The following is a 110,958-nucleotide window of genomic DNA, read 5'->3' as shown; positions in this document are numbered from 1 at the left end:
CGCGAGATAGCCCTCGCGGATAAGCGCATCGACAAACTCTTTTGGATAGGCCCGCCGCGCATCCAGATCGCGCCAATAGGCCCCGGGAAACCCCGCGCAGACCTGCGCCACGCCATCGCGAATGTCGGCATGTTCCGCCGTCGGATCAAAAGACGTCATTCGAGCCCCTTCCTTCTCTTGCCGCCCCTGATTGGCAGGTTTTGACGGGTAATGGAATATTCACAACGGGGTTTTCCATTCCGCCCGCCCTGGGGCATGGTGCGCGCGACCCGATCCATCAAGGAGGCCCCCATGCGCACCGACCTTTCCGGTCTTCTCGTCGTCTCGCTCGAACAGGCGGTCGCCGCCCCCTATGCGTCCTCCCGTCTCGCCGAGGCGGGAGCGCGGGTGATCAAGGTGGAGCGCCCCGAGGGCGATTTCGCACGCGGCTATGACAGCCTTGTGCATGGTGAGAGCGCCTATTTCGTCTGGCTCAACCGGGGCAAGGAATCAGTCTGTCTCGACCTGCGTGACGAAGAAGATCGCGCCCTGATGGAGCGGATGCTGGCCCACGCGGATATCTTCATCCAGAACCTCGCGCCGGGCGCCATCGACCGGCTGGGCTTTGCCCCCGACCGGCTGCGCGCCGAGTATCCGCGCCTCATTACCGTGTCGATCTCGGGCTACGGCGAAGAGGGGCCGCTTGCGGATCTCAAGGCCTATGATCTGCTGGTGCAGGCCGAAACCGGGCTGTCGTCGATCACCGGAAACGCGGCGGGCCCGGCGCGCACCGGCGTGTCGGTCTGCGATATCGCGGCGGGCATGACCGCCTATCAGGCGGTGCTGGAGGCGCTGATCGGGCGCGCCACCACCGGCGCGGGGCGGCATATCGCGGTATCGCTCTTTCATGCGCTCAGCGACTGGATGAACGTTCCTTTCCTGCAATACGCCTATGGCGGCAAGGTGCCGCCGCGTGCGGGGCTGAACCATCCCACCATCGCGCCCTATGGTGTCTACGAGGGCAGCGACGGCAAATCGGTGCTGATCTCGATCCAGAACGAGCGGGAATGGGCCATGTTCTGCGAGACGATCCTCGGGGATGCGGCACTTGCCCGCGATCCGCGCTTTGACAGCAATTCGAACCGTGTCGCCAATCGCGCCGCGCTCGACGCGGTGCTGCGTCCGGTCTTTGCCGGTGAGACCCGCGACGCGATGGCCGACCGGTTGCGCGCCGCGCGCATCGCCTATGGCCGGGTGAGCGAGATGGAGGACGTGGTGAACCACCCGCAGAACCGCTATGTCACCGTCGAGACGCCTAGCGGCCCGGTGCGGATGCTGGCCCCCGGCGCGCTGATCGACAACACCCCGGCCACGCCCGGCCCGGTGCCCGGTCTGGGGGCGCATACGGGCGCGCTGCGCGACGAATTCGGAGAGGCGTGAGGCGATGGACACAGGCGAGAGGATCACGGCGATCCTGAAGGACGCGGGCGCGCGCGACGTGCTCGATATCGGCTGTGGGCGAGGCGCGCTTGCCCGGCGTCTGATCGGCGAGGGCCTTGCCGTGACCGGCATCGACCCGGCACCCGACGCCATCGCGGCAGCGCAAGAGAGCGTGCCCGAGGCACAGTTCGCGGTTGCCGGGGCAGAGGACCTGCCGTTTGATCCGGGCCGTTTCGATGCCTGCGTGTTTCTCAATTCCCTGCATCACGTGCCGGTGCCGATGATGGGCCGCGCGCTGCACGAGGCGCTGCGGGTCTTGCGCCCCGCCGGTGAGGTGATCGTCGTGGAGCCGCTGGCCGAGGGGCCATTCTTCGAGGTGATGCGCCCGGTGGAGGACGAGACCGACATTCGCCGCGCCGCCATGGCCGCGATTGATGCGCTGTATGCCTCGAGCGCGGCCTCCGGACCGGCCCCGATTACATGGACCCGGCCCACGCCGGTCGCCGACACCGAAGCGTTCATCGACACCCTCGCGCGCGTCGACCCCGCCCGCCGCGCGGTGGCCGAGGCGCAGCGCGAGAGGCTTGCCGATCTCTTGGCACACCACGCGACGGACGGCCCCGAAGGCCCTGAACTGCACCAACCCCTGCGCCTCTGGAGATTGCGGCCCGCCTGACCACCTCGGCAAATTGGCTCTGGATTGATATGTCTTTTTGTGCTTTTTTTCCCGACGAGGGGAGAAAACGCACGTGTTCAGCTTTGGCGACATCATGGCAGAGGCGCTCGGCCTGATCCTGACATGGGATCGGGACCTGAGCGAGATCGTCGCGCTATCGTTGCGCGTGACGCTGACGGCGGTGGCGGTCGCCTGCCTGATCGGCCTGCCCTTGGGCGCAATCGTGGGCGCGTTCCGCTTTCCCGGGCGCGGCGTGGCGACGGTGCTGCTCAACGCGCTGATGGGGCTGCCGCCGGTGGTGGTGGGGCTTTTCGTCTACCTGATGCTGTCGAATGCCGGACCGCTGGGCGTGCTCGGTCTGCTCTACACCCCTACGGCGATGATCATCGCGCAGACCATTCTGGTGACCCCCATCGTGGCGGCGCTGACGAAACAGGTGGTCGAGGACCTGCACGGCGAATATGCCGAGCAATTCGCCTCGTTCGGCCTGACGGCGCGTGAACGCGTGTCTGCGCTGTTGTGGGATGCGCGCTACAGCCTGTTGACGGTGGCACTTGCCGGCTTTGGCCGCGCGGTGGCCGAGGTGGGTGCGGTGCTGATCGTTGGTGGCAATATCAACCACGTGACGCGGGTGATGACCACAACCATCGCGCTCGAGACCTCCAAGGGCAATCTCGAACTGGCACTGGCACTCGGTGTGCTGCTTCTGGCGTTGGCGGTGATCGTCAACGCGCTTGTCATGGCGCTCCGGGCCTCGGCGGTGCGGGCGGCCTATGCGTGACACGGTGATGGATATCCTTACCGAGCGCCCCGTGACGGCGAAACCGCTGCTGGAGGCGCGGGGCTTGCGCTTTGCGGCGGGCGGGCAGACCCTTATCCACGGCATTGACTTGGAGATTGAGCCGGGCAAGCGCACGCTTGTGATGGGCGCGAATGGCAGCGGCAAGAGCCTGCTATTGCGGCTGCTGCACGGGTTGCTGACGCCCTCTGCGGGTCAGGTTCTGTGGCGCGGCCATGCCCCCGACCGCGCCGCGCGCCGTGCGCAGGCGATGGTGTTTCAGCGCCCCGTCATGCTGCGCCGCTCGGTGCTGGCCAATCTGAATTTCGCGCTGAAGGTCCACGGGCTTGCAGGCCGCGCCCGCGCCGACCGGGCGAACGAGGCGCTCGAGATGGCGCGGCTGACCGATCTCGCGACGCATCCCGCGCGGGTGCTGTCGGGCGGCGAGCAGCAGCGCCTTGCAGTCGCGCGCGCGCTGGTGTGCGAGCCGGACTTGCTGTTCCTTGACGAGCCGACCAGCAGTCTCGATCCGGCCTCGACCCAGATGATCGAGGAACTGGTCAACGCCGCCCACAAACGCGGCGTGACCATCGTGATGGTCACCCATGACATGGGTCAGGCCCGGCGCATGGGCGACGAGGTGATCTTTCTCCATGCCGGGCGCGTCGCGGAACGCGGCTCGCTCGACCAGGTTCTGGGCGCACCGCGCTCGGAGGCCGCCCGCGCCTGGACGCAGGGGCGGCTCTACACTGCAACCGACCACTAACCCCAAACCAAAACGGAGCACGCAATGTTCAGACGTCACCTTCTTTCGCTTGCCCTCGGCGCGACACTGGCCCTCGGGACCGGTGCGGCACAGGCGCAGGACGAGTTCATCGTGGTGCAATCCACCACCTCGACGCAGAATTCGGGCCTGTTCGATCACATCCTGCCGATGTTTCAGGACGAGACCGGCATCGAGGTGCGGGTCGTGGCCGTGGGCACGGGCCAAGCGATCAAGAATGCCGCCAATGGCGATGGCGACGTGCTCTTTGTCCATGCCAAACCCGCCGAAGAGAAATTCGTGGCTGAGGGGCATGGCGTCAGCCGCGCGGATGTGATGTATAACGATTTCGTCATCGTCGGCCCGCCCGCCGACCCCGCAGGCGTTGCGGAGATGAGCGACGTGGTTGCGGCCCTGACCAAGATCTCAGATGCCGAAGCCCCCTTTGCCTCGCGCGGCGATGACAGCGGCACCAACAAGGCCGAGTTGCGCCTGTGGAAAGAGGCCGGGATCGACGCGCAGGCGGCCTCGGGCGGCTGGTATCGCGAGACGGGATCGGGCATGGGCGCGACGCTCAACACCGGGACGGCGATGGACGCCTATATCATGACCGACCGCGCCACCTGGATCGCCTATGGCAACAAGGGCGAGTACCAGATCGCGGTCGAGGGCGACCCCAAGATGTTCAACCAGTATGGCATCATCCTCGTGAACCCCGAGAAGCATGAAAGCGTCAAGGCCGAGGCCGGGCAGGCGTTTATCGACTGGGTGCTCTCGGATGAGGGGCAGGCCGCCATCGCGGGCTACAAGGTCGATGGCCAGCAGCTGTTCTTCCCCAACGCCGGGGGCTGATCCTGATCCATCGGGTTGCGCGCAAAAGCCGTTTGCAAACGGCTTACAAAGCGGCGTCCACGCCGCTTTCACGCGCTTTGCAAAGCGCGTGGGAAGGCCCTTGCAAGGGCCTTCTCCGACCTCAGGGCGACAGCCAGCGCACCTGCCCCATCGGGGTGAGATCATAACCGCCAAGCGCCGCAGCCTTGGCTACCATCGTGTCGGAGCGCATGAAGGCGACAAGGCGCTGCACGGGGTCGGTGAAATAGATCCGCCGGTCGATCAGAAAATCAAACCGTTCCTGCAACAGCGGGCGAAAGGTGAGGCGGAACTGACGCGCCATGGATTCGATGCCGAGCGTCGCCTCGGCCTCGCCCGCCGCCACCGCCGCCGCCGCGTCGCTTTCGGTATGGGCGGGGCTGGTGGGCGTGAGGATGTCACCGGGGGCCAGCCCGGCCTCGCGCATCAGGCGATCAAAGAGCGCCGTGGTGCCGGCCCCCTCCTGCCGCAGGATCACCCGCCGCCCGCGCAGATCGCCAAAATCACGCACCATGTCCGCCACCGAGGGCGTCAGGATCAGGCCGCGTTCCCGTGCCGCCCAGCCGATCAGCACCGCGTCGCGCAGCCCCGCCGCCTCAAGCGCGGCGATGTTCCAGCCGTCGGCATCGGGGATGTGCAGCCCGGCAAGGCCCGCGCGCCCCTCGGCGAAGCCTGCCAGACCGTCAAAGCTTCCATTCCAGAGGGTCGCCAGACCGGCCCCGCTTTCGCGCAGGGCCCAGTCGAGCAGCGGATCATGCGAGCCGGTCACCAGATCCGGGCGCATGGACGGGCGCAGCGCGCCCTCGCCCTCGATCCAGGCGGTGAGTTCGCCTTGCGGAAAGAGCAGCTTGCCGGTGATCTTGCGATGCGGAATTTCGCCTGTCGCCACCATGTCATAGACCTTGCGCTCGCGCACGCGGAGCAGGTCGGCGACTTCCTTGGTGGTCAGATAGGCGGGGTCCATCGGCTCTCCGGATCGCTGCGGCAGTGCCTTGTTCCTAGCCCATTCCAAGCCGGAAATCAGCAGGAAAGCGTACTCAGAGCCGGTTGACCGGCAGTTTCAGCATCGGGTTGCCGTCACGGTCGCGCGGCACTTCGCCTGCTCGCATGTTCACCTGCAAGGACGGCAGGATCAGCCGGGGCATGTTGAGCTGCGCGTCGCGTTCGGTGCGGAAGCGCACGAATTCCTCGCGGGTCTTGCCGTCGCCGACGTGTATGTTGTTGGCCTTCTCCTCGGCGACCGTCGTCTCCCACGCGATATCGCGGCCACCCGGTCCGTAGTCGTGGCACATGAAGAGACGCATGGCATCGGGCAGGCTCAGGACCCGTCGGATGCTGTCGTAAAGCTCACCCGCATCGCCGCCCGGGAAATCGGCGCGCGCCGAGCCGCCATCGGGCATGAAGAGCGTATCGCCGACAAACGCCGCATCGCCCATCACATGCACCATGCAGGCGGGGGTATGGCCCGGTGTGTGGATGGCAAAGCACTGCATGCTGCCCACGGTGTAGCTGTCGCCATCCTTGAAAAGCCGGTCGAATTGCGACCCGTCGCGCTGAAACTCGGTGCCCTCGTTGAAGATCTTGCCGAAGACATCCTGCACGATCATGATCTTTTCGCCGATCCCGATCTTGCCGCCAAGACGCTCCTGAATGTAGGGCGCGGCACTCAGGTGATCGGCATGCACATGGGTCTCGATGATCCATTCGAGGCTCAGCCCCTCGTGCTCGATATGGGCGATCATCGCGTCGGCATGATCGTAGGTGATGCGCCCGGCGGCCATGTCGATATCCATCACGCTATCGACCACCGCGCAGGCGTTGGAGCCCGGGTCCTTCACCACGTAGCTGATCGTGTTGGTGGCCGCGTCGAAGAACGCCTCGACCTGCGGATGCAACTCCATGTTCACCGGGTTGTCGCTCATGCCATGGCCTTCCGTCCTGCCTGTTTCGCCTGAACGAGGCGCGCCACCCACAGCCCGACGAGCAAGGCGGCGACAAAGCCCACGACCTCGACCTTGCCCGAGCCGAGCGCCGGCACGGCGGCACCGGGACAGAACCCGGCAATGCCCCAACCGATGCCGAAGACCGCAGAGCCGCCGACGAGGCGCGCGTCTATATCGCGGGCCGTGGGCAGTTGGAACCTCTCTTCGATGGCAGGTTTATCACGTCGCAGCACGACGCGATAGCCGATGAAGGTGGTCACCAGCGCGCCGCCCATCACGAAGATCAGGCTCGGGTCCCATGTTCCGGCGATGTCGAAGAAATTGAGCACCTTGGCCGGGTTGATCATGCCGGATATGGCGATCCCCACGCCAAAGATCAGGCCGACGACGAAAGCGGACAGCAAGCGCATCTCTCAGCCCCCCATCACGTGACGAATGACATAGACGATGATCCCGCAGGTGATCATGAAGGTCAGCGTGGCGACCATCGAGCGGGGCGAGAGCCGCGCGTTGCCGCAAACCCCGTGCCCCGAGGTGCAGCCCGAGCCATAGGTCACGCCGATGCCCACGATGAACCCGCCGACCGCAATCATCGGCCAGCTCACGGGCACATCGACGGCAGGCATCTGCCCGGTCACCGCCAGCACCAGCAAGGGCCCCGCGATCATCCCCGCGACCATCGCCGCGCGCCATCCCTTGTCGCCGGGCGCGGTGCCTGTCACGAGACCCGAGAGAATGCCCGTGGCCCCCATCACGCGGCCTTGCAGGAACATCAGCAAGACCGCCGATGCCCCGATCAACACGCCCCCCGCCAGTGACATGAGCGGGGTGAATTCCGTCTCGAACCCTGTCATTTGTCGTCTTCCTTCATCCGTCATGGGAGCGCCTGAGGGCGCGCCGATACATATTCATGACTGAATATATGAAAGAGCTGTCGTTTTTTACAGGGCTAATCCAGCGTCCACAGAAACGTGACCGCGCAGCGCCTAGCCTTCGGATTGTGCCGCGCGCATCGTGCCGCGCGTGATTGCCACGATGGCAATCACCGTCAGCGTCCAGAAGAACCACGTGATCGGCCCGCGCAGCAGGATCTCGGGGCTGCCGCCTGACATCAGCATGGATTGGCGGAAATTATCCTCGAGCAGCGGCCCGAGGATGAAGGCGATGAGGAAGGGCGCGGCGGGGATGTGATAGCGCGACATCACGAAGCCGACCCAGCCCATCACGAACATCACGCCGACGTCGAAGATGTTGTTGTTGACCGCAAACACCCCGTAGATGCACAGCACCAGCACCATCGGCATCAGGATGCGCTTGGGGATATCCGCCACGGGCCGGAAGCCGCGAATGGCCAGCCCGCCGACGACGAAGAGAATCCCCGACGACAGGATCAGGCCGATGAAGAGGCCGTAGATGATATCGACGTTGAGCACGAACATCATCGGCCCCGGTTGCAGCCCGTGCACCATGAACGCCCCGATGATGATCGCGGTGATCACGTCCCCCGGCACGCCCAGCGCCAGAAGCGGGATGAGCGTCGCCCCCGCCACGCCGTTGTTGCCCGCCTCAGAGGCCGCGACGCCCTCGATCTCGCCCTTGCCGAAATTGGCCTTGTTGGGCGATTTGCGCCGCGCCTCGGAATAGCTGAGGAACGCCGCAGGCGCCGCGCCGATACCGGGGATGGAGCCGAGGAACACGCCGATGAAACTGCCCCGGATGATCGAACGGAAACAGCGTTTGTATTCCGCGAAGGTGACCCATTTGCTGCCCAGCTTCTGCACCTTGCCCATGTGGCCGGTGGGGTGCCAGACCATGTTGATGACCTCGGGGATCGCGAAAAGGCCGATCAGCACGGCGATGAAATTCAGCCCGCCCATCAGGTTCGGATCGCCGAAGGTAAAGCGGTTGGTGCCATAGACCAGATCGAGGCCGATGGTGGCGAGCAAAAGCCCCAATAGCGCCGAGAGCGCGCCGCGCAGCAGGCTCTCGCCCGAGACACCGGCGATGATTGTCAATGAGAACAGGATCAGCGCGAAGAATTCCGGAGGGCCGAAACTGAGCGCGAAGGAGGCAAGGAACCCGGCAAAGAAGATCAGTGCCAGATTCGAGACGAAATCCGCCGTGCAGGACGCCCAGAGCGCCATGCCCAGCGCGCGCCCCGCCTCGCCCCGTTCGGCCATCGGGTGGCCGTCGAGGATCGTGGCAGATGAGGCGGGCGTGCCCGGCGTCTTGATCAGAATCGCCGGGATCGAGCCGCCGAAAATGCCGCCCTTGTAGACGCCCAGCAGCAGCAGGATGCCGTTGATCGGCTGCATCGGAAAGGTGAAGGGCAGCGCCAGCGCCACCGCCATGGTCGCCGAAATGCCGGGGATCGCGCCGCCCACCACGCCGATCACCACGCCGATGGCCAGTGACAGGAACGCCTCCCAGTTGCCGACAAGGGCCAGCCCCGCCATCACGCTGTCAATCAGACTCATGGCAGTCTCACCAGTTCACCCTGCGGGATGGCAACGCTCGCCACATGCGCGAAGAAGGCATAAAGCACCAGCGGCACCACGATTGCACAGATGAAGGCCGTCGCCGGGTGGCGCGTCTTGACCAGAAAGGCGAGCGCAACGAAGGCCAGCATCGAGGTCCAGACCATGCCGAGCCAGGGCATGACCCAGAAGGTCGCCATCATCAGCACCGCCATTGCAGCGAGGCGCATCATGCCTTGGCGGGGATCGTCAATCGGCTCGTTCACCGGATCGCCGCCGCCCAGTCGCTGCCGCCCCGTCAGCACAAGCGCCAGTCCGATCAGCCCCGTCAGCCCGCCGAGAATATAGGGCCAGAACAGCGGTGACAGCACGATATTGCGCACATTGCTGGGCGACGAAACCCAGTACGGAATGGCGTAGAGGATGAGAAAAAGGGCCGCGATGATGGCCCCGATGCCAAGCTGCACCTGCATTGCCCGATGGCTCACACCTGACCCTCCCCGATCAGATAACGGCTTTATTGCCCGGGCGCAGGACAGCCGCGCCCGGGAGTTTTGTCAATCGGGCCTCAGCCTTCGATCCGCATGCCAAGCTTGTCGACCAGCGTGCGGAAGGTCTCGTATTGGGTCTCGATGAAGTCGTTTGCCTCTTCCGGGCTCATCACCTCGATCACCGAGCCGCGTGCCGTCATCTGCTCGACGAATTTCTCGTTTCCGGCCGCCTCGGCCATCCACTCGCCCCATTTGGCGGCCACGTCATCGGGCAGGTCATCCGGCCCGGCAATCCCGGTCCAGCCGACCAGCTGGGTGAGATCGGATTTTCCAAGCGAACTCGCCGAGGGGGCGTCAAAGCCCGGCACCGGATCATCCGTGGTGACCATGAGCGGCTTCAACTGGCCATTGGCCACGAAACTCGCCAGCGCGGAGGTGTTGGTGCACAGGAACGTCGCCGTGCCGTTGAGCACCGCCGTCGCTGCGGCACCGCCGCCCTTTTGCGGGATATGCGTGGCCTTTTCCAGCGGGTCCTTGACGCCGAACTCGTCCAGCACGAAGACCGCCGCCAGATGCAGCATCGAGCCCACACCCGACGAGCTGTAGCTGGTGCCCTCGCTCTCGGTCAGGCTGACCAGATCCTCCATGCTCTCGATACCGGAGTCGGGCCGCACGGCACAGGCCACCGGGTTGATCTCGTAGACCGTGACAAAGCGGTAATCGTCGAGCGTATAGGGCAGTGTGGCCTTCATCGCCGGGTTCACCGAATGGGACCCCACCCGCGCGAACAGCATGGTGTAGCCGTCGGGCTTGGCATTCTGCACCGCGACCGAGCCGGTGGCCCCGCCTGCGCCGGTGATGTTCGACATGACCAGCGTGCCCCCCACTGCCGTGCCCAGCGGCTCGGCGATGGTGCGCGCGGAAATGTCGGTGGCGCCGCCCGCGCCATAGGGAATGATCATGTTGATCGGGCGTTCGGGATATTCGGCCAGCGCGGGTGCCGCCGCCAGCCCCAGACCCATGGCGCAAAACGCGCCCAGATGTCTCAGTTTCATTCTGTCCTCCTCCTCTGTCGGGGCGTTGCGGCGCGGGTCGTGATCGCGGATTGCAACGCCTGCCGGTTCAGGTGTAACTTTAAGCCAACCTTAATATAAGCAATATTCCGTTACAGCTTGGGTTAGTAAAGCTTACGGTAAAGGCAGGCCATGTCAATCCGACGCCTACGCACCCTGATCGCGGTGGACGAGCACAAGACCTTCAGCGCCGCCGCCGATGCGGTATTCGTGACCCATGCCGCCGTCAGCCAGCAAATGCGCAGCCTTGAGGAGGAATGGGGGCTGGCCCTCTTCGACCGCTCGCGGCGCACGCCGGAACTTACCCCGGCGGGGCGGGCTCTCGTGGCCCGGGCACGCGAGATCGTGCGCGCCTATGACGGCATTGTGCCGTCGGTTCTGGGCGATGAGGGGTTTCAGGGCGAAATCTCGCTCGGCGCGGTGCCGATAACGCTGACCGGCCTGACGCCCCTGTCGGTGCGCCTGTTGAAACAGAGCTTTCCCGACCTGCATGTGCGCATCGTGCCCGGCATGACGACCGGGCTGATCGCCGAGGTCGAGCGCGGCGCACTCGATTGTGCGGTGCTGTCGCGGCAAGGCCCGCTGCCGCCCGAGATCGACCATGCCGACATCGCCCGCGAACCGATGGAGCTTTTGGCCCCCGAGGACACCATAGGCGACGATGTGCGCACCCTTCTGACGCAACACCCTTTCATCCGCTTCAGCCGCGACGCGGTGGTGGGCGGGCTGATCGACGGCTGGCTGCGCGACAGCGGGATCGCGGTCAACGTGACGATGGAATTACAGGGGCTGGAGGCGATCTCCAGCATGGTTCTGGCGGGGCTCGGCGTCTCGATCGTGCCGTCGCGCTGCGTGCGCGGCGCAAACCCCCTGCCCCTGCGCCGCCTGCCCCTGCCCGAGGGCGCGCCCATCCGCCAACTGACCCTTGCGCATCGCCGCGACAATCCCCGCATCCGGGTCATTCAGGAGATCCACACCGCCCTGCTCGGCGCGGTCGGGATCGGAGCCTTCACACCGGCCCCGGCGGGCGCCCCCGCATGACGCCCGAGATCGCGCTGTATGTCGCTGCGGGGGCCCTTGCGGGCGGGCTGATCAACGGGCTGGCGGGCTTTGGCACCGCGCTTTTCGCGCTCGGGTTTTTCCTCAACGTGATGCCACCGGTGCAGGCGGTGGCGGTGGTCGTCGTGCTCTCGGCGCTCACCGGTCTGCAGGGGCTCTGGATCGTGCGCCATGCCATCGGGGCCAACACGCGCCGCCTGACACGGTTCCTGCTGCCCGGAATCATGGGGATACCCCTGGGCGTGCTGGCGCTATCGGTGCTGGACGCGCGCAGCCTGAAACTGGGGGTCGCCGGGTTTTTGATCCTCTATGGCGGCTATTTCAGCCTGCGCACGCATCTGCCCCGCTTTGAGCGCCCGACACCGGTCTGGGACATGATCGTGGGCTTCTCGGGCGGGGTGCTGGGCGGTGCCGCCTCGCTCTCGGGGGCGCTGCCGATGATGTGGTGCGCCCTGCGCCCCTGGCCCAAGGCCGAGACGCGCGCCGTGCTGCAACCCTTCAACGTGACCGTTCTGGCGCTCACGGCCGCCGCTCTCGCGGTGAAGGGCGCCTACACCCGCGAGACGCTGATCTACCTCGCGCTGGCCCTGCCGCTCTCGGTCATCGCCGCGCAACTCGGCATCGCGATCTTCAAGCGCCTGCCGGATGCAGCCTTCCGGCGGCTCCTGATTGCCATGACCTTCATTTCCGGCGCAGTGCTTCTGGCGCGCGAACTGGTTTGAGCGAGAACGCCCTTGCAAGGGCGTTCCACCGCGATTTCGAAATCGCGGGGAAAGCCGTTTGCAAACGGCTTTCTAGCCGATCACCTCGTCGGAGCGGTCATCGGTTTCGCCATAGCGTTTGAGCGTCGCCGGGCGGGTGCCTTCATAGACCCGGTCAAGGTTTTGCACGATCTTGGCATTCTCGCGCTCGAAGAGGCAATTGCCGTCCAGATCAGACGCCACGATGAACGGCCCCATCTTTTTGCAGCGGATGACCCACATCGCCTGCGCGAGGCCCAACTCGTCGCGCCAATGCACCGCCTCGACCGTCTCGATCCCGCGCCCGAGCAAAGCGCCGGTGCCATAGCCCACGGTCGACAGGTAAATCGCGCCGTTCGGCACGAAGTATTCCTTGTAGTCCTTCGAGGACATGCCCCCCTTGCCGATGATCAGCCGCGCGCCGGTCTTTTCCATCCATTCCGGCAGCCATTTGGCAAATCGGAACGACGCCGTCGCCGTCACCGCGCCCATGTCGAAACTGCCGTCAGAGCGGATTGCGGCGGCAGGTGAGCAATGGAAATTCGCCGCACTCTCGCCCGGCAATTCCATCGGGATATTCGCCTGCTCCTCCAGCGCCCGCTTATAAACGCCTTCGCGCGCGGTGTAGAGCAGACCATCGAGATAGACGATATCGCCGAGGCGTAGTTCGGCCAGCGCCTCGGGCGTCGGCGTGGTGCTGAGGCGGATTTCGCGGGGTTTGGTCATTCGGCAGCCTCCTGCGCGCTGCCCGGCCATTCGACCGTCTCGCGCCGCTGATAGGGGGTGAACCAGTCGGGATCAGTGCGATACTCCACCCGGCCGTCCGCGTAGACCCGCGCCACCGCGCGGCGCGACGAGAGGCAAAAGGCATGCACCGACATCTGCATGCCCCCGGTGTGGCAATAGCCGACCTCGATGTTGCAATCGACGACCATGTTCTTGCCGACAAACCCCATCGCGCCCATCCCGATGGAGTTGCCCAGATCCTTGAACTCGCGCTCCAGCGCCGCGATCTTTGGGTCCGGGTTTTCGCTGCCCACCACGCGCAGGCAGGCGGCGCGCTTGCCCAGAACCATGCAGGTGTCCTTGGAGCCGCCGAGGCCAATGCCGATGATCGCCGGCTGACAGGCCAGCCCGCGCTTGCCGAAGGCCACGAGGCTGTCGAGATAGAACCGCTTGATCCCCTCGATCCCGTCGGAGGGAAAGAGCATCCGGTAATCGGTGCCAAAAAGCCCGCCCTTGTGCACGGTGATGAGGTCGATCCACTCGCCCCCCGGCTCGTAGCCATATTCGATTTCGGGCGCGCCGATGCCGACGTTGTTGTTGTGATCGGTGCGCCAGAGCGGATGCACCCGGTTGGGCCGCAGCGGCACGCCGTCGGTCGCCTGCGCCGTGGCCCGGCGCAGCGCGGCTTCGAGCGCAACCGGCCCGCCCTCGATCTGCGTCTCGTTGCCCATCTTGACGTACCAGCGCGGACAGCCGGTATCGCCGCACATCGCGCGCCGATCCTCCTTGGCGGCCTTGTAATTCTCCAGCATCGCTTGCAGGACGAAAGACGACAGATCGCCATCCTCGGTCTCGGCCGCGTGTTGCAGCCCGGTCAGGTAATCGTCGGGGATCTCGATCGCCGCCTTGTCCATCAGCGTTCCGGCGGTTTTCTCGATCACATCAATCGGTATCATTGTGCTGCCACCAGTGTTTCGGGTGCGCCGTCGGGCATGATCGTCTCGCCCGGGCGCACAAGGGTGAATTGAACCGGGTCGCGGCGCACATCGAGCGTCTCGCCCATCTGCGTGACCACGGTGAAGTAGGACGCATCGAGATCGCCCGTCTCGGGGAAATCCTCGCGGTAATGCGCCCCGCGCGAGTTTTCGCGGGCCAATGCGGCCAGCGTGATCGCCTCAGATATATCACAAAGCGAGCGCAGATTCAGCCAGTCATGCCAGGTGAGGTTGAAGGCGAGGTCATCGCCCGCGACGCCCACCTCCATCAACTCGGTTGAGATCCCGGCGATACGGGTCAGCCCGCGCTCCATGCCGGGCGCGTTGCGCATCACGCCCACATCTTCCCACATCGCCTCTTGCAGGGCGTGGCGCATCGGCTGCACGAGGCCGGGGGTGCGGCTGAGCGGTTGCAAGGCGCGGGCCACTTCGGCCTGCAACGCCTCCGGGCAGGGGTCGCGCAGCGCGCCCATGGCGCGGATATCCGCGCCCATCACATCGCCCGCCACCCCGCCATAGACGGTGGAATTGGCCACACCATTGCCGCCCAACCGGTTGGAACCATGCGCGCCGCCCGCGTCCTCTCCGGCCACATACAGCCCCTCCATCGCCGTGCGCGTGTCGGCGTCCACCACCACCCCGCCCATGAAGTAATGCGCGGTCGGCACCACCTCGACGAGGCCGCCTGCGAGGTCGAACCCGCTATCGGCGCAGCGCTTGACCATGCCGGGGAACTTGGCGCGCACATGGTCGGGGCCGAGATGCGACATCGAAATGAACACGCCGCCATTATCCGTCGTGTTGTTCTTGCGCATCTCGGCATAGATCGCGCGGCTGACCACGTCACGGGTGGCACGTTCGCCCTTGGGGTCATAGTCAAACATGAAGCGGTTTTCGGCCCCGTTGAGCAGCTGCCCACCCGCGCCGCGCAAGCCCTCCTCCAGCACCGTGCCAGTCATTCTTGTATGGTCCCCGGCCAGCAGCCCGGTGGGATGAAACTGCACCATTTCCATGTCGCGGAGTTCCAGCCCCGCGCGCATCGCCATGGCAAGCCCGTCCATCGTCTTGTCGCCCGACGGTGTGTTGTACTTGTACATGGTCGGGCCGCCGCCGGTGGCCATCAGCACCGTCTTGGCCCTGACAAGACGAAAGCCCCCGCTGCGCATGTCGATAAATAGCACACCCGCCAGCGCGCTGCCGTCTGGCGTCGGAATGAGGCCGATGGCGCGGTGTTCCTGTAGCTTGTCCACTGGCCGCGCCAGAACCTGCTCCATCAAACGGCTGATGATCTCGATGCCGGTCAGGTCGCCCTTGTGCACGGTGCGGTCGGCGGTCTGCCCGGCAAAGGCCTTTTGATGCAGGGTGCCGTCGGGGTTGCGGTCGAAATAGCAGCCGATCTCGTTTTCCAGCTCGTGGATGCGCACCACCGCCTGTTCGCACAGCTTCCACGCCATGTCCTGATTGGGCAGCCATTTGCCGCCCTGAATCGTGTCCATGAAATGCCGTTCGACCGTGTCACCACCGCCAAGCGCGACGTTATAGCCGCCCTGCACCATCCGGGTGCAGCCGCTTTTGCCGATGAGGCCCTTGACGGCGATGGTGATCCGCGTGCCCTCAGGTGCGGATTGCTGCGCGTGGAGAGCGGCGAAGAGGCCCGCGCCCCCGGTGCCGATGATCAGGATATCGGTATCGTGCCGGTCGATATGCGCCATCAGATCGCCCTCAGGAAGAATGTGCCGGACAGGAACAGCGCCGCGCCGATGGCTGCGGCGGCGTAGGTCTTGTGCCGGTCGGACCACGGCAGGAATTCCAGCGCCAAGAGGCGCAGACCGCCGCCCATGTGAACCGCCAGCAGGAAGACGAGGCCGAACTCGGCAAGCTTCACCAGCGGGTGTTCGGCGAAGGCAAGGAAGCCGTTGAGGGTGGCGGGTGACGTGACCGCTTGGGACAGAAGCCACAGATGCACCGGCAGGAAAAGCGCCAGCGCCAGCCCCGAGAGGCGGTGCAGCAGGAAGGCGAGCCACAGGGGGTGAGAGCGGGGCGGTTGTTTCATGGCAGCGTCACCGCGAGAACCGCCCGCGCGCCCAAGGCCAGTAGCCCCGCGCCCACGGCCCACATCAGCCCGTCGAGCGTGCGCCCCTTTTGCCCGCCCCATTCATGCGCGATGACGCGCAGACCGATGGCGGCGTGGACAGAGACGGCGATCACAAAGCTGCCGTAGAACAGGAACCACAGCAGGCTGCCTTGCGTGCGGCCGAGGATTTCGGCGGTGGAGAGGCCCCCCTGAATGGCGTAGATCATCACCGCGATATGCCCCAGAACGAGCGGCACCATCACCAGCGCGCTCAGCCGTTGCGCCATGTAGAGCCGCAGATCAAGCATCGCGCTTGCGCCCCCACGCGGCGCGCACCGTCTCGCGCTTCAGCCCCGCAATCGCGCGCATCGGGTTGAGATCATTGGGACAATACTGCGCACAACTGCCCATGGAATGGCAGTTGTGACAGCCGCCCTTGCCCGACACCGCCGCGAGGATGCCGTCGCGATCCGCGTCGCGGCTGTCGTTGAGCAGGGTCCAGGCGCGTTGCAGCGCGGCAGGACCGAGATAGTCGGGATTGCCCGCCACCGTATCGCAGGCCGCATAGCAGATGCCGCAATTGATGCATTCGATCCCCAGATCGGCCTCGGCGCGGGCGGGCTCTTGCGAGGTGACAGGGTCGAACGCGTCGTCGCGCCCGGCGGAGGGATGCAGGCGCGCCTCGGCGGCCACCCATTTGTCGAAGAACGGGTCCATGTCGGCGGCGAGATCCTTGATCACCGGCAGGTTCCGCAGCGGCGCGATGTCGAGCTCGCCGTCGGCGGCGACCTTCTTTACATGCGTGCGGCAGGTCCAGCGCGGCACGCCGTTGACCATCATCGCACAAGAGCCGCACATGCCGACCCGACAGGCGAAGCGATAGCTGAGCGTTGGATCCGCCATCTGCTGAATCCATGTCACCACGTCCAGAACCGTCTGATTTTCATAGGCGGGCACGTCGAAGGTTTCGCGCCGAAGCGCCGCTGCCGTGCCGCGCTGCACTGTGACGCGCAAGGTGTCGGGCGTGGTGGTCACATGTCCCCCCGGACGGTTGGATTGGATGTGACCTTGGTTATAAATATCAGCGCAGCTAACAAAAAGGAATTAATTCTAATGTTTTTTGTTAGTTCGGCTTTCAATAAAAGGGGCCGATCACCGACCGGCCCCTCGTCTTTATTGCGCCGGATTCACCTCGAATCCGACCGAGGAATACCATTCGGCAACGGCGCGGATCTCGTCATTGGTCATCTCGGCGGCAATCCCGCTCATCACGTCATGCGTGCGCTTGCCGGTGCGGAACGCCTTGAGCTGCGTGTCGATATACATCACCGTCTCACCCGCCAGATTTGGCGCGTCCTCGATCTGTGCGATGCCATCCGCACCGTGGCAGGCGATGCAGGCCTCGGGCGCGTTGGCCGGGTCCTGTCCCGGGCCAAGCGTCGCCACCGGTTCCTGCGCGCTGTACCACGCCGCGAGATCGGCGATCGCCTGATCGCTGAGGCCGCGCGCCACCACACTCATCATCTCGTGCACGCGCTGGCCGTCGCGAAAGGCGGTCAGCTGATGCTCGATATAGGACGGGTTCTCACCGCCGATATGCGGCACGATGGGCATTTTCGCGTGCCCCTCGATGCCGTGACAGGTGCGGCATTGCATGGCCAGCTTGCGCCCGGCCTGAGCATCGCCCGTCACCTCCTGGGCATAGGACATCTGGGCGAGGAAAACCCCGCCCAGTGCCAGCAACATCATCTGTCGCATCAATTGCCCTCGTAGGAGATCCGGTAGAGCGCGCCGGCCAGATCATCGGACACGAGGATCGAGCCGTCGCGCAGCTGCGCCACATCGACCGGACGCCCGAGATATTCACCATCCTCGGTCAGCCAGCCTGTCGCAAAGGGCTCCATCGTGGCGTTGCCCTCATCGTCGATGAAGGTCACCATCACCCGCGCACCCACCGGCTCGGTGCGGTTCCACGATCCGTGCTGCGCCGAGAAGATCGCGTTCTTGTACTTGGCCGGGAACTGGCTGCCGGTATAGAAGGCCATGCCAAGATCGGCGGCATGGGCCACCGTTTCGACGGCGGGCATCACCACATCGACGGGCACCTCTTCGCCCTTGTATTCGTTGGTGCGCACATCACCGCCGCCAAACCAAGGGTGGCCGAAATGCTGACCCATCTCGGTCTGACGGTTCAATTCGCCGGGCGGAATGTCATCACCCATCCCGTCGACCTGATTGTCGGTCCACCACAACTCGCCGGTCTCGGGGTGGAAATCGTGGCCGACCGAGTTGCGCACGCCGTAGGTATAGACCTCGCGGCCCGTGCCGTCGGTATTCATTCGGATGATGCCGCCGATGCCCCATTTCGTGTTGATGTCGAGGTTTTCCTTGGGCGCCACGTTGAACGGCTGGCCGAGCGAGATGTAGATCTTGCCATCCGGCCCGATATCGCAGACCCGCGCGGTGTGGTTGAAGCTTTCCTGCTCTTCCGGAATCAAATCGCCCTTGGCCACCAGATTGAACGCCGCCACGTCGGGGCTTTCATAAAAGAACTCGGCGGCGGGGAAGAGCAGAACGCGATTCTGCTCGGCGATATAGAGAAACCCGTCGGGCGAGAAGCAGGGGCCGTTGGGGATCGAGAATTGCAGCGAAGGGGCGAAATCCTTGACCTCGTCGGCGACGCGATCCTTGTTGCGGTCGGTGACCGACCAGACCTTGTCCTTGCGGGTGCCGACGAAGGTCACGATGCCTTGCGGCCCCACGGCCATATGGCGCGCATCGGGCACCACGGCATAAAGCTCGATCTTGAAGCCGTCGGGCAGGGTGACCCTGTCGAGCGTGGCCTTGATCCCCTCGGCATAGTCGCCGCCCTGCTCGATGAAGGTGAAGTCGGTGACGCCGGTGGTCTGGAAATTCGACAGCTTGTCGAGATTGTCCGGTACGTTTGCCGCCTGACCCTGCGCCAGACCGGCGGTAAGGGCGAGCGTTGCGATGGATGACAGCAGATGTTTCATATGGTTCCTCCCAGATACGTCTGTATGTCCGGCCGCCGGATTACCGGCGGACCGATCTTCGGCATGTGACATCACGATGCCGAAGTGGCGCGCGCTCTCCCCTTCGCACACCGGTCGCGAATACCGCTTACGTTGCATTCACAAGGCGAGAGCCTACCCCAGATTCCCCAAAGCGCAAGATATTGCTGCGGCGATCCGACACAGACAAAAGGAGGGGGTCGGGCGTGGCGCGATCAGGGCCGTGAAAGTCGTTAGCCGCTGCCGATCAGAACGCCCGCCGCGAAGACCAGCGCGCCGCCCAGAACCACCTGAAACGCCGCCCGGAAGAACGGGGTTTCCATGTATTTGTTCTGAATCCATGCAATCGCCCAGAGTTCGATGAAGACGACCACGAAGGCGATGATCGTCGCGGTCCAGAAATCCGGGATGAGATAGGGGAGCGCATGGCCGAGGCCGCCCACGGTCGTCATCACGCCCGAGGCGAGGCCCCGCTTGAACGGGCTGCCGCGCCCGGACAATTCGCCGTCATCACTGGCGGCCTCGGTGAAGCCCATGGAGATGCCCGCGCCGACGCTGGCCGCCAGACCCACGAGGAAGGTGGTCCAGGTGTCCTGCGTGGCAAAGGCCGTGGCAAAGATCGGGGCCAGCGTCGAGACCGAGCCGTCCATCAGACCGGCAAGTCCCGGCTGCACCCATGTCAGCAGGAATTGCCGCTTGGCTGTGCGCTCCTCGGCGTCGCGGGCGTCGCCGCTCAGGTGCTCTTGCTGCAACTCTTCGGCGCGGGTCTGGTGGCCCGCCTCGGCGGCGGCGAGATCACCCAACAGCTTGCGGGTGGCGGCGTCGCTACTGTGCTGCGCGGCCTTGAGATAGAAGGTTTCGGCATCGCGCTCCATCGCCTCTGCCTCGTCGCGGATGCGCTCGATCCCGAGGTTTTCGACCAGCCAGATCGGGCGTCGGGCGTAGAACCCGGCCACGTGCTCGCGGCGGATCAGCGGGATCACGTCCCCGAACCGGCTGCGGTGCAGTTCGATCAGACGCTGACGGTGGCCGTCCTCTTCACGCGCCATGCCATCGAACATGGCGGCGCTGTCGGGGAAATCGGCGCGCAGCATCTCGGCATAGGAGCGGTAGATACGCGCGTCGTCTTCTTCGGAGGAGATCGCGAGGGCGAGGATTTCCTGCTCGGACAAATCCCTGAAGCGGCGGCGGGAGGAAAAACCGGGAATCATGACGAACCTACGTTTAGAATGATTCTAATCTATCCATACGGGCAGAATGTTCAATGGTCAAACTCGCAAATGCGTAAAGTGAACTGAATGGTTCACTTTACTCTTGATTTCTGAACTGATCTGTTTAGATATAAAGTGAACAGATTAGTTCAGTTATGGAGTTGACCATGAACACGATGAAACCGATCCTGACCGCGTTTGTGCTTGCCGTCTCTCTCGCCGCGTCGCCGGTGCTGGCCTTTAGCATCGACGCGGGCAGCCTGACGCCGACCCTCACCTATCCCGACCCCGCACCGCAGCCGGTCACCAAGGATCAGGGCGGGATTTCCAAGTAAATTCTGCCGGGCCGCTGACCCAGCGGCCCGCACCCCCCCGCCGCGCACGCAGATGTGCTTGCGGATATCCGCCCGGCCCGACTACACTGTCCAGACCTGTCTGGAGGGGTTTAATGTCGGCACCGGCCGCGGAAATCAAAAAAGGACGCAAGTTCGATCAGGTGCTCGAAGGGGCGCGGCGCATTTTCATGCGTGACGGGTTCGAAGGCGCGAGCGTCGACGAGATCGCGCGCGAGGCGCAGGTCTCGAAGGCAACGCTCTACAGCTATTTCCCCGACAAGCGTCTGCTATTTTCCGAGGTGGCGCGGGTCGAATGCAACCGGCAGGCCGAAGAGGCGCTGGAAGTGATCGGCAAGGGTGCTGCGATCGAGCATGTGCTGCACGAAGCCGCAAGCCGGATCGTGAACTTCTTCCTGTCGGATTTCGGCCAGCAGGTTTTCCGCATCTGCGTAGCCGAGGCGCATCGGTTCCCGGAACTTGGCAAGCGGTTTTACGCCTCCGGCCCGGCGCTGGTGCGCGAGCGCATGAGCATGGTTCTGACCCCCTATGTCGAAGCGGGCGTGTTGCGGATCGAGGACATGGATCTGGCCGCCAACCAGTTCGGTGAGCTGTGCAAGGGGGATCTCTTCATACGTTCGCTCTGCGGCATGTGCGGCGAGGTCACCGAGGGCGATATCGAGCGCGTGGTGAATGGGGCGGTCGAGATGTTCCTCGCGCGTTACCGGGTCTGATCCGGGCCGCGCCCGGTCATGTCCCCGGCGATCTTTTCCGCGATCATGACAGTGGGCGCATTGGTGTTGCCACCGATCAGGCGCGGCATGATCGAGGCATCCACTACGCGCAGCCCCTCGATGCCATGCACGCGACCCTCGCCATCGACCACCGCCATATCGCCCCGCCCCATCGCGCAGGTGCCCACCGGGTGATAGATCGTATCGGCGCGGGCGCGAATGTCGGCCTCCAGCGCACTATCGCTGCCGTCATGGGGATAGAGCCGACGCTTGCGCCATGCGTCAAACGGCGGAGCGCCCAGGATCTCGTCCACCCGCCGGGCACCCTGCTTGAGCAGGTCGAGGTCGCGGGGGTCGCTGAGGAAGGCGGGGTCGATCAGCGGCGCATCGCCTGCACGCGCCGAGCCTAGCGTCACGCGGCCCCGGCTATGGGGGCGCAGCACGCAGACATGGCAGGAATAGCCGGGCCGAAAATGCAGCTTGCGCATGTGGTCATCGACCACGCCGATCACGAAATGCAATTGCAGGTCGGGCCGGTCGAGGTCCGGCTTTGAGCGCAGGAACGCCCCCGCCTCGCCATAGGGGGTGGTGAAATGGCCCTGCCCCGTCTTGCGCCAAGTCAGTCCCGCCCGCGCCATCCGCCACAGCCCCCTGGGATCGAGGCTTATCACGTCGTCACTGTGAGAGCGTTCCAGCAGGGTGTAGTCGAGATGATCCTGAAGGTTCTCACCCACGCCGGGCAGATCATGGCGCGGCGTGATGCCATGGGCCTGCAATTCGTCCGACGGGCCGATCCCTGAGAGCTTCAACAGATGCGGCGAGCCGAACGCGCCGCTGCTGAGGATCACGTCGCGCGTGGCCTGCACCTCTTGCACGCGGCCCTTGCGGCGATAGCGCAGGCCGGTGGCGCGCTTGCCGTCGAGAAGCACGCGCTCGGCCGTGGCATTGCGGATCACGGTCAGGTTTGTGCGCCCGAGTGCGGGAAAGAGATAGGCCGCCGCGGCTGAACACCGCTCACCGCGTTGGGGGCCTTCGAAATATTGCGTCACCTGAAAGAGACCCGCGCCCTCCTGCCGGGCACCGTTGAAATCGGCGTTGCGGGGGATTTGCAGGCTTTCACAGGCGGCGATAAACGCCTCGGAAACGGCGCGAGGGGCGTCCTGGTCCGCCACCTGCAACGGGCCGTGCTGCCCGTGCAGATCGTCCGACAGGCGCGCGTTACGCTCGGCCCGGCGGAACCACGGCAGCACGCTCTGCCAGTCCCAGCCGTCACAGCCTAGATCAGCCCATTCGTCATAGTCGCGCGCATGACCGCGCACATAGAGCATGGCGTTGATCGCGCTCGATCCGCCAAGCGCGCGGCCGCGCGGCTGATAGCCGCGCCGCCCGTTGAGGCCAGGTTGCGGCACCGTTTTCAGCGCCCAGTTGTTGAGCTTGGGTCGCCCCGACACCATCGCCGCCACGAGCGCGGGGGCGCGTATCAGGATGTCGCGGCCAGAACCGCCCGCCTCGATCAGGCACACCGTGACTGACGGGTCTTCGCTCAGCCGTGCCGCAAGAACGCATCCGGCAGAGCCGCCGCCGACGATGATGTAATCATAGCGCATCTGCCCTTCCTCCTGCGGCGGAGCCTATGCCGAATGCCCGGGAACGCAAAAGCCCGACGCAACGTCATGCGCCGGGCCTTCGCTGTTTGGTATCGGGGTCTTTAACCGGGGCTCATCCCGCGCAGACGCTCGGACCGGCGGCGCAGCATTTCGAGCGTCGCCAAAAGGACAATGGAAATCGCCACAAGGATCGTTGCCACCGCCAGAATGGTCGGGCTGATCTGTTCGCGCAGGCCGGTGAACATCCTCCACGGCAGGGTCTGCTGATTGGCCGAGCCGACGAAGAGCACCACCACAACCTCGTCAAACGAGGTGATGAAGGCGAAAAGGCCACCCGAGATCACGCCGGGCAGGATGAGCGGCATCTGCACCCGGAAGAACGTCGTCACCGGGTCCGCGCCCATGTTGGCCGCCGCGCGGGTGAGCGAGCGGTCAAAGCCGACCAGAGTGGCCGTCACGGTGATGATCACGAAAGGAATGCCCAAGGCGGCATGCGCCAGCACCACGCCGAAATAAGTGCCCTGAAGGCCGATCCGGCTGTAGAAGAAATACATCCCCGCCGCCGAGATGATCAGCGGCACGATCATCGGAGAGATCAGGATCGCCATGATCGCCCGGCGGAACGGCACGTGCTCGGAACTCAGGCCAATCGCGGCAAGCGTGCCAAAGCTGACCGACAGGAGCGTCGCCACCGGCGCGATGGCCAGCGAATTGCGGAGCGCCTGTTGCCAGCCGCTCGAGGTGAAGAAATCCTCGTAATGCTTGAGGCTGTATCCCGCCGGGTCAAAGCGCAGCATTTCGGGCGTGAAGGTAAAGAAGTTCTGGGCGTTGAAGCTGAGCGGCATGACCACGAGAATGGGCGTGATCAGGAAGATGAAGATCGCACCACAGAGCACGCGGAAGGAATAATGCCACAGCACCTGTCCACTCGTCAGGTAGGGGGCAAGATTGGCGCGATACCGCCCCTCGCCGATCCAGTAGATGAACCAAGAAAAGAACCAGCCGAACAGAACGCCGAGCACGAAGCCCGGCACGCCCGCCACCATGACGCCAACGGCGGTAAAGAGGGCGATGATGCCCCAGCGGACAGGCTTTTCCATGCCGAGCCCGAGGATCTGCAGGGCGACAAAGCCGAGCGCCATCAGCGCGAGGGCCCCAATCGCGATCCCCAGCAGGCCGGAACCATGCGCGGTGCCCACGAAAAGCCCGGCAAAGCCGCCCGCCGCACCGATGACCGGCAGCGCGAAGGAGAGCGGTTTTTTCTCGATCGGTGTGAGTGTCATAGCGCTCATGGCTCAGCCCCCCAGCTTCACGTTGTCGATGCCGACAATCTTGTCATAGGCCCAGTAGAGGACCAGAACGACCGCGAGCAGGATCGATCCGAGTGCCGCCGCCAGACCCCAGTTCAGGGACGAGGAGATGTGATAGGCGATCCGGTTCGAGATGAACGTGCCGGTGGTGCCGCCGACGATCTCGGGCGTGATGTAATAGCCGATGGCGAGGATGAAGACGAGGATCGACCCCGCGCCGATGCCCGGCACCGATTGCGGGAAATAGACCCGCCAGAACGCCGTCCAGTTGGTGGCCCCCAGCGACTTGGCCGCGCGCAGGTAGCTGGGCGGAATGGTCTGCATCACCGAATACATCGGCAGGATCATGAAGGGCAGCAGGATATGCGTCATCGCCACGATGGTGCCGAACTGGTTGTTGATCATCACCAGACGACTTTCATCCGCGACAAGGCCCAGCCAGACCAGCGTGTCGTTGATCACCCCCTGTTGCTGGAGCATGATCTTCCACGCGCTCGTGCGCACCAGAAGTGAGGTCCAGAAGGGCAGCAGCACAAGGATCATCAACAGGTTCGCGGTGCGCGCGGGTAAGTTCGCGAGAATCCACGCAATCGGATATCCCAGCGCAATGCAGCTGAACGTGATGACCATCGACATGAACATCGTGCGCTTGAAGAGGATGCCGTAGATGCGCTCGTCCTCATCGCGCAGGGCGATGCCCTCGGTGGTCTTTTCCATGTCCACGGCATTGAGGAAATAGCCGGTCGTGTAGGGCGGCGAATAGGTGTGGATCACCTCCCAGTATCCGACGCGATTCCAGTCCTTGTTGGACTCGATGAACGCCGATTTCATATCGACCTGCGGAAGGTCGGCCGCAGCGGCTTGGCGCAGCAGGTCCGCACCGGGGCCGTCATAGGTCGCCAATGCCGCAGCCGTTCCGGGATCTTCGAGATCCAGCGCGAGTGCGGCATAGACCGCCTCCCACGGCTCTTCCTCTGCGACGACATCTTCGTCCACGAAATGGGTGAAGGCGGCAAAGGCGGCATAGGCCCGCGCGGTGTTGGGCAGAATGTCGGAAATCGCGGCACCAGGGACAAAGCCCGCATCGCCCCGATAGTTATCGGATTCGAGTTGCTCGATTCGGCCGATCTGGTTTGACATCAGACGCGTGTTGCCCTCGGCCCCATCGCCGCCCGACATCATGTCATACCAGACCTGTGCCTCTTCAAACTCGGGGCTGATCTCTTCGAGCGCGTCCTGAAAGACCTCGCCCATATCGTCCACGTCGCGGCCCGTCGTACGGAAGAGCGACGACACGCCGCTTTCCTCGTAGTTCAGGCGGCTGCCAAGCTTGGTGTGCTCCTTGGCCTCGGAAGCGAGGAACAGATCAAAGAACATGGCGCGAAAGACTTGCTCATCCGGCACCTCTTTGCCGTCCCAGTCGCGCAGCTCCTCGACCGTCATGGGCACTGTATTGCCGACGATCTGGTTCTCGACCGAACGGAACAGCATGTCCGCGATGGGGGCGATGAACGCGACCAGCACGAAGATCAGCAGCGGCGCGATCAATGCGAGCGCCCGTATCTTCTGCGCGCGCAAGGCGCGTCTCAGGCTGCGCTTTAGCGGTGTGCCGTCTGCGGCAAGCACCGGGCCGGTGTCGGTGGTATCGCTCATGTCATCCCCGTCGGACAAATTTGGTTATTGAACCCTGGGTCTTGTGCCCGGTGGTCAGGTGTGGAGGGGGCCACGCGGGCCCCCTCCGGATCGTATCGCCGCGCTTATTGCGCCAGCCACGCCTGGAACTTGGCGTCCAGATCGTCGCGGTTATCCGCCCACCACTCGTAGTCGTAGATGTGGACGTTGGTCGCGTTGGCCGGATCGGTCGGCATATGCGGGGCCATGTCGATGCCCAGTTCCGCATGCTTGCCCACCAGCGGTGCGGACGAGTCGCGCGCCGGACCGTACGAGATGTAAGCCGCCTGATCAGCCAGACGCTGCGTGTCGGTCGCGAACTTCAGGAAGTCCATGACGCGCGCCAGACGATCTTCGGGCAGACCGGCGGGAACGATCCAGCCGTCGAGATCGAAGGACTGCATGTCCCACATCATGCCGATCGGCTGATCCTGCTCGGCGATGGCCGAGAACAGACGTCCGTTGTAGGTCGAGCCCATGAAGACTTCGCCATCGGCCAGAAGCTGCGGGGTTTCCGCACCAGCCGACCACCACACGACCTGATCCTTGATCGTGTCGAGCTTGGCAAGCGCGCGGTCCACGCCCTCGTCGGTGCCCAGAACGTCATAGAGCTCGTCCTTGGCCACGCCGTCGCAGAAGAGCGCCCATTCCATGTTGTCGATGGGGCGCTTTTGCAGCGCGCGCTTGCCCGGATAGGTTTCCAGGTCGAACACGTCGCAGACGCTGTCGGGCGCATCGACGCCTTCGGGCACCATGTCGGTGCGATAGCCAAAGGTGGTCGAATAGACGATCTGCGGCACGAAGCAATCGCTGACGATCAGGTCGCCGAAGTCGTCGCTGGCCTCAGTGCCGTCGGGCGCCGCTGCCAGAACCTCGTCGTGATCGAGCTCCATGGCGAGGCCTTCGTCACACAGGCGCATCGCGTCGGAGGCCACCACGTCGACCAGGTCCCAGGTCACGTTGCCCGCCTCGTTCATGGCGCGCAGCTTGGCCACGGCCTCGGCAGAGCTTTCGTCCCAGGTCGCGCTCACGCCGGGATTGTCGGCGAGATAGGGTTCGACATAGGCTTTCTGCTGGCTTTCCTGATAGGCACCGCCCCAGGACACGAGCGTCATGCTGTCGGCCATGTCCTGTGCGGTTGCAGATGCGCCGGCTGCAACGGTCAGAGCCGTCGTCGCAAGCAGGGTTTTAGTGAGTTTCATGAACATACTCCCAGTTTTTTGGTCCCGTTTTTGGTGAATGGGCTCCGAGTCACGGGTAGAAACATCCGGGGCCTCTCTCAACCCGCATCGGCGGCACGCGCCGACGCGAATATTCCTGATGACTTATGTCGCGTCGAGCGCGCGGCAATCGTCGGGCAGCCAGCCGATCTCGATCTGCTCGCCCGGTTGCAGGCGGCGTTGGTCGGGGGCGTTGCGTGTCTTGATGATGAACTCATCCGTGCCCGCCACCCGCAGGCGCGTGCGGAAGATGTCGCCCATATAGATGAACTCGACCACCTCGGCCTTGAGCGTATGGGCATCGGGGCTAAGGCGTTCGCGGTTGAACTCCACCCGCTCGGGGCGGATCGAGATCAGCGTGCGGTCGCCGGGTTTTTCCACGTTCACCGGCTTGGCGTCGATCAGCCCGCCATCGTCGAGCTGGACAAGCGCAAGGCCGTTCTTGATCTCTTTCACCGTGCCTTCGAGGGTGTTGTTCTCACCGATGAACTGCGCGACGAAACTGTTTTGCGGACTCTCATAAAGCTCGTCCGGCGGTGCCAGTTGCTGAATTTTGCCATCGTTGAACACCGCGACCCGGTCAGACATGGTCAGCGCCTCGGTCTGGTCGTGGGTCACATAAACCGTGGTGATCCCCAGCTCATGCGCGAGATGCGTGATCTCGAACTGCATCTTCTCGCGCAGCTGCTTGTCGAGGGCGCCGAGCGGCTCGTCCATCAGCACCAGCTCCGGCTCGAACACCAGCGCCCGCGCCAGAGCGACGCGCTGCTGCTGACCGCCCGAGAGTTGCGCCGGGCGGCGCCCGCCGAAATCACCCATCTCGACCATTTCCAGCGCGCGTTTGACCTTGGCCTCGCGATCCGACTTGCCGATCTTGCGCACCTCGAGCGGAAAGCTGAGATTCTCGGCGATGGTCATGTGGGGGAACAGGGCATAGTTCTGAAAAACCATGCCGATGCCGCGCTTGTGCGGCGGGATGTTGTTGATGCTGACCCCATCGAGCTTGATCTCGCCATGGGTGGCTGTCTCGAACCCCGCGAGCATCATCAGGCAGGTCGTCTTGCCGGAGCCTGACGGCCCGAGCATTGTCAGAAACTCGCCCTTGGGCATCGAGAGGTTGAGGTCTTTCACGACGAGCGTTTCGCCGTCGTAGCTTTTCTGCACGCGTTCAAACGCAACGAACGCGTCGTTGTTTCCGGTATCAGCCAACGTAGGCTCCCTGTTGTTTATGCGTCGTGAATTTTTCCACGTTCGGAACAGACTAAAACGCCAAATTTCCAGTGATGCAAGTGAACAGCGACCCTTTTTGCAAGATTCCCGGCATCACAGGTCAAATTGACTGCAAGATCATCAGATTCAGTCGAATGTCCTTCGCTTTACCGCAAGAAAAAGGGCCGTCAGAGTGATCCCTGACGGCCCGGCGGCGCGAATTGTTTATTATCCGAGGACGGTTTTGACGGCCTTGGCGGTCTTTTCCACGACCTCGTCGGCCTCGGCCCTCGTCAGGCAGAACGGCGGGGCGAATCCGAGGATATCACCCTGCGGCATGGCCCGTGCGATGACGTGATCTGCGGCGAGCGCGGCGGAAATCTGTGGCCCCACCTTGTCGGCGGCATCAAAGAAGGTGCGGCTGTCGCGGTCCTTTACGAACTCGACAGCACACAGCATGCCTTCGCCCCGCACCTCGCCCACGTTCGGGTGATGCCCGAGCGCCTCGGCCATGGTCTTGTTGAGATAGCCGCCCACCTCGCGATTGTTGGTGATGAGATCCAGATCATCCAGCAGTTTGAGGTTGGCCACCCCCGCCGCCGCCCCGATGGGATGCGCCGAATAGGTCCAGCCGTGGCCGATGGGGCCATTCTCGTCGGTGCCCTGTTCCAGCACCTTCCACATATTGTCGCTTACAATGCTGCCCGAGAGCGGTGCATAGGCCGAGGTCAGTCCCTTGGCGATGGTGATGAGGTCAGGCTTGAGCCCGTAATGCTCGGAGCCGAACATCGTGCCGAGACGGCCAAAGCCGGTGACGACCTCGTCGGCGATGAGCAGGATATCGTTTTTTTCCAGAATCGGCTGGATTGCCTCCCAATACCCGGCAGGCGGCGGCACGATGCCGCCGGTGCCCAGAACCGGCTCGCCGATGAAGGCGGCAATGGTGTCGGCCCCCTCGCGCGCGATCAGCCCCTCCAGTTCCGCCGCGCAATGGGCGACGAACTGCTCCTCGGTCATGTTCACATCGTCGCGGCGATAGTAATACGGGGCCTCGGTGTGGAGCACCTGCGCGAGCGGCAGGTCGAATTTCTGGTGAAAGAGATGCAGCCCCGTAAGCGAGCCGGTCATCAGGCCAGAGCCGTGATAGCCGCGCCAGCGCGAGATGATCTTCTTCTTCTCGGGGCGGCCGAGGATGTTGTTGTAGTACCAGATCAGCTTGATGTTGGTCTCGTTGGCGTCACTGCCCGAGAGGCCGAAATAGACCTTGGACATGTGATCCGGCGCGCGGTCGAGGATCATCTTGGCGAGCGTGATCGACGCCTCGGTGCCGTGGCCGACATAGGCGTGGTAATAGGCCAGTTCGCGGGCCTGATCGGCGATCGCATCGGCGATGTCCTGACGGCCGTAGCCGACGTTCACGCAATATAGCCCGGCAAAGGCATCCAGCAGCTTGTTGCCCTCGCGGTCCTCGATATGACAGCCGCTGCCGCCGGTGATGATCCGGTTCGGGGCCTCGCCGCGCGCGAATTGCGCGAGATGCGTCGAGGGGTGGAAGAAATTTTCGCGATCCCATTGATCGAGTTGGTCATTGCGCAGCATGGTTTTTCCTTTCGCTTGTTCTGGGGCACCGGAATTTTCAAAAAATTCCGGGCCGAAATCTTTTCAAGATTTCGTCTGCTCACGCCCAATCGCGGCAGACATACTTGATCTCCATAAATTCCTCCATGCCGCGCCTTGCCCCTTCACGGCCCAGCCCCGATTGCTTCACGCCGCCAAAGGGAATGGGCGCGCCGGTGACCTTGGTGCGGTTCACCGCCACCATGCCGAATTGCAGCGCCCGCGTCATCCGGTAGATGCGGCGCGGGTCATGGCTGTGCAGATAGGCGATCAGGCCGAACTCGGTCGCATTGGCGCGGCGCACGACCTCGTCTTCGGTGTCGAATGGCGTGATCGCGGCCACCGGGCCAAAGGTCTCGTCGCACATGATCGCGGCGCTATCGGGCACATCGGTCAGCACCGTGGGCTGATAGAACAGCGGACCAAGACCGTCGCGCTGCCCGCCGCAGGCCAGTTTCGCCCCGTGCTTGAGCGCATCGGCCACGTGCTCTTCCTGCTTCTGCACCGCCTTTTCGTTCATCAGCGGGCCGAGATCGGGGTCGTCCATGCCGCGCCCGAGGGTCAGTTTCTGCGTCTCTTCGGTGAAGCGGCGGCAGAACTCGTCATAGATCGCGCGCTCCACGTAGATGCGGTTCGCGCCCAGACAATCCTGACCGGAGGTGGCGAATTTGGCCTTGATCGATTCCTCGACCGAGCTTTCAAGATCGGCATTCTTGAACACGATCACCGGGGCATGACCGCCCAGTTCCATGACCAGTTTCTTCACGGTCCCTGCGCATTGGCGATAGAGCAACTGCCCGATATTGGTCGAACCGGTAAAGCTGAGCGCGCGCACGCGGGTGTCACTCGTCCAGGGTTCCACCACCGTTGCGGCGCGGCCCGTGACCACGTTGAACACGCCCGCCGGGATGCCTGCGCGCTCGGCCAGTTCGGCCAGCGCCAGCGCGGAATAAGGCGTCTCGCCAGAGGGATGCGCCACCACGGTGCAGCCCGCCGCCATCGCCGCCGCCGCCTTGCGCGTCAGCATCGCGGCGGGGAAGTTCCACGGGGTGATAAGGGCGGCCACGCCCACCGGTTCCAGCCACAATTCGACCTCGGCATCGGGCAGGTGGCTGGTCACGCCCTCGATATTCGGGCGCTTGGATTCCTCGGCGTAATATTCGACGAAACTTGCGGCATAGTCGATCTCGCCGCGCGCCTCCGACAGGGGCTTGCCCTGTTCCAGAACCATGATCCGCGCCAGATCTTCGCGGTGCTCGATCATCAGGTCGAACCAGCGGCGCAGGATGGCCGAGCGGTCCTGCGGCAGGGTCATCGCCCAATCGTCAAACGCATCTTGCGCGGCGTCCACCGCCAGCCGCGCCTGATCGGCGCTGAGGCTGGCCACATCGCCAAGCGCCACCCCGTCTGCGGGGTTGCGCACGGCGATGGTCTCACCATCCTCGCCGGCCACCCATTTGCCGCCCAGATAGGCAAAGTTGCGCACAAGGCGCGTGTCGGTTATCCCGTTACGGGTCCAGATCGCTGAATCAGACATGAGGCCCTCCTTTGCGCAGAAAAATATACTGCGTGCGCAGAGGGTGGGGCTGAACTGAATGCCGCTTGCAGAATATTCTTCTGCTTAGGGCGCGAATTTCCAGAGAATCATTCGAAAAACATGTCCAACGGTGGCAGGCGCGGTGATTTCACCGGTTTGGTCACGATATAGGTGAAATAGCGCGCGAGACCGATCCGGGCCTCCAGCATCTGGTCGATCAGCCGCTGATAGGCGTCGATGTCGCGGGTCACGATCTGCATCAGGTAATCGAACCCGCCGCCCAGCGCCCAGCAGGCCGTCACCTCGCCGTAATGCTGCACGCTGTCCTCGAAGGCGCGAAAACTGGCAGGCGTGTGGTCCGCCAGTTCGACCGCCACGAAGACCGTCACATGCGGCCCCAGCTTCTTGAGGCTGATGCGCGCGTGATAGCCTTCGATCAGCCCGGCCTCTTCCAGCCGTTTCAGCCGCTCCCAGCAGGGGCTTGCCGACAGACCGACGCGGGTGGCCAGTTGCGCCTTGGTGATGCGCCCCTCATCGGCCAGGACCCGCAGAATTTCCAGGTCGCGCGCGTCGAGCCTCATGTATGGATCACCGTGCCCACGTCGCGACCAGTAAGGCGCGCCATGACATGCGTGGCAATCGCCGTGTCCTGCACGCCGGTGCCGGTGAGGTCGCAGATCGTCACCTCGGACGCGTTGCGCCGCCCGCGCGCGCGACCCCGGATCACGTCGCCCAGTTCGACCGGACTATCCTCGGCCCAGAGGCCCGCCTCGAGCGCGGCGCGCAATTCGCCCAGCGATTGCGCCTGCGGGGCGCGGTCGGCGACGTAGAGATCGGCCTGCACCAGTGCCTTTGGGTCGATCTCGTTCTTGCCCGCCTGATCCGACCCCATGGCGGTGATGTGCAATTCGGGATGCAGCCACTCGGCCTTGATCACCGGTTCCTTGGCGGGTGTGGTGGTGATCACCAACTGGCTTGCTTTCACCAGATCGGCGGGGGCCTCGACCACGCGAATTTCGCACTTGAGATCGGACAGATCCTCGGCGCAGGCGCGCGCCTTGTCGGCATCGCGGCCCCAGATCAGCAGCCGGTCGAACTTGCGCACCAGATAGGCCGCCCGCGCCTGAAGCCGGGCCTGCACGCCGGTGCCGATCACCCCTGCGGTGTGGACAAGGTCGGGCGCGAGGTACTGCGCGGCGACCGCCCCCGCCGCCGCGGTGCGCAGATCGGTGAGGTAGCCATTGTCGAGAAACACCGCCTCGACCAGCCCGGTCTTGGCAGAAAACAGGATCATCAGCCCGTTGAGGCTGGGCAGGCCCAGCTTGGGGTTGTCGAAAAACCCGGGGCTGACCTTGATGGCGAACCCGTCAAAGCCCGGAATGTAGGCGGTTTTCACATCGACCTCGCCATGCGCCTCGGCGAGATCCATCGACATCACCGGCGGCATCACCACGCCTCCGTCCGACAGTGCACCGAACGCCTGTTCGATCACCTTCACGCTATCGAGGTCGAGCGTCACAGCGCCGCGCAATTCCGCCTCTGTCACGATCCGAATGTCATGTGCCATATCGCTTGCCCTCGATCACGGTGTCGCCCAGAGCCACGTCCTGCCCGGTGATGATCCGGGTGAACATGTCCATATCCAGATTGCGGCCGGTGACGATGGTGGCGGTCGGTCCTGCAACACTCACCTTGCCCGTTAGCACCGCCGCGAGGCCCACGACGCAGGCCCCTTCCGCCACGATCCGGTCCTCGTAATAGAGCACCTGCATCGCGTGGTAGATGTCGTCCTCGGTGACCAGCACCACCTCGTCCAGCAGATCGCGGCACATCGGAAAGCTGAGCCGGTTTTTCAGGCCGATGCCGCCGCCAAGGCTGTCGGCGAGGCTCGCCACCTCCTCGACTTCGACGGGGCGGCCCGCGCGCAGGCTCTCGTGCATCGCGGCGCCCCGGTCCATGCTGATGCCCACGACACGGATCGATGGCTTGATCGCCTTGGCGGCCATCGCCACGCCCGCCGCCAGCCCGCCGCCCGAGAGCGGCACCAGCAGCACCTCGAGATCGGGCCGGGCCGCCATGATCTCCAGCCCGATGGTGCCTTGGCCCGCGATCACCTTTGGGTCGTCGAAGGGCGAGATTTCCGTCAGCCCCTCTTCGCGCACCAGCCGCTCGGCCTCGGCCTGTGCATCGTCCTGGCTGCGCCCGATGATGCAGACCTCGGCCCCGAGCGCGCGGATGCCGTCGACCTTGGCCTGCGGCACCAGTTCGGACATGCAGATGACGGCGCGAATACCGCGTGCGCGCGCCGCATAGGCAACGCCGCGCCCATGATTGCCGGTTGAGCAGCAGGTGACACCCGCCGCCTCCTGCACCCCCGCCACGGCATTCAATGCTCCGCGCAGTTTGAAGGCGCCGATGGGCTGCATGTTCTCCAGCTTGAGCAGGAAATCGTGGCCGCATATCGCACTCATATGCGGCGACGGCACCAGGGGCGTGGCATCCGCCACCCCGGCGATCACTTGTGCCGCAGCAAGAACATCGGCCAGATCCGGGCGCATCGCTGTCTCCTTTTCGAAACCTCTGCGCAATCTGCGCGCGGTGCAGCCTATCGTCAACTCTGCGTCATTGCGCGGCCTGAAAACGACATTACGTGGCGTATTTCTTGGGGCAGCCTGGCTAAAAAACCCCTACCCGGGCCAAATCTCTAACCGACAGGCCCTGAAATGATCGAAAAAGACCTTCCCTTCTCCGACCAGGAATATCAGCGCCGCCTCGAGAAAACCCGCGTCGCGATGGCCGCGCGCGATCTCGACGCGATTTTCGTCACCGATCCCTCGAACCAGCACTGGCTGACGGGATATGACGGCTGGTCCTTCTATGTGCATCAGGGCGTGCTGGTGTTTCCCGATGCCGATCCGATCTGGTGGGGCCGCAATCAGGATGCCAATGGCGGCGTGCGCACGGTCTGGATGACCGATGACCGGGTGATCGGCTATGCCGATAACTACGTGCAATCGACCGAGCGTCACCCGATGCAGGATCTGGCCGAACGTCTGACCGGCATGGGGCTGGCGGACAAGCGGATCGGCGTCGAGATGGACAACTACTATTTCTCCGCCAAAGCCATGCAGACCCTGCGCGAGGAACTGCCAGAGGCGACGTTCCTCGACGTGACCGCGATGGTGAACTGGCAGCGCGGCGTGAAATCCGACGAGGAACTGGCGTTCATCCGCAAGGCCGCCGCGATCTCGGAAAAGATCACCGATGGCCTCTTTGAGCGGGTGGAGCCGGGCATTGCCAAGAACGAAATCGTTGCCGAAATCTTTCGCGACGCGATCCGTGGCGTTGAAGGCGCATGGGGCGACTATCCGGCCATCGTGCCGCTGCTGCCCTCAGGGTCTGACGCCGCAGCGCCGCACCTGACATGGAACGGTCGCGAATTCGCCACCGGCGAGGCGACGTTCTTCGAAATTTCGGGCTGCTACCGCCGCTATCACGCGCCGCTTTGCCGGACGCTGTTCCTCGGCAAGCCGCCGCAATTCCTGCTCGATGCGGAAAAGGCGCTGGTCGAGGGGCTGGAGGCCGGGCTTGAGGCGGCAACGGCGGGTAATCGTGCCTGCGACGTCGCCAATGCGCTTGCCGCGCCACTGGAACGCGCGGGCATAGAGCGCGGCGCGCGCTGCGGCTATCCCATCGGGCTCAGCTATCCGCCCGACTGGGGCGAGCGCACGATCAGCCTGCGCGCCGAGGACGAAACCGTGCTGGAACCGGGCATGACGTTTCACTTCATGCCGGGGCTGTGGATGTCGGACTGGGGCCTGGAGATCACCGAGTCGATCCTGATCAAGGACAGCGGCCCGGCGGAAACCTTCTGCAACCGCCCGCGCAAGATGTTCATCAAGGACTGAGCCGAAACGAAGACCCCGGAAACAACAACGCCGCTGCGATCCGCAGCGGCGTTGCTTTTTGCACAAGGTGAACAGCGTTATTCTGCCGCGTCTTCCTTGGTGATCTCTTCGCCGGTTTCCTGATCGACCATCTTCATCGACAGGCGGACCTTGCCGCGATCGTCAAAGCCCAAGAGCTTGACCTTCACGTCCTGACCTTCCTTGAGCACGTCGCTCGGGTGGTTCAGGCGGCGGTTCTCGATCTGGCTGACATGCACCAGCCCGTCGCGCTTGCCGAAGAAGTTCACGAAGGCGCCGAAATCGACGATCTTGACGACCTTGCCGTCATAGATCTGGCCCTCTTCCGGCTCGGCCACGATCGACCAGATCATGTCATAGGCCTTCTTGATCGACTCGCCGTTGGGCGATGCGATCTTGATGATGCCCTCGTCGTTGATGTCGACCTTGGCACCCGACACTTCGACGATCTCGCGGATCACCTTGCCGCCCGACCCGATGACTTCACGGATCTTGTCGGTGGGGACCTGCATGGTCTCGATGCGCGGCGCGTGGATGCTGAAATCAGCGGCCCCCGAAAGCGCCTTGTCCATCTCGCCCAGGATATGCATGCGCCCGGCTTTCGCCTGTTCCAGCGCCTGCTTCATGATCTCGGGCGTAATGCCTGCGACCTTGATGTCCATCTGCAAGGAAGTGATGCCTTCGGCGGTGCCGGCAACCTTGAAATCCATGTCGCCAAGGTGATCTTCGTCACCGAGGATATCCGACAGGATCGCAAATTCGCCATCCTCTTCGAGGACGAGGCCCATGGCCACACCGGCAACGGAGGTCTTGAGCGGCACGCCCGCATCCATCATCGACAGCGACCCACCACAGACCGAAGCCATGGAAGAGGAGCCGTTCGATTCCGTGATCTCCGACACCAGACGGATGGTGTAGGGGAAATCGGTCGCGGGCGGCAGAACCGCCTGAAGCGCGCGCCACGCGAGCTTGCCATGGCCGATTTCACGACGGCCCGGAGGGCCCACGCGCCCGGCTTCGCCCACCGAATAGGGGGGGAAGTTGTAGTGCAGCAGGAAGTTCGATTTGAAATTCCCGTGCAGCGCGTCGATGAACTGCTCGTCGTCGCCGGTGCCAAGCGTGGTGACCACGAGGCCCTGCGTCTCACCACGGGTGAAGAGCGCCGAGCCGTGGGTACGCGGCAGCAGGCCGGTTTCACAGACGATCGGGCGGATTTCATCGAGACGACGGCCGTCGATGCGGTTGCCGTTCTTGACGACATCGCCACGCAGCACGACCGACTCGAGCTTTTTCATGGCGGACCCGAGATTGCCGTCTTCAAGCTGCTCTTCGCTCAGCTGTGCCTTGATCGCGTCTTTCGCGGCGGAAATCGCATGGGTGCGTTCCTGCTTGTCGCGAATGGCAAAGGCGGCGCGCATCTGTTCTTCGCCTGCCGCTTTGACGGCGGCGTAGAGGTCGGAGTAATCCGGCGGCGTGAAGTCGAACGGCTCCTTGGCGCAATCCTCGGCGAGCGAAACGATGAGATCACAGACCGGTTGGATCTGCTCATGCGCGAAGGTCACCGCGCCAAGCATCTCTTCCTCGGTCAGCTCATAAGCCTCGGACTCGACCATCATCACGGCGTCCTTGGTGCCTGCGACAACCAGATCGAGACGCTGCTCGGGGTTGTTGCGCAGGTTGTGCATGTCGTCGATCTCGGGGTTGAGGATATATTCCCCCTCCGAGAAGCCAACGCGGCAGCCTGCGATCGGGCCCCGGAACGGCGCGCCGGAAATGGTCAGCGCGGCGGAGGTTGCGATCATCGCGACGATGTCCGGGTCATTGACCAGATCGTGGCTGAGCACGGTACACATCACCAGCGTTTCGTTCTTGAAACCCGGCACGAACAGCGGGCGGATCGGACGGTCGATCAGACGCGCGGTCAGGGTCTCTTTCTCGGTCGGGCGCGCCTCACGCTTGAAGAAGCCACCCGGCACCTTGCCCGCCGCGTAGTATTTTTCTTGGTAGTGAACGGTCAGCGGGAAGAAATCCATTCCCGGCTTCTGTTCCTTGGCAAAGGTCACGTTCGCCATGACCGAGGTCTCACCAAGTGTGGCGATCACCGACCCGTCGGCCTGACGGGCGATCTTGCCGGTTTCCAATGTGAGGGTCTCTTCCCCCCACTGCATCGATTTTTTCGTCTCTTTAAACATCACGTTTCCTGGTTCTGGCCGGTCCGGGCGTATCCCGTCGGGCCCATTTGCATCCGGGGCCGCATTGCCCCGCGGCTTTGCTTGCTTCATCCTGTTCCCGGCAAAGCCAGACCGGGGAACAATCGGATCATACGAAAACCGCGCCCGTTTGGGGCGCGGTCTTTTGTCTTAGCGGCGAATGCCGAGGCGCTTGATGAGGTCCGTGTAACGGGCCTCTTCCTTGCCCTTGAGATAGTCGAGAAGCTTACGACGCTGCGCGACCATCATCAAAAGGCCACGGCGACCGTGGTTGTCCTTCTTGTGGGTCTTGAAGTGTTCGGTCAGCGTGGTGATCCGCGAGGTCAGGATGGCAACCTGCACTTCGGGCGAACCGGTGTCGCCTTCCTTGGTGCCGAATTCCTTGATCAGGCGGTGCTTTTCTTCAACAGTGATCGACATCGGGATCTCCTTGTCATTCAGGGTTTCGGGCGCAAGCCGGGATGTCGTCCAGCAAGGTCCATGAGATATACCTCTGGGCCGGGCCCGAAGGATACGCGCGTATAGGAGAATTCGGTGGAAATTGAAAGCGGGAATCTCCGACCCGGATCAGAGCCCCATGAGCGCCGCCAACCCGCTTTGCGGCAACAGCGTGACATGATCCAGCGTCAGCCCTTGCGCATTCGCAATCACTGCCACGGCACTGCCATCGAGCACAAGATGCTGCGTGCCAGCCGTCTCGGGATCAGGTTTCAACGTGATGTCGGGCACTGCGCCACCCGCATCATCGTAGACCACCAGCAACGCATCCTCGGCGGTCGAGAAATCGAGGATTTCCGCCTGATGCCCGGCCCTTAGCCAATCGCCGAGAATCACGCTGTCCGCGCCTGACCCGGTGCTCACGATATCGCCCTGCCCGGCGAAGATCACGTCATCGCCGGACCCGCCATTGAGATAGTCCCGGCCGTCAATGTCATCGCGCGAGGCGGTGTCGGGATCATCCACGACACCGCTCAGCGTATCATTCCCGATGCCGCCGAACAGCGTGTCCTGCCCCAGATCACCGATCAGATAATCATTGCCTATATCGCCATGCAGCGCATCCGTGCCAGCGCCCCCCGAAAGCGTGTCATCGCCCGCACTGCCGACGAGGCTGTCATCGCCTGCACCGCCCCAGAGCCGGTCATCGTCATTATGCCCATAAAGGATGTCGTCGCCATCGCCGCCAAGCAGGCTGTCATTGCCGTCGCCACCATGCAGCGTATCATCGCCACCCTCGCCGGAAATCACGTCCCGCCCCTCGGCCCCGTGCAGCACATCGGACCCGGGCCCGCCCGTGATCGTGTCATCGCCCTGATATCCGCTGATCTGATCCTGCCCGTCCGTGCCGATGATCTCGTCGGCCCCGTCCTGCCCGGTGATCACCTGCCAGACCGGAGTATCCGGTGCATCCGTCACCTGGTCCAGCAGGTCAGGGGCATTCTCCGGCGGCGGGTCATCGGGCGGGCTGTCATCCTGCGACACCGCGTCGCCCGCACCATCCAAGCCGACAAAGGCCGACGCCCCGACCGCTACCATTCCCAACAATCCGGCAAAAAACAGCATTACCCACACTCGCCAAAAACCCCGAACAGGAGACTATAGCGCGCAGATTATGGCAAGCGGATTGGCCTTCGATGGTTAATGCGCGACAGGACGCACCTCGTAGCCCGGCTCTTCGGGTTCGTCATCGGTCATCTGCGCCGGAAAGCCCGGCGCGCGGATATCGAGCCCGGTGGCATCTTCCAGCCGCCGAATGATGTTGGGCGACAATTCCCGCTCGCCGTAGCGCGCGATGCCGTCATCCAAGATCGAGATCAGCAACGGCGACAGTTCCAGCGGCACGCCCGCCTCGTCGGCGATCTTCTGAAAGAGGCCGATATCCTTCTTCACCAGATCCATCGTGAAGGAAATGTCGCGGCTGCCGTTGAGGATCACCTGGCTTTCCGTTTCATGTACGAACGAGGTGCCGGAACTGATCTTGATCGCCTCATACGCGGTCGCGAGATCCATGCCCGCCGCCTTGGCCGTCACCAGCGCCTCGCAGCAACTCAGCAGGTTGGCGGTGGCGAGGTAATTGGTGATCACCTTGAGCACCGAGGCGCTGCCGGTCTCTCCGGTATGGAGCACCCGCCGCCCCATCGTTGTCAAGAGCGGCAGAACTTGCTCGAAGGTTTCGCGCGGGCAGCCCGCGAAAATCGCGATATTGCCGGTATCGGCCCGGTGACAGCCGCCCGAGACCGGGCAATCCACCGCCGTCCCGCCACGCGCCTCGACCATCTCGGCCAGCCTGCGGATTTCGCCTGCATCGGTGGTGGACATCTCCAGCCAGATCTTGCCCGGTCCGACCTCGGGCAGCATCTGCATCATCACCGCGTCCGAGGCGGCGGGCGACGGCAGGCAGGTGATCACCACCTCGCTGTCGCGCATCAGCTGTGCCGGGCTCTCGCCCGGTTTGGCACCGCGCGCGACAAAGCCCTGCACCAGATCGCCGTTGAGGTCATAGACCGTCAGGTCGTGGCCGTTGCGCAGCAGGCTGCCGGACAGTTTGCCACCGACATTGCCCAGACCGATAAAGCCTATTTTCATGGAGTATGTCCCTGTTGCTTGCACCGCTCTCAAGACGGCTGTGCACAGCCTTTTGCGATTCGCGGTGCAAATGCAAAAGGGAAACACGCGCGCGGCGTAAAAACCGGCTCAGCTGCGGCGCAGCGTGTCGCCCAGGCTGATCGTGGGTTCCAGCGCGATGCGCACAGGCTCGGCGGCCTCGGGGTGGTCCGCGCGGGCGGCGATGATCTCGGCGGCGCGGCGTCCGATCTCCAGTCGGCAGGCATCCATGGTGGCCAGCTCACGCGGCAAGCCCTGCAACAACTCCACCCCGTTGAACCCGGCCAGCCCGATCTCTCCGGGAATATCGACGCCTTTCTCCAGCAGGTAGAGCAACCCGCCTGCACCGATCATGTCGTTGGAATAATAGAGGAAATCCAGATCCGGCGTGCGCCGTAACATCTCGGCGGTCATCTCGCGCCCCTTGAGCAGCGCAGAGCCCCCGGAATAGAACTCGTGATCGGCCATCTCGATCCCGGCCTTGGCCAGCGCCTCGGTGAAGCCCTCGAAACGTTTGCGCGCCCGGTGATCGAGCGGCATCTTGGTGCCCATGAAGCCGATCCGGCGATAGCCTGCGCGAACGATCGCCTGCGCCATCTGCTGGCCGGCGCGGCGGTGCGAAATCCCGACAACCGAGTCGATTGGCGTGCCGTCCACATCCATGATCTCGACCACCGGTATACCGCTTGCACGCAGCATCGCCCGGCTGGCATCCGAATGCTCCATGCCCGCGATGATCACGCCGGAGGGCCGCCACGAGAGCATCTCGTAAAGGACCTTCTCCTCTTTCTCGGGGCGATAGCCGGTCAGCCCGACAACCGGTTGCAGGCTGGTTTCTTCCAACACCTGGCTGATCCCGGTCATCACCTCGGGAAAGACCATGTTCGACATCGACGGGATGATCACCGCCACGAGGTTCACGCGCTGGCTGGCCAGCGCGCCCGCGATCTTGTTGGGTACGTAACCCAACCGCTTGGCGGCCTCCAGCACCCGCTGCCGGGTGCCGTCCGACACATCGCCCTTGTTGCGCAGCACGCGGCTCACGGTCATCTCGGAAACCCCCGCCGCCTCGGACACGTCGCGCAGGGTCAGGGGGTGTCTGTCTTGATTTGTCACGGGCGTTGTCCAGAAAATGGGCTTGATCAACTGTTACCGCGAACAGGCAGGCCGGATCAAGCGGCCTGCGCATCACACCGGTATCGGGATTTTCGCTGTCCCGCAAATCGACCGATGACAAATCCCGCGTCGCCCGGTAATCAATCCCCGCGCGGCCCCGTGGCTCAACTGGATAGAGCAGCCCCCTCCTAAGGGGCAGGTTGCAGGTTCGAATCCTGCCGGGGCCGCCAACAAAATCAGAAAACTCCATTGAAACCAATGGAATAAGGTGTTTTCAGGCCCTCAGGACGTGACACAAGAGGTGACACATGTCCGCTACCGAAGGGCCGCCAACAACGTTCAACAACTGGGTGGGTTTTGGACGGGGTTTTTGGCGGCATCCATAGGGGTGGTTTGAGCCTGTGCCAAAAAGGAGCGTTCTAGGCGCTCAGGTTGTGAAAAAAGTGACGCAACGTCTTCATGGTTCGGAGGTATAGACAAAGTGCTTCACGCGCATTACCTGACCCCGTGTTGAACCTACTGAAGTGCGCTCGCCTTCACGTTCGACATCTCTCGAGTGATCAAACACTTGTTGTAATTTAGGATTTGGTTAACCCGCAATGCTAAAAGCAATCTCTGCAGTCGCTTTAGCCGCTGCCGTAAACATGTCGCCTGTGACCGCCGCGACGATCCAAGATCTGAATATGGATCAGAACGACTGGGCTGTATTCGAATTTGACGGTGCGAACTCCGTTGATCTGGCAGTGGAGCCAATCAGCCGTAACGGCTCGTTCTCTGTCACCTACGCATTTTCTGGCAATGGGTGTGGTGACAATATTTACTGGACATGCCTTCCCGACAGCCATACCACGAATACGCTATATTCAGACTATTCCCACAATTTCGGCGAAGGTTGGTTCGATAAAGAGAACTTGGGTTCGATCACTTCGCCCTTCACAATCTCCTATTCCCGAGAAACGTGGGAAAATTTGTTTGTCTATTTCAGGGTCACATCTGGTTCGGGCTCGATATCGCACGTAGAGAAATCCGTTTCAGCTCCTGTCCCGCTGCCAACAGCTTTCCCAATGCTGCTGGCTGGTCTTGCGGGTCTGGGCGTCTTTGCGCTTCGGCACCGCAAAGCGGCTTGATCACCGTAGAGCGTCGTAGCGCCTGGGCTGACACTTCTGCTTTGTTATCCTATCCGAGCGACATTTCTGAATGGCGTTTACAATGAGTCCCGACGTCTGATCCATATTAACCGTCTTTGAAGCTCTCGCGGAAGGCCGTTCACTGGTCGACTTCCTGGTTACGAAGTAGCAAGCGCGCGAGCGTTCTGGCCTGGGCTTTTGGAAGGTCAGGACGACGGTTCTAGGCACACAGGTTGTGACAAGTGGTTTTTGTCAAAGACCGGTCGTGCAAGCAACACCTGGTACGGCTGTGGCAAGTTTGGTTTTGAATGTCATGTTGAGTTCCTCTAATTGTTGTCCGTAATTTTTTGCGGATATGAGGGGGCCACGGCGTGATGCCTGTAAGGGTTTCAACCGGAGCGAAATAGATCTGCGTCAAAGAATTCATCGACTGCAAGAATGGCCCCAGTTGGCGCGCCGGTCGGCGATCCACCTTCCGGTTCGTCCGAGACAGCCAATGTTCCGCCGTCGATTAAGGCGGCAATTTCGGGTGTGATCTCGAACAGGCTCTCCCGATCCGCCGGGATCACGCCCAATGATACGGGCGCTTGCGCCTCCGCACCGATCACCCAAAGCTCAAAAGCCCGGCCTGTCGCTGGCTCGCCCTGTTCGGGGATTACTTTGAACAAATTCCCGTCCGGCGAGTAGCCCGCTTCTATATGCACCGCCCCATCTTCCGAGATCAACGTTGCATGGAGCGTTGGATCGAATGCCGGGCCACTCAGCATCGGACTGAAGACGAGAAATGCTGCAACGGCAACAGCGGCCAGCCCGGGGAAGGCCAGCCATCCCCATGTCCAGCTGCGTTTCGCGCTTGCTTGCCCACCACTCAATTCCGCAAGAAGCTTCGAGCGGATCGAAGGCGATGGAACTTCTTCAGGCACATCAACGGCCAGAGCCGCGAACTCGGCCTCCCAAAACTGCACAAGTTCACGCAATTCAGGTTCGTTTTTCAATCGCGCCTCAAACGCCTGTTCTGCGTCCACGTCCAGCAGGCGCAAGACGTATTCGGCGGCAAGCGCCTCGTCTTCCGGTATCTCCTGTTGGTCACTCATCGCGCAAGGCACTCCTTCAAAGATATCAGGCTGCGGCGCAGCCAGGTTCGCATCGTGTTCAGCGGCACTTCAAAACGGTCCGCAAGCGCTTCGTAGGTCGCGCCATCAAGATAGGCGGCACGGACAGCATCGGCGCGATCTGGCGGCAATTCGTCAAAACAGGCGCTGATCCGACGCTGCTCTGACGCGGCGATGCTCGCAGCCTCGGGGCCCGGACGCTTTTCGACAAGCTCGCCAACGCTGTCGAGGGCCACATAGTCGCTCTTTTTGGCTCGCAGCTTATCAATCGCCAGGTTTCGCGCAACGGTGATCAGCCATGTCATCGGACTGTGACCCGTGACCGCGTATCGATCGGCTTTGGCCCAAATCCGAAGGTACACGTCTTGTAGGGCATCCTCGGCTTCTGACCTGTTCTTCAAGACACGCAAGCAGACGCTGAAAAGTTTCCCGCTCGTGGCATCATAGAGAGCGGCCAATGCAGCTCTGTCGCCAAGGGCGATCTTGCCAATCAGGTTTTCTATGTTCTTGCGGTCCGTCATGTGGGTCTTGAGCAGCTCGAATAACTTCTGTTCTTATCTGCCTGACAGAAATGGCCCCGAACAGCAATCTCTTGCCGCCGGGACCATCCTGCACTGGAAACCAACAACTCTCTGCTAACCCGTCACGGGTTACATACCAAGCGACGCCGCAAAACCCGTTATGCCACCCATTCCGAGATCGGCCTTCATCGTGGCCGCACCCGTTTCAAGGTCGATTTCATAGAGTCCCGCCGATGCAGCGCCGTCCATTTGCAGGATCGCAAGCCCCATGTTCTCGCCTTCCTTGGCTGAGACGATGTCAAAGCCACCCATTGGTGCCAAATCAACAGGCGCGCCATCAACTGAGAACGGCGGTGCAAAACTCGGCCACGGTAGCGGCGGGATAGTCCTGCTGCGGGCGGTGTAAAAACCGGCCATTTTGCTCTTCTTGTGACGGCAAGAGGGGGCGTGGAGATGCATACCGTGGATTTGTATTTGAAGGTTCGCCTGGCGTGTGGCGAAGGCATGAGCCAGCGAGAAGCAGCGCGTCATTTCAATGTTTCGCGCGACAGCGTAGCCAAGATGCTGGCGTTTTCAGCGCCGCCCGGTTACCGGCGCCAGAAGCCGATCAAGCGCCCGAAGCTGGACGGGTTCACCGAGATTATCGACGCGTGGCTGGACGGGGATCGTGAGACCCACCGCAAGCAGCGCCATACCGCCAAGCGGGTATATGACCGGTTGCGCGAGGAGCACGGTTTCACCGGCGGCTACACGATCATCAAGGACTATATCCGGGACCGCGAGCGGCGTGGACGTGAGATGTTCGTGCCGCTCGCCCACCCGCCCGGGGATGCCCAGGCGGATTTCGGCGAAGCCATGGTGATCATCGATGGCGTCGAGCAGAAGGCCCATTTCTTCGTCTTGGATTTGCCGCACAGCGACGCCTGCTTTGTGCGGGCCTATCCCGCGGCGACGGCGGAGGCGTGGATGGATGGCCACGTCCACGCCTTTGCCTTCTTCAGCGGCGTCCCGCACTCCATCCTTTATGACAACGATCGTTGCCTGGTCTCGAAGATCCTGGCCGACGGGACGCGCCAGCGCGCCACGCTGTTCAGTGCCCTGCAGTCGCATTACCTGTTCCATGACCGCTACGGGCGGCCGGGCAAGGGAAACGACAAGGGTAAAGTCGAGGGCATCGTTGGTTACGCCCGCCGGAACTTCATGGTGCCGGTCCCGCGTTTTGCCAGCTGGGACGCGTTCAACGCGGATCTGGAGGCCCAGTGCCGCAATCGCCAGAACGAGATCCTGCGTGGCCATAAGGAAACGATTGGCGAACGGCTGCAGCGCGATCTGGCGGCGATGAAGCCACTGCCCGGGGCTCCATTCGAGGCTTGCGCGCAAGCCAGCGGCCAGGTCAGTTCGCAATCGCTCGTGCGCTACGAGACCAACGATTACTCGGTTCCCGTCGCCTATGGTCATCAGAATGTCTGGGTGCGCGGCTATGTCGATCAGGTCGTGATCGGCTGCCGTGGAGACGTGATCGCCCGGCATCCGCGGTGTTACGCGCGCGAGGATGTGGTCTTCGATCCGATTCATTATCTCCCGCTGATCGAACGCAAGATCAATGCCCTGGATCAGGCTGCGCCCTTGGCAGCGTGGGATCTGCCCGAAGAGTTCCAGACCCTGCGCCGCCTCATGGAGGCACACATGCTGAAGATGGGACGGCGTGAGTATGTGCAAGTCCTGAGACTGCTGGAGACATTCGGCCTCGACGACCTGCATGGCGCGGTCAAGGAGGCCCTGCGCCTGCGCGCGACGGGCTTCGATGCGGTCAAGCACATTCTGCTCTGTCGGATCGAGAAGCGCCCGCCCAAGCTTGACTTGGCCAGCTATCCCTACCTGCCGCGTGCCGATGTTGGGACGACCTCGGCTGCCAGCTACATGACCCTGATGACAGAGGCGACGGGATGACGGAGGCTCCGCAGATCCTGCTCAACCATCACCTGAAGACGCTGAAGCTGCCCACCTTCCTGCGCGAATACGAGAAGCAGGCACGTCAATGCGCCACTGAAGGGCTGGATCACGTCCAGTTCCTGGCGCGCCTCGTCGAAATGGAAATGATCGACCGCGAACGGCGGATGATCGAGCGTCGCATCAAGGCCGCGAAGTTCCCGGCCGCCAAGAGCCTGGACAGCTTCGACTTCAAGGCGATCCCGAAGCTCAACAAGATGCAGGTGTTGGAATTGGCCCGCTGCGGATGGATCGAGCGGCGCGAGAACACCATCGCCCTCGGGCCAAGCGGCACCGGCAAGACGCACATCGCCCTGGGCCTCGGGTTGGCGGCCTGCCAGAAGGGGTTGCCCGTCCGCTTCACCACCGCCGCAGCGCTGGTCAATGAATTGATGGAGGCCCGCGACGAGCGCCGTCTGCTGCGCCTGCAAAAGCAACTGGCCAGCGTCAAGCTGCTCATCATCGACGAGCTGGGCTTCGTGCCGCTCTCCAAGACCGGCGCCGAGCTGCTGTTCGAGCTGATCTCGCAGCGCTACGAGCGTGGTGCCACGCTGATCACCAGCAACCTGCCGTTCGACGAATGGACCGAAACCTTCGGCACCGAGCGCCTGACCGGCGCGCTCCTCGACAGGCTGACGCACCACGTCAACATTCTCGAGATGAACGGCGAGAGCTATCGTCTCGCTCAAAGCCGCGCGCGCAAGTCCAACAACAACGCCTGATCCAGCCTATCCAGATTTGGCCCTGACGGGCCAAAGCGGCCAGTCAACCGCCAGCTATTTGGGAAGCGCGGCTGACTGGCCGCCGCCTCGTGCCGCGCGTTACGCCCAAACCCAAAGTGGCCGGTTTTTGCGCCGCCCTGTGGCTGGATTTTACTCCGGCGTTGACAATCAACAGTGATTTTGCCGATGGTTTCCAGTGTCCCTGCATTGTTGGCCAGGCTGACCAGTGTGTCGGTTTCAGCATCCAGCGCGTATTGGAAAGTCGCGCTCGCGGTCCTGCCATTGATGGCGTTCGTGTAGGCATTGGCAAAGATCATCGGTGTCGTTCCCGCCATCGAATCGCCGTCGGCGTAAGCGAGGTCTGTGAACCGGCGCACGGAACCGGCGCGTTCATCATTGTCGCCGAAATCTTCGGGGAAATAGACGAGGTTATCGCCCGCCGAGGTCACAGCGCGGACAGCGTCGATCTTGTTGTTGAAGTCAAACGCGACCATCTTGCCGTCGCCGATCATTGCATCCTCCATGAACGAAGCGCCCAGATCGGTCATCTCGCCCGACATTGGGTCAATCGTTGCGATCATGCCATCGGAATAGCCGAGCAGTTCACCGGTCACTGGACGCCAGGCAATCGCTTTCAGCGGAGAGTCCAGGCTATAGGTCATCACGTCTGAGGGGGCGTTTACATTGCTCATAACGACCAGCGTTGCGCCGTCATCAGCAAGCACGTAGCCGGAGACCGCCGCGTGACTGTCAGCGAATGCGGGACTCGCAGTAAGGGCAATCAGAGATGTCACAAGAGCATGGGTTTTCATCGTTTTTCCTTTCAAGTTGGTCTCAGTGCGCTCCTACTTGGATACGCTCTAACCTCAGGAACGAAAGGCAGCGCTGGATAGTTTCAACGCAATCTATTTTTTCAGAATTACAACGAGATGATGCCCGACCCAAAAGCGCCGGCCGGGCCCAAATGGACCGTTTCTCGCACCGCCAATTCGTCGAAGCAGACCTCGGCGGAGCCGCAGCGAACGCGTGCTTTGTCCGCATAGCAGAAACTGTTGAAAAGAGCAGCGAGGGTCTCCTAACCACCCTTCTCGTTGCAGTTCCCTTTGGCGAAAAATCCGTTTCGATTGACTATGGTGACTGATGAGGTCGTATCACCGGTGGAGCGACAACACCGACAGGAAGCCAGTCAGACCATGTCATCGCGTTTTAAGGTGACACAAATAGTAACACACACGGACAAGGCACTTTTCAAGTGGCCAAAATCATTGCATAAAACGAGCCGCAATTGTTCCTAAAGTCCTGCCGGGGTCGCCAGATCACGTGACATGAGCGATATGAAAAGCCTCTGGAGTGTCAGCGGCAATCGGGCATTATGGGTCTCGCAGGGGAGGGACGGACGTTTTGCACAGGAAAGGCGGGAACGTGGACGCACCGTCAGAGCGGGGACCGGGAGTTCTGGTGCGGCTCTTCGGATCGGTCCGCATCCGTCTTCTGGTGATCGCACTCTTGCCGATGCTGGTGCTGCTGCCGCTCTTGCTCGGCGGGACCACGCTGCGCTGGACCGGCAGGATCGACGATCTGCTGATCACCAAGGTCAACGGTGATCTCACCATCGCCGACCAATACCTCAAACGGCTGCTGGAGAATTCAGGCGAGCGGCTGGATGCCATCGCCAACTCCGTGGCCCTGCGCGCGGCGATGGAGACACCGCAGGCACGGGCGGCACTTCTGGAGGCGGAGCGCGAGAAACTCGGGCTCGATTTTCTCTACCTGACCGATGGCACGGCCGCGCAGGACGGGTTCGGCCCGTCGGATTGGCCCGTGGTGCGCAGTGCCTTGCAGGGTCAGTGGCGCAGCGCGGTGGATATCCTGACCCCCGCTCAGATGGACGCGCTTGCGCCCGGCATGGCAGAGCAGGCGGCGATCCGGCTGGTCGAGACGCGCGCCGCCGTGCCCACCGACCGCGCGGTCGAGGATCGCGGCATGATCATCCATTCCGCCGCGCCGATCCCCCTGCCCGACGGGCGGCCCGGCGCGTTGGTGGGGGGCATGCTGCTCAACCGCAATCTCGATTTCATCGACACGATCAATGCGCTGGTCTACCGCGATCAGAGCCTGCCCGAGGGCAGCCAGGGCACCGCGACCCTCTTTCTGGAGGATGTGCGCGTCTCGACCAATGTGCGCCTCTTCGAGAACGTGCGCGCGCTCGGCACGCGGGTCTCGGCCGAGGTGCGGGCGCGGGTGCTGAGCGAGGGGCAGACCTGGCTCGACCGGGCCTTCGTGGTCAATGACTGGTACATCTCGGCCTATGAGCCCATCTTGGACAGCCGTGGCACGCGGGTCGGCATGCTCTATGTCGGCTTTCTCGAGACGCCCTTTCAGGCCGCCAAGACCAACACCATCGTCATCCTCGCCGCGCTGTTCGTGCTGATCGCGATTCTGTCGGTGCCGATCTTCCTGCGATGGGCCGGACATATCTTTGGCCCGCTGGAACGCATGACCCAGACCATCGCGCCAGTGGAGGCCGGTGACCTGAACGCGCGCAACCGCCCCACGGCGGACACCGGCGAAATTGCGCAGGTCGCGGCGCATCTCGACGATTTGCTGGACCAGATACAGGAACGCGACCGCCAGCTGCGAGAGTGGGGCGAGAGCCTGGAGCACAAGGTCGAGGCCCGCACCCGCGATCTGCGCGATGCCAATCGCAAACTGGAAAAGACCACTGAACGCCTGATCATGTCTGAAAAACTGGCGGCCGTGGGCGAGATTACCGCCAGCGTGGCGCATGAGATCAACAATCCCATCGCCGTCATTCAGGGCAATCTGGAGGTCGCCCGGGCGACGCTCAGGCACGAGGCCGATGCCGTGAAGACCGAGTTCGACCTGATCGACGATCAGGTCTACCGGATCAGCGCCATCGTCTCGAAACTGCTGCAATTCGCCAAGCCAGAGGAATATTCCGGTGCCAGCAGCACGATCCAGCCCGCCGAGGTGGCGCGCGATTGTCTCGTGCTGACGCGGCACCAGATCGAGGCGGCGGGTGTGACGGTCAAGCTGCATTTGAAGAGCACCCGCACGGTGCTGATGGCGCGCACCGAGTTGCAGCAGGTGATCGTCAACCTGATCCTCAACGCGGTGCATGCGATGGCCGGGGGCGGCACGCTGACGATCCGGGTGTTTGACGAGGGGGACGGCGTGGCGATCCATGTCGAGGATACCGGCCACGGCATCACGCCGGAGGTGCGCAAGCGTATTTTCGATCCATTCTACACCACCAAGCAGGCCGAGGGCACCGGCCTCGGCCTGTCGATCAGCCAGACCCTGATCACCCGCGCGGGCGGACAGTTGAGCGTCACCTCCACCCCCGACGAGGGCAGTTGCTTTCGCATCCACCTGCCCCGCACCGATCCGGTATGACGGCTGCGAAGTCGGCAGGCGGGTCGCAAACACACCAAGGCGCATCGACCAGTGCTTGCCTGTGAGCGCGGCAAGCAACGTTTCAAAAGCACCTCCCACAGTGTTGTTGCAACCCGAGGTTATGAATGGAACGGACGATCAGCACTCTGTGATCGAGTGGCTACCGCGCGGACAAAGTTGCTCTTGGTGAAAGTCGGGATCACGGTTGACCATTGGCCTTGAGCGGGCCTTTGCCTTCAATGAGATGAGCCGCGCGGGCGACCGTCCGCGGGTGGGCGCTTCAACCTCTGTGGAATGCACTTTATGGCAGCCAAATACTGCAACGATTGCGCGGAATTGTGACGTTGCAAAAGCGCCCGCCCTCGGGGGCGGTCGGGCGCTCGCGCGGCGGCGTGCAAGCACGCCTTGATTCCGCGCGGGGGCCAAAGTCTAACGGCAGCTAGAGGCCAAGCCAAGCCGAGGTTCGTTTCTAACACAATCGACGCTCTGGCCTCCCAGCCGTCGTCCGCCACAGTTCTCACCAACGAAAACGCGTGTGCCATGGGTGCCAGACGACATCGCCGTGCAGCATATGGTTTAGCCCGAAGCAGCCCCCCGGAACACCCCTGAGCACTCTGTCGCAGGGGGGCGAAATCATCGGTTTCAAATCTATGTTAAGATGTAACCCATACCGGAGGTCACGTCATGGACACGCTGCTGTTGTCGCGTATTCAATTCGGGGCGAATATCTCGTTCCATATCCTGTTTCCCACGATCACCATCGCGCTGGGCTGGATGCTGCTGGCGTTCAAGCTGGCGTGGCAGCGGACCGGCAATGAGAAGTGGATGGAGGCCTATCGCTTCTGGGTGAAGGTCTTTGCGCTCAGTTTCGGCATGGGCGTGGTGTCGGGCATCACCATGTCGTTTCAATTCGGCACCAACTGGCCCGGGTTCATGGAAGCCGTGGGCAATATCGCGGGGCCACTTCTGGCCTATGAGGTTCTGACGGCGTTCTTTCTGGAGGCCGTTTTCCTCGGGATCATGCTCTTTGGGGCGTCGCGCGTGCCGGTGTGGATGCACACGCTGGCGACGTTCCTCGTGGCCTTCGGCACCACGATGTCGGCCTTCTGGATTCTCGTGCTCAACAGCTGGATGCACACGCCCGTGGGCTTTGAGATGCGCGACGGCGTGGCACATGCAACCGACTGGATGGCGATCATCTTCAACCCCTCGATGCCCTACCGGCTGACCCATATGCTGTTGGCGAGCGGGCTGACCGTGGCCTTCCTGATCGCGGGTGTCTCGGCGCTGCGCTGGCTCTGGGGGGATCGCTCTGACGCGGTACGCGCGACGCTGCGCACCGGTGTTTTCGTTGGTGCGGCGCTTATCCCGCTACAAATCCTCGCGGGCGATTTTCACGGGCTCAACACGCTGGAGCATCAACCCGCCAAGGTGGCCGCGATGGAAGGCAACTGGGAAACGCGGGGCAACGTGCCGCTGCTGCTTTTCGCCGTGCCGGACGAGGACGCGCGCGAGAACCGGTTCGAGGTGGGCATTCCGAACGGCGCGTCGCTGATCCTCAAGCATCACGCGGCGGGCGTTGTGCCCGGGCTCAACGATTTCGTCGGTGAGGATGGCAACGTCATGCATCCGCCTGTCGCGCCGGTCTTTTACAGCTTCCGGGTGATGGTCGGCACCGGCTTTGCGATGCTGTTCCTAAGCTGGGGGGCGGCGATCCTGATGACGCGCCGCCGCGCCGGGGTCGAGGGGCTGCCGCGCCCGGTCCTCTGGGCGATGGTGCCGATGGCGCTGTCGGGCTGGGTCGCCACGCTGGCGGGCTGGTACACCACCGAAATCGGGCGTCAGCCCTGGCTTGTGACCGGCGTGCTGAACACCGAACAGGCGGTGGCTGCCGTGCCCGCGCCGATGGTTGCCACCACGCTCATCGCCTATCTCACGGTCTATGCGGCGCTGCTGATCGCCTATATCGGCGCGATCCTCTACCTCGCGCGCAAGGCGGCGCACGGGGACAGGCCCGAAACCACCACTCCGCGCGGACAGCCGATGGCCGCGCATGTTCCCGGAGAATGACATGACCTATTTCGGAGACCCCGCAACCTGGCTGCCGCTCACCTTTGCCGCACTCATGGGCCTGTCGATCCTGATCTACGTGGTGCTCGACGGGTTTGACCTTGGCGTCGGCGTGCTGTTCCCGTTCGCGGAGCCAGCGGAAAAGGACCGCATGGTTGCCTCTATCGGGCCGTTCTGGGACGCCAACGAGACATGGCTGGTGCTTGCCATCGGCATCCTGCTGGTGGCCTTTCCGGCGGCGCATGGCGCGATCCTGACGGCGCTTTACCTGCCGGTGGCGATCATGCTGATCGGCCTCATCCTGCGCGGTGTGGCGTTCGAGTTCCGGGCCAAGGCCCCACCCGCGCGCAAGGGTCTTTGGAACCTGTCGTTCTACGCGGGCAGCATGATGACGGCACTGTCACAAGGCTACATGCTGGGCATGTATATCATGGGCCTGGAACAACGCCCCGCGACATGGGCCTTTGCCGCGCTGACGGCGGTGTTTCTGACGGTGGGCTACAGCTTCATCGGGGCGGCGTGGCTGATCCTCAAGACCGAAGGCGCGTTGCAGCGCAAGGCGGTCGGCTGGGCCAAGGGCGGTATCTGGGGGCTGATCCTCGGCCTTGGCGCGGTGTCGCTCGCCTCGCCCCTCGTCAGCCCGCGCATCTTTGACAAATGGTTCGCGATGCCCGAGGCGCTGTTTCTGGCACCGCTGCCGATTATCTCGGCGGCGCTGGTGGCCCTTTTGTGGATCGCGTTGCGGCGGCTGCCCACACGGGACGACAGTTTCGCGTGGTTTCCGTTCGCTGTCAGCATCGCGCTATTCGCGCTGGCGTTCTGCGGCATGGCCTACAGCTTTTACCCTTATGTGGTGCCCGAGAAACTGACCATCTACGAGGCGGCGAGCGCGCCCGAGAGCCTGTTCATCATCCTCATCGGCACGCTCTTCGTGCTGCCGATGATCCTGGGGTACACCGCGCTCTCGTACCGGGTGTTCCGGGGCAAGGCGACGGCGCTCAGCTACGAGTGATCAGAGCACCCGGATCACGTCCTTGTCGATGGCAAGCATGTAACCGCGCCGCGCGATATTCTTGACCAGCAATTCGCTCACCAGCTGATTGCCGAGGGTGTCGCGCAGGCGCTTGATCCGGGTGGCGCCTGCCGCCTCCTCGCAATCCTCGGTCTTGCGGCCCGAGATAACCGCCTCGATCTCCGCACCGGTCAGCACATCGTCATCGAGCCGCGCCTCGGCGAGAACGCTGAGCGTCTCCATCGCGGCATCGGTCAGCTTGAACCCCATGTTGTTGAGATAGACGGTCTTCTCATCACGGCTGATCAAGAGGGAACTGACCTGAATGCCCGACCGCTCGATCTGTGCCATCCGGCGATTGAGGGTGATCAGCATCACCAGAAAGACCAATGCGGCCACAAGCAGGGCGGTGGCAAAGACCAGCAGGACGAAGATGACCATCCGGTAACTGACAAGTGTTTCCGAGAACGCCGTGCCCGAGAGCGCGAGGATTTCCAGCAGCTTGATCTCGCCCTCGCCGGTCAGCGCATCGTTCTCGACGAAGATCCGCTCGACCCGCGCATTGAAGGCATTGGCGTCGGGCAGGCTGAGAAACAGGAAGATGGCCGCGACCGTCAGGATCGCCACGATCGCGACCACGCCGATGATCACCACCCGGTTGCCCGCGCGGCGCGCATCCGCCGCCGTGGCCTCTATTCCGCGCATCGGCGTGTCCTCGCGTCACTGACCATCACTTTTCCTTCTTCGACAACACCTTGAGCAGGGTCAGCCCGCGCGCAGACAGCTGCGAGCGCAGCGCGGCCTCGGCCTGTGAGCACGGCGCATTGACCGTGGTCACATCATAGTAAAGCTCAAGCGGCTTGTCGCGCTTGGCCTTGTATTCCACCTGACAGGCGGCATGCGCGGCCCCGGCCAAAAGAGACAGGCCAAGGGCGGCAATGGTGAGGCGTGTGATCTGTGTCATGTCGGCAAGATGCGCCGAACCCCGCGGCTATTCAATATCCCGTGACCCGAAATGACCCGGAAAGAGCCTGATATCTGATATCATGGGGCCGATATTGCGTGTCTTGGCAGGCTTGGCCCACCTTCAGTGCATCGCGGACGGTCGTGCAGGCCGCACGCCAGGGACACACCGTCCACCCATCTGAAAGGAAAGATCATGCACCGCAAGTTTATCGCCTTCATCATCGGCTCGGCCATGACCGTCACCAGCCTTGCCGCCTCGCCCGTCGAAGCCCGCGACCGGGGCGAAGCCGCCGCCATCATCGCAGGGGTCGCCGCCCTTGCCATCGTGGGGGCGGCCATCGCCGACAACAAGCGCAACGACCGGCGCGATCACGTCTCGCGCGGGTATGGTCACAAGAGCCATGGCTATGCCCCGCGCCGCCATAACGGGTATCGCGCGGCACCACGTTACCGCGTGCAGCGCGGTCATCCCAACGCCTTTCGTCGTGGCCATTACGGGACCCGCCATTACACGGGGCAACGGAACCGTCAGTACGGCTCCGACTTTCGCCGCGATCGCTACGGTAAATAAGGCAAGCTGAAAGGAGAGTATGATGTTCACCGGGATCACGACCATCCTGACCGCCGCCACGCTGAGCCTCGGCACGGGGTTTGCCGACCCCGCGCTCGCCCGGGACCGCAGCGACAATGCCAACCTTCTCGGCGGGCTGATCGTGGGCGGGCTGATCGGCGCGGCCATTGCGAATGACAACAATGACAATGATCGGCACGGGCGCGGCCATGTCTCTCGCGGGCACAATGACGGTCACCATGCGGGGCGCGGTCACAGGCGCGGCCATGACAAGGGCTATGGTCATGCCAAACGGGTCAACCTGCCCGGTAAATGCCGGGTCTATAACGGCCATCGCTCGGGCTATTCCGGGCGGTGCCTGCGCGGCTACAATTATGGCCATGCCGCACTGCCGTCGGCCTGCGCCGTGCGGGTGGGCGGGCATCACCGCACCATCTACCGTGACCGCTGTCTGAACCAATACGGCTATTACTGAACCATCGAGCAGGCCGGTAAAGGGAAGGGGCGCGCCTCTTCCCTTTGCTTTTTAACTCTTTGCATTCATGGGCCGACATGCGATCTCACCTGACCATGACCGGCCCCGATCTCTTTCATGAAACCGAGGCCCGCGCGGCGGGTTTCTCTCGCATTGCCGGGGTGGACGAGGTTGGGCGCGGCCCGATTGCCGGGCCAGTGACCGCCGCCGCCGTGATCCTCGACCCCGCGCGCATTCCCGAGGGTCTGAACGATTCCAAGGTGCTGAGCGCAAAACGCCGCGAGGCGCTCTGTGCCGCGCTGATGGATTGCGCACAGGTCTCGGTTGCGCATGCGACGGTCGCGGAAATCGACGAGATCAACGTCCTGCGCGCATCCCATCTGGCGATGGAGCGGGCGATTGCAGGGCTCGATGTCGCCCCTGACATGGCGCTCATCGACGGCAATCTGATCCCGCGCGGCCTGACCCTTCCGGCGCGTGCGATCATCAAGGGGGATGCCGCGTCATTGTCGATTGCGGCGGCCTCGATTGTGGCGAAAACAAGGCGCGATCAGCTGATGCGGGATTTGGCGCAACAGTTCCCCGGCTACGGCTGGGAGCGTAACGCGGGCTACCCGTCCAAAAGCCACAAGGACGCACTTCTAAATCTCGGTGTGACCCCACACCATAGACGTTCCTTCAAACCGGTCCACAATATCTTGTATCAAGATAAATAACTAACCCACTGATTCAAAAAAGAAATTGACGGCGAATCGGGTTTGACTCATCTTTGACCTCAATAACACCAGAGCGCATCAGCGCCGGCACAGAGGCAGAAGATGAAAACGATGACCAAGAAAAAGAGCGCGCCTGCGCTCCCTCTCAACACGATTCTGGACGGTGATTGCATCGAGGTGATGAATGGCCTGCCCGAGGCCAGCGTCGACCTGATCTTCGCCGACCCGCCCTATAATCTGCAACTGCGCGGCGATCTGCACCGGCCCGACAACAGCCAGGTCGATGCCGTCGATGACGCCTGGGACCAGTTCGCCAGCTTTGCCGCCTATGACCGGTTCACGCATGACTGGCTGGCGGCGGCGCGGCGTATCCTGAAACCCAATGGGGCGATCTGGGTCATCGGCTCGTATCACAACATCTTTCGCGTGGGCGCCGCGTTGCAGGATGCGGGGTTCTGGGTGCTCAACGATGTGGTCTGGCGCAAATCCAACCCAATGCCGAATTTTCGCGGCAAGCGCCTGACCAATGCGCATGAGACGATGATCTGGGCCAGCAAGGAAGAAGGCGCGAAATACACCTTCAACTACGAAGCCCTGAAATCGCTCAATGACGGCATCCAGATGCGGTCCGACTGGGTGCTGCCCATATGCACCGGGCATGAACGCCTGAAGGATGACAACGGCGACAAGGCGCACCCGACGCAAAAACCCGAGAGCCTGCTGCACCGGGTCTTGGTGGGATCGACCAATCCCGGCGACGTGGTGCTTGACCCGTTCTTCGGCACCGGCACGACCGGGGCCGTGGCCAAGATGCTGGGCCGCGATTACATCGGGATCGAGCGCGAAGCCGCCTATCGCAAGGTGGCTGAAAAGCGGCTCGCCAATATCCGCAAATACGACCGCGACGCGCTTCAGGTCTCGACCTCCAAACGCGCCGAGCCGCGTGTGCCTTTCGGCACGCTCATCGAGCGGGGCATGCTGCGCCCGGGCGAGGAACTCTATTCCATGAACAAGCGCCACAAGGCCAAGGTGCGCGCCGATGGCACGCTCATCGGCGGCGATGTCAAGGGCTCGATCCATCAGGTCGGCGCGCATCTCGAAGGCGCACCCTCCTGCAATGGCTGGACCTATTGGTGCTTTCGCCGCGAGGGCAAGACCGTGCCCATCGACGTGCTGCGCCAGCAGATCCGCTCGGAGATGGAAGAACGGCCCAACTGATCACACGGTCACCGCCGGTGCCCGAGGCCTGACTTGATCGGGCACCACTGACCTGCCCCGCCCTCATGGCGGGGCCTTTTTCGTGTCAGTACCCGCGATCCGGATCAACGATATTGAACAGGGCTTCGCCTTTGCGCCAACGCTCGAGGTTATCGAGGAAAAGCGCAAAGGACTGCATCGCCCAACCGTCGTAGACCGCCGAGCAATGCGGCGACAGGATCACCCGGTCGAGGCCCCAGAGCGGATGATCGCCGGGCAGCGGCTCGGTCTCGAACACGTCGAGCGCGGCGCCCCTCAGGTGCCCCATGCGCATCGCATTGACCAGCGCCGCGCCATCCAGCACCCCGCCGCGCGAAACATCGACAAGGATCGCGTCCCGCTTCATCGCCATCAGGGCGCGAGAGTTCACAAGGCCCCGCGTTCCGGGCAAGAGCGGCACAGACAGCACAACGATATCCGCCTTGCCCCAAAGCCCCGGCAGCGCATCGGGGCTGTGCACCGCGTCCACGTTCTCCATCGCCTGTGGTCGGGCACGGGTGCCGATCACCCGCAGGCCAAACGCCTTGGCCCGTTCTGCGACCGCCTGACCGGTATGGCCCAGCCCGACGATCAGAATGGTCTTGCCCTTGAGCGGCGTCATCAGCCTAGAGCGTTCCCAGTGCCGTTCCGCGCGGTCGGCGGCCATCCCTTCAATATCGAGCGTGAAATGCAGCACCGCGCCAAAGACATATTCGGCAATCATCGCGGCCGCGACCCCGGCGGCGTTGCTGACCGTCACCGCCCCGGCATCCCACGGCGTCAGATGATCCACCCCGGCCCCGCCCACCGCGATCCATTGCGGCCCGTGCGCGCCAAGCAGCGCCGCGCGCGGATAGCCCACGCGCCCCTGGAAGGCGACGGAATAGGCGACATCGGGCCGAAACTCCGCCAGCACCGGATCAAGACCGTCATAGCTGTCATGCCCGCGCGCCTCGATCTCCGGCGCGACCTCGGCCAGCCGCGCCAGCATCGGCGCGGGGTCGCTGGTATGGATGAGGATGCGCGGGGCGTCAGTCATGGTCGGTCCGGTTCGGGGGTGACGAGGCTCGCAAGCTGCGAGAATTCGGTGCCTTGGTCAAGCAATCGGCGGCGCATGCTCCAAAGCGCGTCGATCCGCGCCTCTGTCAGCGCGCCCCCGGCCATCACCGACAGCTTGGCGCGAATATCGGCCTCGGGCATCGGCGCCTCGGGTCCGCCGCGCGCGTTGCGATCGCCCGAGTGGACTTCGCGCCCATCCTTAAGTCGGACCGTCACATCAGACCACCGCCCCTCGGGGAACCGCACGGAATGGCGCGGCTCCTCGCGCACGGTGATGCGCGCGTGCATCGCCGCCACGCGCGGGTCGTGCAGCGCGTCGCCAGTAATCTCCGCCGGTCCGAGGCGGCCATGCACAAGATACGCCGCCAACGCGAAACCGAGCGAATACTGCGCCTCGCTCGTCGTCTCGGGCATCCCCGGGAAAAGCGCGGCGGATTGCGCGAAGGTCGCGACCTCCAGCGCGTCGATCTGATCCGGTTTTACGCCCTCCTCCGCGACCAGCACCCGCAGGCATTCGAGCGCCCCATGCGCCCAGCGGCAGATCGGATAAGGTTTGATATAATTGCGCATCACCGTCCAGTCGCAGCCCAAATCGGCCCAGACATGCGCCACCTCCGACCCCTCGACGGTGATCGCAGGCGCGCCGGTGAACCCGCGTTCAGCCTGTAACAGAGACGAAATCCCGACCAACGCCCCCATGCCAGAGCCGTCATGCAGCATCGTGGGGCTGGCGATCTCGCGCATCATCTGGCTGCGCGGCCCATGATATTCGGCGATGCCCAGCGCGTGGCGCAGCACCTCTGCCGTATCCCCTCGCAAATGCGCCCCCAGCGCCGCCACGCCCAGCGCGTTCCACGCGCCAGAGGTGTGGTAATCGCAGGCCGTGGCATGCAGCGCGACAGCGGCGCGCGCTGCCACCTCGTAGCCCATGGTCAGTGCGGTGAGCGCCTGCCGCCCGGTCAGATTGGGACGATGCTCGGCAAAGGCGAAAAGCGCAGGCACCAACGCGCAGCCGATATGCCCCTTGGTGGCATTCAGCCCGTCATGCGCGTCGAGATTGTCGATCTGCGTCGCCAGCGCCCAGGCCGCCCCCGGCATCGCACAGCGCCGCCCGTCAAAGAGCAGGGTCGCACGGTGCTCCTCGCGCGCCGCGCCATGAAAATCGCAGGCGAACTCGCGCGCGATCCGCCCCACATCGAGCGCCGCCGCCCCTGCCGCAACCCCCAGCGTGTCAATCAGCAGGGCCGCTGTCTGAAACAGCACCACCTCGGGCACGGCCAAGCCGGGATCGAGCGCGAACCGCGCGATCGGGTCGAACTGTCGGGGATTGGCGGCATAGAACATGATCGCGCCTTTCAGGATCTGGCCATGATCCATCGTGACGCAGGACGGTGGTGCCTTGCAGACGGTTTGCGACATATCCTGTCCCGCTTTCACCCCTTGCGAGGGCCCAACGTGACTGTTACGTCTATGGCAACTCCGTTGGGGTGCCCGGAATGCACGGGCTGAGAGGCGATGCGCCAACCCATCGAACCTGATCCGGCTAACACCGGCGTAGGGAACGGACTGACGCACGCCTCGCGCGCCCCCCGTCCGTTCCCCGCAAGACTGAGAGGAACGGCAGATGATTGCCACAGCTTTGACAATCGCAGGCTCCGACAGCGGCGGCGGTGCTGGTATTCAGGCCGATCTCAAGACCTTTTCGGCATTGGGCGTCTATGGCACCAGCGTGATCACCGCCGTGACAGCGCAAAACACCCGCGCCGTGACCGATGTGCACCCGATCCCCAATGCCACCGTCGCGGCGCAGATTGCGGCGGTGTTGGGCGATATCAGGGTCGATGCGATCAAGATCGGCATGCTGGGTGATGCCGCGCTGATCGAGACGGTGGCGCAGGCGCTGGAAGGGTATCACGGGCCCGTGGTGCTAGACCCCGTAATGGTGGCGAAATCCGGTGCCCGGCTGTTGCCCGATGCGGCGCGCGCGGCGCTGATCGCGCAGCTTCTGCCGCGTGCCGATCTTCTGACACCGAACCTGCCCGAGGCGGCGGCGCTTCTGGGCTGTTCTGAGGCCATGAATGATGCCGAAATGCAAGACCAGGGCGCGCGGCTGCGCGAGATGGGGACACGGGCCGTTCTGATGAAGGGCGGCCACGGGCAAGGCGAGACCTGCACCGACTGGCTTATCTCCGATAAGGTGATGCGCCTCGACGCGCCGCGCATCGCAACCCGCAATACCCACGGCACCGGCTGCACCCTGTCCTCGGCCATCGCGGCGGGACTGTCAAAGGGACTGAGCTTGCCGAATGCCGTCGAGACCGCCCATGACTGGCTGCACCGCGCGATCCTGGCCGCAGACGGGCTCCAGATCGGGCAGGGGCACGGGCCTGTGCATCATTTTCACGAGGCCTGGACATGACCGAAGCTGTGACAATCCGCGGCGCGGGCATCGTGGGGCTGTGCGTCGCCACCGAACTCATCAATCGTGGCGTCGCCGTCACCCTGCGCGACCCCGCGCCATCGCCCGGCGCGCATGGCTGTTCGTGGTGGGCGGGCGGCATGCTCGCGCCCTTCTGCGAGGGGTTCACCGCCGAGGAACCGGTGGTGCGGTTAGGGCAACAGGCCGCCGATTGGTGGCAGGCGCAGGGCGTCGAGGTGATCCGTCGCGGCTCGCTCGTGGTGACCTTGCAGCGCGACCGTCGCGAACTCGATCAATTCGCGCGGCGCACCACCGGGCACCGGCTGGTCACCGGCGAGGATTGGGCTGCGTTAGAGCCGCATCTGGCCGACCGCCACGACCGCGCGCTCTACTTCACAGACGAAGCGCATATCGACCCGCGCGCGGCGCTCTTGCATCTGCGCAAGCGGTTGGAGGACAAAGGCGCGCGGTTCGAGCAAAGCGACGCCGCCCCCACGGGCCCGGTGATCGACTGTCGCGGGCTTGCGGCACAGGACACCCTGCCCGACCTGCGCGGCGTCAAGGGTGAGATGGTGATATTGCGCAGCCGTGATGTGACCCTGACCCGTCCCGTTCGCCTGCTGCACCCGCGTTTTCCGCTTTATATCGTGCCGCGCGGCGACGGCGTGTTCATGCTGGGCGCGACACAGATCGAGAGCGAGGAGAAGGGGCGCGCCTCGGCCCGTTCGGTGATGGAACTGCTCTCTGCCGCCTACGCGCTCCACCCCGCCTTTGGCGAGGCCGAAGTTATGGAAATCGGGGCCGACGCGCGTCCGGCCTTCCCCGACAACCTGCCGCGCATCACCCGCAAGGACGAGACGATCCACGTCAACGGCCTCTTTCGCCATGGATTTCTATTGTCGCCTGCCGTCGCACGCATGACCGCCGGGCTGGTTACGCGCGAGAACGAAACATCGGAGTTTGTCCATGAAGATCACGGTTAACGGAACCGCACAGGAGACCGCCGCCACGACACTCGACACGCTGCTGATCGAGCTGGGCTACGGCGAGGCCAAGGTCGCGACGGCGGTGAACGAAGGCTTCGTTCCCGCCACTTTGAGGCCGGAACAGAGACTGAATGAGGGAGATCGCGTGGAGATCGTGGCCCCTCGGCAAGGGGGCTGACATGCCAACGTATTACGACACCGAAATCAAATCGCGCCTTATGCTGGGCACCGCGCAATACCCCTCGCCTGCGATCCTGGCACAGGCGTTCGAACGCTCCGGAGCGGGCATTGCCACCGTTTCTGTCCGCCGCGAGGCCGGGGGCGAGCGCGCGGGGCAAGCCTTCTGGGACATGATCGGTGATCTGGGCGTGCACGTCCTGCCCAACACCGCCGGCTGCCATTCGGTGCGCGAGGCGGTGACCACGGCGCAGATGGCGCGGGAACTCTTTGACACCAACTGGATCAAGCTCGAGGTGATCGGCCATGCCGACACTTTGCAGCCCGACCCCTTTGGCCTTGTCGAAGCGGCGCGCATCCTGACCGATGACGGCTTTCAGGTCTTTCCCTATTGCACAGAGGATCTCGTGCTCTGCGAACGGCTGGTCGAGGCCGGGTGCCGGGTGCTGATGCCCTGGGGTGCGCCCATCGGCACCGGGCTGGGGCTCAACAATATCTACGGATTGCGCAGTTTGCGCGCGCATTTCCCCGACCTGCCGCTGGTGATTGACGCAGGTCTCGGCCTGCCGTCACAGGCGGCGCACGCAATGGAATTGGGTTATGACGCGGTGCTGCTCAACACTGCAGTGTCCAAGGCAGGTGACCCGGCCGCCATGGCCCAAGGGTTCGCGCGCGCTTTAGAGGCGGGGAGGCTGGGCTATGAGGCCGACCCGATGGAGCCGCGCGACATGGCCGCCCCGTCGACGCCTGTTCTTGGGAGGGCGTTTACCTGATGACCTTGCCGCGTTTCTACCCGATATTCGATGACGTCGCATGGCTCCGGCGTCTGCTGCCGTTTGGCGTGGGGCTGGTGCAATTGCGGGTCAAGGATATGACCGGCGAAGCACTGAAACAGCAAATTACGCAGGCACAGAGCCTGTGCCGGGAGGCTGGCGCGATCCTTGTGGTTAACGATCACTGGCAGATCGCGATCGACCTTGGCTGCGATTGGGTGCATCTGGGGCAAGAGGATCTCGATACCGCCGACATTCCCGCCATTCGCCGCGCCGGAATCAAGCTGGGCCTCAGCACCCATGACCATACTGAGCTGGACCGCGCCCTGTCGCATGACCCCGATTATGTGGCACTTGGTCCCGTATATCCGACCATTCTCAAGAAAATGAAGTGGCACGAACAGGGGCTGGAGAAGGTAACCGAGTGGAAGCGGTTGATCGGCGACATCCCCCTCGTCGCCATCGGCGGCATGTCGGTAGAGCGTGCGCAGGGCGCGTTCGAGGCGGGGGCCGATGTGGTCTCTGCCGTGACGGATATCACGCTCAATGACGATCCCGAGGCGCGGGTGCGGCAATGGCTCGAGGCGACGAAATGACCCGCTACGCCCGCCAGATCGCCCTGCCCGAATTCGGGGCAGAGGGGCAGGCGCGGCTCGGTGCGGCGCATGTTCTGGTGGTGGGCGCAGGCGGGCTTGCCGCGCCGGTGCTGCAATACCTTGTGGGCGCAGGTGTAGGGCGGATCACGCTGATGGATGGCGACCGGGTTTCCCTGAGCAACCTGCACCGTCAAACGCTGTTTCGCATGGAGGATGTCGGCCTGCCCAAGGCACAGATTGCCGCCGTGCATATGGGCGCACTCAATCCGGACTGCGCAATTTCCGCCGTGTCAGAGCCGCTTGACCCAAAGAATGCATCGGATCACGTGGCCGCTGCTGATCTGGTTCTGGACTGTGCCGACAGTTTCGCCGCGAGCTATGTGCTCTCCGACACCTGCCTTGAACAGGGTAAGCCGTTCATCAGCGCGTCGGTTGTGGGCACGTCCGGATATTGCGGCGGGTTCTGTGGCGGCGCGCCGTCTTTGCGGGCGGTGTTCCCTGACCTGCCGGACAGGTTGGGCAGTTGCGATACAGATGGCGTGCTGGGGCCTTGCGTGGGCGTGGTGGGTAGCCTTCAGGCGCAGATGGCAATGGCCGTTCTGGCCGGAATAGAGCCTGCACCCCTTGGCCAACTCATCACATTCGAGGCCATTGGCCACCGCTTTGGCGGCTTCCGTTTCGATGGCGCGCCCGAGCCGGAAAGCGGCTTTGGCTTCATCGCGCCTGCGCAGATCACGCCGGGCGACTGGCTGGTGGACCTGCGCGCCGAGGACGAATCCGGCCCCGCCCTATTAGACGCCAAGCGCCACAGCGTGCCCGATTTCGACACCCTGCACCCCCAAGGCGCACGCGCCGTGCTCGCCTGCCGCTCTGGCCTGCGCTCGTGGCAAGCCGCGACGCGGTTGCGCGGCCATTGGGACGGAGAGATTGCATTGATCGCCCTCGGCGATACCCAAGAGGAGACAACCCCATGAAATACCTGACCCTGATCTTCGCCTTTTTGGCCGCCCCGGCCATGGCACAGGACAAGATGACGCTGATCCTCGACTGGTTCGTGAATCCCGATCACGGACCGATCATCCTCGCCGAGGAACTGGGATATTTCGAAGAGGCCGGTCTGGAGGTCGAGGTGATCGCCCCCGCAGATCCCTCCGACCCGCCCAAGATGGTCGCCGCCGGTCAGGCGGATCTGGCGATTTCCTATCAGCCGCAGTTGCATATGCAGATCGAGAACGGGCTGCCGCTGCGCCGGGTCGGCACGCTGGTCGCCACACCGCTTAACTGCCTGCTGGTGCTGAAGGATGGTCCGGTGAAATCCACCGCTGACCTCAAGGGTCGCAAGGTCGGCTTTTCCGTAGCGGGGGTCGAGGAGGTTCTTCTCTCGACCATTCTCGCGCAGCACGGGCATAACCTCGATGATATCGAACTGGTCAGCGTGAACTGGTCGCTCTCGCCCTCGCTGATGTCTGGGCAAGTGGATGCGGTGATCGGCGCCTATCGCAATTTCGAGCTCAACCAGATGGAGATCGAGGGCGTGCCGGGCCACTGTTTCTATATCGAGGAAGAGGGCGTGCCCGCCTATGACGAGCTGATCTACGTGGCCAATCCCGACCGGATGGATGCCGACATGATCCGCCGTTTCCTGCATGCGACCGAGCGCGCGACGCAATACATCATGAACCATCCGCAGGAAAGCTGGGAGATATTCGCCGGCACCTCGCGCGAGTTGCAGGACGAGCTGAACGAGAAAGCCTGGGTGGACACCTTCCCGCGCTTTGCCACCCGTCCCGCCGCCCTCGATCACGCGCGCTACAAGCGGTTCGAGCAGTTCCTGCTGGAGGCGGGGATGATCGAGACTGACACGCCGGTTTCGGGCCTTGCCATGGACCTGAACGCAGAATGACCCATGATTACGGAGCGACCTTCCCCCGCCTGCGCGATGCGACGGGGACGGTCTGGACGGACTACACCCATCACGCCTTTGTCGAGGGGCTGCGCGAGGGCACTCTGCCGCGCAAGGCGTTTCTCGGCTATCTGGTGCAGGATTACGTGTTCCTCATCCATTTCGCCCGCGCCTGGGCACTCGCCGTGACCAAGGCGGATGCGCTCGAAGAGATGCGCGCCTGTGCGGCCACGGTGGACGCACTCGTCAATCACGAACTCAGCCTGCACGTAAAAACCTGCGCCGAGGCGGGGCTGAGCGAGGCCGACCTCTATAGCGCCGAAGAACACCCCGCCAACCTCGCCTATACCCGCTACGTGCTTGATGCCGGGCATTCGGGGAATTTCCTCGACCTGCTGGCGGCACTTGCGCCCTGCGTGATGGGCTATGGCGAGATCGGCGCGCGGCTGGGGCCGGTGCCCGACGATCACCCCTATGCCGATTGGATCGGCACCTATGCGGGCGACGACTATCAGCAGGTCTGCCGCGATGCAGGCACACTCTTTGACGGGGCGGTCGAGCGCCGTCTGGGCGATGATCCGACAACGACGCCCGGATGGGAGCGTCTCTGCCACCGCTTCACCACCGCCACGCGGCTCGAGGTGGCGTTCTGGGATATGGGGCTCAGCTTCGGACGCTAGCCCCTTGCCCCCTTGGCCCCTGCCGCGTAGAACGCGGGCCAAGTCAGAGCATGGAGCCGCGTGATGCTGGATCTCACCTACGAATCCCCGAAACCCAAGGTCATCGCCGGGGCGAAACACGACTGGGAACTCGTCATCGGGATGGAGGTGCACGCACAGGTCGCCTCCAACGCCAAGCTGTTTTCCGGCGCCTCTACCCGCTTTGGCGCCGAGCCCAATTCCAACGTCGCCTTTGTCGATGCGGCGATGCCTGGCATGCTGCCGGTGATCAACGAATTCTGCGTCGAACAGGCGGTGCGCACCGGGCTGGGCCTCAAGGCGCAGATCAACCTCTGGTCGGCCTTTGACCGCAAGAACTATTTCTACCCCGACCTGCCGCAGGGCTACCAGATCAGCCAGCTTTACCATCCGCTGGTGGGTGAGGGCGAAATTCTCGTCGACATGGAGCCGGGCATCGCGCGGCTGGTGCGGATCGAACGTATCCATATGGAGCAGGACGCAGGCAAATCCATCCACGACATGGACCCGGCGATGTCCTTTGTCGATCTGAACCGCACCGGCGTCTGCCTGATGGAGATCGTCAGCCGCCCCGACATTCGCGGCCCAGAAGAGGCCGCCGCCTATGTCACCAAGCTGCGCCAGATCCTGCGTTACCTGGGCACCTGCGACGGCAACATGCAGAACGGCAACCTGCGCGCCGACGTCAACGTGTCGATCTGCCGTCCCGGCCAATATGAGAAATACATGGAAACGCAGGATTTCGCGCATCTGGGCACGCGCTGCGAGATCAAGAACATGAACTCCATGCGCTTTATCCAGATGGCGATTGACTACGAGGCGCGCCGCCAGATCGCGATTGTCGAAGCGGGCGGCGAGGTGGTGCAGGAAACCCGTCTCTACGACCCCGACAAGAACGAAACCCGCTCCATGCGCTCCAAGGAAGAGGCGCATGATTACCGCTATTTCCCCGATCCCGACCTGCTGCCGCTGGAAATCGAGCAGGAATGGGTCGATGAGATCGCGGCCAACCTGCCCGAACTGCCCGATGCCAAGAAGGCGCGCTTTGTGCTGGAATTCGGACTGTCGGAATATGACGCCAGCGTCCTGACCGCCGATCTCGCCAATGCCGGGTATTTCGAGCAGGTCGCGGCGGGTGCAGGCGACGGCAAGCTGGCGGCGAACTGGGTGATCAATGAACTCTTTGGACGGTTAAAGAAGGAAGACCACTCCATCGAGGACAGCCCGGTTAGCCCGGCGCAACTGGCCGCCATCGTGCGGCTGATCAAGTCCGACGCCATTTCCGGCAAGATCGCCAAGGACCTCTTCGAGATCGTCTATACCGAGAGCGGTGACCCCGAAGAGATCGTCGAGGCGCGCGGTATGAAACAGGTCACCGACACCGGCGCGATCGAGCAGGCCGTCGACGAGATCATCGCCGCCAACCCCGCGCAGGTCGAAAAGGCACAAGCCAACCCGAAACTCGCAGGCTGGTTCGTGGGGCAGGTGATGAAGGCCACCGGCGGCAAGGCCAACCCCAAGGCAGTGAACGAGATCGTGACGGCGAAGCTGGGGCTGTAACGGCCTCCGCCCGATCTTCGCCATTTGAAAGCGCCCTGAACTTGCCTAATCTCTCCGGACCCGCGAGGGAGAATCAGGGAGGGTTCGATGGGCTGGATGAAGGACGAGACCGGGCTGGAGCATTGCGCCGCGAATTTCGTGGCGCTGACACCGCTGTCGCATCTGCGGCGCGCGGCGCATCTCTTTCCGGAGCGCGAGGCGCTGGTCTATCACGGCTTTCGCAAGACCTATGCCGAGTATCACGCGCGGGTCTCACGGCTCGCGTCGGCGCTGGCGGGTCTCGGGATCGAGCCGGGCGATGTGGTGGCCACTCTCCTGCCCAATATCCCAGCCCATTGCGAGGCGCATTTCGGCGTGCCTGCGGCGGGGGCAGTGCTCAACGCGATCAACACCCGGCTCGAGGCCGACACCATCGCCTATATCCTCGACCACGGCGAGGCGCGGCTGGTGCTCTGCGATCCGCAATTCCTGCCGACACTCATGCAGGCCACCGAGCTGATGGAGCGCCCCGCCCCCGGCATCATCGAGGTGGCCGACGATCAGGCGGGCGTGCATGGCCACGGCCATTACATGGAATACGAGGAGTTGCTGGCGACCGGCAACCCCGATTTCGAGTGGATCATGCCGCAGGACGAATGGGAGAGCCTCGCGCTCAACTATACCTCAGGCACCACCGGGCGGCCCAAGGGCGTGGTTTACCATCATCGCGGCGCGTATCTGATGACCATGGGCACCGTCGTGAGTTGGGACATGCGGCGCTATCCGCGTTACCTGACCATCGTGCCGCTCTTTCATTGCAACAACTGGAACCATGTCTGGATGATGCCGATGCTGGGCGGCACCACCGTGTGCTGCCGCGACATCACCGCCAAGGCGATCTATGACGCCATCGCCGATGAGGGTGTCACCCATTTCGGGGCCGCGCCCATCGTGCTCAACACCATCGTCAACGCCAAGGGCGAGGACCGGCGTGCGTTCGATCATATCGTCGATGTCTTTACCGCCGGGGCCCCGCCCCCCGCCGCGACGCTCGCCGCGATCGAACCTTTGGGTTTTCAGGTGACGCAGGTCTACGGGCTGACAGAGACCTATGGCCATGTCACCGAATGCCTTTGGCAGGAGGGTTGGAACGCTCTGGATGACGAGGCGCGTTATGCGATCAAGGCCCGCACCGGCATCCTGATGCCAATGATGGAGGACATCACCGCGATGGACCCCGAGACCATGGCCCAGACACCGATGGACGGGCAGGCACAGGGCGAGATCATGATCCGGGGCAATTCGGTGATGAAGGGGTACCTCAAGAACCCCAAGGCGACGCAAGAGGCATTCGCAGGCGGCTATTTCCATTCTGGCGACATCGCCGTGCAGCATCCCGACGGCTATCTGCAGATCGCCGACCGGGCCAAGGACATCATCATCTCGGGCGGCGAGAACATATCCTCGGTCGAGGTCGAGGGCGTGCTTATGCGGCACCCGGCGGTGCTGCTCTGTGCCGTGGTGGCGCGACCGGATGAGAAATGGGGCGAAGTGCCCTGCGCCTTTGTCGAGTTGAAGGATGGGGCCTCGGCAGACGAACCTGACCTCATTGCCTTTGCCCGCGAGCGTCTGGCCGGGTTCAAGACACCGAAATCGGTGGTCTTTCAAGAGCTGCCCAAGACCTCGACCGGCAAGATCCAGAAATTCGAACTGCGCCAGATCGCGCGGGGGCTGTGACTTAGGACAGGCGTCAGGCGTCGGTCAGGATGCTGCTGACCTTGAGCGCGCGCTGCACGTTGCCCTCGACCTTCAGCTTGCCAGACATGTAGGCCATGACCGGGTTCTGCGCGCCTGACAGGATGTTGCGGAACACCTCGTCACTGGCCGAAAGCACCACATCCGCCGCTTCGTCGCCCGGCGCGGCGCCGTCTTCGGTCAGCATGACGCTGCCCTGCCCCTCGATGCGCAGCTTGGCCACCCCCTTGATGCGACCGCGCGCCTTGGGGGTGAGGGTGGTGATATAATCGTCGATGATCGTGGTCATGCCGGGCTCCTTTGTGCCCGGATCATCGCCGTCGCGCGGCCCGGTTCAAGCGAAACCTCGCGTCACATCGCAGGCACGGCAAGAATACGACCACGCGGAATGTCGCAATCAGGCGCGCCGCGCACGCGGTACATGGCACTCTTGACCCGAGGGCAGGAGGACCGCCACCGATGAACACCCAATACCGCGACACCCGCAAGATCGACCCGACGCGCGGGGCCATGTTGGGCGACAACACCCCCAACGATGCCGACCGGATCGAGATCGGCCCGACGCAGCTGGCCTTTGCCGAATGGGCGGCGGCGGGGCTTGACCTGCCCGACCTGCAGGAGATGCGCCGCTATCGCTGGGCGCGGCTGACGCAGCACATCGTGGATCGCGACTATGCGGGGCTTCTGATGTTCGACCCGCTCAACATTCGCTACGCCACCGACAGCACCAACATGCAGCTTTGGAACGCGCACAACCCGTTCCGCGCGGTACTCTTGTGCGCAGATGGCCATATGGTGATGTGGGATTACAAGAACGCGCCGTTCCTGTCGTCGTTCAACCCGCTGGTGCGCGAGGTGCGATCGGGCGCGGATCTGTTTTATTTCGACCGCGGGGACAAGGTGGACGTGGCCGCCGATGTCTTTGCGAATGACGTGCGCGCGATCCTTGCCGAGCATGCGCCGGGCAACCACCGTCTTGCTGTGGACAAGCCGATGCTGCATGGCTTGCGCGCGCTCGAGGCGCAGGGGTTCAGCGTGATGGAGGGTGAAGAGGTCACCGAGAAGGCCCGAAGCGTCAAGGGACCGGACGAGATCCGCGCCATGCGCTGCGCGAGCCATGCCTGCGAGGCGGCGGTCGCGGAGATGGAGGTGTTCGCGCGGGCCAATGTGCCGCTCGGTCAGACCAGCGAGGATGACATCTGGGCGGTCCTGCATGCCGAGAACATCCGGCGCGGCGGCGAATGGATCGAGACGCGGCTCTTGGCCTCGGGCCCGCGCACCAACCCGTGGTTTCAGGAATGCGGCCCGCGCATCGCTCAGAACAACGAGATCATAAGTTTCGATACCGACCTCATCGGCTCTTACGGTATTTGCGTCGATATCTCGCGCAGCTGGTGGATCGGCGACGCGCGACCCCGCCCCGACATGATCCACGCCATGCGCCACGCGGTCGAACATATCCAGACCAACATGGAGATGCTCAAACCCGGCGTGATGATCCCAGAGTTGAGCGCCAACACCCATGTTCTGGAAGACCGCTATCAGGCGCAGAAATACGGCTGCCTGATGCACGGCGTCGGGCTCTGCGATGAATGGCCGCTCGTAGCCTATCCCGACAAGGCGGTGCCCGGTGCCTTCGACTATCCGCTTGAGGCGGGCATGGTGCTTTGCGTCGAGGCGCTGGTGGGCGAGGTGGGGGGCGATTTCTCGATCAAGCTGGAGGATCAGGTTCTCATCACCGAGGACGGGTACGAGAACCTGACGCGCTATCCGTTCGACGCGGCGCTGATGGGCGACTGACCCCGGTCAGCGCGAGCGGCGCACATTGCCGTGCCAATCCTCTTGGACAGGGGCCGCCGCGTCCGTGTCTTGGGGTTCCGGTGCCGGGCTCGAGGCGAGGATCGCCACAAGCAGCGCCAGAAGGCCAAGTCCGATGGCGAAACGCGGAACGCGGCGCGAGCGGCCGACGGGGGTGAGGCTGAAATCATGGGGCATTGTGCTGTCCTTTCCTTGCATGGTGCAAGACTGTAGGTGGGCACGCAGATTATATAATTAAAACGAATGTTTTTCATGAAAAGCATCACGTTTTGTGATAATATAGCCCGATCCTGTCAACTCACCGCCTGAAGCGGGGCCGCGCCCTCCGGTCCGGGGTGATGGCAACAGACGCGGTCGCGACCCGAGTTCTTGGCCCGATACAGGGCGCCATCGGCCTGCTGGATCGCGTGATCCATGTCGCCGCCGGGCGTCCACGCAGCGACCCCGAAACTGGCGGTCAGCGACAGGCTGCGCTCTCCGACGTAGATCGGGCTTGCGCGCACCCGGTCGGCAAGGCGGTCTGCGATTGCGCGCCCCTGATCCGCCCCCGTCCCACGCAGCACGATGACGAATTCCTCGCCGCCGAACCGCGCCACCAGATCGCCGCCCCGGCAATTGCCGGCCAGAAGCGTCGCGAATTGCCGCAACGCCTGATCCCCCGCGAAATGGCCATGGCAATCATTGAACCCCTTGAAATGGTCGATATCCGCGACGATCACGACACAAGGCTGGTCCTCCAGCGCGCGCGCAGCCTCGTAAAAACTGGCCCGCGTGCGCACCCCGGTCAGCAGATCATGGTGCAGTGCATGTTCCAGTCGCGCGCTGAGATCATGCACGGCCCTCAGGTGCCGTGCGATGATCCAGCCAATCGGCGCGGCGATCATCACCGCCATTGCGGCACCGGGCACCAGCGTCGGCATCGCCAATTCGGGCGGCAGCATCAGCGAGCGCAACACACCGCTGGCCGCCAGCACGATCAGTGACACGACCAGCGTGAACCGGATTTCATCCTGCCGCGTTCGCACCTCCCAAGGCATGGGCACCCCTCTCCATTCGACCCCGGTCAAGGATGCCCCGCAATCGTTAACGACGCGTGGCGGAGCGCCGCCATAATCCGCAGGATTTGAGGCAATTGCGACGGGGCCTCACCTTCGCGTGACGCGTCCCACCGGGGGTGGCGATACCGGGGTCGCCTCCCTACTCTAAGGACAATGCGACTTGCAAAAGGACATGCCATGCCCACCGAACGCCTCACCTTCACCGGACATTCCGGCGACGATCTCGTCGCGCGGCTCGACCTGCCCAAGGGGCCGCATCTGGCGACCGCACTTTTCGCGCATTGCTTTACCTGCTCCAAGGACATTCCCGCCGCCCGGCGTATCGCGGCTCGGCTGGCAGGCGCGGGCATCGCGGTGCTGCGCTTCGATTTCACCGGGCTGGGCCATTCGGGGGGTGAGTTCGAGAACACCTCGTTCACGTCGAACATTCAGGATCTCGACCTAGCCGCCAAGGCGCTTTCCGCGCGCGACATGGCACCAAGCCTGCTGATCGGTCATAGCCTCGGTGGGGCCGCGGTTCTGGCAGCGGTGGGCAAGATCGACAGCGCGCGCGCCGTCGTGACCATCGGCGCGCCCTTCGATCCCAGCCATGTTACGCATAACTTCGAAGGCGCGCTGGAGCAGATCGAGGCGGATGGCGTGGCCGAGGTGACGCTGGGCGGGCGTCCCATCAGGATCGGCAAAGCCTTTATCGAGGACGTGCGCGCCGAAAACCTCGCCGAGCGGATCGCCCATCTGAATCGCGCGCTATTGGTCATGCACGCGCCGCGCGACGCCACCGTGGGCGTCGAGAACGCCGCCGAGATTTTCAAGGCAGCCAAGCACCCCAAGAGCTTTGTCACGCTCGACGATGCCGATCACCTGATCACCGATTCCGACGATGCCGAATATGCCGCACAGGTGATCGCCGCCTGGGCCACTCGCTATCTCGACCTCACCCCACCTGCCCCGCCGCCCGGTGCGCCCGAGGGCGTGGTGCGCGTCTCGGAGGCCGATGCAGACGGCTTCTTGCAGGATGTGAATGCCGGGCCCGGCCATCACGTTCTGGCGGACGAGCCCTCGGCCTATGGCGGCACCGATCGCGGCATGTCGCCCTACGGCTTTCTCGCAGCAGGGCTTGGGGCCTGCACCTCGATGACCATCCGCATGTATGCCCGCCGCAAGGGCTGGCCGCTGGATCATGTCAGCGTCGATGTCTGCCATGACAAGGTGCACGCGCAGGATGCCGACAGCCGCAGCGACGCCAAGGCCGACAAGTTCACCCGCGTGGTGCGGCTGGAGGGCGATCTGAGCGATGAACAGCGCGACAAGCTGATGGAGATCGCCGACAAATGCCCGGTGCACCGCACGCTGGAGCGGTCCTCGATCGTCGAGACCCGCGCTGCTCGTCCTGATTAATTCCTGCGCAGGACCATGGGGCAGCGGCATGCATTCTCCGGGCAACACGCCCGCTCTGCGCCGCAAAAGGCTGACGCAGCGTCAAACCGTGCTATCCTCCTTGAGACAATAAGGAGGACTGCCGATGATCCGACTGCTTCTTGTCATGTTGGTGCTTGGCCTGCCCGCCACGGCGCAGGACCGTCGCCCAAGCCATTGCATCGCGCTGGCCGATGCCACGCCCGGGCTGGACTACCTGCACAAGGCCGGGTTTCGCGACCCCCTGCCAGAGTTCACCGCGCGCATCCGCTACATCGCGCATGCCTCGTTTCTCATTCAGGCGGGGGGATTCAACGCGGTGACGGATTTCACCGGTTTTGTCGGCAATGTCGATTTCATCCCCGATATCGTCACCATGAACCACGCCCATTCCACCCATTGGACGGCCAATCCTGACCCGGCGATCCCGCATGTTTTGCCCGGCTGGGGTGACTTCGGGCAAGGCATCGACCATCACCTGGATCTGGGCGGCATGCTGGTGCGCAACGTCCCGACCGATATCCGCTCGGGCGGCGGGGTGGAGCCCAAGGGCAACTCGATCTTCGTCTTCGAGGCCGAGGGCCTGTGCATCGCGCATCTCGGCCACCTGCATCACGAACCCTCGGACGATCAATATGCCGCGCTGGGGCGGATGGATGTGGTGATGGCCCCGGTCGATGGCGGCTTTACCATGAACATTGAGAACATGATGAACGTGCTGCGCCGGGTGCGCGCCAGCGTGGTGATCCCGATGCACTGGTTTACCGACAGCACGCTGGAGCGGTTTCTGGCGGGGATGGAGGGGGACTTCGCGATCCTGCGCCCCGGGGTGAGCGAGATCGAGGTCTCGCTGCGCAGCCTGCCGGACCGGCCCACCATCATCGTGCTGCGCCCGGCCTATCTGCGAGAGGGAGAGTAAGGCGCGGCGCGCGCCGCCGCGCCATCATCGGCCGTCCCACGCAACCGCCGGAACTGCGCCTACATCGTTTCCAGGCAATGCCGCCGGAACGCACGTTTCAACAGGTCCAGCTCTTCGCGCAACAGCGCCATTTCCGCGCGGATATCATAGCTCAGCACATCCCCCGCCAGCAGCGCAAAGCTGTCGAGAACCGCACCGGTCGCACGATCACGGATCACGAATGTCTGAACCCCATCAGCGACCTTTTCGGGCGGGACCGGCACGCGCACCACCCAATCGCCCGCATCCGGGCGGGCGATCACCTCAACGCCTGCAATCGGGTCCTGATGATGCGTCACCTCGATCTCCGGCGTGGTCCCGGCCATGGGCTCACCCGAGAGCACGCCTTCCCAAACCCCCTCGAAAAGCCGGGTCTTGGTCAGTGTCAGGTCGGACATGATCGCTCCTTTCCTAGAGGTCGGCGCGCGGGCGGCGGCTGAAGGTGACGTCACGCAGCACGACCTGGCTCATTTGCGGGTTCTCGAAGATCAGGTCGATCCAGGCGCGTTCCACCCGCTTTTCATTGAGGTTGGAATAGGCCAGATCGAACTCGACCATGATCTCTTCCTCGTTGAGCGGCAATTCGCGGACGATCTGTTCGGTGTTGGGCCCGTGCTTGATATTCAGTCGGGCAAAGATCTCGAGCGGCTTTTCCAGTTCCACGATGGTGTCCATACGGATCAGGTGTCGCCGCGTGAGCCCATCCACCGCCTGTTGCGGAAAATCCAGCACCAGCGACAGGAACGAGCCGTCAAAGGCGAACACATCCATACGCAGGCCATACGGGGCCAGATCGGCCTCACGGCTGTTGCGCAGCTGGCGCAGTGACAATTCCGAATGGGCGCAATCGTGAAACAGCGTCACCTCGCGTCCCAGCATGGATTTCGATTGCACCGACGCCATGCCGGGCACCGGCAGCGGTTCACGCCAGACCTCGGGACGCCAGGCCCAATCGGTGCCGTGCGGGCGCGGAAAGGCATTCGAGCCGATCATCGGCAACGCAAGACGGTTGTCGGCGACCGAGATCACCTCGTTGAGGGAATACATCAGCTTGCGTGCCTGCGCCCGTGCCCGACGCAGGGCACTGATATTCATCATCGAGGCGTTACGCGCAGCACCCCGCCATTTTCGCAGGTTGCGCTGGTGCATCACGACATCGAGAATTTTCATGCAGAACGCACCTTTGCCAAGCCTCTCAGGCGGGACGGCCCCATGTTATATAGTCACCGCCTTTGAATAACATTAATTCGAAACAGGAAACAATCCGCGGAATAATCCGCCTGTCCCGCCCTGTATGTCGATCTCCGTCACATCGCGGCTGACACTGTCCGGTGCCGGGCTGGCGGCGCGCAGGGTTTCCGCGAGATCGCGCAGCAAATCGCGCCCACCCGTTCCCGCGATGGCCCCGTCCCTGGGGCCGTAGGCGGCAAGCCCCACCAGATGACCGTTGATCACCATGCTTGCCCGCCAATAGGACGGATCACCGCCGGGCAGTACCGTGTCGCCCCCCTGCGAGATGTGCACGAGGGCGATACCGTCACCGTCTTCGGTGTCGCGCACGGACGCGCGGCCCAGCGCCTCTGCCATCGCCTGCGACGACGGCTGCTCAGCACTCGGTGCATGCGGCAGCACCGCGACGGTCAGCACTGCCGGCTCCACCGAGATGCCCGGCTGGTCGGTCAGGCTTTCGCAACTGGCCAGAAGGGCGAACCGCCCGGCGGGACCACGCTTGACGCTGCTGCGGTCGATGCAATAGCCGCGCGGTCCGGTCACGATGACCTTACCATCGTAAAAGGCCACAGCGCGCAACGCATTGTCCGGCCCGGCCTCGCCCGCCACGTCGAGACAGGCGGCAAGCGGCAGGCAGACCAGCAACAGCCCGGCGCGCACCGTCATCCTGAGCCGGGCCACAGCCGTCTCAGAGATCCATGTAGACATGCCGCTCGGCCTTGCCGCCCGGATGGGTGACCGCGCCCTTGTAGGTCTCGCCCACAAGCTGCGCGAATTTCCAGATCGCGCCGGAGGCATAGATCGTCTCGCGCGGGCCCGCCCATGCGCCCTTGCGCTTGGTCAGTTCCTCATCCGAGAGATCCACCGACAACTCGCCCTTGATCGCGTCGATGGTGATGACGTCGCCGGTTTCGATCAGGGCAATCGGCCCGCCATGCGCCGCCTCGGGGCCGACATGGCCCACGCAGAACCCGCGCGTCGCACCCGAGAACCGGCCATCGGTGATCAGCGCCACCTTCTTGCCCATGCCCTGCCCCGAAAGCGCGGCGGTCGTGGACAGCATCTCGCGCATGCCGGGGCCGCCTGCGGGGCCCTCGTTGCGGATGACGATCACCTCGCCTTCCTCGTATTCGCGCGACTTGACCGCCTCGAACGCATCCTCCTCGCAGTCGAATACGCGGGCCGGGCCGGTAAAGACCTGATGTTCGGGGGCAATGCCCGCCACCTTCACGATCGCCCCCTGCGGCGCGAGATTGCCCTTGAGGCCAACCACGCCGCCGGTCTTGGTGATCGGGGCGTCAATCGGATAGATGACCTTGCCATCCGCCTCGCGCTCGATCAGGTCCAACTCCTCGCCAATGCTGCGTCCGGTCGCGGTCATGCAATCCTCGTGAATGAGGCCTGCCTTGCGCAATTCCTTCATCACCACGGGGATACCGCCCGCGTCGTAGAGATCCTTGGCGACATAGGCCCCGCCCGGCTTGAGATCGACGAAATAAGGCGTGTCGCGGAAAATCTCGCAGACATCCTCGAGGAAGAAATCGATCCCCGCCTCATGCGCAATCGCGGGCAGATGCAGCCCGGCATTGGTGCTGCCACCGGTGCAGGCCACCACGCGGGCGGCGTTCTGCAAGCTCTTGAGCGTCACCACGTCGCGGGCGCGGATGTTTTTCTCCAGCAAATCCATCACCGCGCGCCCCGAGGCCTCGGCATATTGGTCGCGGCTCTCGTAAGGCGCGGGCATGCCCGACGAATTCATCAGCGCAAGACCGATCGCCTCGGAGACACAGGCCATGGTATTGGCGGTGAACTGCCCGCCACAGGCCCCGGCAGAGGGACAGGCCACGCGCTCCAGCGCATCTAGCGCCTTGTCGGACATGGTGCCGTTCTGGTTCCAGCCCACGGCTTCGAACATGTCCTGCACCGTCAGGTCACGGGTGCGGAATTCCTCGGGAATCTCGTCGATCTGCGGTGCTTTGCCCGGCAGGATCGAGCCGCCATAAATAAACACAGACGGCACGTTCAGCCGCACCATCGCCATCATCATCCCCGGCAGCGACTTGTCGCAACCCGCAAGCCCCACCAGCGCGTCATAGCAATGGCCGCGCATCGTCAGCTCCACCGTGTCGGCAATCGCCTCGCGCGAGGCCAGAGAGGACCGCATGCCCTCATGCCCCATGGCGATGCCATCGGTGACGGTGATGGTGGTGAACTCGCGCGGGGTGCCGTGGGCCTCCTTGACGCCACCCTTCACGGCCTGTGCCTGACGGCTCAGCGCGATATTGCAGGGCGCGGCCTCGTTCCAGCAGGTCGCCACACCGACGAGCGGCTGATGAATCTCCGCCTCGGTCATTCCCATGGCATAGTAATAGGACCGATGCGGCGCACGCGACGGGCCTTCGGTCACGTAACGGCTGGGCAGTGTGGCTTTGTCGAACTTGGTCATGAAGGGCCTCCCGGAATTAGCTGGCAATCGGTCTAGGCCAGAGCCGCGGGCGGGGCAAGCCGGATTGCAACGCATGGCGCGCCGGGATAGCGTCGCGCACATGCGATACGACGCCCATAAACGGCTTGTTGCCCCCGCCCGCGCCTCTGCCGCCCTGCCGCGTCTTGTGGGGGGGATCGCGCTTCTGGTGCCGCTCTTTCTGGCGCTGAGTTTCGGCTACGCGTCCCTGCTGCCGGTGATCTTCGGCCCGGAGACATGGGCGCGCATGTCACCCGGGATCAGCGCCGCCACCACCCCGGCGGGCGTGCTGATCAACCTGCTGACCTTCGCCTTTCTGATCGTGGCGCTCGATGTGACCTTGCGGGTCGTCCACCGGCGGGGCCTCGCGACGCTGATCGGCCCGATGCCGCTGGCGGTGCGGCAATTCGGGCGGGCGCTTGCGGCGATGCTGCTGCTCTATGCGGTTGTCATGCTGATCCCGATGCCCGAACCGGTCGCCCCCCTCCCCAATCTCGATGCGGGCACATGGATGCTCTTTCTGCTGCCCGCGCTCTTCGCCCTCTTCTGTCAGGTCTTCGCCGAGGAACTGATTTTCCGCGGCTACCTGCAAAGCCAGCTTGCGGCACGCTTTTCATCGCCGCTCATCTGGCTGGTGCTGCCCTCTGCGGCCTTCGCATTGCTGCATTTCGACGCGATGAGCTATGGCGGCACCGCCTGGATCGTTGTGCTCTGGGCCGGGGCCTTTGGCGTTGCGGCGGCGGATCTGACGGCGCGGTTCGGCACGCTGGGACCTGCAACGGCGCTGCACTTCATCAACAATTTCAGCGCCATCCTGATCGCCGCCCCCGAGGGACAGTTCGACGGCATGGCGCTTTATGCCTATCCCTTCGCGATGGATGACACGGCGATGATCCTGACCATGATGCCGGTCGATCTGATGGTGCTATTCTGCGGCTGGCTGGCCATTCGTCTTGCCCTGCGCGGCTGATTGCATTTCCCGTGCGCCCCGCTTATGTGGTGGCGCAACGTCAAGGCAGAGGCCCGCCCGATGAACTGGATCACCAACTACGTGCGTCCGCGGATCAATTCGATCTTCTCGCGCCGCGAAATCCCGGAAAACCTCTGGTCCAAATGCGACGAGTGCGGGACCATGCTGTTTCACCGCGAACTCTCGGGCAATCTGAACGTCTGCACCAATTGCGGCCACCACATGGGGATCACCCCGCGCGCCCGCTTTGCCGCGCTCTTCGATGGTGGGCTCTTCACCGAGGTCGAGGTGCCGCTGCCGACCCCCGATCCCCTGCACTTCCGCGATCAGAAAAAATATCCCGACCGGCTGCGCACCGCGCAAAAGGAAACCGGCGAGAAAGAGGCGATGCTGGTCGCCACCGGCGAAATGGGGCGCACACCGATTGTGGCCGCAGCGCAGGATTTCAGCTTCATGGCCGGGTCCATGGGCATGTATGTCGGCAACGCGATCATCGCCGCCGCCGAGACGGCTGTGCGGCTCAAGCGCCCGCTGGTCCTGTTCTCCGCCGCAGGCGGCGCGCGCATGCAGGAGGGCATTCTGTCGCTCATGCAGATGCCGCGCACCACCGTGGCGGTGCAGATGCTGAAAGAGGCGGGGCTGCCTTACATCGTGGTGCTGACCCATCCCACCACCGGCGGGGTCACCGCGTCTTACGCGATGCTGGGCGATGTGCAGATCGCCGAGCCGGGCGCGCTGATCTGCTTTGCCGGGCCGCGCGTGATCGAGCAGACAATCCGCGAGAAACTGCCCGAGGGTTTTCAGCGGGCCGAATACCTGCTGGAGCATGGCATGCTCGACCGGGTGACGCCACGCACGCAGATGCGCGATGAGCTGATCACCATCACCCGCATGCTGATGGATATGCCCCCCGCCGTGAAGGGCGATCTGCCCGCGCCCGCGATGCCCGATCCGGTCGTGGCCGAGGCCCCCACCAAGGACGACCCCGAGACATGAGCGCGCCCACATCGGACCTCATCCTCGAGAGGATGATGGCGCTGCACCCCAAGATCATCGACCTCACGCTCGACCGGGTCTGGCGTCTGCTCGACGCCCTGGGCAATCCGCAGAACGACCTGCCCCAGGTGATCCATATCGCGGGCACCAACGGCAAGGGCAGCACCCTCGCGATGATCCGCGCCGGGCTGGAGGCTGTGGGCAAGACCTGCCACGCCTATACCTCGCCGCATCTGGCCCGCTTTCACGAGCGGATCCGGCTGGCTGGCGTGCTGATTTCCGAAGTCCACCTGACCGCCATTCTCGATGAATGCTACGCCGCCAATGGCGATGAGGCGATCACCTATTTTGAGATCACGACCTGTGCCGCCCTCCTCGCCATGGCGCGCACACCTGCGGATTACACCCTGCTCGAGGTGGGGCTTGGCGGGCGGCTCGATGCCACAAACGTAGTGGACCGCCCCGCGCTGACGGTGATCACCCCCGTCTCCATCGACCACGAGCAATATCTCGGCAACACGCTGGCCAAGATCGCGGGCGAGAAGGCCGGAATTCTCAAGCGCCGCGTGCCCTGCGTCATCGGCCCGCAGCATGATGATGCGCTGGCCGTGATCGAGGCGCGCGCCGCAGCACTCGGCGCGCCGCTTCTGGCGCATGGCCAGCACTGGCACGCCTATGAGGAACGCGGGCGGCTGATCTATCAGGACGAGACCGGGCTCTGCGATCTGCCGCTGCCGAACCTGCCCGGCGCGCATCAGATCGAGAACGCGGGCGCGGCGCTGGCCGCGCTGCGCCATCTGCACGCGGGCGATGCCGCCTATGAGGCGGCAGTGAGCCGCGCGCATTGGCCTGCGCGGATGCAGCGGCTCGTATCCGGCCCCTTGGTCGAGGCCGCACCTGACGCCGAAATCTGGCTCGATGGCGGGCACAATGCCGCCGCCGGGCAGGCGCTCGGGCGGCATCTCTCCGGGCTGCCCAACCGCTCCACCCATCTCATCTGCGGCATGCTCAACACCAAGGATATCGGCGGCTATCTCGGGCCCCTGGCTGCACAGGCGGACCGGCTGATCGCGCTCTCCATTCCCGGCGAGGCCAACACCCTGCCCGCCGAGGCCACCGCAGAGGCCGCGCGCGCGGTGGGGCTGCGCGCCGAGACCGGCGAGACTGCGCTACAGGCCGTTCAGCGCATCGCGGCACAGACCCCGCAGGCACGCATCCTGATTTGCGGCTCGCTCTATCTCGCGGGTGGCATCCTGCGCGAGAACGGCTGAGTCGCGCCCGGTTGATCCCGCTCGACACAACCGAAACCGCGCCCTCTTTCGTTCTGAAATCGAACGGTCATATGGAAATTTGTTCTGATTTCAGACCGATCAGCTCGAAATTGCAGAACGATCCTTTTCCAAGCCCCGGCCAAATCATAGTCTCCGGGGTGAACCGAAAGGGAGACGCACGATGACCGACAGCAGCATTCGCACCACAAAAGGGCGCGGCAGGCGCTTTGACAGCGTTCTGGACACCATCGGCGACACGCCGGTGATCCGTGTCAACAATCTTGGCCCCGACCACGTAGCGATCTACGTAAAGGCCGAGGCGTTCAACCCGGCGGCCTCGGTCAAGGACCGGCTGGCGGTGAATATCATAGAGGCCGCCGAGCGCGACGGCAGGCTCAAGCCCGGGCAGACGGTGGTCGAGGCGACCAGCGGCAATACCGGCATCGGCCTTGCCATGGTCTGCGCGCAGAAGGGCTATCCGCTGGTGGTGACCATGGCAGAAAGCTTCTCCATCGAGCGCCGTCGCCTGATGCGCATGCTGGGGGCCAAGGTGGTGCTGACGCCCAAGGCCGAGAAGGGCTTTGGCATGTACAAGAAGGCCGAGGAACTGGCCGAGGCGAATGGCTGGTTTCTCGCCCACCAGTTCGAGACCAGGGACAATGCCGATATTCACGCCGCCACCACGGCGCAGGAAATCCTCGGTGATTTCGAGGGCGAGGCGCTCGATTACGTGGTCACCGGCTATGGCACCGGCGGCACCGTGACCGGGCTGGGCCGGGTACTGCGCGAGGCGCGGCCCGAGACGAAAATCGTCCTGTCCGAGCCCGCCAATGCCGCCCTTCTGGGCAGCGGCCACGCACAGGAGCGCACCGACGAAGGGGCCCCCGCCGTAAGCCACCCGGCCTTTGAGCCGCACCCGATTCAGGGCTGGACCCCGGATTTCATCCCGTTGGTGCTGCAAGAGGCGGTGGACAAGGGCTATTACGACGACCTGATCCCCGTGACCGGCCCTGACGGCATCAAGGCCGCGCGCGATCTGGCCGCGAAAGAGGGGATTTTCACCGGCGTCTCGGGCGGTGCCACGTTTGCGGTCTCCTTGCAGATCGCCGAGAAAGCCGCCCCCGGATCGGTGATCCTGTGCATGTTGCCCGATACCGGCGAGCGCTACATGACCACGCCGCTGTTTGAGGGGATCGGAGAGGATATGAACAAGGAAGAACAGGCGATCTCGGCCTCGACCCCGGGCTACCGGCTGGGCTGACGGACCCTTGCACATTTGCACACAACTTTGTGCAAACGCGCCGCTTGTGCGCGCGCGTGCAGGGATTAGCTTGTTCGCCAGACAATCGTAGAGGATTCATCGCATGAGTGACGACAGTTATACTCCACCCGACGTCTGGAAATGGGAAGCGGCCTCTGGCGGGCAATTCGCCTCGATCAACCGGCCCATCGCAGGCCCCACCCATGACAAGGACCTGCCGGTCGGAGAGCATCCCTTCCAACTCTATTCGCTGGCCACGCCCAATGGCGTCAAGGCGACGGTGATGTTCGAAGAACTGCTCGCCGCCGGTCACGACGCGGAATATGACGCATGGATGATCAAGATCGGCGACGGCGATCAGTTCAGCAGCGGCTTTGTCGATATCAACCCCAATTCCAAGATCCCGGCGCTGGTCGACCACACCGGCGACGCACCGCTACGGGTGTTCGAGAGCGGCTCGATCCTGATGCATCTGGCGGAGAAATTCGGCGCGTTCCTGCCCCGCCAGGGCCCCGCGCGCACCGAGGTCATCAACTGGCTGATGTGGCAGATGGGCAGCGCGCCCTATCTCGGCGGCGGCTTTGGCCATTTCTACGCCTATGCGCCCGAAAAATGGCAATACCCGATCGACCGTTTCGCGATGGAGGCCAAGCGCCAGCTTGACGTGCTCGACCGGCAACTGGCCGAGCGGCCCTATATCGCGGGCGATGACTATACCATCGCCGATATCGCGGTCTGGCCGTGGTATGGGCAATTGTGTCTGAACCGGCTCTATAGCGCGGGCACTTTCCTCGATGTGCAGAGCTACAAGCATGTCACGGCCTGGGCCGAAAAGATCGACGCCCGCGCCGCTGTCCAACGCGGCCGCATGGTCAACCGCAGCTTCGGCGAGCCGCATATGCAACTGCACGAGCGGCACTCGGCCGAAGATTTCGAGACCCGCACACAGGACAAGATCGGCGAAGACGCCTAATCGCTTTCGCCGCGCGTCTGGATCGGGCATGAAGGGGCAAAGGAGCCTCTTCATGCCGACACGCGATACCCAACTCCTCGCCGTTCTGATCGACGCCGACAACGTGCCCGCGAAATACGCCGACGCCATCCTGCGCGAGGTCACCAGCTATGGCGAGCCGGGGCTGCGCCGGGTCTATGGCGACTGGTCGAGCCAGCAGCTTTCGGGCTGGACCCGCACGGCGCAGAATCTCGGCCTCGTCCAGCATCAGCAGACCGCCAATACCAAGGGCAAGAACGCCAGCGATATCGGGCTGGTGATCGACGCGATGGATATCCTGCACGCGGGCCATTTCGACGGCTTCGTGCTGGTCTCGTCGGACAGCGATTTCACCCGGCTGGCCAGCCGCATCCGCGAACAGGGGCTGACCGTGATCGGCATCGGTGAGGCCAAGGCACCCGACGCACTCAAGAACGCCTGCAACCGCTTCGTCGCCATCGAGAACATCTACGAGGATGCGAGCGACACCCCCCGCAGCGCCCCCAAACCCAAGCTCGACAGCCAGCATGTCGCCGACGCGCGGCGGCTGATTTTCGAGGCGATGGAGAAGATCGACAGCGATGACGAATGGTATCCGCTGGGGCGCATCGGCCAGCAGATCCAGGCCGACAAGCCCGATTTCGACACGCGCAGCTATGGCAAGAAAAAGCTGAGCGACCTGATCAAGGAATTGAAAGTCTTCGAGACCCAATCGGGGCCGGGCAATCAGCTTCTGGTGCGGCGGGTGGATTGAGCGGCGGGGAGTTTGGGCGTGAAGCGAACATACCGCACCGCCCGCGCGAAACGCACCGAAGGTGCCGCGCGATCGCCGGGCCGTACCGCGGCCTGGCGATTTGGAATGGCGCACAACGTGTTGAACTACGACTGACTTGGCTGGGATAAAGCGCGAGCATCGACTGTTGCATCGCCAGTCCCCGGCCCTGCGACCGCGCAGCACTGTCTGGCGGGGTGCTATGTCCGCTCAAGGCCCAAACCGAACCACCCTCACATCCCCAGTTCTGCCCGGATCGCCGCGCTATCCGCACCGCGTGTCGGCGGGTCCGCGACCTGAGACACCACCCCGTCAAAACGGGGCGCAGGCGCGGGCGCCAGAGTGTCGCCTTCCCCCTGCCAGGCCCCACGCGCCGCCATATGCGGGTCGGTCGCAGCGTCGTCGGGACGCAGCACCGGGGCGACGCAGGCATCGGACACGGCAAAGACCTCTGCCCAATGCGCAAGCGGGTGCTCGGCGATGAGCACCGCCAGCGCCTCGGTCTGCGCGGGCCATTGCGCAGGGTCGTGCTGCGCGGCAAAGCACGGATCATCGCCAAGCCCCATCACCCCCAGAAACGTGGCGTAGAACTGCGGCTCGAGGCATTGCACCGACAGCCAGCCGCCACAGGCGCAGGCGTAGACCCGGCTCCAATGCGGCCCGTCCAGCAGGCTCTGCCCCCGCGTCATCGACAGATTACCCGACGGCCCCATCGACATCAGCAACGCCATCATATGCGCCGATCCGTCGACGATCGCGGCATCCACCACCGTACCCCGCCCCGTGCGCGCTGCCTGCACCAGTCCCGCCAGCACCCCGGCCACGAGATAGAGCGCGCCACCCCCCACATCGCCCAGCATCGTCGGCGGTGTCAGCGGCGGCGTGCCCGGCGCGCCCGCATACCAGAGCGCACCAGAGGTGGCGATGTAATTGAGGTCATGCCCGGCCTGCCGGGCGCGCGGCCCCGTCTGCCCCCAGCCGGTCATGCGCCCATAGACGAGGCGCGGATTGGCGGCGCGCATCTCGTCGGGCCCCAGCCCCAGCCGCTCCATCACGCCGGGGCGCAGCCCCTCGATCAGCGCATCACTGCGGCCAACCAGCGCGCGCGCCACGGCAATATCACCGGGGTCTTTCAAATCGAGCACGATAGACCGCTTGCCCCGGTCGAGCAGGTTGCGATCCCCGGCCACCGGGTTGGCCGCGCCGGGGCGATGGATCACCACCACCTCGGCCCCCATCTCGGCCAGCATCATCGCGGCGAAGGGCGCAGGCCCCAGCCCCTCGAATTCCACCACGCGCAGCCCTGTCAGCATTCGGTCCCTCCCCGATCCTTGGCCGGCACTATGGCCGCACCCGCGCGCCATGCCAAGGATGTGACCGGTGCCGACTTTCTGCTCTCTTGGCTGGGCCGCAGGGCTGGGCTAGGCTTTGGCCGAGGAACAGGGAGGACCCAGCCAGATGAAGATGAGCGACACGCGTGATATCAAGGCCGACCGCGCCACCGTCTGGGCGGCGCTGCTCAGCCCCGAGGTGCTCAAGGAATGTGTGCCCGGTGCGCAGGAGGTAACCGGCACGCCCGAAGAGGGGTTCGAGGCGACGGTGACGCAAAAGGTCGGGCCGGTGAAGGCCACGTTCAAGGGCGGCGTGACCGTCTCGAACATGGTCGAACTCGAAAGCCTGACCCTGACCGGCGAGGGCAAGGGCGGGGCGGCTGGCTATGCCAAGGGATCGGCCGATGTGCGACTGGAAGAGATCGAGGACGGCACGCGGCTGAGCTATGACGTTGAGGCCAATGTCGGCGGCAAGCTGGCACAGCTTGGCAGCCGCATCGTGGATGGCTTTGCCAAGCGCATGGCGGATCAGTTCTTCACCCGGCTGGAAGAGGTGATCGAAGGCCCGTCCGAGGACGATCCGGAACCCGAGGCCGAGAAAAAAGGCTGGCTGAAGCGGCTGATCAGCTAGGCGGGCCGTTGGGCGCTGACATGGCTGATCCGGAGTGACCTGACGCCGCCATCGAGCGACCGGATTTTGAGCAAACTCCGCTCAAGAAAGTTTCAAACTTTCCTGGCCGCTGCCTCACTCGCCGTCCATCCGCGCCCCGCTCGTCGCATCGAACAGGTGCATATGCTCTGCCGCCACCGACAGGCGCAGCGCCTCGCCGCCATGGCCCACGCGGTGCACGCCCGAGAGGCTCGCGGTGAACGCCGACCCGTCCGGCAGCTTGCCATGCAAGAGCGTGTTGGCCCCCAAAGGCTCGGCCAGCATCACCTGCATGGTGATCGGGCCCTGAGCGTCGGGCACCAGATGTTCGGGGCGCAGCCCCAGCATGACGGGGCCCGAGACGCCCGTGGGGTTCGGCAGACCCATATCCCCCACATGCAGCGCGTCGTCACGCCCCTCGGCCCGCACCACGTTCATCGACGGGCTACCGATGAACTGCGCGGCGAATAGGCTCGCAGGGCGTTCATAGACATCGAGCGGCGTGCCGATCTGCTCGGCGCGGCCTTCGTTCATCACGATCATCCGGTCGGCCATGGTCATCGCCTCGACCTGATCATGCGTGACATAGAGCGCGGTGATCCCCAGCTTGGCCTGCAACTCGCGGATCTCCAGCCGCATTTGCACCCGCAGCTTGGCATCGAGATTCGACAGTGGTTCGTCAAAAAGAAAGACCGATGGTTCGCGCACGATGGCGCGGCCCATGGCGACGCGCTGTCGCTGCCCGCCCGAGAGCTGTTTCGGCTTGCGATCCAGCAGTTCGCTCAGTTGCAACAACTCCGCTGCGCCCTGCACCTTGGCCGCGATCTCCGCCTTGGGCAGCCCGGCGATCCGCAGGCCGTAGCCCATGTTCTGCGCCACGCTCATATGCGGGTAGAGCGCGTAGTTCTGGAACACCATGGCGATGTCGCGATCCATCGGCTCAAGATCGTTGGCGCGGGTCCCGCCGATGCGCAATTCGCCCTCGGAGATCGTCTCGAGCCCCGCCACCATGCGCAAGAGGGTGGACTTGCCACAACCCGACGGCCCGACGATGACGATAAACTCGCCATCCTCCACATCGACACTCACGCCCTTGATCACCTCGGTGGGGCCAAAGCGTTTCTTGATATCGTCCAGCTCTACGGTTGCCATGTCGCCTATTTCTCGCTGTCCACAAGGCCGCGAATAAAGAGTTTCTGCATCGAGATGACCACCACCACCGGCGGGATCATCGCAAGGATCGAGGTCGCCATGATCACCGGCCAGTCGGCCACATCGTCTCCGCTCGGGAACATCTGCTTGATGCCCATCACGATGGTGTTCATCGACGGATCGGTGGTGATCAGGAGCGGCCAGAGATACTGATTCCAGCCATAGATGAACAGGATCACGAAGAGCGCCGCAATGTTTGTCCGGCTCATCGGCAAGAGGATATCCCAAAAAAACCGCATCGGGCGCGCACCGTCCACGCGAGCGGCTTCGGCCAGTTCATCCGGGATGGTGAGAAAGAACTGACGGAAAAGGAAGGTCGCGGTGGCCGAGGCGATCAGCGGAAAGATCAGCCCCGAATAGCTGTTGAGCATGCCAAAACCCGCGATCACCTCATAGGTGGGCACAATGCGCACCTCGACCGGCAGCATCAGCGTCAGGAAGATCAGCCAGAAGAACAGGTTGCGCGCCGGAAAGCGGAAATAGACGATGGCGAAGGCCGACAGGAGCGAGATGATGATCTTGCCCACCGCGATCCCCACCGCCATGATCAATGAGTTGCCCAGCATCACCGCCACCGGCACGTTGACCCCCGAGACGAGCGCGGCGGTGTAGTTCTCGATGAACTGATCGCCCGGCCAGACCGGCATCGGCGGTTGTACGATCTCGGGTTGGCTGACGGTCGAGGCGACGAAGGCCAGCCAGATCGGGAAGAAGATCACCAGCACGCCCGCGATCATCACCAGATGGGTGAGCCACAGGCCAAACCCGCGCTTTTCGACCATGCCTGTAATCTCGGTTGCCATCAGTAATGCACCCGCTTCTCAATGTACTTGAATTGCAGCACGGTGAGCAGCCCCACGACCACGAGCAGAATCACCGATTGCGCAGCGCTCGATCCCAGGTCTTGACCGACGAACCCATCCGAGAACACCTTGTAGACGAGGATCGTGGTGGCCTGTTGCGGCCCTCCGCTTGTGATGGTGTGGATGACGCCGAAGGTCTCGAAGAAGGCATAGACGATGTTGACCACCAACAGGAAAAACGTGGTCGGCGACAAGAGCGGCAGCACGATGGTGAAGAACCGCCGCCAGAAGCGCGCGCCGTCGATCGCGGCGGCCTCGATGATCGAGCGGGGCACGGCCTGAAGCGCGGCGAAGAAGAAGAGGAAATTGTAGCTGATCCGTCCCCAGGCGGAGGCGACGACGACGAGGCCCATCGCCTCGCCTTCATTGAGCACATGGTTCCAGTCATAGCCCAACTGCCCCAGATACCACGCCACCACGCCGACCCGCGTGTTGAACATGAAGAGCCACAGCACGCCAGCGACGGCGGGGGCCACGGCATAGGGCCAGATCAGCAGCGTCCGGTAGACGCCCGCCGATTTCACCAGCCGGTCGGCCATCACCGCCAGAAACAGCGCCGGGATCATCGCCGCGAGCGTGACCAGCGTGGAAAAGATCGCAGTGGTGATGAACGATGCGCGATAGTACGGATCGCCGAGCAGATATTCGAAATTCTCCAGCCCGACGAATTGCGAAGACAGGCCGAACGGGTCGGGGATGAACAGCGATTGCCACACCGCCTGCCCCGCCGGATAGAAAAAGAACACCGCAGAGATGAACACCTGCGGCGCGATCAGGCAGAGCGGCAAAAGCCAGCCCTTGAAGGTGACGCGCTTTTCCATGCGGGGGTGAGGGGGCGGTTGCCCGCCCCCGTCAAACCTTTAGTTGCTGGCGCGCTCGAAGCGGCGCAGCAATTGATTGCCGCGCTCAACCGCGGAATCGAGCGCCGCCTGCGCGTCCTTGTCGCCGGACCACACCGCTTCAAGCTCTTCGTCGATGATGCCCCTGATCTGGTCGAAGGAGCCGAGCCGCAGGCCCTTGGAATTGGCGGTGGGGCTGTTGGTGGTCATCTGCTTGACGGCCACATCGGTGCCGGGGTTCTCGTCGTAGAACCCTTGCTCGCGGGTCAACTCGCCCGCCGCCGTGGTGATCGGCAGATAGCCGGTGTCCTGATGCCACTTGGCCTGAATCTCGGGCGACGACAGGAAGTTGAGGAACGCTCCCGCCGCCTCGTATTCTGCGGGCTCGTGCCCCTCCATCACCCACAGCGATGCACCGCCGATGATGGTATTCTGCGGCGCACCCTCGACGCCGTCCCAATAGGGCAGCGGGCGCACGTCGAACTCAAACTGCGCCTCGGATTTGATGCCCGCATAGCCCGCCGAGCTTTCGGTGAAGAGCGCGCATTCGCCGGCGCGGAAATTGGCCCCGCCCTCGTTGCGGCGACCGGCGTAGATGAACTTGCCCTCCGCGGCCCACTCGCCCATGGCGCTGATGTGCTGCACCTGCACAGACCCGTTGAAGGCCAGTTCAGTGTCGAGCCCGGCAAAACCGTTGCCTTTCGTGGCGAACGGCACGTCGTGATAGGCCGACAGGTTCTCGAGGTGAATCCAGCTCTGCCATGCTGTGGTGAGCGGGCAGTCATGCCCGGCCTCTGCCAGCTGATCCAGAACCGCATCGACATTCTGCCAGGTGCTCAGATCGGTATCGGGGTCGATGCCCGCACCTTCCAGCGCGTCGCGGTTGACCCACAGCACCGGGGTGGAGGAGTTGAACGGCAGCGACAGCATCTGCCCGTCGGTAGTGGTGTAATAGCCCTTCACCGCGCCGATATAGGCATCGGGGTCGAACTCATCCCCCGCCATCACCTCGTAGACCGGCCTGATCGCACCCTGCGCGCCCATCATCGTGGCGGTGCCCACTTCGAACACCATCAGGATATGCGGCTGCTCACCGGCGCGGAACGCGGCGATCCCGGCATTGAGCGTCTCGGAATAATTGCCCTTGTGGGTGGCGTTGACCGTATAGTCGCTCTGGCTCTCGTTGAACGTTTCGACCTGCTCGGCCACCAACTCGCCCAAGCGCCCCGTAAAGGCATGCCAGAACTGGATTTCGGTTCCGGCCAGTGCGGCCAGCGGTGTGAGCGTCGTGGTGGCGACGAGTGTCGCGCCAAGTGCAAGGCTGCGCATGATAATCTCTCCCTGAAGCAATGGTGCGCCGCCCATCTCCGGGCGACGGCAGGCCGCGACAGGCTACACGGAAAACGCGAACAGGCAACCGTGCGCGCGGCTGCCTGTTCAAAAATCACCGAACTGTCATATAGCGCCGGATCAGAGGGTGACGGATGTCACCAGCCCCCTCTCGCGCGCGATCCTTGCGGCGACCGAGGCCACGGCAAGATCCTGCAAACCGACGCCGGTGCCATCGAACAACGTGATCTCTTCCGCTGATGCACGCCCGGCATGGGTGCCGTTGATCACCGCACCGACGGGGATGATGTCACCCTCGGCAATAAGGCCCTGCGCGACCGCATGCTGCGCCTCGCCGATGCTGATCGACTGCGCGATCTCGTCGGCAAAGACGGTGGCCCGCTGAAAGAGGACCGGGTCGACCTCCTGCTTGCCCTTGGTATCGGTGCCCATGCAGGCGATATGCGTGCCAGGCTTGATCCAGTCGGCCATCAGCAGCGGCTCGAACGCGCTGGTGATCGTGATGATCACATCCGCCTGCGCGCCCAATTCCTCTTGGCTCACGCCCTCGAAGGCCAGCCCCAGCTCCTCGGCCACCGCTTGCAGGCGCGGCAGCATGTCGGGATGCGGGTTCCACGCCACGACCTTTTCAAAGTCGCGCTGCTCAGCGGCGGCGCGCAACTGGAACGTTGATTGGTGACCCGCGCCAACCATGCCCAGAACCTTGGCATCTTTGCGTGCCAGATGCGCGATGGAGACCGAACTTGAGGCCGCCGTGCGCAGCGCGGTGAGGTAATTGCCCCCCACCAGCGCCGACAATTGCCCGGTATCGGGATCGAAGAGGCAGACCGTGGATTGGTGGTTGGTCAGCCCCTTCTCCATGTTCCCCGGCCAATAGCCACCCGCCTTGAGCCCGAGGGTCAGGCCGGATTTGTCAAACCCGCCCTTGAAACCATAGAGCGCATCGGCGTGGCCGATGGCCTCGCGCACCACCGGAAAGTTATAGGCGTCGCCCTTGGCCATTGCGCCGAACACGGCCTCAACGGCCGAAAACGCGTCGGCGCGGCTGATCACCTCCTGGCAGATTTCCTCGCCGACGATGACGATACCTTGGGTCTCTACTTTCTGATCCATCATGCCGCCCTCAATAGGCCCGGCCACGGGCCGAGACTGGCCAGACGGTTTCGACCTTGCCGCTCCGCACGCCGACATACCAGTCATGCACGTTGCAGGTGGGGTCGCAATGCCCGGGCACGAGGCGCAGCTTCTCGTTCACCTTGAGCACGCCATCGGGGTCCGCGACCACGCCATGCTCATCCGAGCATTTGACGTATTCCACGTCCTTGCGGCCAAAGATGAACGGCAGGCCACTATCCACCGACTGCGCCTTGAGGCCCGCATCGACGATGGCCTTGTCGGCCTTGGCGTGGCTCATCACGCTTGTCAGGATGAAGAGCGCATTTTCCCACTCGCCTTGGTCGATCCGGTTGCCGTCCTTGTCGAGAATGCGCCCGTAATCAGCATCCATAAAGGCGTAGGAGCCGCACTGAAGCTCGTTATAAACGCCAGAATTGCCCTCGAAATAATAGCTGCCGGTACCACCGCCGCCGACGATGTCGCACTCCAGCCCCTCGGCCTTCAGCCCCTCGACGGCATCGCGCACCTGCGCCACGGCCAGATCAATCTTGGCCTTGCGGTCCTCGTATTTGTCCATGTGCTGCATCGCGCCCTGATAGGCCTGAATGCCCGCGAACTTGAGGCCGGGTGCCGCGTCGATGGCCTTGGCGATCTCGACCACCTCGGGTGTCGTGGTGACACCGCAGCGCCCCGCGCCGCAGTCGATTTCAACCAGACATTCGATCTGCGTGCCGTGCTTTTGCGCACCCGCCGACAGATCCGCCACATTGGCCAGATCATCGACGCAGCAGATCGTGCGCGCGCCCAGCTTGGGCATCCGCGCCAGACGGTCGATCTTGGCGGGGTCGCGCACCTGATTGGACACCAGCACATCCTTGATCCCGCCACGGGCAAAGACCTCGGCCTCGCTCACCTTCTGGCAGCAGACACCACAAGAGCCGCCTAGGCTCTCTTGCAGCTTCGCCACATCCACCGACTTGTGCATCTTGCCGTGTACCCGGTGGCGCATCCCGTGCTCGCGGGCCCAATCGCCCATCTTCTTGATGTTGCGCTCCAGCGCGTCAAGATCGAGCACGAGGCAGGGCGTCTGAATGTCAGCCTCATCCATGCCCGGCAGGGCAGGGATGTCAAAGCCCACTTCGTAGTCGTCGAGATTGATCACGTCTTTCATGGTATCCTCCGGTTTATTCTATGGCCAGGCGCGGCCCGGCCGATGCTCATTTGATCCAGGGCAGTTTGTCGAGATCGACATTGCCGCCGGTGATGATCACGCCAACACGCCTGCCCGCGAACACCTCGCGGTTTTTTAGGATCGTCGCCAGCGGCACGGCACAGCTCGCCTCGATCACGATCTTCATCCGCGCCCAGGTGAGTTTCATCGCGTCGATGATCTCGTCTTCGCTGGCGGTCAGGATGTCGGTCACGTTATGGCTCACGAAATGCCAGGTGTTGTCCTTGAGCGGCACCTTGAGCCCGTCGGCCACCGTCTCGGGCGCGTCATCGGCGATGATATGCCCGGCCTTGAAACTGCGATAGGCGTCGTCGGCCTGCTCGGGCTCGGCGGCATAAATATCCACGTCGGGCGCGATGTTCGACAGTGTGAGACACGTGCCCGAGATCATCCCGCCACCCCCGATGGGCGCGATCACGGCATCGAGCCCATCGGTCTGCTCCATCATCTCAAGCGAGCAGGTGGCCTGTCCGGTGATGACACGCAGGTCATTATAGGGATGCACGAATTCCGCGCCGGTCTCGGCCTGAACCTTGGCAAAGACCTCTTCGCGGCTGGTGGTCGAGGGCTCGCATTCGGTGATGATGCCGCCATAACCGCGCACCGCATCCTTTTTCGCCTGCGGCGCGGTGCGGGGCATGACCACATGGCACGGGATACCCCGCCGCCCGGCCGCATAGCTAAGGCTGAGCGCATGGTTGCCCGAGCTGTGCGTCGCCACGCCGAGCTTGGCGACCTCGTCCGTCAGCCCAAACACCGAGTTCGACGCACCACGCACTTTGAACGCGCCCGCCTTCTGGAAATTCTCGCATTTGAAGAACAGCTCCGCGCCGGTCAGCTCGTTCAGGAAGGACGAGGTCAGAACCGGGGTGCGGTGAATATAGGGCTTGATCCGCTCATGCGCGGTGCGCACGTCCTCAATCGTCAGATCGCCCGGGCTTCGTTGGTCCAGCATGCTCTCTCCTTTCACGCGGCTTTTTCGGTCAGAACCGGCTTGGCGGTCTTGCGGTAACAATCCTGCGCCGCGATCACGCCCGAGCCCAGCTTGACCGGGTAGTTCAGGTCAGCCATCGCCATTTCGATCGTGGCCAGCCCCGACAGCATCATCGCATCCGTCAGACTGCCCAGATGGCCGATGCGGAAGGCGCGGCCGTTCATCTCTCCGAGCCCCACGCCAAAGCTCATACCATAGGTGGCAAAGGCGTGCTCGGTCAGGGCGTTGCTGTCAAACCCGTCAGGCACATAAATGGCGCTGACCGTGTCAGAGTAAAGCTCAGGCGATTGCGCCACGAGACGCAGGCCCCAGGCCTCGACCGCACGTCGCACACCTTCGGCCAGGCGCGTGTGGCGGGCATAGACATTCTCCAACCCCTCCTCGAACAGCATGTTCAGGCTCTCGGCCATGCCGTAGATCAGTTGCAGCGGCGGCGTGTAGGGGTAACCACCCTTGGCGTTGGTCGTCAGCATATCACGAAAATCAAAAAAGGTGCGCGGCAGCGTGGCGCTGTCCATCGCGGCAAGCGCCTTGTCGCTGACCGCGAGGATGGCCATCCCGGTATTCAGCATGAACCCCTTTTGCGAGCCGGCGACCGCGATATCGACACCCCAGGCATCCATCTCGAACGGCATCGACGCGAGGGAACTGACGCAATCGACCATCAAGAGCGCGGGATGTGCGGCAGCATTCATCGCACCCCGCACGGCGCCGATGTCAGAGCGCACGCCGGTCGCTGTTTCGTTATGGGTGACGAGCACCGCCTTGATCTTGTGCGCGGTATCGGCGCGTAGCGCCGCCTCGAACTTGTCGGCGGGCGCGCCGCTGCCCCAGGGGCATTCGATGATCTGCACGTTCAGTCCATGCCGCTCGCACATGTCGATCCAGCGATGGCTGAACATGCCGTAACGCGCCACCAGAACAGTGTCGCCGGGCGACAGCGTGTTGGTGATCGCCGCTTCCCAGCCGCCAGTGCCCGAGGCCGGGAAGGTGATGATCTCGGCCTCCGATGCGCCGAACACCGTCAGGCACCCCGCCAGCACCGGCGTCAGCGTGTTGACGAAGGCGGGCGAGCGGTGATCCTGCGTCTGCACCTGCATCGCGCGGCGCAACCTGTCGGGAATATTGGTCGGGCCGGGAATGAAAACCGGGTTCTGATCTGACATGACACCATCCTCCTTGGGTGATGTAGTGAATATGAGGGATGCCCGGCTTTTCGGCAATTTTCTTGAAAACATTTTTCATTTATAATTATAAAATCACAAATATCTGTTTTATATAGGTTTTTATTTTTTCATATCTGCCCTATATAAACCCATGAAAAATATTTTTATTCTGCATGCAATCGCCCACGCAGGGAATCGCTTCTCATGACCCAGACCAAACGCCCCCGGGGCCGCCCCAAATCCCAATTCTCCGAGAGCAGCGCAGGCACCATGCAGTCGCTCGACCGCGCGCTTGGCGTGCTCACCACGGTGGCCCGGCAGGAAGGGGTGAACCTCACCGATCTGTCGCTTTCGCTGGGCATCCCCACGGCCACCACGCACCGCATTCTGACCACCCTGCAAAAGCGCGAGTTCGTCCGCTTCGACGAAGAGCGGCAGGACTGGACCATCGGCATCGAGGCCTATCGCACGGGTGTGGCCTATCTCAAGCGCACAAACCTCGCGGATGCGGGCCGCCCGGTGATGCGCCGCCTGATGGAACAAACCGGCGAGACCGCCAATCTCGCCGTGCCGGACGGGGCCGAGGTAGTGTTCATCGGGCAGGTCGAGACCGGCAACCCGATCCGCGCCTTCTTTCCGCCCGGCTCGCGCACGCCGATGCACGCCTCGGGCATCGGCAAGGCCCTTCTCGCGGCGCTGTCAGAAGAGCGTCGCCTCGCGCTGCTGAAGGGGGCAGGGCTGCAGGGCTTTACCGCGAACACCCATGTCACGCCGCGCGCCCTCTTCGAAGACCTCGAACAGACCGCCGCGCGCGGCTGGTCGTTTGACCGAAACGAGCGCTATGACGGCATGTCCTGCATCGGCGCCGCGATCTTCAACGACCGCGGAGAGCCCTGTGCCGGTGTGTCGATCTCGGGCCCCTCCTCGCGGTTTTCCGACGCGCGCCTGCCCGAATTCGGCCGCGCTGTGGCGCAGGCGGCAGCACAGATCACCCACCTGATCGCCGGGCACGACGCCGAGGTGACGGGATAGCCCGGTGACGAATCCGGAGACCGCAAAATTTGACCCTGCGAATCCCGGTCTGCCCCCTTTTCTCGGAGGGGTCATAGGTTATATAGAGAGGCCGAAGCAATGGACCTCATGCGCAACAAGGGTGCGACAGCAAAGTGATGACAGTGCAGTTTCCCCAACTGGCCGGTCCGGGCAAGGACGAGGATGGCGACGACGACGTCTCCGTCGCGATCAAGACGCGCCCCAAGACGCAGCGCCCGCCGCTCTACAAGGTGTTGCTGCTGAATGACGATTACACCCCGATGGAGTTCGTCGTCGCGGTGCTCGAGCGGTTCTTCGGCATGTCGCACGCGCAGGCCTTCGAGATCATGCTGACGGTGCATAAAAAGGGCGTCGCGGTCGTCGGCGTGTTCAGCCACGAGATCGCCGAGACAAAGGTGGCACAGGTGATGGATTTCGCCCGCCGTCATCAGCACCCGCTGCAATGCACCATGGAAAAGGAATAGCGTGAGCACGCCCTCGCGCCTGTCGCTTGCCGTCGACTCCGGCACCGTGACCCTGCCCGATGCGGGACGTATCGCCGTGATTGCACCGCGCGCCGGGGCGGATATCACGGCACTGCCCGCCGAACGCGTGCAGGTCATCACCACGATGAAACCCGATTTCGACGCGTTCGCCGCGCGCGGCTACGATTGCGCGGTGGCCCCCGAGGGGCGCTATGCGGCGGCGCTCGTCTGCCTGCCCCGCGCCAAGCCGCTGGCGCGTGCGCTGATCGCGCAGGCGGCGGATGTGACCGACGGCCCGGTGATCGTCGATGGCGACAAGACCGACGGGGTCGAATCGATTCTCAAGGACTGCCGCAAGCGCGTCGAGACCGGCGCGCCGCTGTCCAAGGCGCATGGCAAGGTCTTCACCCTGCCCGCCGAGGCCGAGTTTGCCGATTGGCGCGGCACCGAGAGCGAGATCACAGGCGGCTATGTCACCGCACCCGGAGTGTTTTCCGCCGACGGCATCGACCCGGGCTCCGACTGGCTGGCGCGCGCGCTACCCGAAAAGCTGGGCGCGCATGTGATCGACCTTGGCGCAGGCTGGGGATACCTCGCCGCGCAAGTGCTAAAGCGCGAGAGCATCACCCGGCTCGATCTGGTGGAGGCCGATCACGCCGCCCTCGCCTGTGCGCAGCGCAACGTGCTCGATCCGCGCGCCGCGTTCCATTGGGCCGATGCCACCCAGTGGCAGCCCGAAAGCCGCGCCGACAGCGTGATCATGAACCCGCCCTTTCACACCGGACGCAGCGCCAATCCCGATCTGGGCCGCGCCTTCATCGCCTCGGCGGCGCGCGCGCTCAAGCCGTCGGGCACGCTATGGCTTGTGGCCAACCGCCATCTGCCCTACGAGGCGACGCTGGCGCAACGCTTCAAACATGTCGAAGAGATCGCGGGCGACACCCGCTTCAAGATCCTTCAGGCGCGTCACCCGTCTCGTCAGACGCGGTAGAATCGCCTAACCTCCCCCAAAGATCAGCTCGAAAGGCGCTTTCATGTCATTCTCCATCGCGGGCAAGACCGCCATCGTGACCGGCGGCGCCAACGGAATCGGCCTCGCCATCGGGCGGCATTTCGCGGACAAGGGCGCCAATGTCATGTTCGCCGACATGGACGAGAAACGCCTGAAAGACGAATTGGGCAAGGCCGCCGAAGCTGACAATATCCGGTATTTCGCAGGCGACCTGCGGCAGAAACTGGCGCAAGCCAATCTGCTCTCGGCCACCATCGACGCGTTCGAGCAGATCGACATCCTAGTGAATGCCTGCCGTCAGGTCGTGCCCTCGGACGCGCTCAACCCCGAGGATGACGCCGTCGAGATGCTGTTACAGCAAAACCTGATGACCTCGCTCAGGATGAGCCAACAGGTCGCCAAGCGGATGATCAAACAGGCCGAAGGCCAGACCGAAGGGGTCACCGGCACCATCGTCAACCTCTCCTCGATCGCCGCGCGCCGCACCCATCCCGATCTCATGGCTTACTCGATCTCCTCGGCGGCCCTCGACCAGATGACGCGCAGTCTCGCGGTGGCGCTCGCGCCATACCGCATTCGCGTCAATGCAGTGGCGTTCGGCTCGGTGATGAGTGCGTCGCTCAAGGACACGCTGCGCGAGCACAGCGATTACCGTGATGATATCGAGGACCACACCCCCCTTGGCCGCATCGCCTCGGCCACGGAACTCGCCGAGGCGGTGCAATATCTCGCCTGCGACGGCTCCAGCTTCATGACCGGGCAGATCATGACGATGGATGGCGGGCGCACCCTGCTTGATCCCGTCGCCGCCCCGGCGCATTAATGGGACAAAGAGCCCAAGGATTGACCCGATGAGTGACGATTTCACCGACAAGAAAGCCCGCGCAAGCGCCTGGTTCCGCCATCTGCGCGACGAGATCGTCGCCGCCTTCGAGGGGCTTGAGGACAGCCATGACACGGGACCGTTTGCAGAGGCCGAACCGGGCCGATTCGACGTGTCTGAGACCAGCCGCGCCAGCGACGACGGATCAGACGCCGGCGGCGGACTGATGAGCGTGATGCGCGGCGGCCGCGTCTTCGAGAAGGTCGGCGTAAACGTCTCGGAGGTTTACGGCACATTGGGCGAGGCCGCGCAAAAGGCGATGGCCGCGCGCGGCGTGCCGGGGATGGAGGACGACCCGCGCTTCTGGGCCTCCGGCATCAGCCTCGTCGCCCATATGCAGAACCCGTATTGCCCGGCCGTGCACATGAACACTCGGATGTTCTGGACCCCCGGCGCGTGGTGGTTCGGCGGAGGATCGGATCTCAACCCCTGCATCGAGTATCCCGAGGATACCGCGCATTTCCACGACCAGCAAAAGGCGCATCTCGCCCCGCATGGCGAGGATCTCTACGCGCGACTCAAGGACTGGGCGGACGAGTATTTCTATATCCCGCATCGCCACCGGGCGCGCGGCGTCGGCGGCATCTTCATGGATGACCGCAACACCGGCGACTGGGAGGCGGATTTCGCCCTGACCCAGGATATCGGGCGGGCGTTTTTACCCGCCTTTGTGCCATTGACCGAACGGCGGCGGGTGCAGCCCTTCACCGAGGCCGACAAGGATACCCAGCTTGTGCATCGCGGGCTCTATGCGGAATACAACCTCGTCTATGATCGCGGCACCAAGTTCGGGCTGGCCACCGGGCATGACGCAAACGCGGTGCTGATGAGCCTGCCCCCCTTGGCCAAGTGGCACTAGAGGCACAACGCCCGGTCAGTGAACCGTCACCGGCTCCATGTTCTTCTGGCGCGCCAGAAGAAAGGCCAGCTTGCGATCGCGCACCAGCGCCAGCCGCTCGCCCTCGGTGCTGTGCACGGCGTAGAGCGTCGTCAGATCGCCGACCTGCTCGCGCATGTCTTCGGGCAGATCCTCGACATTGACGGGCCGCACATAGACGATGGCCCGCTCTTCGATATCTCCGAAATCATACTTCGCATCCATGATGGCTTACCCCTTGTTGATCCTGATTTTCTGCACCACCGGCTCGGGTTGGGCGCGGGTGAGGTCCACGTGCAAAAGCCCGTTTTCCATGATCGCCTCGCCCACCTCGACACCGTCGGCCAGCACGAAAGAGCGCTGGAACTGACGCGCGGCGATGCCGCGATGCAGGTAGATACGGCCCTCGGCGTCGTCGCCCTGACGGCCCCGGATGACCAGTTGCCGGTCCTCCACGGTGATCGCAAGATCCTCCTCCGAGAACCCGGCCACGGCCAGTGTGATGCGATAGGAATTCTGCGAGGTCTGTTCGATGTTGAAGGGCGGATAGCCCTCGTTGCCCGATTTGGCGCTGCGTTCCAGCATCCGTTCGAGCTGCTCGAACCCCAGCATGTAGGGGTGCGACCCCAGAGTAAGCTTTGTCATCGACACGTCCTTGAGCTTAAGCGACCGTCCGGTGCGCAAGGCCCCGTTATGGCAGCCTGCGCCCAAAATATGGGGATTGCCCCGGATGCGCGCAAGGGCTTTGCGAATGGGCGCGGATTGACTATCTTGTAAGCCCACGGCCCCCTTGGAGGAATCGCTTGCCATGAACGCCTATAGCGACCTTTCGATGAAATCAGAGGATGTGCTGCGCGTGGAACTGGAAGAGTTTCGCCGCGAGCATGGCGATCTCGACGCGGCCATTCGCGCGCTGCAAGAGAAAAGCACCGCCGATCAGTTGACCCTGCAACGGCTCAAGAAGAAAAAACTCTGGCTGCGCGACATGATCGCCCGGATCGAGGACCGGCTCTATCCCGACATCATTGCGTAACCCCCCTTGATGGGTATAGTGCGCGCTTCAAAACGTGAGGCGTGACATGACAGGCGTGAAAATCGGCATCATCATGGGCAGTCAATCGGACTGGTCCACCATGCGCGAAGCGGCGAGCATTCTCGACGAGTTGGGCCTGGGATACGAGACGCGCATCGTCTCGGCGCATCGCACGCCGGACCGGTTGTGGGACTACGGAAAGACCGCCGTTGAGCGCGGCTTGCAGGTGATCATCGCAGGCGCGGGCGGGGCGGCGCATCTGCCGGGCATGATGGCCTCGAAAACCCGCGTGCCGGTGATCGGCGTGCCGGTGCAGACCCGCGCGCTCGCAGGTGTCGACAGCCTCTATTCCATCGTGCAGATGCCAAAGGGCTTTCCGGTGGCGACCATGGCGATCGGCGCGGCAGGGGCCGCCAATGCCGGGCTGATGGCCGCCGCGATCCTTGCCAATTCCGACGCCGCCCTCGCGCAGCGCCTCGATGACTGGCGCGCAGCGCTTTCTGCCTCCATTCCAGACGAGCCAAGCGATGACTGATTCTCTCTCTCCCGGCGCGACCATCGGCATTCTGGGCGGCGGCCAGTTGGGCCGCATGCTCTCGGTCGCCGCGGCGCGCCTCGGGTTCAAGACCTGCATCTTCGAGCCGGGCGGCGATTGCCCGGCGAGCCATGTGGCGAACTTTCATTTCAAGGCCGAGTACACCGACGAGGATGCGCTGCGCCGCTTTGCCGACAGCGTCGATGTCATCACCTTTGAGTTCGAGAACATTCCCGCCTCGGCCCTCGATGTGCTGGAACGGATCACGCCCGTCCACCCTGGCCGCCGCGCGCTCAAGGTCAGCCAGGACCGTCTGACGGAAAAGGCGTTCCTGTCGGATCTGGGGCTGGCAACCGCGCCCTTTGCCGCCGTCGATGACGCCGAGGATCTGGCCGAGGCGATGGCCGAGATCGGCCTGCCCGCGATCCTCAAGACCCGCCGCTTCGGTTATGACGGCAAGGGGCAGGCGCGGATCATGACGGCGCAGGACGCCGAACAGGCCCTGGCCGACATGAACGGCGCCGCAGCGATCTACGAGGGGTTCGTCGAGTTCAGCCACGAAGTGTCGGTCATCGCGGCGCGCAATGCCGCCGGTGATGTAGCCTGTTATGATCCCGGCGAGAACGTCCACGACGACGGCATCCTGCGCACCACCACCGTGCCCGCGCGCCTGACGGCGGCACAGCGCACCGATGCGGTCCTGCTGGCGGCCAAGATCCTCAACCGTTTGAAATATGTGGGCGTCATGGGGGTGGAACTGTTCGTGACGGCCAAGGGCCTCGTGGTCAACGAGATCGCGCCGCGCGTCCACAATTCCGGCCACTGGACGCAATCCGGCTGCGCCATCGACCAGTTCGAACAGCATATCCGCGCCGTGACGGGCTGGCCGCTGGGCGACGGTTCGCGCTATGCGGATGTGGTGATGGAGAACCTCATCGGCGATGACATGAACCGCCTGCCGCAGATCATGCACGAGGCCGATGCCGCGCTACACCTCTATGGCAAGGCCGAGGTAAAGCCGGGTCGCAAGATGGGCCATGTCAACCGGATCATGCGCAAGCCGACATAGCGCCCTGACCGCTTCAGTTTTCAGTCAGGGCGTTGCGTGAAACCGTGCCTTGCGTATGGGACGCGATGACATTTGCGATGCGCGCACCGATATGGCGGCTTGCCTTGACCGAGGGGTGAATGCGGTCCAGCGCGTGATAGCTCAGATCGCCATGCGGAACCATGTCGGCCAGCGGCATGAAATGCAGCCCCCGGTCCAGTGCCGCGAGACGCGCCATGCGTCGGTCGAATTCGTCACCCTCGTCGGCGCAATGCTCGATCGGGGAGTTCACACCCGGCGAGCGCAGATAGCCCACATAAATCACCTGCGCCCCGTCCTGGCGCAGCCGCGACAGGAAGCCGGGGATCACACCACGGCGACCGTCACGCGAAATCAGCTGGTTCATGCGCTGTTCGCAGCGGCTGCACCCGCAACCCAGCCACAGGTCATTGCCGCCCCCATTGAGCACCACCCAATCCCAGTTCCCGCGATGATATTGCTGCTTGATATTGAGCCCGAGTGCCCCGCTGATCGGCAGCCGGTAGAAATACCGCGCCCCGCCGATGGCGCGGTCGGTCACCTGCGCCCCGGTCATGCGTCGCACGGTCGACGACACCGACAGGCCGACCAGCTTGTGCATCGCCATGAGCGAATCGCCCATCACCAGGATACGGAACCCGTCGCGCCCCTGCGCCATGGCCTGCGGCCCCGTCAAAACAAGGGTCAGCAGCGCGATCGCGAATATCTGTCGTATCATTTTCAGCCTCGTCACCATGATCGGATCGGACGCCCCCAGGCATCCATGCTATCAGACTGGCACCGAAGGTTTAACAAATTCCCAAAAACACTCTGTTGCCCGGAGGCGACCTGTCTTTCGCACAGAATGGCCTGCGGCAACGAACATTGCACTCCCGCCTCAAACCTCTAGGTTCGCGCTCAGACAGAAGGAATGGACAATGCGCGCGATCGTCACGGTGGACCGGCTGAGCAAGACCTACAAGGACGGCTTTCGGGCTCTCCGCGACGTCTCGCTCGATATCGAGGAAGGCGAGATCCTTGCTCTGCTCGGCCCCAATGGCGCGGGCAAGACGACACTCATTTCGGCGCTGTGCGGCATCACCACGCCGACCGCCGGGCAGGCGCGCGTCGGCGGGCATGACATCGTCACCGGCTACCGTGCCGCGCGCGCGATGATCGGCCTCGTGCCGCAGGAAATCGCGCTGGAACCCTTTGAAAAGGTGATCAACACCGTGCAGTTCTCGCGCGGCCTCTTCGGCAAGTCGCGCGATGACGCGCTGGTCGAGCGGGTGCTGCGGCAACTGTCGCTCTGGGACAAGCACAACAACCGCATCCGAGAACTGTCGGGCGGCATGAAACGCCGCGTGCTGATCGCCAAGGCGCTCTGCCACGAGCCACGCGTGCTGTTCCTCGACGAGCCGACGGCAGGCGTCGATGTGGAACTGCGCCGCGACATGTGGGAGGTGGTGCGCGGGCTCAAGGAAAGCGGCGTCACCATCATCCTGACCACGCATTATCTGGAGGAGGCCGAGGCCATGGCCGACCGCATCGCCGTCATCAACCGCGGCGAGATCCTGCTGGTCGAGAACAAGGCCGATCTGATGCGCCGGATGGGCCGCAAGACGCTGCAGATCGACCTTGTGCAGCCGGTCGAGGCGGTGCCAGAGACGCTTGCGCAATACGCGCTGGAACTGGCCCATGACGGGCATGCCCTGCTCTATCATTACGACACCAGCGGCGAGCGCACCGGCATCACCCGGCTGTTACAGGCGCTCGCAGACGAGGGGCTGAACGTGCGCGACATCGAGACCCGACAGAGCAGTCTGGAAGAGATTTTCGTGGGTCTTGTGCGGGAGGACGCGGCATGAACCTGCACGCCATCAAGGCCATATACGTCTATGAAATGAAGCGGTTTTTCCGCACGATTTTCGAATCTCTCCTGTCCCCGGTGATCTCTACCACGCTCTATTTCGTGGTCTTCGGTGCCGCCATCGGCAGCCGCATCGAAGAGGTCGAGGGCGTCAGCTACGGCGCCTTCATCGTGCCGGGGCTGATCATGCTCAGCGTCATGACACAGGCCATCTCCAACGCCTCGTTCGGGATCTATTTCCCGAAATTCATCGGCACGATCTTCGAACTGCTCTCGGCCCCCATCAACTTTTTCGAAATCGTTCTGGGCTATGTCGGGGCGGCGGCGACGAAATCGCTGCTCATCGGCGGGGTGATCCTGATCACAGCCGGGTTCTTTGTCGATCTCGACATTCAGCATCCGGTGATGATGCTGGTCTTTCTGGTGATGATCTGCGTCAGCTTTGCACTCTTCGGCTTCATCATCGGCATCTGGTCGGAAAATTTCCAGCAGTTGCAGCTGATCCCGCTCCTGGTGATCACGCCGCTGGTGTTCCTGGGCGGGGCCTTCTACTCGGTCTCGATGCTGCCCGAGGGCTGGCAGACGGTGACGCTGTTCAACCCGGTGGTCTACCTGATCTCGGGCTTTCGCTGGTCGTTCTTCGGCGTGGCGGATGTGGGCGTCGGCCTGAGCCTCGCGGCGATCGGGATCTTTTTCGCGCTCTGCCTCGGGGTGGTCTGGTGGATCTTCAAGACCGGCTACCGGATCAAGTCCTGAGCGCGCGCGCGTAACCTTTTTCCCGCTGGGCGCTCTCAGTTGGTCCATGCGCCTTGTTTGTCTGCCCCTCGCACTCTACATCGGGGCGCATGAAGCATTTGATCCCTTTCCTCAACCGTCACCCCACGGTGGCGGTCATCCGACTTCAGGGCGTGATCGGCGCGGGTGGCCGCGCGCAGCTAAATGACGAGGCGCTCGGGCCGGTGATCGAAAAGGCGTTCTCGCGGGGCAAGCCCAAGGCGGTGGCGCTGGTGATCAACTCGCCCGGCGGCTCTCCCGTGCAAAGCTCGCTGATCGCCGCGCGCATCCGCAGGCTGGCGGCGGAAAAGGAAATCCCCGTTCATGCCTTCGTCGAGGACGTGGCGGCCTCGGGTGGCTACTGGTTGGCGGTCGCGGCTGACGATATCTGGGTCGATGACAGCTCGATCCTCGGCTCCATCGGGGTGATCTCGGCGGGGTTCGGCGCGCAGGTATTTCTCTCGCGGCAGGGGATCGAACGCCGGGTCTACACCGCCGGCAAATCCAAGAGCACGCTTGACCCGTTCCTGCCCGAAAAGCCCGAGGATGTGAAACGCCTCAAGGGGCTGCTGGACCAGATTCACGAGGCCTTCATCGCGCATGTCAAAGCCCGTCGCGGTACTAAGCTGGCCGATGATCCGGACATCTTCACCGGGGAGTTCTGGCTGGGACAGCGCAGCGTCGACCTGGGCTTGGCCGATGGCGTCGGACATCTGATGCCCAAGATGAAAGAGCTTTACGGCGACAAGGTGCGCTTTGCCAAATATGGCCGCAAGCGCGGGCTGCTGTCGCGGTTCGGCGCGACGATCGCACAGGATGCGCTGTCAGCGGTCGAGGAACGGGCGAGCTATGCCCGGTTCGGTCTCTGACATGGTGGTGAAGATCGTCGTTCTCTTCCTCGTGGCCATGGGCGTGCTCGCGATGTTCGGCAAGCTGCGGTTTCCCGGACAGAAACGACTTGCGGCGGCCAAGTGCCGCAAATGCGGACGCTACCGCATCGGCAAGGGGCAATGTTCCTGCGAAAAGGGACGCAAACCATGATGCCATGGCTCATGGTGGCGCTCGGCCTCGTCATCCTGCTTCTGGCGGGGGATGCGCTGGTCAAGGGCGCGGTCAACCTCAGCCTGCGGCTGGGCATTCCGGCGCTGATCGTCAGCCTCACCGTGGTGGCCTTCGGGACCTCGGCCCCGGAACTGCTGATCTCCGTCAACGCGGTTCTGAACGACAAGGCGGGGTTGGCGCTTGGCAACGTGGTGGGCTCAAACACGGCCAATGTGCTCTTGGTGCTGGGCATTCCCGCGATCCTGTCGGTGCTGCACACAAGCGGCTGCAAATGCGGCAAGTCCTACCTGCAAATGCTCGGCGCAAGCGTGCTGTTCATCGCCCTCGCCTTTCGCGGATCGTTCGACTGGATCGCCGGGCTGATCCTGCTGGCGGCGCTCATGCTCATGCTGGGCGACGCGCTGCGTGACGCGCTCAGCCATCGGCGCGATGCAGCGATCAAGGCACTTTCGGAGGCCGATTTCATCGAGGATGTCGAAGGGGCTGACCCCGACATGCCATGGTGGCAGATCGTGACGTTTCTGCTGCTTGGCCTCGTGGGCCTGCCCCTCGGCGCGGATATCCTCGTCGACAACGCCTCCATCCTCGCGATGCGCTACGGCATCAGCGAGGCCGCGATCGGGCTCACGCTGGTGGCTCTCGGCACCTCGTTGCCGGAACTGGCCACCACCGTCATGGCGGCCCTGCGCAAGCAGGCCGACGTGGCACTTGGCAACGTGATCGGGTCGAACATGTTCAACCTGCTTGCCATTATCGGGATTACCGCGCTGATCGGCGAGGTGCCGGTCAATGCGGAATTCCTCACCTTCGACCTCTGGGTAATGCTGGCGGCGTCGCTCATTCTCATCCCGTTCGTGTTTCTCGGGCGGGATATCGGCAGGGTCTGGGGTGTCCTGTTGACCTCGGCCTATGTGGGCTATGTTGCAATCGTGTTGACATAAGCGAGGGCAGGGCATGACACGAGGGCTGGTGACCGGGGCAGGCAAGCGGCTGGGCCGCGCGATGGCGCTGGAACTGGCGCGGCAAGGGCAGGATGTGGCGATCCACTATGCCACCTCCGCACAGGCCGCCGAGGAGGTCGCCACAGAGGTGCGCGCGCTCGGGCGGCAGGCGGTGACGCTACAGGCTGATCTGCTGGACGAGGCACAGGTCACGCCGCTGATCACACGCGCCGCAGATGCGCTCGGCGGGCCGCTGACCACCCTGATCAACAACGCCTCGATCTTTGAATATGACACGATCGACAGCGCCACCCGGCAAGGCTGGGATCGGCACATGGAAAGCAACCTGCGCGCGCCCTTCGTGCTGACACAGGAATTGGCGCGACAGGTTCCCGATCCGCTCACCGATGAGAATGGCGAGCCGCGCGCGCAGGGCCTTGTCGTCAACATGATCGACCAGCGCGTGCGCAAGCTGACACCGGAATTCATGAGTTACACCATCGCCAAGATGGGCCTCTGGGCCTTTACGCAGACGGCAGCTCAGGCCCTTGCCCCCCGACTGCGGGTCAATGCCATCGGGCCGGGCCCCACCCTGCAGGGCCATCGCCAGAGCGCCGAGCATTTCGCGAACCAGCGAGACGCGACGATTCTGCAGCGCGGGGCCAACGAGACGGACATCACCGGGGCGCTCTCCTACCTGCTGCACGCGCCCGGCGTGACCGGCCAATTGATCTGCGTCGATGGCGGTCAGCACCTGGGCTGGCAGACGCCGGATGTCCTCGGAGTTGAGTAGAGAACATGACTCTCACAGAGAAGTTTTGCACCGGTCATACTGACCGTTACGTAAGCGTCACAAAAATGCTAACGTTTTCAATGGTCTGTTCAGGGCAGAGATTTTTATCGTTTTGAATCAATGGTATATTATACTGCCTATATTTTAATCATTTCAGCGAAGCTGGCTTGATTCAACGAAAATTTCCCGCTCACGAAAACTTATAGGCAGAGTTATCCACAGCAATGGTGGAAACCTTATCCCTTGCCCTCGGCCCCGGATCATTGCAGCACAACACGAGAATCATATCTGAAAGCATATGCCCGATACTGACCCGCCCTCCCCGCCTGCCACCGGCCCCGACGTGATCCGGGGCTACCTGCGCACGCTCGATGCCTCACCGGGCGTCTACCGCATGCTCGATGCGCAGGCGCGGGTGCTTTATGTCGGCAAGGCACGCAACCTGCGGGCACGGGTATCGAACTATGCGCGGTCCACCGGTCACACCGCGCGGATCGCGCGGATGATCTCGGAAACCGCCTCGATGATGTTCCTCACCACGGCAACCGAGACCGAGGCACTGCTGCTCGAACAGAACCTCATCAAACAGCTCAAGCCACGCTACAACGTGCTGCTGCGCGACGACAAGAGCTTCCCGAACATCCTTGTGACGTCGCATGACTATCCGATGATCAAGAAACATCGCGGCACCAAACGCGACAAGGGCAGCTATTACGGCCCCTTCGCCAGCGCCGGCGCGGTCAACCGCACGCTGGCACAGTTGCAGCGCGTCTTTCAGCTGCGCAACTGCAACGACACCATGTTCGAAAGCCGCACGCGCCCCTGCCTGCAATACCAGATCAAACGCTGCACCGCGCCCTGCGTTGGCAAAATCTCAAAGGCCGAGTATGCCGTTCAGGTGCGCGACGCCGAACGCTACCTTTCGGGCCGCTCCACCGAGATACAGGAAAAGCTGGCCACCGAGATGTCGCAGGCCGCCGAGGCCATGGAATACGAACGCGCCGCCGCCCTGCGCGACCGGATCAAGGCTCTGACGCAGGTGCAGACGGCGCAGGGCATCAACCCGCGCACCGTCGATGAGGCCGACGTGATCGCGCTGCACCTGGAACAGGGGCAGGCCTGCGTGCAGGTGTTCTTCATCCGCGCCGGGCAGAACTGGGGCAACCGCGATTTCTATCCCCGCGTCGGTGCGGATGTGGAGGAACCCGAAGTGCTCGAGGCCTTCATCGGTCAGTTCTACGACAGCAAGGAGCCGCCCCGCGCCCTCATCCTGTCACATGATCTGGAAAACCCCGACCTGATGAGCCAGGCCCTGACCGAGAAACTCGGCCGCAAGGTGACGCTCACCGTCCCTCTGCGCGGCGAAAAGGCCGAACTGATCGACGCCGCCTTGCGCAACGCCCGCGAAAGCCTCGCCCGCAAGATGGCCGAGAGCGCGACGCAAGGAAAGCTGCTCAAAGGCCTGGCCGAGGCATTCGACCTGCCTGCCCCCCCACAGCGGATCGAGGTCTATGACAACAGCCACATTCAGGGCACCAACGCCGTCGGCGCGATGATCGTGGCAGGCCCCGACGGGATGATGAAGAACCACTACCGCAAGTTCAACATCAAGGGCGACGGCCTGACCCCCGGCGATGATTTCGGCATGATGAAAGAGGTGCTGACCCGCCGCTTCAAACGCCTTCTGAAAGAAGACCCGGATCGCACCCAGGGTCAATGGCCGGACCTGCTGCTGATCGACGGCGGCGCGGGACAGGTGAGCGCGGTGGCAGGCATCATGCGCGAGATGGGGGTTTCGGATATCCCGATGGTCGGCGTCGCCAAGGGCGTGGACCGCGACCACGGCAAGGAGGAATTCCATCGCACCGGCAAGCGCCCGATGGCGCTGCGCCACAATGACCCGGTGCTCTATTTCGTGCAGCGCCTGCGCGACGAGGCACACCGCTTCGCCATCGGTACGCATCGCGCCAAACGCGCCAAGGCGATCTCCGCCACCCCGCTCGACGAGGTGCCCGGCGTCGGTGCCGCCCGCAAGCGCGCCCTGCTTGCGCATTTCGGATCGGCCAAGGCCGTCAGCCGCGCCAACCTCGCCGACCTGCGTGCCGTCGACGGGGTCAGCAAGGGCCTCGCCCAGAAGATCTACGATTATTTCAACGAGGGTTGAGCGCGCGGCGCCTCAGCCCTGCGGCGCGACCGGCGCGAACCGGATCAGCACCCGGCCTTCGGGCGTCGTGTCGCGGTACACCACCGTTTCGGGCAGGCGCAGCACCAGCGGGCGACGGGCCATCTCGGCCCGCCACGCTTGGCCGGTATCGAGACAGGTCGCATCCACCCCCGCGTAATCGATACGCGCCCGCGCGCGGCGCAACTCACCCAGATCATCACGCATCACGCGCCCGTCCAGCACCGCCTGCGCGCGCCGCAGGATCTCGCGCCCCAGCGCCTCGGTGCGCATGTCCTGCCCCGGCAGGTCGGACCACAGGCCACAGACATGCGCGCGCCCGTTGACCGACACCAGTTCAGCCGCCACGCGCACCCCGCCGCCCGAGGAATAGCGCCCCTCGGCCACTGTCGCGGCGGGGCTCAGATCCAGCAGACGGCTCAGACGGCGCAGGACCGGCACCACCTCCAGCCCTGCGCCCATGGCCCCCGGCCCCGTTTGACGAAAGACGATGTTGGGGGCGCTGCTGCCGCCACCGGATCGGCTGATCTGCTGTCTTGGCAGGAAGACCTCGGGCACGCGCCCCGCCCGCCACGGCAGATCGGTCAGGATGCAGCCCGCGGGCGCACCCGCGTAATCCAGCCGCGGCGCGATCCGTGGCAGCGCGCCCAGATCCTGCATCACCCGCCGTCCCTGCGCATAGACGCTGGCCAGTTGCACGATGCGCCGCGCCTCGCCCGTGGTGTGGCTCGCCTGACTCTCGCTCTCGGACCATGCACCACACAGGGCGGTGCCGCCTTTCGTGGTGCGGCGAAACTCGGTGGCGATGGTCAATCCGCCGCCAGAAGAAAACGTGCCATGGGCAAGGCTCACCCCGTCGCTCAGCCGGGTCTCAGCCTGCGCGGCCGTGGCAAGGCCGAGGGCAAGGGCAAGGATCAGGGGCAGACGCATGGCGGGACTCCGGCGTTGTTTCGCCCAGCCTAGCAAGCCGCGTGGCCCCGCACAAATCAAGACCGGCGTCAGACCGCCTGCGCCAGAAGTTGCTCCTCGACCATCCGGTCGGCGATCACGGCGGGGCTTACGCCCTCAGCCGCTGCAAGGGTCAGGATATGGGCCATGTTGGCCTGCATCGCCGACAGCCGGTCAGCCACCCAGCCCTCCCGATCCGCGATCTGCAGGATCTCGGCGGCGACATTGATGATCCCACCGCCATTGGCCA

At 63.7% G+C, this 110,958-nt stretch carries 117 protein-coding genes, 1 tRNA gene and 1 riboswitch (2 of these 119 running past the window's edge); of the genes, 57 read left to right on the top strand and 61 right to left on the bottom strand.

The features are described from left to right. A protein-coding gene (locus tag PVU19_RS02970) for an acyl-CoA dehydrogenase family protein (protein ID WP_050662933.1) crosses the window boundary here: on the bottom strand, positions 1–159 show its start. 1,026 nt of this gene lie to the left of the window's left edge; only the first 159 of its 1,185 coding nucleotides appear in the window; its start codon is at positions 157–159; the stop codon falls past the left edge of the window. Between the two features lie 132 nt (positions 160–291). Here PVU19_RS02970 and PVU19_RS02965 point away from each other — a divergent pair, with 132 nt between their 5' ends. The 5 genes from PVU19_RS02965 to PVU19_RS02945 all read left to right on the top strand — a co-directional run bounded on the left by PVU19_RS02965 (position 292) and on the right by PVU19_RS02945 (position 4,488). Next, on the top strand, positions 292–1,419 hold the full coding sequence (locus PVU19_RS02965) for a CaiB/BaiF CoA transferase family protein (RefSeq protein WP_050662972.1): 1,128 nt from the start codon (positions 292–294) through the stop codon (positions 1,417–1,419). Between the two features lie 4 nt (positions 1,420–1,423). Further along, complete coding sequence (locus PVU19_RS02960; protein WP_050662934.1) at positions 1,424–2,095, top strand: class I SAM-dependent methyltransferase; 672 nt, start codon at positions 1,424–1,426, stop codon at positions 2,093–2,095. A gap of 73 nt (positions 2,096–2,168) precedes the next feature. Then, positions 2,169–2,876, top strand: coding sequence for an ABC transporter permease (locus tag PVU19_RS02955; RefSeq protein WP_082237620.1), 708 nt, complete (start codon positions 2,169–2,171; stop codon positions 2,874–2,876). 7 nt (positions 2,877–2,883) lie between these two features. After that, positions 2,884–3,639, top strand: coding sequence for an ATP-binding cassette domain-containing protein (locus PVU19_RS02950; RefSeq protein WP_050662974.1), 756 nt, complete (start codon positions 2,884–2,886; stop codon positions 3,637–3,639). Positions 3,640–3,663: 24 nt separating this feature from the next. Beyond that, positions 3,664–4,488: an ABC transporter substrate-binding protein gene (locus tag PVU19_RS02945; protein ID WP_050662935.1), complete on the top strand. Its 825-nt coding sequence runs from the start codon at positions 3,664–3,666 to the stop codon at positions 4,486–4,488. Between the two features lie 121 nt (positions 4,489–4,609). Here PVU19_RS02945 and PVU19_RS02940 read toward each other — a convergent pair whose 3' ends face one another. From PVU19_RS02940 to PVU19_RS02910, 7 genes are all read right to left on the bottom strand, one after another. Further along, positions 4,610–5,470 carry a helix-turn-helix transcriptional regulator gene (locus tag PVU19_RS02940; RefSeq protein WP_050662936.1) on the bottom strand — a complete coding sequence of 287 codons (861 nt, stop codon included), beginning with the start codon at positions 5,468–5,470 and terminating at the stop codon, positions 4,610–4,612. Between the two features lie 73 nt (positions 5,471–5,543). Continuing rightward, positions 5,544–6,428 carry an MBL fold metallo-hydrolase gene (locus PVU19_RS02935; RefSeq protein ID WP_050662937.1) on the bottom strand — a complete coding sequence of 295 codons (885 nt, stop codon included), beginning with the start codon at positions 6,426–6,428 and terminating at the stop codon, positions 5,544–5,546. Further along, a complete protein-coding gene (locus tag PVU19_RS02930; protein ID WP_050662938.1) occupies positions 6,425–6,859 on the bottom strand; it encodes a DUF6691 family protein in 435 nt (144 codons plus the stop codon). The genes PVU19_RS02935 and PVU19_RS02930 overlap by 4 nt, the downstream gene beginning before the upstream one ends. 3 nt (positions 6,860–6,862) lie before the next feature. Continuing rightward, positions 6,863–7,303 carry a YeeE/YedE family protein gene (locus tag PVU19_RS02925; RefSeq protein ID WP_050662939.1) on the bottom strand — a complete coding sequence of 147 codons (441 nt, stop codon included), beginning with the start codon at positions 7,301–7,303 and terminating at the stop codon, positions 6,863–6,865. 132 nt (positions 7,304–7,435) lie between these two features. After that, positions 7,436–8,926, bottom strand: a complete 1,491-nt coding sequence (locus PVU19_RS02920; protein ID WP_050662940.1) for a tripartite tricarboxylate transporter permease — start codon at positions 8,924–8,926, stop codon at positions 7,436–7,438. Further along, positions 8,923–9,414, bottom strand: coding sequence for a tripartite tricarboxylate transporter TctB family protein (locus PVU19_RS02915; RefSeq protein WP_050662941.1), 492 nt, complete (start codon positions 9,412–9,414; stop codon positions 8,923–8,925). Before PVU19_RS02915 ends, PVU19_RS02920 begins: the two co-directional genes overlap by 4 nt. 80 nt (positions 9,415–9,494) lie before the next feature. Next, positions 9,495–10,472: a tripartite tricarboxylate transporter substrate binding protein gene (locus PVU19_RS02910; protein ID WP_050662942.1), complete on the bottom strand. Its 978-nt coding sequence runs from the start codon at positions 10,470–10,472 to the stop codon at positions 9,495–9,497. Between the two features lie 150 nt (positions 10,473–10,622). On the opposite strand from PVU19_RS02910, the gene PVU19_RS02905 reads away from it, so the two are divergent. Together PVU19_RS02905 and PVU19_RS02900 are read left to right on the top strand one after the other, a co-directional pair. Next, the gene (locus tag PVU19_RS02905; protein WP_050662943.1) at positions 10,623–11,531 is read left to right on the top strand and encodes a LysR family transcriptional regulator; all 909 of its coding nucleotides are present in this window, start codon (positions 10,623–10,625) and stop codon (positions 11,529–11,531) included. Further along, positions 11,528–12,271 (top strand): sulfite exporter TauE/SafE family protein, encoded by a 744-nt coding sequence (locus tag PVU19_RS02900; protein WP_050662944.1) that lies wholly within the window; start codon positions 11,528–11,530, stop codon positions 12,269–12,271. Before PVU19_RS02905 ends, PVU19_RS02900 begins: the two co-directional genes overlap by 4 nt. A gap of 72 nt (positions 12,272–12,343) precedes the next feature. Here PVU19_RS02900 and PVU19_RS02895 read toward each other — a convergent pair whose 3' ends face one another. The 9 genes from PVU19_RS02895 to mbfA all read right to left on the bottom strand — a co-directional run bounded on the left by PVU19_RS02895 (position 12,344) and on the right by mbfA (position 20,327). Then, positions 12,344–13,015 carry a fumarate hydratase C-terminal domain-containing protein gene (locus PVU19_RS02895; RefSeq protein WP_050662945.1) on the bottom strand — a complete coding sequence of 224 codons (672 nt, stop codon included), beginning with the start codon at positions 13,013–13,015 and terminating at the stop codon, positions 12,344–12,346. Continuing rightward, positions 13,012–13,971: a fumarate hydratase gene (locus PVU19_RS02890; RefSeq protein WP_050662946.1), complete on the bottom strand. Its 960-nt coding sequence runs from the start codon at positions 13,969–13,971 to the stop codon at positions 13,012–13,014. The genes PVU19_RS02895 and PVU19_RS02890 overlap by 4 nt, the downstream gene beginning before the upstream one ends. After that, the gene (locus PVU19_RS02885) at positions 13,968–15,722 is read right to left on the bottom strand and encodes an L-aspartate oxidase (protein WP_050662947.1); all 1,755 of its coding nucleotides are present in this window, start codon (positions 15,720–15,722) and stop codon (positions 13,968–13,970) included. The genes PVU19_RS02890 and PVU19_RS02885 overlap by 4 nt, the downstream gene beginning before the upstream one ends. Further along, entirely contained in the window at positions 15,722–16,063 is a 342-nt protein-coding gene (gene sdhC / locus PVU19_RS02880; RefSeq protein WP_050662948.1) for a succinate dehydrogenase, cytochrome b556 subunit, read from the bottom strand. Before sdhC ends, PVU19_RS02885 begins: the two co-directional genes overlap by 1 nt. Then, on the bottom strand, positions 16,060–16,392 hold the full coding sequence (locus tag PVU19_RS02875) for a succinate dehydrogenase (RefSeq protein ID WP_050662949.1): 333 nt from the start codon (positions 16,390–16,392) through the stop codon (positions 16,060–16,062). The genes sdhC and PVU19_RS02875 overlap by 4 nt, the downstream gene beginning before the upstream one ends. After that, entirely contained in the window at positions 16,385–17,119 is a 735-nt protein-coding gene (locus tag PVU19_RS02870; RefSeq protein ID WP_050662950.1) for a succinate dehydrogenase/fumarate reductase iron-sulfur subunit, read from the bottom strand. The genes PVU19_RS02875 and PVU19_RS02870 overlap by 8 nt, the downstream gene beginning before the upstream one ends. A gap of 138 nt (positions 17,120–17,257) precedes the next feature. Then, on the bottom strand, positions 17,258–17,842 hold the full coding sequence (locus PVU19_RS02865; RefSeq protein ID WP_050662951.1) for a c-type cytochrome: 585 nt from the start codon (positions 17,840–17,842) through the stop codon (positions 17,258–17,260). Then, positions 17,842–19,098 (bottom strand): PQQ-dependent sugar dehydrogenase, encoded by a 1,257-nt coding sequence (locus tag PVU19_RS02860; RefSeq protein ID WP_050662952.1) that lies wholly within the window; start codon positions 19,096–19,098, stop codon positions 17,842–17,844. The genes PVU19_RS02865 and PVU19_RS02860 overlap by 1 nt, the downstream gene beginning before the upstream one ends. 251 nt (positions 19,099–19,349) lie before the next feature. Next, positions 19,350–20,327: an iron exporter MbfA gene (mbfA, locus tag PVU19_RS02855; protein WP_050662953.1), complete on the bottom strand. Its 978-nt coding sequence runs from the start codon at positions 20,325–20,327 to the stop codon at positions 19,350–19,352. Between the two features lie 167 nt (positions 20,328–20,494). Between mbfA and PVU19_RS02850 the strand changes: the two genes are divergently transcribed. Beyond that, a complete protein-coding gene (locus PVU19_RS02850; RefSeq protein WP_235575823.1) occupies positions 20,495–20,662 on the top strand; it encodes a hypothetical protein in 168 nt (55 codons plus the stop codon). A 113-nt stretch (positions 20,663–20,775) separates the two neighbouring features. Then, on the top strand, positions 20,776–21,393 hold the full coding sequence (locus tag PVU19_RS02845) for a TetR/AcrR family transcriptional regulator (protein ID WP_050662955.1): 618 nt from the start codon (positions 20,776–20,778) through the stop codon (positions 21,391–21,393). Here PVU19_RS02845 and PVU19_RS02840 read toward each other — a convergent pair. The 10 genes from PVU19_RS02840 to eutB all read right to left on the bottom strand — a co-directional run bounded on the left by PVU19_RS02840 (position 21,381) and on the right by eutB (position 34,122). After that, complete coding sequence (locus PVU19_RS02840) at positions 21,381–23,000, bottom strand: GMC family oxidoreductase (RefSeq protein WP_050662956.1); 1,620 nt, start codon at positions 22,998–23,000, stop codon at positions 21,381–21,383. The genes PVU19_RS02845 and PVU19_RS02840 overlap by 13 nt on opposite strands. 101 nt (positions 23,001–23,101) lie before the next feature. Continuing rightward, on the bottom strand, positions 23,102–24,292 hold the full coding sequence (locus tag PVU19_RS02835; RefSeq protein WP_420833241.1) for an ABC transporter permease: 1,191 nt from the start codon (positions 24,290–24,292) through the stop codon (positions 23,102–23,104). 3 nt (positions 24,293–24,295) lie between these two features. Further along, positions 24,296–25,963 carry an ABC transporter permease gene (locus tag PVU19_RS02830; RefSeq protein ID WP_050662958.1) on the bottom strand — a complete coding sequence of 556 codons (1,668 nt, stop codon included), beginning with the start codon at positions 25,961–25,963 and terminating at the stop codon, positions 24,296–24,298. Positions 25,964–26,067: 104 nt separating this feature from the next. Continuing rightward, on the bottom strand, positions 26,068–27,183 hold the full coding sequence (locus PVU19_RS02825; RefSeq protein WP_050662975.1) for an extracellular solute-binding protein: 1,116 nt from the start codon (positions 27,181–27,183) through the stop codon (positions 26,068–26,070). A 123-nt stretch (positions 27,184–27,306) separates the two neighbouring features. Then, complete coding sequence (locus PVU19_RS02820) at positions 27,307–28,410, bottom strand: ABC transporter ATP-binding protein (protein ID WP_050662959.1); 1,104 nt, start codon at positions 28,408–28,410, stop codon at positions 27,307–27,309. A gap of 228 nt (positions 28,411–28,638) precedes the next feature. Beyond that, positions 28,639–30,009: an aspartate aminotransferase family protein gene (locus tag PVU19_RS02815; protein ID WP_050662960.1), complete on the bottom strand. Its 1,371-nt coding sequence runs from the start codon at positions 30,007–30,009 to the stop codon at positions 28,639–28,641. Between the two features lie 79 nt (positions 30,010–30,088). Beyond that, positions 30,089–31,564: an NAD-dependent succinate-semialdehyde dehydrogenase gene (locus PVU19_RS02810; protein ID WP_050662961.1), complete on the bottom strand. Its 1,476-nt coding sequence runs from the start codon at positions 31,562–31,564 to the stop codon at positions 30,089–30,091. A gap of 107 nt (positions 31,565–31,671) precedes the next feature. After that, positions 31,672–32,145, bottom strand: coding sequence for an Lrp/AsnC family transcriptional regulator (locus PVU19_RS02805; RefSeq protein WP_050662962.1), 474 nt, complete (start codon positions 32,143–32,145; stop codon positions 31,672–31,674). Next, positions 32,142–33,131 carry a cyclodeaminase gene (locus tag PVU19_RS02800; protein ID WP_050662963.1) on the bottom strand — a complete coding sequence of 330 codons (990 nt, stop codon included), beginning with the start codon at positions 33,129–33,131 and terminating at the stop codon, positions 32,142–32,144. Before PVU19_RS02800 ends, PVU19_RS02805 begins: the two co-directional genes overlap by 4 nt. Next, positions 33,121–34,122, bottom strand: coding sequence for a hydroxyectoine utilization dehydratase EutB (gene eutB, locus PVU19_RS02795; RefSeq protein ID WP_050662964.1), 1,002 nt, complete (start codon positions 34,120–34,122; stop codon positions 33,121–33,123). The genes PVU19_RS02800 and eutB overlap by 11 nt, the downstream gene beginning before the upstream one ends. 165 nt (positions 34,123–34,287) lie before the next feature. Between eutB and PVU19_RS02790 the strand changes: the two genes are divergently transcribed. After that, complete coding sequence (locus tag PVU19_RS02790) at positions 34,288–35,472, top strand: M24 family metallopeptidase (RefSeq protein WP_050662965.1); 1,185 nt, start codon at positions 34,288–34,290, stop codon at positions 35,470–35,472. 77 nt (positions 35,473–35,549) lie between these two features. On the opposite strand, the gene pnp is transcribed toward PVU19_RS02790, so the two are convergent. From pnp to PVU19_RS02765, 5 genes are all read right to left on the bottom strand, one after another. After that, positions 35,550–37,682, bottom strand: a complete 2,133-nt coding sequence (gene pnp / locus PVU19_RS02785; protein ID WP_050662976.1) for a polyribonucleotide nucleotidyltransferase — start codon at positions 37,680–37,682, stop codon at positions 35,550–35,552. Between the two features lie 168 nt (positions 37,683–37,850). After that, complete coding sequence (gene rpsO / locus PVU19_RS02780) at positions 37,851–38,120, bottom strand: 30S ribosomal protein S15 (protein WP_050662966.1); 270 nt, start codon at positions 38,118–38,120, stop codon at positions 37,851–37,853. Between the two features lie 147 nt (positions 38,121–38,267). Next, positions 38,268–39,236, bottom strand: a complete 969-nt coding sequence (locus tag PVU19_RS02775) for a calcium-binding protein (protein WP_268784946.1) — start codon at positions 39,234–39,236, stop codon at positions 38,268–38,270. Positions 39,237–39,338: 102 nt separating this feature from the next. Next, positions 39,339–40,286: an NAD(P)-dependent oxidoreductase gene (locus PVU19_RS02770; protein ID WP_050662968.1), complete on the bottom strand. Its 948-nt coding sequence runs from the start codon at positions 40,284–40,286 to the stop codon at positions 39,339–39,341. Between the two features lie 108 nt (positions 40,287–40,394). Beyond that, a complete protein-coding gene (locus PVU19_RS02765; protein ID WP_050662977.1) occupies positions 40,395–41,420 on the bottom strand; it encodes a LacI family DNA-binding transcriptional regulator in 1,026 nt (341 codons plus the stop codon). Between the two features lie 153 nt (positions 41,421–41,573). On the opposite strand from PVU19_RS02765, the gene PVU19_RS02760 reads away from it, so the two are divergent. Together PVU19_RS02760 and PVU19_RS02755 are read left to right on the top strand one after the other, a co-directional pair. After that, positions 41,574–41,650 (top strand) — tRNA-Arg (locus PVU19_RS02760). A 369-nt stretch (positions 41,651–42,019) separates the two neighbouring features. Continuing rightward, positions 42,020–42,547 carry a PEP-CTERM sorting domain-containing protein gene (locus tag PVU19_RS02755; RefSeq protein ID WP_152911642.1) on the top strand — a complete coding sequence of 176 codons (528 nt, stop codon included), beginning with the start codon at positions 42,020–42,022 and terminating at the stop codon, positions 42,545–42,547. A 389-nt stretch (positions 42,548–42,936) separates the two neighbouring features. On the opposite strand, the gene PVU19_RS02750 is transcribed toward PVU19_RS02755, so the two are convergent. The 3 genes from PVU19_RS02750 to PVU19_RS02740 all read right to left on the bottom strand — a co-directional run bounded on the left by PVU19_RS02750 (position 42,937) and on the right by PVU19_RS02740 (position 44,597). Next, positions 42,937–43,641: an anti-sigma factor gene (locus tag PVU19_RS02750; protein WP_050662969.1), complete on the bottom strand. Its 705-nt coding sequence runs from the start codon at positions 43,639–43,641 to the stop codon at positions 42,937–42,939. After that, positions 43,638–44,180, bottom strand: coding sequence for a sigma-70 family RNA polymerase sigma factor (locus PVU19_RS02745; protein ID WP_050662970.1), 543 nt, complete (start codon positions 44,178–44,180; stop codon positions 43,638–43,640). Before PVU19_RS02745 ends, PVU19_RS02750 begins: the two co-directional genes overlap by 4 nt. 129 nt (positions 44,181–44,309) lie before the next feature. After that, positions 44,310–44,597, bottom strand: a complete 288-nt coding sequence (locus tag PVU19_RS02740; RefSeq protein ID WP_274789879.1) for a DUF4394 domain-containing protein — start codon at positions 44,595–44,597, stop codon at positions 44,310–44,312. 36 nt (positions 44,598–44,633) lie between these two features. Between PVU19_RS02740 and istA the strand changes: the two genes are divergently transcribed. Further along, a complete protein-coding gene (istA, locus tag PVU19_RS02735; protein WP_420833234.1) occupies positions 44,634–46,130 on the top strand; it encodes an IS21 family transposase in 1,497 nt (498 codons plus the stop codon). Beyond that, a complete protein-coding gene (gene istB, locus PVU19_RS02730; protein ID WP_274789796.1) occupies positions 46,127–46,891 on the top strand; it encodes an IS21-like element helper ATPase IstB in 765 nt (254 codons plus the stop codon). The genes istA and istB overlap by 4 nt, the downstream gene beginning before the upstream one ends. On the opposite strand, the gene PVU19_RS02725 is transcribed toward istB, so the two are convergent. Then, complete coding sequence (locus PVU19_RS02725; RefSeq protein ID WP_082237661.1) at positions 46,855–47,703, bottom strand: DUF4394 domain-containing protein; 849 nt, start codon at positions 47,701–47,703, stop codon at positions 46,855–46,857. The genes istB and PVU19_RS02725 overlap by 37 nt on opposite strands. A 152-nt stretch (positions 47,704–47,855) precedes the next feature. Between PVU19_RS02725 and PVU19_RS02720 the strand changes: the two genes are divergently transcribed. From PVU19_RS02720 to PVU19_RS02705, 4 genes are all read left to right on the top strand, one after another. Then, the gene (locus tag PVU19_RS02720) at positions 47,856–48,032 is read left to right on the top strand and encodes a hypothetical protein (protein ID WP_235575837.1); all 177 of its coding nucleotides are present in this window, start codon (positions 47,856–47,858) and stop codon (positions 48,030–48,032) included. 371 nt (positions 48,033–48,403) lie between these two features. Continuing rightward, positions 48,404–50,308: a sensor histidine kinase gene (locus PVU19_RS02715; RefSeq protein WP_082237665.1), complete on the top strand. Its 1,905-nt coding sequence runs from the start codon at positions 48,404–48,406 to the stop codon at positions 50,306–50,308. Positions 50,309–50,992: 684 nt separating this feature from the next. Beyond that, positions 50,993–52,378, top strand: a complete 1,386-nt coding sequence (locus PVU19_RS02710) for a cytochrome ubiquinol oxidase subunit I (RefSeq protein WP_050663063.1) — start codon at positions 50,993–50,995, stop codon at positions 52,376–52,378. 1 nt (position 52,379) lies between these two features. Then, entirely contained in the window at positions 52,380–53,390 is a 1,011-nt protein-coding gene (locus tag PVU19_RS02705) for a cytochrome d ubiquinol oxidase subunit II (RefSeq protein ID WP_050663064.1), read from the top strand. On the opposite strand, the gene PVU19_RS02700 is transcribed toward PVU19_RS02705, so the two are convergent. Both PVU19_RS02700 and PVU19_RS02695 read right to left on the bottom strand, forming a co-directional pair. Continuing rightward, on the bottom strand, positions 53,391–54,095 hold the full coding sequence (locus PVU19_RS02700; protein ID WP_050663065.1) for a winged helix-turn-helix domain-containing protein: 705 nt from the start codon (positions 54,093–54,095) through the stop codon (positions 53,391–53,393). Positions 54,096–54,120: 25 nt separating this feature from the next. Next, entirely contained in the window at positions 54,121–54,354 is a 234-nt protein-coding gene (locus tag PVU19_RS02695; protein ID WP_050663066.1) for a hypothetical protein, read from the bottom strand. A 195-nt stretch (positions 54,355–54,549) separates the two neighbouring features. Here PVU19_RS02695 and PVU19_RS02690 point away from each other — a divergent pair, with 195 nt between their 5' ends. From PVU19_RS02690 to PVU19_RS02675, 4 genes are all read left to right on the top strand, one after another. Next, positions 54,550–54,927 (top strand): hypothetical protein, encoded by a 378-nt coding sequence (locus PVU19_RS02690; RefSeq protein ID WP_050663067.1) that lies wholly within the window; start codon positions 54,550–54,552, stop codon positions 54,925–54,927. 22 nt (positions 54,928–54,949) lie between these two features. Then, a complete protein-coding gene (locus PVU19_RS02685) occupies positions 54,950–55,402 on the top strand; it encodes a hypothetical protein (protein WP_050663098.1) in 453 nt (150 codons plus the stop codon). A gap of 95 nt (positions 55,403–55,497) precedes the next feature. After that, the gene (locus PVU19_RS02680; RefSeq protein ID WP_050663068.1) at positions 55,498–56,118 is read left to right on the top strand and encodes a ribonuclease HII; all 621 of its coding nucleotides are present in this window, start codon (positions 55,498–55,500) and stop codon (positions 56,116–56,118) included. Between the two features lie 102 nt (positions 56,119–56,220). Further along, positions 56,221–57,336: a site-specific DNA-methyltransferase gene (locus tag PVU19_RS02675; protein ID WP_050663069.1), complete on the top strand. Its 1,116-nt coding sequence runs from the start codon at positions 56,221–56,223 to the stop codon at positions 57,334–57,336. A gap of 85 nt (positions 57,337–57,421) precedes the next feature. Here the strand turns inward: PVU19_RS02675 and PVU19_RS02670 are convergent, their stop codons facing one another. Continuing rightward, the gene (locus PVU19_RS02670) at positions 57,422–58,393 is read right to left on the bottom strand and encodes a D-2-hydroxyacid dehydrogenase (RefSeq protein WP_050663070.1); all 972 of its coding nucleotides are present in this window, start codon (positions 58,391–58,393) and stop codon (positions 57,422–57,424) included. Beyond that, a complete protein-coding gene (locus PVU19_RS02665) occupies positions 58,390–59,832 on the bottom strand; it encodes an MmgE/PrpD family protein (protein ID WP_235575839.1) in 1,443 nt (480 codons plus the stop codon). Before PVU19_RS02665 ends, PVU19_RS02670 begins: the two co-directional genes overlap by 4 nt. A 54-nt stretch (positions 59,833–59,886) precedes the next feature. Then, positions 59,887–59,991: riboswitch (TPP riboswitch) on the top strand. A gap of 46 nt (positions 59,992–60,037) precedes the next feature. On the opposite strand from PVU19_RS02665, the gene thiD reads away from it, so the two are divergent. From thiD to PVU19_RS02615, 10 genes are all read left to right on the top strand, one after another. Next, on the top strand, positions 60,038–60,832 hold the full coding sequence (gene thiD, locus PVU19_RS02660) for a bifunctional hydroxymethylpyrimidine kinase/phosphomethylpyrimidine kinase (RefSeq protein ID WP_050663071.1): 795 nt from the start codon (positions 60,038–60,040) through the stop codon (positions 60,830–60,832). Then, a complete protein-coding gene (locus PVU19_RS02655; protein WP_050663072.1) occupies positions 60,829–61,815 on the top strand; it encodes an FAD-dependent oxidoreductase in 987 nt (328 codons plus the stop codon). Before thiD ends, PVU19_RS02655 begins: the two co-directional genes overlap by 4 nt. Beyond that, positions 61,799–61,996, top strand: coding sequence for a sulfur carrier protein ThiS (gene thiS, locus PVU19_RS02650; protein ID WP_050663073.1), 198 nt, complete (start codon positions 61,799–61,801; stop codon positions 61,994–61,996). Before PVU19_RS02655 ends, thiS begins: the two co-directional genes overlap by 17 nt. 1 nt (position 61,997) lies before the next feature. Beyond that, the gene (locus tag PVU19_RS02645) at positions 61,998–62,768 is read left to right on the top strand and encodes a thiazole synthase (protein ID WP_050663074.1); all 771 of its coding nucleotides are present in this window, start codon (positions 61,998–62,000) and stop codon (positions 62,766–62,768) included. After that, positions 62,768–63,364 carry a thiamine phosphate synthase gene (locus PVU19_RS02640; RefSeq protein WP_050663075.1) on the top strand — a complete coding sequence of 199 codons (597 nt, stop codon included), beginning with the start codon at positions 62,768–62,770 and terminating at the stop codon, positions 63,362–63,364. The genes PVU19_RS02645 and PVU19_RS02640 overlap by 1 nt, the downstream gene beginning before the upstream one ends. Next, positions 63,361–64,338, top strand: coding sequence for a HesA/MoeB/ThiF family protein (locus tag PVU19_RS02635; protein WP_050663076.1), 978 nt, complete (start codon positions 63,361–63,363; stop codon positions 64,336–64,338). The genes PVU19_RS02640 and PVU19_RS02635 overlap by 4 nt, the downstream gene beginning before the upstream one ends. After that, positions 64,335–65,267, top strand: coding sequence for an ABC transporter substrate-binding protein (locus PVU19_RS02630; RefSeq protein ID WP_050663077.1), 933 nt, complete (start codon positions 64,335–64,337; stop codon positions 65,265–65,267). Before PVU19_RS02635 ends, PVU19_RS02630 begins: the two co-directional genes overlap by 4 nt. After that, positions 65,264–65,947, top strand: a complete 684-nt coding sequence (gene tenA, locus PVU19_RS02625) for a thiaminase II (protein ID WP_050663078.1) — start codon at positions 65,264–65,266, stop codon at positions 65,945–65,947. The genes PVU19_RS02630 and tenA overlap by 4 nt, the downstream gene beginning before the upstream one ends. 63 nt (positions 65,948–66,010) lie before the next feature. Beyond that, a complete protein-coding gene (gene gatB, locus PVU19_RS02620) occupies positions 66,011–67,525 on the top strand; it encodes an Asp-tRNA(Asn)/Glu-tRNA(Gln) amidotransferase subunit GatB (RefSeq protein WP_050663079.1) in 1,515 nt (504 codons plus the stop codon). 87 nt (positions 67,526–67,612) lie between these two features. Next, positions 67,613–69,241, top strand: coding sequence for an AMP-binding protein (locus PVU19_RS02615; protein ID WP_050663080.1), 1,629 nt, complete (start codon positions 67,613–67,615; stop codon positions 69,239–69,241). Positions 69,242–69,254: 13 nt separating this feature from the next. Here PVU19_RS02615 and PVU19_RS02610 read toward each other — a convergent pair whose 3' ends face one another. Beyond that, a complete protein-coding gene (locus PVU19_RS02610) occupies positions 69,255–69,548 on the bottom strand; it encodes an SCP2 sterol-binding domain-containing protein (protein WP_050663081.1) in 294 nt (97 codons plus the stop codon). A gap of 170 nt (positions 69,549–69,718) precedes the next feature. Here PVU19_RS02610 and dddP point away from each other — a divergent pair, with 170 nt between their 5' ends. Beyond that, positions 69,719–71,059 carry a dimethylsulfonioproprionate lyase DddP gene (gene dddP, locus PVU19_RS02605; protein ID WP_050663082.1) on the top strand — a complete coding sequence of 447 codons (1,341 nt, stop codon included), beginning with the start codon at positions 69,719–69,721 and terminating at the stop codon, positions 71,057–71,059. A 6-nt stretch (positions 71,060–71,065) separates the two neighbouring features. Here the strand turns inward: dddP and PVU19_RS02600 are convergent, their stop codons facing one another. Continuing rightward, positions 71,066–71,254, bottom strand: coding sequence for a hypothetical protein (locus PVU19_RS02600; protein ID WP_152911647.1), 189 nt, complete (start codon positions 71,252–71,254; stop codon positions 71,066–71,068). Positions 71,255–71,370: 116 nt separating this feature from the next. Next, the gene (locus PVU19_RS02595; protein ID WP_050663084.1) at positions 71,371–72,114 is read right to left on the bottom strand and encodes a GGDEF domain-containing protein; all 744 of its coding nucleotides are present in this window, start codon (positions 72,112–72,114) and stop codon (positions 71,371–71,373) included. Positions 72,115–72,312: 198 nt separating this feature from the next. Here PVU19_RS02595 and PVU19_RS02590 point away from each other — a divergent pair, with 198 nt between their 5' ends. Together PVU19_RS02590 and PVU19_RS02585 are read left to right on the top strand one after the other, a co-directional pair. Continuing rightward, on the top strand, positions 72,313–73,533 hold the full coding sequence (locus PVU19_RS02590; protein WP_050663085.1) for a bifunctional alpha/beta hydrolase/OsmC family protein: 1,221 nt from the start codon (positions 72,313–72,315) through the stop codon (positions 73,531–73,533). Positions 73,534–73,657: 124 nt separating this feature from the next. Next, entirely contained in the window at positions 73,658–74,470 is an 813-nt protein-coding gene (locus PVU19_RS02585) for an MBL fold metallo-hydrolase (RefSeq protein ID WP_050663086.1), read from the top strand. A 59-nt stretch (positions 74,471–74,529) separates the two neighbouring features. Here the strand turns inward: PVU19_RS02585 and PVU19_RS02580 are convergent, their stop codons facing one another. The 4 genes from PVU19_RS02580 to ilvD all read right to left on the bottom strand — a co-directional run bounded on the left by PVU19_RS02580 (position 74,530) and on the right by ilvD (position 78,185). Further along, complete coding sequence (locus PVU19_RS02580) at positions 74,530–74,907, bottom strand: hypothetical protein (protein ID WP_050663087.1); 378 nt, start codon at positions 74,905–74,907, stop codon at positions 74,530–74,532. Positions 74,908–74,920: 13 nt separating this feature from the next. Further along, on the bottom strand, positions 74,921–75,679 hold the full coding sequence (locus PVU19_RS02575) for a DUF6478 family protein (RefSeq protein ID WP_050663088.1): 759 nt from the start codon (positions 75,677–75,679) through the stop codon (positions 74,921–74,923). A 72-nt stretch (positions 75,680–75,751) separates the two neighbouring features. Continuing rightward, positions 75,752–76,447, bottom strand: a complete 696-nt coding sequence (locus PVU19_RS02570) for a hypothetical protein (RefSeq protein ID WP_200901861.1) — start codon at positions 76,445–76,447, stop codon at positions 75,752–75,754. Next, positions 76,428–78,185: a dihydroxy-acid dehydratase gene (gene ilvD, locus PVU19_RS02565; protein ID WP_050663089.1), complete on the bottom strand. Its 1,758-nt coding sequence runs from the start codon at positions 78,183–78,185 to the stop codon at positions 76,428–76,430. Before ilvD ends, PVU19_RS02570 begins: the two co-directional genes overlap by 20 nt. Before the next feature lie 100 nt (positions 78,186–78,285). On the opposite strand from ilvD, the gene PVU19_RS02560 reads away from it, so the two are divergent. The 6 genes from PVU19_RS02560 to PVU19_RS02535 all read left to right on the top strand — a co-directional run bounded on the left by PVU19_RS02560 (position 78,286) and on the right by PVU19_RS02535 (position 84,446). Further along, positions 78,286–79,173 (top strand): CPBP family intramembrane glutamic endopeptidase, encoded by an 888-nt coding sequence (locus tag PVU19_RS02560; RefSeq protein ID WP_050663100.1) that lies wholly within the window; start codon positions 78,286–78,288, stop codon positions 79,171–79,173. Between the two features lie 60 nt (positions 79,174–79,233). Beyond that, the gene (gene accD / locus PVU19_RS02555) at positions 79,234–80,169 is read left to right on the top strand and encodes an acetyl-CoA carboxylase, carboxyltransferase subunit beta (protein WP_050663101.1); all 936 of its coding nucleotides are present in this window, start codon (positions 79,234–79,236) and stop codon (positions 80,167–80,169) included. Continuing rightward, entirely contained in the window at positions 80,166–81,440 is a 1,275-nt protein-coding gene (locus tag PVU19_RS02550; RefSeq protein ID WP_050663090.1) for a bifunctional folylpolyglutamate synthase/dihydrofolate synthase, read from the top strand. Before accD ends, PVU19_RS02550 begins: the two co-directional genes overlap by 4 nt. Before the next feature lie 181 nt (positions 81,441–81,621). Beyond that, positions 81,622–82,701: a PLP-dependent cysteine synthase family protein gene (locus PVU19_RS02545; RefSeq protein ID WP_050663091.1), complete on the top strand. Its 1,080-nt coding sequence runs from the start codon at positions 81,622–81,624 to the stop codon at positions 82,699–82,701. Between the two features lie 103 nt (positions 82,702–82,804). Further along, entirely contained in the window at positions 82,805–83,674 is an 870-nt protein-coding gene (gene yghU / locus PVU19_RS02540; RefSeq protein WP_050663092.1) for a glutathione-dependent disulfide-bond oxidoreductase, read from the top strand. 52 nt (positions 83,675–83,726) lie between these two features. Further along, positions 83,727–84,446 carry an NYN domain-containing protein gene (locus tag PVU19_RS02535; RefSeq protein ID WP_050663093.1) on the top strand — a complete coding sequence of 240 codons (720 nt, stop codon included), beginning with the start codon at positions 83,727–83,729 and terminating at the stop codon, positions 84,444–84,446. Between the two features lie 251 nt (positions 84,447–84,697). Here PVU19_RS02535 and PVU19_RS02530 read toward each other — a convergent pair whose 3' ends face one another. Continuing rightward, positions 84,698–85,777, bottom strand: coding sequence for a CaiB/BaiF CoA transferase family protein (locus tag PVU19_RS02530; protein WP_050663094.1), 1,080 nt, complete (start codon positions 85,775–85,777; stop codon positions 84,698–84,700). Positions 85,778–85,922: 145 nt separating this feature from the next. On the opposite strand from PVU19_RS02530, the gene PVU19_RS02525 reads away from it, so the two are divergent. Beyond that, positions 85,923–86,426 (top strand): SRPBCC family protein, encoded by a 504-nt coding sequence (locus PVU19_RS02525; protein ID WP_050663095.1) that lies wholly within the window; start codon positions 85,923–85,925, stop codon positions 86,424–86,426. A 114-nt stretch (positions 86,427–86,540) separates the two neighbouring features. On the opposite strand, the gene PVU19_RS02520 is transcribed toward PVU19_RS02525, so the two are convergent. The 8 genes from PVU19_RS02520 to bhcA form a co-directional block, all read right to left on the bottom strand. Then, on the bottom strand, positions 86,541–87,596 hold the full coding sequence (locus tag PVU19_RS02520; protein ID WP_050663096.1) for an ABC transporter ATP-binding protein: 1,056 nt from the start codon (positions 87,594–87,596) through the stop codon (positions 86,541–86,543). A 5-nt stretch (positions 87,597–87,601) separates the two neighbouring features. Beyond that, positions 87,602–88,438 carry a sn-glycerol-3-phosphate ABC transporter permease UgpE gene (ugpE, locus tag PVU19_RS02515; protein ID WP_050663102.1) on the bottom strand — a complete coding sequence of 279 codons (837 nt, stop codon included), beginning with the start codon at positions 88,436–88,438 and terminating at the stop codon, positions 87,602–87,604. A gap of 20 nt (positions 88,439–88,458) precedes the next feature. Next, positions 88,459–89,340: a sn-glycerol-3-phosphate ABC transporter permease UgpA gene (ugpA, locus tag PVU19_RS02510; RefSeq protein WP_050663097.1), complete on the bottom strand. Its 882-nt coding sequence runs from the start codon at positions 89,338–89,340 to the stop codon at positions 88,459–88,461. Between the two features lie 39 nt (positions 89,341–89,379). After that, the gene (ugpB, locus tag PVU19_RS02505; protein ID WP_050663103.1) at positions 89,380–90,687 is read right to left on the bottom strand and encodes a sn-glycerol-3-phosphate ABC transporter substrate-binding protein UgpB; all 1,308 of its coding nucleotides are present in this window, start codon (positions 90,685–90,687) and stop codon (positions 89,380–89,382) included. Positions 90,688–90,828: 141 nt separating this feature from the next. Beyond that, on the bottom strand, positions 90,829–91,821 hold the full coding sequence (bhcD, locus tag PVU19_RS02500; protein WP_050663104.1) for an iminosuccinate reductase BhcD: 993 nt from the start codon (positions 91,819–91,821) through the stop codon (positions 90,829–90,831). 10 nt (positions 91,822–91,831) lie between these two features. Continuing rightward, the gene (gene bhcC, locus PVU19_RS02495) at positions 91,832–92,995 is read right to left on the bottom strand and encodes a 3-hydroxy-D-aspartate aldolase BhcC (protein ID WP_274789878.1); all 1,164 of its coding nucleotides are present in this window, start codon (positions 92,993–92,995) and stop codon (positions 91,832–91,834) included. A 46-nt stretch (positions 92,996–93,041) separates the two neighbouring features. Continuing rightward, on the bottom strand, positions 93,042–94,010 hold the full coding sequence (bhcB, locus tag PVU19_RS02490; RefSeq protein WP_050663381.1) for a beta-hydroxyaspartate dehydratase BhcB: 969 nt from the start codon (positions 94,008–94,010) through the stop codon (positions 93,042–93,044). A gap of 11 nt (positions 94,011–94,021) precedes the next feature. Beyond that, the gene (bhcA, locus tag PVU19_RS02485; RefSeq protein ID WP_050663382.1) at positions 94,022–95,215 is read right to left on the bottom strand and encodes an L-aspartate--glyoxylate aminotransferase BhcA; all 1,194 of its coding nucleotides are present in this window, start codon (positions 95,213–95,215) and stop codon (positions 94,022–94,024) included. Between the two features lie 204 nt (positions 95,216–95,419). On the opposite strand from bhcA, the gene bhcR reads away from it, so the two are divergent. From bhcR to hemF, 5 genes are all read left to right on the top strand, one after another. Then, positions 95,420–96,247 (top strand): HTH-type transcriptional regulator BhcR, encoded by an 828-nt coding sequence (bhcR, locus tag PVU19_RS02480; RefSeq protein WP_050663383.1) that lies wholly within the window; start codon positions 95,420–95,422, stop codon positions 96,245–96,247. Between the two features lie 137 nt (positions 96,248–96,384). Further along, positions 96,385–96,732, top strand: coding sequence for an ATP-dependent Clp protease adapter ClpS (gene clpS / locus PVU19_RS02475; RefSeq protein ID WP_050663384.1), 348 nt, complete (start codon positions 96,385–96,387; stop codon positions 96,730–96,732). A 1-nt stretch (position 96,733) separates the two neighbouring features. Next, the gene (locus PVU19_RS02470; RefSeq protein WP_050663385.1) at positions 96,734–97,723 is read left to right on the top strand and encodes a class I SAM-dependent methyltransferase; all 990 of its coding nucleotides are present in this window, start codon (positions 96,734–96,736) and stop codon (positions 97,721–97,723) included. A 43-nt stretch (positions 97,724–97,766) separates the two neighbouring features. Continuing rightward, a complete protein-coding gene (locus PVU19_RS02465) occupies positions 97,767–98,567 on the top strand; it encodes an SDR family NAD(P)-dependent oxidoreductase (RefSeq protein WP_050663386.1) in 801 nt (266 codons plus the stop codon). A gap of 28 nt (positions 98,568–98,595) precedes the next feature. Then, positions 98,596–99,486, top strand: coding sequence for an oxygen-dependent coproporphyrinogen oxidase (gene hemF / locus PVU19_RS02460; protein WP_050663387.1), 891 nt, complete (start codon positions 98,596–98,598; stop codon positions 99,484–99,486). 15 nt (positions 99,487–99,501) lie between these two features. Here the strand turns inward: hemF and PVU19_RS02455 are convergent, their stop codons facing one another. After that, positions 99,502–99,729 (bottom strand): DUF1150 family protein, encoded by a 228-nt coding sequence (locus tag PVU19_RS02455; RefSeq protein ID WP_050663388.1) that lies wholly within the window; start codon positions 99,727–99,729, stop codon positions 99,502–99,504. 6 nt (positions 99,730–99,735) lie between these two features. Continuing rightward, positions 99,736–100,149, bottom strand: coding sequence for an Hsp20 family protein (locus PVU19_RS02450; protein WP_050663416.1), 414 nt, complete (start codon positions 100,147–100,149; stop codon positions 99,736–99,738). A 163-nt stretch (positions 100,150–100,312) separates the two neighbouring features. On the opposite strand from PVU19_RS02450, the gene PVU19_RS02445 reads away from it, so the two are divergent. From PVU19_RS02445 to PVU19_RS02435, 3 genes are read left to right on the top strand one after another with little or no spacing between them, the layout of a single operon-like run. Next, positions 100,313–100,537, top strand: coding sequence for a YdcH family protein (locus PVU19_RS02445; RefSeq protein ID WP_050663389.1), 225 nt, complete (start codon positions 100,313–100,315; stop codon positions 100,535–100,537). 46 nt (positions 100,538–100,583) lie between these two features. Beyond that, positions 100,584–101,072: a 5-(carboxyamino)imidazole ribonucleotide mutase gene (purE, locus tag PVU19_RS02440; protein ID WP_050663390.1), complete on the top strand. Its 489-nt coding sequence runs from the start codon at positions 100,584–100,586 to the stop codon at positions 101,070–101,072. Then, a complete protein-coding gene (locus tag PVU19_RS02435; RefSeq protein WP_050663391.1) occupies positions 101,065–102,141 on the top strand; it encodes a 5-(carboxyamino)imidazole ribonucleotide synthase in 1,077 nt (358 codons plus the stop codon). Before purE ends, PVU19_RS02435 begins: the two co-directional genes overlap by 8 nt. A 13-nt stretch (positions 102,142–102,154) precedes the next feature. Here PVU19_RS02435 and PVU19_RS02430 read toward each other — a convergent pair whose 3' ends face one another. Continuing rightward, positions 102,155–102,877: an SGNH/GDSL hydrolase family protein gene (locus PVU19_RS02430; RefSeq protein ID WP_050663417.1), complete on the bottom strand. Its 723-nt coding sequence runs from the start codon at positions 102,875–102,877 to the stop codon at positions 102,155–102,157. A gap of 199 nt (positions 102,878–103,076) precedes the next feature. Between PVU19_RS02430 and PVU19_RS02425 the strand changes: the two genes are divergently transcribed. From PVU19_RS02425 to uvrC, 7 genes are all read left to right on the top strand, one after another. Then, positions 103,077–104,006 (top strand): ABC transporter ATP-binding protein, encoded by a 930-nt coding sequence (locus PVU19_RS02425; protein WP_050663392.1) that lies wholly within the window; start codon positions 103,077–103,079, stop codon positions 104,004–104,006. Then, positions 104,003–104,764: an ABC transporter permease gene (locus PVU19_RS02420; RefSeq protein ID WP_050663393.1), complete on the top strand. Its 762-nt coding sequence runs from the start codon at positions 104,003–104,005 to the stop codon at positions 104,762–104,764. Before PVU19_RS02425 ends, PVU19_RS02420 begins: the two co-directional genes overlap by 4 nt. An 89-nt stretch (positions 104,765–104,853) precedes the next feature. Beyond that, the gene (locus PVU19_RS02415) at positions 104,854–105,651 is read left to right on the top strand and encodes a S49 family peptidase (protein ID WP_050663394.1); all 798 of its coding nucleotides are present in this window, start codon (positions 104,854–104,856) and stop codon (positions 105,649–105,651) included. After that, positions 105,632–105,823 (top strand): hypothetical protein, encoded by a 192-nt coding sequence (locus PVU19_RS02410; protein ID WP_050663395.1) that lies wholly within the window; start codon positions 105,632–105,634, stop codon positions 105,821–105,823. The genes PVU19_RS02415 and PVU19_RS02410 overlap by 20 nt, the downstream gene beginning before the upstream one ends. Continuing rightward, on the top strand, positions 105,820–106,785 hold the full coding sequence (locus PVU19_RS02405; protein WP_050663396.1) for a calcium/sodium antiporter: 966 nt from the start codon (positions 105,820–105,822) through the stop codon (positions 106,783–106,785). The genes PVU19_RS02410 and PVU19_RS02405 overlap by 4 nt, the downstream gene beginning before the upstream one ends. Positions 106,786–106,798: 13 nt before the next feature. Continuing rightward, complete coding sequence (locus tag PVU19_RS02400; protein WP_050663397.1) at positions 106,799–107,578, top strand: SDR family oxidoreductase; 780 nt, start codon at positions 106,799–106,801, stop codon at positions 107,576–107,578. 298 nt (positions 107,579–107,876) lie between these two features. Continuing rightward, positions 107,877–109,742: an excinuclease ABC subunit UvrC gene (gene uvrC / locus PVU19_RS02395; RefSeq protein ID WP_050663398.1), complete on the top strand. Its 1,866-nt coding sequence runs from the start codon at positions 107,877–107,879 to the stop codon at positions 109,740–109,742. A gap of 12 nt (positions 109,743–109,754) precedes the next feature. Here uvrC and PVU19_RS02390 read toward each other — a convergent pair whose 3' ends face one another. Next, positions 109,755–110,690: a hypothetical protein gene (locus tag PVU19_RS02390; RefSeq protein ID WP_050663399.1), complete on the bottom strand. Its 936-nt coding sequence runs from the start codon at positions 110,688–110,690 to the stop codon at positions 109,755–109,757. A 68-nt stretch (positions 110,691–110,758) separates the two neighbouring features. After that, a protein-coding gene (locus tag PVU19_RS02385) for a Glu/Leu/Phe/Val family dehydrogenase (protein WP_050663400.1) crosses the window boundary here: on the bottom strand, positions 110,759–110,958 show its 3' portion. Its footprint extends 847 nt past the window's final position; the window shows 200 of its 1,047 coding nt (coding positions 848–1,047); its start codon lies off the right edge, out of view — the gene reads right to left on this strand; it ends in the stop codon at positions 110,759–110,761.

Source organism: Roseovarius tolerans, assembly GCF_028885395.1.
Lineage (GTDB): Bacteria > Pseudomonadota > Alphaproteobacteria > Rhodobacterales > Rhodobacteraceae > Roseovarius > Roseovarius tolerans.
Note: the sequence above shows the minus strand (reverse complement) of the source record. Positions and strands in the feature narration are given on the sequence as shown.

Bases quoted from the DNA above. Each gene is read 5' to 3' on its own strand.
- bhcB (WP_050663381.1), bottom strand. From the start codon at position 94,010: ATGCTGGACCAACGAAGCCCGGGCGATCTGACGATTGAGGACGTGCGC.
- PVU19_RS02700 (WP_050663065.1), bottom strand. From the start codon at position 54,095: ATGCGCGGAATAGAGGCCACGGCGGCGGATGCGCGCCGCGCGGGCAAC.
- gatB (WP_050663079.1), top strand. From the start codon at position 66,011: ATGCTGGATCTCACCTACGAATCCCCGAAACCCAAGGTCATCGCCGGG.
- PVU19_RS02740 (WP_274789879.1), bottom strand. From the start codon at position 44,597: ATGGCCGGTTTTTACACCGCCCGCAGCAGGACTATCCCGCCGCTACCG.
- PVU19_RS02430 (WP_050663417.1), bottom strand. From the start codon at position 102,877: ATGATACGACAGATATTCGCGATCGCGCTGCTGACCCTTGTTTTGACG.
- PVU19_RS02455 (WP_050663388.1), bottom strand. From the start codon at position 99,729: ATGGATGCGAAGTATGATTTCGGAGATATCGAAGAGCGGGCCATCGTC.
- PVU19_RS02755 (WP_152911642.1), top strand. From the start codon at position 42,020: ATGCTAAAAGCAATCTCTGCAGTCGCTTTAGCCGCTGCCGTAAACATG.
- PVU19_RS02405 (WP_050663396.1), top strand. From the start codon at position 105,820: ATGATGCCATGGCTCATGGTGGCGCTCGGCCTCGTCATCCTGCTTCTG.
- PVU19_RS02390 (WP_050663399.1), bottom strand. From the start codon at position 110,690: ATGCGTCTGCCCCTGATCCTTGCCCTTGCCCTCGGCCTTGCCACGGCC.
- PVU19_RS02550 (WP_050663090.1), top strand. From the start codon at position 80,166: ATGAGCGCGCCCACATCGGACCTCATCCTCGAGAGGATGATGGCGCTG.
- PVU19_RS02635 (WP_050663076.1), top strand. From the start codon at position 63,361: ATGACCCGCTACGCCCGCCAGATCGCCCTGCCCGAATTCGGGGCAGAG.
- eutB (WP_050662964.1), bottom strand. From the start codon at position 34,122: ATGCGCCCGGATCTGGCCGATGTTCTTGCTGCGGCACAAGTGATCGCC.
- PVU19_RS02815 (WP_050662960.1), bottom strand. From the start codon at position 30,009: ATGCTGCGCAATGACCAACTCGATCAATGGGATCGCGAAAATTTCTTC.
- PVU19_RS02530 (WP_050663094.1), bottom strand. From the start codon at position 85,777: ATGCTGACAGGGCTGCGCGTGGTGGAATTCGAGGGGCTGGGGCCTGCG.
- PVU19_RS02645 (WP_050663074.1), top strand. From the start codon at position 61,998: ATGCCAACGTATTACGACACCGAAATCAAATCGCGCCTTATGCTGGGC.
- PVU19_RS02535 (WP_050663093.1), top strand. From the start codon at position 83,727: ATGCCGACACGCGATACCCAACTCCTCGCCGTTCTGATCGACGCCGAC.
- PVU19_RS02570 (WP_200901861.1), bottom strand. From the start codon at position 76,447: ATGTCTACATGGATCTCTGAGACGGCTGTGGCCCGGCTCAGGATGACG.
- PVU19_RS02830 (WP_050662958.1), bottom strand. From the start codon at position 25,963: ATGAGCGATACCACCGACACCGGCCCGGTGCTTGCCGCAGACGGCACA.
- PVU19_RS02520 (WP_050663096.1), bottom strand. From the start codon at position 87,596: ATGGCAACCGTAGAGCTGGACGATATCAAGAAACGCTTTGGCCCCACC.
- PVU19_RS02790 (WP_050662965.1), top strand. From the start codon at position 34,288: ATGATCGAAAAAGACCTTCCCTTCTCCGACCAGGAATATCAGCGCCGC.
- PVU19_RS02925 (WP_050662939.1), bottom strand. From the start codon at position 7,303: ATGACAGGGTTCGAGACGGAATTCACCCCGCTCATGTCACTGGCGGGG.
- PVU19_RS02935 (WP_050662937.1), bottom strand. From the start codon at position 6,428: ATGAGCGACAACCCGGTGAACATGGAGTTGCATCCGCAGGTCGAGGCG.
- bhcD (WP_050663104.1), bottom strand. From the start codon at position 91,821: ATGGATCAGAAAGTAGAGACCCAAGGTATCGTCATCGTCGGCGAGGAA.
- PVU19_RS02445 (WP_050663389.1), top strand. From the start codon at position 100,313: ATGAACGCCTATAGCGACCTTTCGATGAAATCAGAGGATGTGCTGCGC.
- mbfA (WP_050662953.1), bottom strand. From the start codon at position 20,327: ATGATTCCCGGTTTTTCCTCCCGCCGCCGCTTCAGGGATTTGTCCGAG.
- bhcR (WP_050663383.1), top strand. From the start codon at position 95,420: ATGACCCAGACCAAACGCCCCCGGGGCCGCCCCAAATCCCAATTCTCC.
- PVU19_RS02575 (WP_050663088.1), bottom strand. From the start codon at position 75,679: ATGAAAATTCTCGATGTCGTGATGCACCAGCGCAACCTGCGAAAATGG.
- tenA (WP_050663078.1), top strand. From the start codon at position 65,264: ATGACCCATGATTACGGAGCGACCTTCCCCCGCCTGCGCGATGCGACG.
- PVU19_RS02805 (WP_050662962.1), bottom strand. From the start codon at position 32,145: ATGAGGCTCGACGCGCGCGACCTGGAAATTCTGCGGGTCCTGGCCGAT.
- PVU19_RS02450 (WP_050663416.1), bottom strand. From the start codon at position 100,149: ATGACAAAGCTTACTCTGGGGTCGCACCCCTACATGCTGGGGTTCGAG.
- PVU19_RS02545 (WP_050663091.1), top strand. From the start codon at position 81,622: ATGACCGACAGCAGCATTCGCACCACAAAAGGGCGCGGCAGGCGCTTT.
- PVU19_RS02800 (WP_050662963.1), bottom strand. From the start codon at position 33,131: ATGGCACATGACATTCGGATCGTGACAGAGGCGGAATTGCGCGGCGCT.
- rpsO (WP_050662966.1), bottom strand. From the start codon at position 38,120: ATGTCGATCACTGTTGAAGAAAAGCACCGCCTGATCAAGGAATTCGGC.
- PVU19_RS02895 (WP_050662945.1), bottom strand. From the start codon at position 13,015: ATGACCAAACCCCGCGAAATCCGCCTCAGCACCACGCCGACGCCCGAG.
- PVU19_RS02950 (WP_050662974.1), top strand. From the start codon at position 2,884: ATGGATATCCTTACCGAGCGCCCCGTGACGGCGAAACCGCTGCTGGAG.
- PVU19_RS02685 (WP_050663098.1), top strand. From the start codon at position 54,950: ATGTTCACCGGGATCACGACCATCCTGACCGCCGCCACGCTGAGCCTC.
- PVU19_RS02695 (WP_050663066.1), bottom strand. From the start codon at position 54,354: ATGACACAGATCACACGCCTCACCATTGCCGCCCTTGGCCTGTCTCTT.
- PVU19_RS02865 (WP_050662951.1), bottom strand. From the start codon at position 17,842: ATGCGACAGATGATGTTGCTGGCACTGGGCGGGGTTTTCCTCGCCCAG.
- istA (WP_420833234.1), top strand. From the start codon at position 44,634: ATGCATACCGTGGATTTGTATTTGAAGGTTCGCCTGGCGTGTGGCGAA.
- PVU19_RS02875 (WP_050662949.1), bottom strand. From the start codon at position 16,392: ATGCTTGATCTGCGGCTCTACATGGCGCAACGGCTGAGCGCGCTGGTG.
- PVU19_RS02665 (WP_235575839.1), bottom strand. From the start codon at position 59,832: ATGTCGCAAACCGTCTGCAAGGCACCACCGTCCTGCGTCACGATGGAT.
- PVU19_RS02600 (WP_152911647.1), bottom strand. From the start codon at position 71,254: ATGCCCCATGATTTCAGCCTCACCCCCGTCGGCCGCTCGCGCCGCGTT.
- PVU19_RS02850 (WP_235575823.1), top strand. From the start codon at position 20,495: ATGAACACGATGAAACCGATCCTGACCGCGTTTGTGCTTGCCGTCTCT.
- PVU19_RS02945 (WP_050662935.1), top strand. From the start codon at position 3,664: ATGTTCAGACGTCACCTTCTTTCGCTTGCCCTCGGCGCGACACTGGCC.
- uvrC (WP_050663398.1), top strand. From the start codon at position 107,877: ATGCCCGATACTGACCCGCCCTCCCCGCCTGCCACCGGCCCCGACGTG.
- PVU19_RS02630 (WP_050663077.1), top strand. From the start codon at position 64,335: ATGAAATACCTGACCCTGATCTTCGCCTTTTTGGCCGCCCCGGCCATG.
- bhcA (WP_050663382.1), bottom strand. From the start codon at position 95,215: ATGTCAGATCAGAACCCGGTTTTCATTCCCGGCCCGACCAATATTCCC.
- PVU19_RS02745 (WP_050662970.1), bottom strand. From the start codon at position 44,180: ATGACGGACCGCAAGAACATAGAAAACCTGATTGGCAAGATCGCCCTT.
- PVU19_RS02560 (WP_050663100.1), top strand. From the start codon at position 78,286: ATGCGATACGACGCCCATAAACGGCTTGTTGCCCCCGCCCGCGCCTCT.
- PVU19_RS02465 (WP_050663386.1), top strand. From the start codon at position 97,767: ATGTCATTCTCCATCGCGGGCAAGACCGCCATCGTGACCGGCGGCGCC.
- hemF (WP_050663387.1), top strand. From the start codon at position 98,596: ATGAGTGACGATTTCACCGACAAGAAAGCCCGCGCAAGCGCCTGGTTC.
- PVU19_RS02595 (WP_050663084.1), bottom strand. From the start codon at position 72,114: ATGCCTTGGGAGGTGCGAACGCGGCAGGATGAAATCCGGTTCACGCTG.
- ilvD (WP_050663089.1), bottom strand. From the start codon at position 78,185: ATGACCAAGTTCGACAAAGCCACACTGCCCAGCCGTTACGTGACCGAA.
- yghU (WP_050663092.1), top strand. From the start codon at position 82,805: ATGAGTGACGACAGTTATACTCCACCCGACGTCTGGAAATGGGAAGCG.
- PVU19_RS02670 (WP_050663070.1), bottom strand. From the start codon at position 58,393: ATGACTGACGCCCCGCGCATCCTCATCCATACCAGCGACCCCGCGCCG.
- PVU19_RS02725 (WP_082237661.1), bottom strand. From the start codon at position 47,703: ATGAAAACCCATGCTCTTGTGACATCTCTGATTGCCCTTACTGCGAGT.
- PVU19_RS02750 (WP_050662969.1), bottom strand. From the start codon at position 43,641: ATGAGTGACCAACAGGAGATACCGGAAGACGAGGCGCTTGCCGCCGAA.
- PVU19_RS02580 (WP_050663087.1), bottom strand. From the start codon at position 74,907: ATGTCCGACCTGACACTGACCAAGACCCGGCTTTTCGAGGGGGTTTGG.
- PVU19_RS02715 (WP_082237665.1), top strand. From the start codon at position 48,404: ATGCTGGTGCTGCTGCCGCTCTTGCTCGGCGGGACCACGCTGCGCTGG.
- PVU19_RS02400 (WP_050663397.1), top strand. From the start codon at position 106,799: ATGACACGAGGGCTGGTGACCGGGGCAGGCAAGCGGCTGGGCCGCGCG.
- PVU19_RS02705 (WP_050663064.1), top strand. From the start codon at position 52,380: ATGACCTATTTCGGAGACCCCGCAACCTGGCTGCCGCTCACCTTTGCC.
- PVU19_RS02860 (WP_050662952.1), bottom strand. From the start codon at position 19,098: ATGAAACATCTGCTGTCATCCATCGCAACGCTCGCCCTTACCGCCGGT.
- ugpE (WP_050663102.1), bottom strand. From the start codon at position 88,438: ATGGTCGAAAAGCGCGGGTTTGGCCTGTGGCTCACCCATCTGGTGATG.
- PVU19_RS02585 (WP_050663086.1), top strand. From the start codon at position 73,658: ATGATCCGACTGCTTCTTGTCATGTTGGTGCTTGGCCTGCCCGCCACG.
- bhcC (WP_274789878.1), bottom strand. From the start codon at position 92,995: ATGAAAGACGTGATCAATCTCGACGACTACGAAGTGGGCTTTGACATC.
- PVU19_RS02825 (WP_050662975.1), bottom strand. From the start codon at position 27,183: ATGAAACTCACTAAAACCCTGCTTGCGACGACGGCTCTGACCGTTGCA.
- PVU19_RS02905 (WP_050662943.1), top strand. From the start codon at position 10,623: ATGTCAATCCGACGCCTACGCACCCTGATCGCGGTGGACGAGCACAAG.
- PVU19_RS02835 (WP_420833241.1), bottom strand. From the start codon at position 24,292: ATGAGCGCTATGACACTCACACCGATCGAGAAAAAACCGCTCTCCTTC.
- PVU19_RS02770 (WP_050662968.1), bottom strand. From the start codon at position 40,286: ATGAAAATAGGCTTTATCGGTCTGGGCAATGTCGGTGGCAAACTGTCC.
- PVU19_RS02810 (WP_050662961.1), bottom strand. From the start codon at position 31,564: ATGTCTGATTCAGCGATCTGGACCCGTAACGGGATAACCGACACGCGC.
- PVU19_RS02655 (WP_050663072.1), top strand. From the start codon at position 60,829: ATGACCGAAGCTGTGACAATCCGCGGCGCGGGCATCGTGGGGCTGTGC.
- ugpA (WP_050663097.1), bottom strand. From the start codon at position 89,340: ATGGAAAAGCGCGTCACCTTCAAGGGCTGGCTTTTGCCGCTCTGCCTG.
- PVU19_RS02420 (WP_050663393.1), top strand. From the start codon at position 104,003: ATGAACCTGCACGCCATCAAGGCCATATACGTCTATGAAATGAAGCGG.
- PVU19_RS02775 (WP_268784946.1), bottom strand. From the start codon at position 39,236: ATGGTAGCGGTCGGGGCGTCGGCCTTTGTCGGCTTGGATGGTGCGGGC.
- PVU19_RS02910 (WP_050662942.1), bottom strand. From the start codon at position 10,472: ATGAAACTGAGACATCTGGGCGCGTTTTGCGCCATGGGTCTGGGGCTG.
- PVU19_RS02410 (WP_050663395.1), top strand. From the start codon at position 105,632: ATGCCCGGTTCGGTCTCTGACATGGTGGTGAAGATCGTCGTTCTCTTC.
- PVU19_RS02610 (WP_050663081.1), bottom strand. From the start codon at position 69,548: ATGACCACGATCATCGACGATTATATCACCACCCTCACCCCCAAGGCG.
- accD (WP_050663101.1), top strand. From the start codon at position 79,234: ATGAACTGGATCACCAACTACGTGCGTCCGCGGATCAATTCGATCTTC.
- PVU19_RS02425 (WP_050663392.1), top strand. From the start codon at position 103,077: ATGCGCGCGATCGTCACGGTGGACCGGCTGAGCAAGACCTACAAGGAC.
- istB (WP_274789796.1), top strand. From the start codon at position 46,127: ATGACGGAGGCTCCGCAGATCCTGCTCAACCATCACCTGAAGACGCTG.
- thiS (WP_050663073.1), top strand. From the start codon at position 61,799: ATGAAGATCACGGTTAACGGAACCGCACAGGAGACCGCCGCCACGACA.
- PVU19_RS02940 (WP_050662936.1), bottom strand. From the start codon at position 5,470: ATGGACCCCGCCTATCTGACCACCAAGGAAGTCGCCGACCTGCTCCGC.
- PVU19_RS02965 (WP_050662972.1), top strand. From the start codon at position 292: ATGCGCACCGACCTTTCCGGTCTTCTCGTCGTCTCGCTCGAACAGGCG.
- clpS (WP_050663384.1), top strand. From the start codon at position 96,385: ATGACAGTGCAGTTTCCCCAACTGGCCGGTCCGGGCAAGGACGAGGAT.
- PVU19_RS02710 (WP_050663063.1), top strand. From the start codon at position 50,993: ATGGACACGCTGCTGTTGTCGCGTATTCAATTCGGGGCGAATATCTCG.
- PVU19_RS02720 (WP_235575837.1), top strand. From the start codon at position 47,856: ATGGACCGTTTCTCGCACCGCCAATTCGTCGAAGCAGACCTCGGCGGA.
- PVU19_RS02615 (WP_050663080.1), top strand. From the start codon at position 67,613: ATGGGCTGGATGAAGGACGAGACCGGGCTGGAGCATTGCGCCGCGAAT.
- PVU19_RS02675 (WP_050663069.1), top strand. From the start codon at position 56,221: ATGAAAACGATGACCAAGAAAAAGAGCGCGCCTGCGCTCCCTCTCAAC.
- PVU19_RS02960 (WP_050662934.1), top strand. From the start codon at position 1,424: ATGGACACAGGCGAGAGGATCACGGCGATCCTGAAGGACGCGGGCGCG.
- PVU19_RS02900 (WP_050662944.1), top strand. From the start codon at position 11,528: ATGACGCCCGAGATCGCGCTGTATGTCGCTGCGGGGGCCCTTGCGGGC.
- PVU19_RS02435 (WP_050663391.1), top strand. From the start codon at position 101,065: ATGACTGATTCTCTCTCTCCCGGCGCGACCATCGGCATTCTGGGCGGC.
- PVU19_RS02890 (WP_050662946.1), bottom strand. From the start codon at position 13,971: ATGATACCGATTGATGTGATCGAGAAAACCGCCGGAACGCTGATGGAC.
- PVU19_RS02590 (WP_050663085.1), top strand. From the start codon at position 72,313: ATGCCCACCGAACGCCTCACCTTCACCGGACATTCCGGCGACGATCTC.
- PVU19_RS02640 (WP_050663075.1), top strand. From the start codon at position 62,768: ATGACCTTGCCGCGTTTCTACCCGATATTCGATGACGTCGCATGGCTC.
- PVU19_RS02840 (WP_050662956.1), bottom strand. From the start codon at position 23,000: ATGCGCTATGATTACATCATCGTCGGCGGCGGCTCTGCCGGATGCGTT.
- sdhC (WP_050662948.1), bottom strand. From the start codon at position 16,063: ATGAAACAACCGCCCCGCTCTCACCCCCTGTGGCTCGCCTTCCTGCTG.
- purE (WP_050663390.1), top strand. From the start codon at position 100,584: ATGACAGGCGTGAAAATCGGCATCATCATGGGCAGTCAATCGGACTGG.
- PVU19_RS02680 (WP_050663068.1), top strand. From the start codon at position 55,498: ATGACCGGCCCCGATCTCTTTCATGAAACCGAGGCCCGCGCGGCGGGT.
- PVU19_RS02920 (WP_050662940.1), bottom strand. From the start codon at position 8,926: ATGAGTCTGATTGACAGCGTGATGGCGGGGCTGGCCCTTGTCGGCAAC.
- PVU19_RS02930 (WP_050662938.1), bottom strand. From the start codon at position 6,859: ATGCGCTTGCTGTCCGCTTTCGTCGTCGGCCTGATCTTTGGCGTGGGG.
- PVU19_RS02690 (WP_050663067.1), top strand. From the start codon at position 54,550: ATGCACCGCAAGTTTATCGCCTTCATCATCGGCTCGGCCATGACCGTC.
- PVU19_RS02845 (WP_050662955.1), top strand. From the start codon at position 20,776: ATGTCGGCACCGGCCGCGGAAATCAAAAAAGGACGCAAGTTCGATCAG.
- PVU19_RS02525 (WP_050663095.1), top strand. From the start codon at position 85,923: ATGAAGATGAGCGACACGCGTGATATCAAGGCCGACCGCGCCACCGTC.
- thiD (WP_050663071.1), top strand. From the start codon at position 60,038: ATGATTGCCACAGCTTTGACAATCGCAGGCTCCGACAGCGGCGGCGGT.
- ugpB (WP_050663103.1), bottom strand. From the start codon at position 90,687: ATGCGCAGCCTTGCACTTGGCGCGACACTCGTCGCCACCACGACGCTC.
- pnp (WP_050662976.1), bottom strand. From the start codon at position 37,682: ATGTTTAAAGAGACGAAAAAATCGATGCAGTGGGGGGAAGAGACCCTC.
- PVU19_RS02415 (WP_050663394.1), top strand. From the start codon at position 104,854: ATGAAGCATTTGATCCCTTTCCTCAACCGTCACCCCACGGTGGCGGTC.
- dddP (WP_050663082.1), top strand. From the start codon at position 69,719: ATGAACACCCAATACCGCGACACCCGCAAGATCGACCCGACGCGCGGG.
- PVU19_RS02885 (WP_050662947.1), bottom strand. From the start codon at position 15,722: ATGGCGCATATCGACCGGCACGATACCGATATCCTGATCATCGGCACC.